This window comes from Streptomyces sp. TSRI0107 (assembly GCF_001905845.1).
Classification (GTDB): domain Bacteria; phylum Actinomycetota; class Actinomycetes; order Streptomycetales; family Streptomycetaceae; genus Streptomyces.
In genome coordinates, this window is the sequence record NZ_LIVZ01000009.1 from 228,844 (window position 1) to 342,054 (window position 113,211).

The window sequence follows — 113,211 nt, forward strand, 5'->3', positions numbered from 1 at the left end:
CGCAGGCCCCAGACCGATCACGACCTGCTGGAGCAGGCCTGGCAACAGGAGACGGGCAGGACCGCTCCCGACTGGCTGTCACTCTCCGAGGGGACTCTGAACCTGGTTGTCGACTGGGTGAACACGCCTTCCTGGGAGGACAGCCAGGCGTTCTGGTCCCGTCATGTGGAAGTCCTCAGCTCCGACGAAGCCTCGATCGCCCTGGCAGAGCTGGCTCTTGTAGGACCGGTCGCCGCACAGCACCGGGACTTGCGGGAGGTCATTCTCTCCGAGGGCCCGGATGCCGTCTTCCAGCAACTGATCGTCCAGGACCGTCTCCGGGAGTGGTTGCAGTGCGAGACCTGGGACGACTCGAAGAGCTTCCTCCAGGAGCACGGCGAACTCCTCCTCGCCGAGTACGCCGAAGCCCTCCTCGCGCAAGCCGAGCCCTTCACCGCCACAATCGCCGTACACGTCATCCTCCTGCACATCGCCCGCACCGAGGACGTCGACGCCGCGTTCGACTGCGTCCAGGACCGCAGCGCCCTACAGGCACACGTTCTGCGCGCCCTGAGCGCCCGCGACGCCCAGGCTTTGATCGGCGCCGCCGCCATCGAAGGCTCGGTCTTCGACGACCAGCCCTCCTTCACCACTCACTACCAAGCCGCCCTCCTCCTCGCCGACGCCCCCGATTCGCTGGACGTCGACGCCTTGGCGGAGGCCGCGGCCGAAGCGGACCCGGACACCCGCAACCGGCTCACCTCGGAGCTGGCGACCCTCGCCGCCAACTCCCCGGACGGCCGGCACACCGCCCACTGGATGCGCCTGATCCAGGCCCTCACCCAGGCCAGCCCCTGACCTCTCGGCTCAGTTCAGCCGCCCGCCCCGGCTCGCCGCGATCCGCAGCGCGTCCCCGAGCGATTCCGCGAGGCGGATCCCGGTGAAGCGCAACTCGCCCTTCCCCACCGTCGGATCGTCGAGGAGCGACTTCGCCGCGCTGAGGACGTATGCCGCCGAGGCCAGCAGTTCGCTCTCCACCTCGTCTGCCATGCGGGACAGTTTGCTGCCGTCACCGTCCGAGCTGAGGTAGCACGGGCGTCCGTCGGGCGTGGTCCAGGGCAGCAACCGCAGGGGCGCACCCGTTCCGTCACGCAACATGTTCCGCCGCTCCTTTCTGCCCGTTCCGCCGACGGGCGCGAATGCGAATGGTTACCGTTTGTGCCCTCATCGTCGCGCTGTGGCACCAGCCGCACCAGACGCGCCGTATCCCAGACCTCAGAAAGGGACGCAGCCATGACCTTCAAGCCCCAGACCCTGACCCCGTACCTCTCCGCCCGCCACTACTTCGGTGCCGAGCAACGCCGCCACCGCGAATCCGCCCAGCTGTCGCTCGTGCAGCTCGCGGGCATCGTGAACTCCAGCAAGAGCACCCTCGCCCGGATCGAGACGGCCGAGCTGATGCCGCCCCCGGACCTGCCCGACCGGCTGGACGCGGCGTTCGGCACCGACAAGCACTTCCACGGGCTGTACGAGCTGGCCAAGCGCGAGGCGCACCCGGATCAGTACCGGCGGTTCATGGACTTCGAGGCGCAGGCCGATGTCCTCGAGAACTACGGAGCGCAGGCCCTTCCGGGGCTGTTGCAGACGGAGGAGTACGCCCATGGCCTGCTCAGCGTCCAGGAGGAGCTGACCTCAGAGCAGGTCAAGCAACGCGTCCACGCCCGTCTCTCCCGGCAGGACCGGCTGCGGTCGGCCGAACGCCCCCTGCGCTGGGCGATCATCGATGAGTCCGTCCTCCGGCGACAGGTGGGCAGCGCGGAATGCATGTCCAAACAACTGGCCTGCCTGCTCGAACAGGTGGATACTCCGGACAGCAAGGTCCAGGTGTTGCCCTTCAGTTCCGGCCCACACTCGCTGATGGGCGGCGCGCTGACCCTGCTGACCCTTCCCAACGGCTCCACCATGGCCTACGAAGAGGGCATCCAGGTCGGTCATCTCTACGAGGACCGGGACTCGGTAAAGAAATGGCGGCGGCAGTACGAAATCCTCCGCGCCAACGCCCTCCCGCCGGCCGCCTCGGCGGAGCTGATCCGACAGGCGATGGAGGACTACAAGCCATGCGACACACCCCCGAGCTGAACTCCGCCCGGTGGCGCAGGAGCAGCTACAGCAACACCAACGGGGGCGAATGCGTTGAGATGACCGAGGACTTCCCCGGCGTCGTCCCTGTCCGCGACAGCAAGAACCCCCACGGCCCCGTCCTCGTCGTCCCAGCAGCCGCCTGGGACGCGTTCGTCAAGTCCCTCTAGGCATAAGCGAAACGGCCGGGCCCCGTACCCACGGGACCCGGCCATTCTCACACCGTCAGGCGACGTTCAGCACGTCACACCCCCGTCGGCTCCAGCACCTCCTCCGACTTCGCCTTCCCGGCCCGCTTCGCCGCCCGCTTCTTCGCGCGCCGCTCCTTGCGGAGTTCGAGCATCGCGTAGAGCGTCGGGACCAGGAGCAGGGTCAGCAAGGTCGACGTGACCAGGCCGCCGATGACGACGACCGCCAGCGGCTGGGCGATGAAGCCGCCCTCGCCGGTGATGCCGAGGGCCATGGGGAGCAGGGCGAAGATGGTCGCCAGGGCGGTCATCAGGATGGGCCGCAGACGGTGGCGGCCGCCCTCGACGACCGCCTCGACGACGCCGTAGCCCTGTGCCCGGTACTGGTTGATCAGGTCGATCAGCACGATCGCGTTGGTGACCACGATGCCGATCAGCATCAGCATGCCGATCATCGCCGGGACGCCCATCGGAGTGCCGGTGGCCACCAGCAAACCGATCGCCCCTGTCGCCGCGAAGGGGATCGACACCAGCAGGATCAGCGGCTGGGCCAGCGAGCGGAACGTCGCGACCAGCAGCATGAAGACGATCGCGATCGCCGCCAGCATCGCCAGGCCCAGGTTGGCGAACGCCTCGTCCTGGTCCTCGGAGACGCCGCCGATCTCGGCGGTGGCGCCGGCCGGGAGGTCCAGGGAGTTGAGCTTCGCCTGGAGGTCGGCGCTGACCGCGCCCGTGTTGTCGCCGGTCGGCTTGGCGGTGATGGTCGCCGCGCGCTGGCCGTCGATGCGGGTCATGGAGACCGGGCCGTCGACCAGCTCGACGTCCGCGATGGTGCCGAGCTTGACCGGGCCCAGGCGGAGCTTCTTGAGCTGCGCCATCGTCTCGGCGGGCTGCGCCGAGCGGATGACGATGTCACGCTCGGTGTCGTCCAGGGTGGCCTTGGCGGCGGTGGTGCCGCGGACCGCCTGGGCGACGGCCGCGCCGAGGGTCTGGTCGGTGAAGCCGGCCGCGGCCGCCTTCTCGTTGGCCTTGACCGAGATCCGGGGGACGCTCTGCGAGAGGTCGCTGGTGACGTCGGTGACGTCGTCCAGGTCGGCGACCGCCTCGCGGACCTCCTCGGAGGCCTCGCGCAGCACCTTCGCGTCGGCCGCCTTCACCACGACGCTGAGGTCCTGGCTGGCGAAGCCGTCGCCGGCGGCGATCGTGGTCGTGCCGACGCCGTCGAGCTTCTTCAGGCCCTCGTCGATGGCCTTCTCGACCTTCTCGAAGGACGCCGACTCCTCCAGCATCACCGAGTACGACGCCTGATTGGTGTCGGTGCCGCCGCCGAAGGCCGCCATGAAGCCGGAGGAGCCGACGGTGACCTGGTAGTCCTTGACGCCGTCGACGCCGTCGAGCAGCTTCTCGATCTTCTTGGCCTGGGCATCGGTCGCCGCCAGGCTGGTGCCGGGCTTCAGCTCCTGCTTGACGGTGAGGACTTCCTGCTCGCCCTGGTCGAAGAAGTTGGTCTTCAGCAGCGGGGCCATGCCGAACGTGCCGATCAGGACGACGACGGCGATGGCCACACTGGTCAGGCGGCGGCGCGTCGCGAAGCGCAGGACCGGGACGTAGAAGCGCTGGAGCCGGCTCTTGGCCTCCTTCTCCTCGGCGAGGCGGCGGGCCTCGTCGGCGTCCTCCGGAGTGCCCTTGGGGGCGCGCAGGAACCAGTAGGAGAGGACCGGGACGACCGTCAGGGAGACCAGGAGGGACGCCAGCAGGGCCGCCGTCACGGTCAGCGAGAAGGAGCCGAACAGTTCGCCCACCATGCCGCCGACCAGGCCGATCGGCAGGAACACGGCGACGGTGGTGAGGGTGGAGGAGGTGACCGCGCCGGCCACCTCGCGGACCGCCTTGAGGATCGCCTCCTGGCGCTCCTCGCCGTAGCCGAGGTGCCGCTTGATGTTCTCCAGGACGACGATCGAGTCGTCGACCACGCGGCCGATGGCGATGGTCAGCGCGCCGAGGGTCAGGACGTTGAGCGAGAGGTCACGGGTCCACAGGACGATCAGGGCCAGGACCACGGACAGCGGGATGGAGACCGCGGTCACGAGGGTGGAGCGGACCGACGCCAGGAAGACGAGGATCACCAGGACCGCGAAGAGGAGGCCCAGGGCGCCCTCGGTGGTCAGGCCCTCGATGGACTTCGACACCGCCGGGCCCTGGTCGCTGACGACCGTGACCTCGGCGCCGGAGCCGAGGTCGGCGCGCATGCCGGGGAGCTTGTCCCGGACGGCGTCGGAGATGGCGACCGCGCTGCCGTCGCGGTCCATGGTGACCATCACGGCGAGGCTGGGCTCGCCGTTGGTACGGGTGAGGGAGTCGGCGCGGGCCGCCTCCTGCTCGACCTCGGCCACGGAACCGAGGCGGACCGGCCGGTCGACGCCCTCGCCGGTGACCCTCAGGTCCTCGATCTGCTTCAGCGAGGTGAAGCCGCCGCCGACCTGCACGGTGCGGTTGGCGCCGTCCTCGTCGAAGGAGCCGGCCGGGACGGTGGCGCCGCCCGCCTGGAGGGCCTGGGCGAGGGACTGGGCGGTCAGGCCCGCCCTGGCCAGCTTCGCGTCGTCGGGGGTGACGGTGACCTGGAGGTCGCGTACGCCGTCCACGGTGACCTGGCCGACGCCGTCGATGTCCTTCAGCGCGGGCACGACGGTCCGGTCGAGCTGGTCGGCGAGGGCCTGCTGGTCGCGGTCGGAGGTGACGGCGAGGACGACGGTCGGGATGTCGTCGGTGGATCCGGCGACGACCTGCGGGTCGACGTCGTCCGGGAGCTGGACGCGGGCCCGGTTGACGGCCTGCTGGACGTTGGCGACGAGCTGGTCGGTGTCGTTGCCGTAGTCGAAGGACGCCATGATCACGGCGTTGCCCTCGCTGGCGGTGGCGGTGACGCCGGTGATGCCGTCGACCGCCTCGAGGTTGTTCTCGATCGGTTCGACGACCTGCTTCTCGACCACGTCCGGGGACGTGCCCTGGTACGGCGCGATCACCGACACCATGGGCAGTTCGATGGTGGGCAGCAGCTGCTGCTTGAGCTGGGGGATCGCGATCGCCCCGAAGGCGAGCGCGATGATCGACATCAGCCCTATCAGGGCCCGTTGCGCGAGGCTGAATCTTGACAGCCAGGACATGGGTCAGCGTCTCTCTTCCGTGGCCTGAGCGGAGCGGTGGGGGCGTGACGGCGCCCACCCCACCACCCTGGTCCATGGCGAAGGCCCCGGCCGTCGGTCCCAGGTCCATTTCCTTATGCGGCGCATACTGCGGGTGGAGTACCGCCCGTGGCGGTCACTCCACCCTTGGACGTACCAGCCCGGACTCGTAGGCGATGACCACCAGCTGGGCCCGGTCGCGGGCGCCCAGCTTGGCCATGGCCCGGTTGACGTGCGTCTTCACGGTGAGCGGGCTGACCTGGAGGCGTTCGGCGATCTCGTCGTTGGAGTGGCCGCCGGCGACCTGGACCAGCACCTCGCGCTCGCGGACGGTGAGGGCGTCCAGCCGCTCGGAGCGGGCCTGGTCGTGGTCGCCGTCCGCGCCGTCGCCGCCCTGGGCGAGGAAGCGGGCGATCAGGCCCTTGGTGGCGGCCGGGGAGAGCAGGGCCTCCCCGCCGGCGGCGACCCGGATCGCGTTCAGCAGCTCCTCCGGTTCGCTGCCCTTGCCGAGGAAGCCGGCGGCGCCCGCGCGCAGGGACCGCACCACGTAGTCGTCGACCTCGAACGTCGTCAGGATGACGATGCGGACGTGGGCGAGCGCCGGGTCCGCGCTGATCTCGCGGGTGGCGGCGAGCCCGTCGGTGCCGGGCATGCGGATGTCCATCAGGACGACGTCGGGCCCGTGCTCCTTGGCCAGCCGCACCGCCTCGGCACCGTCCGAGGCCTCGCCGACGACCTCCATGTCGGGCTCGGAGTCGACCAGCACCCGGAAGGCGCTGCGGAGCAGTGCCTGGTCGTCGGCGAGCAGGACGCGGATGGTCATGCGGGCCCCCTTTCGGCGGTGGCGCGGTGCCCTTCGGCGGTGTTCCGGGGCTCGACCGGCAGGATCGCATGGACGCGGAAACCGCCGCCGTAGCGGGGGCCGGTGGTGAGGGTGCCGCGCAGGGCGGTGACGCGCTCCCGCATGCCGAGCAGGCCGTGGCCGCCGCCGGCCGACGGGCGGTCGGTGTCGCCGGTGCCGTCGTCGAGGACGGTGATCTCGATGTTCCGTCCCACGCGGACGACGCTGACCTCGGCCTTCGCCGCGGTGCCGGCGTGCTTCTGGACGTTGGTGAGGGCTTCCTGGATGACCCGGTAGGCGGCGAGGTCGACGGCGGCGGGCAGGGCGGTGCCGTGGTCGGTGCGGGCGACCTCTACGCGGAGGCCGGCGTTGCGGAAGGTGCCGACGAGTTCGTCGAGGCGGTCCAGGCCGGGGGCGGGCTCGGTGGGGGCCTCGGGGTCACCGGACTGGCGGAGCAGGCCGACGGTGGCGCGCAGCTCGTCGAGGGCGGAGCGGCTGGCCTCGCGGACGTGGGCGAGGGCTTCCTTGGCCTGGTCGGGACGCCGGTCCATGACGTGCGCGGCGACCCCGGCCTGCACGTTGACCAGGGCGATGTGGTGGGCGACCACGTCGTGCAGGTCGCGGGCGATGCGCAGGCGTTCCTCGGCGACCCGGCGGCGGGCCTCCTCCTCGCGGGTGCGTTCGGCGCGTTCGGCGCGTTCCCGGATGGCCTGGACGAAGGCGCGGCGGCTGCGCACGGCGTCCCCGGCGGTGGCGCCGATGCCGGTCCAGGCGAAGATCGCCAGGTTCTCCTGGGCGTACCAGGGCAGCGGGCCGCTGAGCATGGCGGCGCCGGTCAGCACGGTCATGGTGAGCAGGCCGACCCGCCAGGTGGTGGGGCGGTCGGTGCTGGCGGCGACGGTGTAGAGGGCGATCACCGCGGCCATCGCGACGGGGGTGCGGGGGTCGCCGGTGACGAACTCGACGAGGGAGAGGCCGCCGGTGACGGCCAGGACGAGAAGGGGGGCGCGGCGGCGGAACACCAGGGCCGACGCCGCGAGCACCATCAGGACCAGGCTGAGCACGTCGGGGCTGTGCAGGCCCCAGGTGACGCCGTCGTCGCCGTGCGGGTCGACGAAGGAGCCGGCGACCATGCAGAGCAGCACTCCCGCGGCCAGCGCCGCGTCCAGCGCCATGGGGTGGGCCTTGAGTCGGTGCCGGGCGCGTTCGAGGGTGCTCACGGTGGTCCACCGTAGCCCGGCGGCGGGCTGGCCCGGCCGGGGACGGCGGTCCCCGGTGGCGGTCAGTCGGGGATCAGGCCGTCCTCGGCGAGCATCTCCCGGACCTCGTCCAGGGTCGCCTCGGGGGACGGGAGGATGAGCTCGGAGGGTTCCAGGGAGTCGTCGGGCAGGGGCGTGCCGAGCTCCCGGACCCGGTCCAGGAGGGCGCTCAGGGTGCGGCGGAAGCCGGGGCCGTCGCCCTGTTCCATCTCGGCGAGCAGGTCGTCGTCCAGCTTGTTCAGCTCGGCGAAGTGGCTGTCGGCCAGCTCCACCTGCCCCTCCCCCATGATCCTCACGATCATGTCGCCCTCCTCGGCGTGGGCCCCTACTGCTTGTCGAACCTCGGGGTGTCCTGCGGCTGCTGCCGGTCCTGCTGCCGGCCCTGGCCGCCCTCGATGGCCTGCTGGCCACCCGTCGTGCCTCCCCCAGTGCCAATAGCCTGGGAGGTGCCCCCAGCCAGCTCCGCCTTCATGCGCTGCAGTTCCAGCTCTACATCCGTACCACCGGAGAGCCGGTCCAGCTCGGCCTGGATGTCGTCCTTCGCCATGCCGGAGGGGTCGTCGAGGGCGCCGGAGGCGAGCAGTTCGTCGATGGCGCCGGCGCGGGCCTGGAGCTGGGCCGTCTTGTCCTCGGCGCGCTGGATGGCCAGGCCGACGTCGCCCATCTCCTCGGAGATGCCGGTGAAGGCCTCGCCGATGCGGGTCTGTGCCTGGGCCGCGGTGTAGGTCGCCTTGATCGTCTCCTTCTTCGTACGGAAGGCGTCGACCTTGGCCTGGAGGCGCTGGGCCGCGAGGGTGAGCTTCTCCTCCTCGCCCTGGAGCGTCGCGTGCTGGGTCTCCAGGTCGGTGACCTGCTGCTGGAGGGCGGCGCGGCGGGACAGCGCCTCGCGGGCCAGGTCCTCGCGGCCCAGCGCGAGCGCCTTGCGGCCCTGGTCCTCCAGCTTGGAGGACTGCTGCTGCAGCTGGTTGAGCTGGAGTTCCAGACGCTTGCGGGACGTGGCGACGTCCGCGACACCGCGGCGCACCTTCTGGAGCAGCTCCAGCTGCTTCTGGTACGAGTAATCGAGGGTCTCGCGCGGGTCCTCGGCCCGGTCAAGGGCCTTGTTCGCCTTCGCGCGGAAGATCATCCCCATACGCTTCATGACACCGCTCATGGGCTTCGCGCGCCCCCTTCTGACCGACTCCGGCTCCAGCTCTGCGACAGAACCCACAGTACGGGCCCTGCATCCATTACCGCACTGTTCGGGGACGGATGCGCTCATCCCCAAGGACGACTGGGGACGGTCCCGCTCCGGCGTAGGGAGTAGGTGGTCCCCCGGTACGCCCCCGAGTGCCCACCAGGGGTCCGGGGCGTACGCATCGTCCCCTCTGTCCCCTTACAGACGACTGGTGTTGCCGGATCGTTCCCCGCGGGGCTGGGGTCCAACCCCGGGCACCCCGTACCCTTGGGTTTTGTGTTCCGTAGCCGTGCCAAGGAAGAGAAGGCCACCGTCGCCGACAACGCGCAGGTGAACCTCTCCAAGCAGCCCCGTGACCCGCAGGCCCCCAAGGGCCGCCCCACGCCCAAGCGCAGCGCCGCCCAGTCGCAGCGCCGCAGCGTGGCCAATACGCCGACGACGCGCAAGGAGGCCGCCAAGCGCCAGCGCGAGGAGCGGCGGGCCGCCCTGGAGCGGCAGCGTCAGGCGCTGGCTGGCGGTGACGAGCGGTATCTGCCGGCCCGCGACAAGGGGCCGATCCGCCGGTTCGCGCGCGACTTCGTCGACTCGCGGTTCAACATCGCGGAGTTCTTCCTGCCGATGGCCGTCGTCATCCTGGTGCTGAGCATGATCCGGGTGCCGGCGCTGCAGAACATCGCGCTGCTGCTGTGGCTCGTGGTGATCGTCCTGATCGTGCTGGACTCGATCGTCACCGGTGTCCGGCTGAAGAAGCGGCTGAACGAGCGCTTCCCCGACGACAACAAGCGCGGCGCCGTCGCCTACGCGCTGATGCGCTCCCTCCAGATGCGCCGGCTCCGGCTGCCCAAGCCGCAGGTCAAGCGCGGGGAGCGGCCCTGAGCGCTGCGTCGTTCTCCGGGAGCGCGGCCGACGCCCGGCTCGGTGAGGCGGGCGGTCTGCGCGAAGTCGTACGACAGGAGCTGGTGGCCCGGCAGCTCGAGGAGCAGATAGCCGGGCGGTTCCCGGTCGGGCAGCGGCTGCGGGTGCTCGACGTGGGGATGGGCCGGGGCACCCAGGCGCTGCGGCTGGCCCGGGCCGGGCACCAGGTCACCGGCCTGGAGCAGGACCCGGCGATGATCTCCGCGGCGCGTGAGGCGCTGTCCGGCGAGCCCGAGGGCATCCGGGAGCGGATGCGGATCATCGAGGGGGACGGCCGGGAGACCGGTGTGCACTTCCTGCCCGGCAGCTTCGACGTGGTGCTCTGTCACGGGGTGCTGATGTACGTCGAGGAGCCCGATCCGCTGCTGGCGGGGCTGGCCCGGGTGCTCGCGCCGGGCGGGCTGCTGTCGCTGGTGGTGCGCAACGGGGACGCGCTGGCGATGCGGCCGGGGCTGTCCGGGGACTGGGCGGGGGCGCTGGCCGCCTTCGACACCACCACGTACCTGCCCCACGCCCGGACGGACTCGGCCACCGGGACCCCGGTGCGTCCCGGGCCCGAGGCGCGAGCCGACCGGCTGAGCGCGCTGACCTCCACCCTGGCCGGGATCGGGGCACCGCTGCACGCCTGGTACGGGGTGCGGGTCTTCACGGACACGGTCGCGGACGGCGTCGAGCCGCCCGCCGATCCGCGGGCGCTGCTGGCGGCGGAGGAGCGGGCCGGGCGGACGGACCCGTACCGGGGCGTCGCGGCGCTGCTGCACCTGTGCGGGGTGCGCGGCTAGACAGGCCCTGGACACCCCCTGGCGGTCTCCCGTTCGGGTGAGCACCAGGGGCCGGGCGGACGCGCCGCCACCACACTCGGGGCATGGACGCTTCCCGTAGGCCCCTGGTGCGCCGCGCCGTTCTCTGCCTCCTGCCGTTCGTCCTGCTCGCGGGCTGCTCGCTCGCCGGGTCCACGTCGTCCTCGTCGTCCTCGTCGCCCTCGTCGCCTTCCGCCGGGAGGGACCTGCCGGACACGGAGCAGGCGGCCGTGCCCGGGGCGGACGATCTGGAGAGCGACTACCGGAAGGTGATCCGGGACGTCCTGCCGTCGGTGGTGCAGATCCAGGCCGGCGACGAACTCGGCTCGGGAGTCGTCTACGACGGGAAGGGTCACATCGTCACCAACGCGCACGTCGTCGGCGACGGGAAGACCTTCCAGGTGACCACCGCCGGCAGCGAGACCCCCCTCACCGCCGAGCTCGTGTACTCGTACCCCCAGCAGGACCTCGCCGTCATCAGGCTGGAGCGGGTGCCGGACGGGCTGAAGGCCGCCAGGTTCGGGGACTCCGCCGAGGTCGGGGTGGGGCAGATCGTGCTGGCCATGGGGTCACCGCTCGGACTGGCGTCGAGCGTGACGCAGGGCATCGTCTCGGCGACCGGGCGGACCGTCACCGAGGGCGGCACCGGCGGTGGCACGGGCGCCACCCTCGCCAACATGGTGCAGACGTCCGCGGCGATCAACCCCGGCAACAGCGGCGGCGCCCTGGTCGACCTCCGCGGCGAGGTCGTCGGCATCCCGACGCTCGCCGCCGCCGACCCGCGCGCCGGCAACGCGGCCGCCGGCATCGGGTTCGCCATCCCGGCGTCGACGGTGAAGGCGGTCGCCGGCCAGATCGTCGAGCAGGGCCGGGTCACCCACTCGGGGCGGGCGGCGCTCGGCATCACCGGCCGTACGCTCGTCGACGCGGACTACCAGGCCGTCGGGGTCGCGGTCGTGGAGGTCCAGCGCGACGGGGCGGCCGACGAGGCGGGCATCCGGCCCGAAGACGTCATCACCGGTCTGGGTGACACGGACGTCACCACCATCACCTCACTCGCCGAGGCGCTGGCCGCGCGGCAGCCGGGCGACCGGACGACGGTGACGTTCCGGCGGGGCGACGCGGAACGGACGGCGGACGTCACGCTCGGCGAGCAGTGAGCGGGCGGGGCGGCCGGGTGGTGCGTGCCGCCCCGCGGTGCCTACGACGTGGCTACGACGCCGCTTCCTCCGCGTGCAGGCTCATCGGACCGTAGATCTCCGTGCCGTCCTCGAACAGCCGCACCTGGTCCGCGCCTCCTTCGAGCAGGTCCTTCCAGTGCTCGCCGATCCACGACTCGGCGTCCCCCTGCGTGGTGAACTCCTCGGGCTGCACCGCGGGCTGGACCTCCGTCCCGTCGGCCTTCTCGAACCGCCACGTCCATGCCGCCATGTACGCCTCCCAGCTGTCAGCACAAGCAGAGCGCGGCCGGATCTTGGTCCGGCTCCTGTCCCGAGCCTAACCGGGCGCGCAAGACCTGCGGCGGCACGCGAAAATCGGGTCCGTGGAACTGACTCTGCTCGGCACCGGTGCCCCCGCGGGACTGCCCCGCCCCGACTGTCCCTGCGCGGCCTGCGCGACCGCGCTCGGACCGGACGCGCGGGCGGCCACCGCGCTGCTCGTGGACGGGGTGCTGCTGCTGGATCTGACGCCGGGCGCGGCGTTCGCGGCGGCGCGGGCGGGCCGGTCGCTGGGCGGCGTACGGCAGGTGCTGCTGTCGCATCCGCACGACGGGCCCGCCGTCGAGGTGCCGGCCGGGCTGCCGCAGCCCGGGCGGGTGCCGGACGGGCGGGAGCAGGCGCTGCCGACCGGGCACCGGGTGCGGGCGGTGGCGATGGACACGCCGGGCACCGGGTACGCGGTGACCGGGCCGGACGGGCACCGGCTGCTGTATCTGCCGCCGGGGGGCGCGCCGGCCGGGCTGGAGGAGGGCACCCCGCACGCGGAGCCGTACCACATGGTGCTGGCGGACGTGGTGGGGCGGCCGGACGCGCTGGCGCGGCTGCGGGCGGTCGGGGCGGTCGGGCCGACGACGGATGTCGTCGCCGTGCACATCGATCACGACGTGCCGCCGGGCGCCGAGCTGCGGCGGCGGCTGGCGGCGGCCGGGGCGACGGTGGTGCCGGACGGCACGACGCTGGTGGTGGGGGCGTACGAGGACGCGCCCCACGTGCCGCGGCGGACGCTGGTGCTGGGCGGGGCGCGGTCCGGGAAGTCGGTGGAGGCGGAGCGGCGGCTGGAGGCGTTCCCGGAGGTGCTGTACGTCGCCACCGGCGGGACGCGGGGCGGGGACACCGAGTGGGCGGCGCGGGTGGCGACGCACCGGGAACGGCGGCCGGGGTCGTGGCGGACGGTGGAGACGTGCGACCTGGTGCCGCTGCTGAAGGACGAGGGGCCGCCGCTGCTCATCGACTGTCTGTCGCTGTGGCTGACCTACGCGATGGACGCCGTCGGCGCGTGGGACGACGCGGAGTGGGCGAACGGGGGTGAGCGGGGGCTGCGGGAGCGGGTGCGGGAGCTGGCGGCGGCCGTGCGGGAGACCCGGCGGACGGTGGTCGCCGTGTCGAACGAGGTGGGTTCCGGGATCGTCCCGGCGACGGCGTCGGGGCGGCGCTACCGGGACGAACTGGGGCGGCTGAACGCGGCGGTCGCCGGGGAGTGCGAGCAGGTGCTGCTGGTGGTGGCGGGGCAGGCGATGGTGCTGCGGGGATGAGGCCGCGCGGGTGCGGCCGGGTCAGTCCAGGCGGGCGATGACCCGGTACGCGTTCGCGAACGGGGTGTGGCGCAGGAGGGGGGCCAGGGTGTGGTCCGCCGCCGTGGTCGCCGCCGTCAGCGGGGCCGCCGCTCCGGCGAGGACCGCGCGCGTCGCGCGCTGGATGTCCGTCGGCGGGATGGGACGCCAGGGGGCGTCGGGGGACGGCAGCAGCCGGGTGAGGACGAGGGAGGTCGCGGCGGACAGGTCGTCGGGGGAATGGACGCTGTCCGTTCGTACGACCGTGCAGCCCCGGGCCTCCAGTTCCGCGTGGAGGTTGGCCGGCGGGACGAGGTGGAGGTGGTGGGGCTGGGTGTGGTGCAGCCACCATCTGCCCAGGACCTTCGCGAACACGCTCGTCGGGTCGGGGAGTTCGATCAGGATGCGGCCGCCGGGGCGGAGCAGGCCGAGCGCCGCGTGCAGGTCGGCCCGGGGGTCGGGGCCGCGGTCCAGTCGGTGCAGGACGCTGACGACGTCGTAGCGGCCGCGGAGCCGGTCGGTGACGGTCCGGGTCGTCAGGTCGCCGACGTACGCCTCCTCGACGCGCCCCTGCTCGCGGGCCGTCAGGACGCGCGGGGTGGGGTCCAGTCCGTCGAACGCGGTGTACGGGAGGTATTCGCGCGCCACGTCCGGCAGGTCCCCGTCCGCCGTGCCCACGTCGAGCCAGCTCTCCGGCTCCCCGTACGGCAGCATCGCGCGGACGGTGGCGCGCAGCCGGCGCCGGGAGGGCCGGCCTCCGGGGGTGTCCTGCTGGGGGTAGCGGGCGTAGAACGCCAGGCCCTCGGGGGTCAGGCGGGGGTTCTGGAAGACGTGCGCGCAGTCCCGGCACTCGTCGACGCTGAAGGTGCCCGGTCTGTGCTGGAGGAGGTCGGGCGCGGAGAACCGGGTCCGCAGGGTCCGGGAGCCGCACCACGGGCAGTCCTCGCGGCGTGGTTCGTGGAACCGGTCGGTGCCGCGGGCGAGTTCGGCGAGGCAGGCGGCGCGGCGCCGGGCGGTCACCTGGGCGGCGGAGGGCGAGGACGGCATCGGTGGCTCCCGGGACGGGCACAAGCACGTACACGAACGCATCCATGCATACCCGTATACATACGCGTACACAGACAAAATGGAACGTATGGGATCGCGATCTTGGGTGCAACGACGTGGTGACCGCGTGGTGACCATGTGGCGCCGTCCGGTTCGACCGGTGCCGGTACTGTTCGGCGAATGAGCTCGCTTAATCTCGACGACTTCACCGATCTGATCGAGCGCCCCGACGGCGGGGTGCGCCGGGACGCCGAGGCGCGCCGGGAGCGTCGGATCGTGCCGCCCGGATCGCTGGGGCGCCTCGACGACCTGGGTGAGTGGCTGACCGCGGCGCAGGGCGTCGTACCGGTGCGGCCGGTCGAACATCCGCGGGTGGTGCTGTTCGCCGGTGACCACGGCATCGCGGAACGGGGCGTCTCGGCGCGGCCCGCGGGCAGTGCCCACGAGCTGGTGCGCGAGGTGCTGGAGGGCGCCCGTCCGGTGGCGGTGCTGGCCCGGCGGTCCGGGGTTCCGGTGCGGGTCGTGGACATGGCGCTGGACTGCGACCCGGGCACGCTCCCCGAGGACGTCGTACGGCACCGGGTGCGGCGCGGCAGCGGGCGGATCGACGTCGAGGACGCGCTGACCCCGGAGGAGGCGGAGGCCGCCTTCCTGGCCGGGGTGGCGGTGGCCGACGAGGAGGCCGACTCGGGCACGGACCTGGTGGTCCTCGGCGACATCAGCGTGGGCGGCACCACGGCCGCCGGTGTGCTCGTGGCCGCGCTGTGCGGGACGGACGCCTCGGTGGTGACCGGGCGGGGCGGGCTCGCGATCGACGACCTGGCGTGGATGCGCAAGTGCGCGGCGATCCGGGACGCGCTGCGCCGCGCCCGGCCGGTGCTCGGGGACCAGTTGCAGCTGCTGGCGACGGTCGGCGGCGCCGATCTGGCCGCGATGACCGGGTTCCTGCTGCAGAGCGCGGTCCGAAAGATGCCGGTGATCCTGGACGGGGTCGTCGCCGCCGCGTGTGCGCTGGTGGGCCAGCGGATCGCGTTCCGGGCGCCGGACTGGTGGCTGGCCGGGCACGACAGCGGGGAGCCGGGCCAGGCGAAGGCCCTGGACCGGATGGCGCTGGAGCCGCTGCTGAGCCACGGGGTGAAGGTCGGCGAGGGCGCGGGCGGCCTGCTGGCCCTGCCGCTGGTGCGGGCCGCGGCGGCGCTGGCGGCGGAGCTGCCCGAGAAGCCGGCGCCGGAACCGGAACCGGACGTGAAGGAACCGTCCGACGTCTGAAGGAACCATCCGACGTCTGGGGGAACCGTCCGACGTCTGAGCGAGCCAGGTCACGTCGGCCCGGCTGAACTTCTCCCGGTTCGGCGCGGTCTTCCCGGGCGATGAACACGCTCGTCCGCCACGCCCGCGCCGAATGGGGTCCGCTCTCCGCCACCCTGCGCGAAGCCCTGCTCCGACGGCGGGCGCGGGCCGTCCCGCTGACCGCCGCGGCGGTCTGCCTCACCGCCGTACTGCACGACGTGCACGGCCGGTCGTGGGGCTACGGGCTCGTGCAGAACCTCGGGACCGTGCGGGCCGAGGACCCGCTGTGGCTCGCCCTGCTGCGCACCCCGCTCTCCCTCTTCGTCCCGGCCCTGGACCTGCCGGCGTGGGGTGCCCTCGCGCAGATCCTGCTGGTGTTCGGCATCGCGGAGATCTGTCTCGGCCGCCGCCGCACGCTGGCCCTCGCCTACACCGCGACGCTCGCCGGGACGCTGTACGCCCGGCTCGGCGTCGCGCTCGGCCCGCACGCCCCGCTGGGGCTGCCCGCGGCGGACGCGCACGTCGTGGACACCGGGCCGTCGGCGGCCGTGGTGGGGCTCGCGGTGTACGTGGCCTGGCGGTACCGGGCGTATGTCACCGCCGGCGTGGTGATCGTGGCGATGGTGGCCGAGGTGCTGGTGAAGGCGAACCTGGCCGGCAAGGAGCATCTGGCGGCGATCGCCGCGGTGCTGGCGCTGTGCGCGGTGGAGGCGGTGCTTCAGCGGCGGTCCAGCTCGCGGGTGGCCGGTTCGTCGGGCGCGCCGCCGATCCAGTCCTGCACCCGGCGGGCGGGTCCGGTCCAGCGGCGGTCGTGATGGTACGCGCGCAGCTCGGCGCGGGCGCGGGCGTGCGGGCGGCGGGCGTAGAAGCGGCGGGCCCACAAGGAGCCGGGGCGGGCCAGGCGGAGCGCGCCGATCAGGGCGACGAACGGCACGATCGCGCCGAACAGGGCGGTGGGCAGCTTGCCCTTGATCAGGGCGACGAGGGAGAAGACGAAGTTCCCGACGACGGTGGCGATGACGGTGCCGCGGTCCTGGACCTCGTCCTGGTCGAGGTCGTTCACGCCGAACGGGGAGAACCCGGAGAGGACCAGGCCGACCACCGCGGCCGTCAGCACCACGACCTCGACGCTCCTGCGGCCCTCCTCGCTCCAGTAGACGTCGTTGAGGTGGAGGATCAGCGCGAACTCGTCGAGCACCAGCCCCGCGCCGATCCCGAAGATCACCGCGCACAGCGCCGGCCCGAGCCCTTCCCGTCCGCTGGCCACCGCCCCGAACCCGCCGATGACGACGAGCACGACCCCGGGCACGACGTGGTGGATGTGGAGCCCGCCCGCCTTCACGTTGCCGAAGGGGCCCTTGCCCGCCCGGATGAGACGGGTGACCAGCCGGGTGATCAGGAAGGTGAGCACGAAGGCGGTGAGGGCGAGCAGCAGGGGAAGTTTGCCGGGTTCGATGATGTTGCGCTCCAGCCACTGCACCATGTGTCCAAGTGTGGCGGGATTCCGCACCGGGCGCCGTCCGGACCGTCGCGTACTCTTCCGGGCGTGTCTTCCCCGATCTTGCCGCTTCCGCCGCTGCACGGCCTCCGCTTCGCCTTCGGCACGCTCACCGTCCTGCCGGTCCGGGTGACCCGCTGGGACCGGGAGGCCGCGCGGGGCGGGATGCTGTGCGCGCCGGTCGCCGGACTGGTCGTCGGCGTCCTCGCCGCGGCGGCCGGGGTGGCGCTCCTGCTGCTCGGCGCCGGTCCGCTGCTCGCCGCCGTGGCCTCCGCCGCCGTGCCGGCCGTGCTCACCCGGGGACTGCACCTGGACGGGCTGGCCGACACCGCCGACGGGCTGGGCAGCGGGAAGCCCGCCGAGGACGCGCTGCGGATCATGAAGCAGTCGGACATCGGGCCGTTCGGGGTGATCACCCTCCTCTTCGTGCTGCTGGCCCAGGTGGCCGCCCTCGCCGAGGCCTACGGCGGCTCCTGGGCGCGGGGTGCGCTCGCCGCCGTCGTCGCGGGCACCGCCGCCCGGCTGGCGCTCACCCTGGCGGCCCGCGCCGGGGTGCCGGCCGCCCGCCCGGACGGGCTGGGCGCGGCCGTCGCGGGGGTGGTGCCCCGGGGCGGGGCGCTGCTCGTGGGCCTCGGGGTGGCCGGGGCGGCGGCGGGCGCGGGTGCGGTCGCGGGGTCGTACGACCTCGGCCGTGCGGTTCTCGCGGCCGTCGCGGTGGTCCTCGCGGTCGCCGCGGCGGAACTGCTGCTGCGGCACTGTGTCCGCCGGTTCGGCGGGGTGACCGGCGATGTGTTCGGCGGGCTCGCCGAGACGGCGGCGACCACGGCGCTGGTGGTGCTGGCGCTCGGCTGAGGCCGGGGCCCGCCCTCGGGGCTCAGCAGGGCCGCCGCCACACCCCCAGCTCGTACTTCTTCAGCATGGAGCTGAGCCGCAGCCGCCGCGCCTCGGGGCAGAAGTCGCGCGTGGACAGCTCGTACTCCACGTGGAAGACGGCCTTGTCCGCCTCGACGAACGGGGTGAGGGTGTCGCACTCGTCGTACTGGGCGCACTGCTCGTTGACCGCGAAGTCGAAGTCGCCGACCAGCTCCGGGATCTGGTCCAGGTCGTTCTTCAGGCCCACGGCCATGCCCCGTTCGTGGACGAGCCGGGCGATCAGCCGGTTGTAGCGGAGCTGGTCGTCGGCGGTGAGCGGGAAGCCGGTGCGGTTGCGGTAGCCGTCCATGTTGTCCGGCTCCACCGCGTCGAAGCCCTTCTCGCGGCACATGTCGATCCGGGCCGCCATCAGCGGCTCCAGGACGTCGGTGCGGCGGATGTCGAGCCAGCGCTCCCCCTCCCAGCCGTTGCCCTCGCCCAGCACGGACTCCGGGAACTCGCCGGCGTCCGGGCGGAAGTCCTCCCAGGCGCCGGTGGACAGGTAGCAGATGACCTTTCGGCCCCGGTCGTGCAGATCGGCGACGGCGTCCGCGTCGTGGTCGAAGCCGTCGATGTCGTACACCGGCACGTCGACCGTCGGGTCGAGACGGCCGCTGAGCTGCCACTGCCAGGGGGTGCCGGGGCGCGGCTGCCAGCGCTGCCCGGACGGCCGGTCCGGACGGGCGGGACGGTCCGGCCGGTCCTCGGGGGCTGACGTACAGCCCGCGAGCAGCAGCAGAAGCAGGGCGAGCAGAGGGATCGGGCGTCTCACCGGGCGGGCTCCAGGGTGTGCGGCAACGTACCCCAGGGATGATCTCCCGTGCCGGGCACCGCGCAGTACACGGTCGCCCCCAGCTCCCGGGCCGGGCCCTCGACGTCGGCGCCCGGCGGGACCCCGTGGACGAGGTGGCACTGCCGCGCGCCCGCGCCTGGCCAGGGGCGCGGGGGCCGGGCGCGGTACGTCGCCCAGTCCCCCTCGAACGTGACGACGAGGTCGGCGATGCGGGCGTAGCCGGGGTGCGGCTCCGTGCCGTGGTTCAGGGCGACGGTGACACAGCCCGCCGCCCGGGCGGCGGAGGCCAGGCGGCGGTAGTGGGCGAACTCGCCGGGGCCCGTCGCGGCCTGGTCGAGGAAGACGCCGTCCGTGCCGTACCAGGCGCGGTGCCGTTCGAGGTCGCGGACCACGTCGGCGTACGGGCGGCGGCCGTAGTCGGTGTCGGCGTACCCGAGCACCCGCACTCCCCCAGAGGAGCCCCTTGCGGCCCGCAGCCGGGCGGCGACCCCGGCGAACGCCGGGTCGGGGGCGTCGCCGGGGCCGCCGGCCGGGTTGAGGACCACGCCGTAGAGGCTGGGCGCGGCCGCTACGACGGCGTCCCACTCGGCGGGGCGGACGGACGGGTGCTCGTAGTACGGGACCAGCAGGGTGCTCATCGGTGGGCGGTCGCCCTTCCCAGCAGGCCGCACACCAGGGCCACCAGTACGGCCGCGGCGACGCCGTGGACGGTCACGCCGACCCGGTGCGGATCGCCCGTGTGGGTCGCCAGCGCGAGGGTCTGGGCGAGGGCGGCCGTGCAGCACACCGCCGCCGCGCCGTGGATCGCGCCGAACGACTGCAGCAGCAGACCGGTCCAGAGCACCACCCCGAGCAGCAGCAGTCCCGCCAGGCGGACCCCGGTGACGGCCGGGGACCCCGGCCACAGGGCGGCGGCCGACAGGGCGAGGGCGGACAGGGCCGCCAGGTAGCCGGCCAGGCAGCGGACGACGGTCAGGACGGTGGTGCGCCGGAACGCGCGGGGCGTACTGGTGGAGCGCAGCCCGGCGAGGCTGCCGCTGCGGAAGCGGTACAGCAGCCACTCGGCGGGCCCCATGCTGAGGGTGAGCGCCACCGCCGCGGGTGCGGCGACCGCGCTGTGCGCCTGCCCGGCGAGCACGTCGCCGAGGGCCGCGTACAGCACGAGGACACCGCTCCCGAGGCCGAACAGCGCGTACGGCAGCGAGGCGGCGAGCCGGGGCCCGCCCGGCCGGTGCGCTGCGGGGCCGAACGACCCGAACGGCAGCAGCGCCGTCAGGCCCGCCGTCCAGCCGCCCTCCCCCAGCTCCCGCAGCGCGGGCGCCACCTCGAGCAGGGCGAGCGCGGCGACCACGGCCGGCGAGCCGAGCAGCAGGGTGAGCCGGGTCGCCTCGGGCACCTCGGTGACCAGGGCCGCCACCGCCCCGGCCGCCATCGGCAGCAGGGCGACGAGCAGTGCCTTCTCGCGGCCCAGGACCAGCAGGACGGTGGCCGCGCCGAGATAGCAGGACTGGCCGGCGGCGAAGGCGACCGCGGCCGGCTCGGCGGTGCCGGCGACGGCGAGCGCGGTCAGGGAGCCGAGCAGGGCGCCGAGGGGCGCGCCGACGAGGAGGCAGCGGCGGGCGGCCGAGCCGTCGCCGAGGCCGAGCCAGGAGTAGGCGCGGTGGGCGAGGCCCTGGTTCCAGGTCCAGCCGGTGAGGGCGCCCGCGAGCAGCGGGACCGTGCCGGCCGGGAGGCCGAAGTCGCCCTCCGGGCCGGCGAGGAGGGGGCCGCCGAGGACGTAGGCGAGGCCCGGCAGGGCGAACACCACGCCGCGCAGCAGACAGCCCAGCAGACCGGCCTGCCAGGGGTCGTGGACGGGCCCGTCGGGTTCGGGGTGGCGGCGCGGGACGCGCGTGTACAGCTCCTCGGCGAGGGCGAAGGAGTCCTTCACCCCGTACTGCTCGCGTATCCGGTCGTCGGAGAGGCCGTCGGACTCCAGCAGCGCGGCAATCTCGTCCGGGTGGACGGCGGCGCCTATGAAGTCGTCCAGGTTTTCGGCGAGTTCGTCGATGGGGTCGGGCCCGGCCCAGCGGGGGACGCGCTGCCTGGGGGCGCGCTGCCGCGGGACGGCGGGCACGCTGCCGGGGTGGGCGCCCGGGGGCAGCCGGACGTCTCCGCTCACCAGTCCGTCCCGTCCGTCGCCACGGCCGCGTACCAGGGGTCGCGCAGTTCGAGGGTCCAGTCGGCGACCGTCTCGACGGTCGGCTCGTACACCTCGGGGGCGCCCGCCAGCTCCTGGTAGATCGTGCGGAAGTGGTCCACGGAGCGGCGCAGGGTGAACCGGTCGATGACCCGCTGACGGCTCAACTCGCCCAGTGAACGGCGGCGTTCGCCGTCACGGAGCAGGGTGAGCGCGGCGGCGGCCATCTTCTCCGGCTCGCGCGGCGGGACCACCAGGCCGGTGTCGCCGACCGCCTCGCGCACTCCGCCGACGTCCGTCGACACCGTCGTACGGCCGCAGGACATGGCCTCGATGATGGAGAACGGGAAGCCTTCGGAGATGGAGGACAGCATCACCACGTGGCCGGCCGCGTAGGCGCGCCAGACCTCGCCGACGCGGCCCTCGAAGGTGAGGCCGTCGGTGACGCCGAGTTCGGCGGCGAGCTTCTCCAGCTTCGTCCGGTAGGCCTCGCCGCCGGGCGGGACCGGGCCGAACAGGCGCAGCCGGGTCTGCGGGATCTCGGCGCGGACCAGGGCGTAGGCGCGGATCAGGGTCTCCAGGTCCTTGATGGGGTCGACGCGGCCGCACCAGGTGAGGGTGGGGGTCTCGGGTTCGGGGCCGGCGTGCGGGAAGGCGGCCGGGTCGACGCCGTTGTAGACGGTGCGGATGCGGTGGGCGGCGGCGCCGCCGCGCTCCTCCCAGCGGCGGTTGTACTGGTTGCACGGCGTGATCAGGTCGGCCGAGCGGTAGCCGTGTGAAATGAGTTCACGGTAGAAGCCGAGCATGAACGCCTTCACCGGCCAGCGCTGGGCCTCGCGGCGGTAGCCGAGATAGCGCTCGCGCAGATAGATGCCGTGCTCGGTGAGCAGGAACGGCACACCGTCCAGGGCGCGGGCGGCGAGGGCGGGCAGGGTGGCGAGGCCGCTGCCCGTCGCGTGCGCCACGGAGTTCTCCGGTATCCGCGTCCCCAGCGGGCGCAGGGCGTGTTCCAGCAGGTCGGTGGCGGTCAACGCGTCGTGCACGGTGGGTCCGGCGGCCGCGGTCGGCAGATGCGGCATCGTCCATATCCACATCAGCGAGCGCAGCGCCGCCTCCGTGCGCAGCGCCGCCGCCAGCCGGCCGTCGCGGGCGAGGACGGCCAGCTCGGTCAGCGCCTCGCCGAAGTCGCAGGGCGACTCGGGGTCCAGGAACGACATCAGCAGCCGCTCGTAGGCGTCGACGAAGCGGCGGCGGGCCCTGCCGTACGGTGCCCGCCGGTGTCCCGGGCGCGGGCCCCAGGTCGGCACCGAGGTGTGCCGGCAGACGTTGGGCGGCAGCTCCCAGGTGACCGGTTCACGGCCGCTGCCGGTGAGCGAGACGATGTGGAAGTCGACCTCCGGCATGCCCTTGACGAGCTGGTCGCACCAGGTGCTGACGCCGCCGTGGACGTGCGGGTAGGTGCCTTCGGTGAGCATGGTGACGTGCAATGCCGCGCGCCTTCCCCCTGTTTGCGGATTCCGTGCGGGGAACTGCTGCCTCGTCGCCCGGGTGCGGGTCGTCGTGGCCGGTCGCGCAGTTCCCCGCGCCCCTTGACGCGTTGCGGTTACGACAGTTTCAAGGTGACCGCGGATTGCAGGACCTCCGGCGTGGTCCACGCTGAGCGCGCGCCCGCGCACGGGGTGCCGAACGTGGTGGTGCCGAGGAGGAGTTGCTTTCTCGTGCCCTCGGGAGCGGTCACCGGGATCCGGGTGCCGGACGGCGCCTGGACAGTCACCGTGTCGCCGATGCGGTAGGCGGTGACCCTGCCCTGGTCCAGTGCCGTCTGCCAGGCGGCGCGGCGCTTCAGTTCGGTGCCGGCGGCGCTGTGGCTCGGGTTCTCCAGTGGTGTGTTGTCGGCGAACATCGCCCGGTAGTCGGCGAGGATCCTGTCCAGCACCGGGTAGAGGATGCGGTCCTCGGCCAGGTTGGACTGGTGGACGTAGTGCGGGCGCGGGTCGCCCGCGAGGACGTGGCCGAGGGCGATGCGGGCCTCCTGCGGGACGATGTAGGAGTCGTAGCCGGTGGCGAGGTCCAGCGGCTCGTCGAGGCAGGTGGAGTTGGCGTTGTTCTCGCAGGCACCACTGCCGCCGTCGGCCCTGGAGGTGTAGATCCAGTTGTACTCGTCGGTCATCTCGGCCTCGGTGCCGACGTTGTAGTACACGTTCATCGGGTGCCGGGGCACGGTCACCGCGGCGCCGACCGGGCGCTGCTGCGGTTCGCGGGAGTTGTCGGAGGCGATCCACTTCACGCCGGTGTCGGCGAGCGCGCCCGCCAGGTTCGGGTTGTCGGCGGGCTGCTGCGGCAGGGTCTTCAGGCCGGAGTGCTCCCCGGTGACCAGCTCGGTGCGGTCGACGGGCAGGCCCTTGGCGGTGGCCCAGTTCTGGTTGTCGCGGATCTGCGCGGCGATCTCGGCACGGCTCATGTACCGGGTGCTGCCGTCGGCGTTCTTCGCGCAGGTCCACGGCACGGTGGAGGTGTCCTGCACACAGCCCAGGAAGGGGTGGGTGTAGGTGTGGTTGATCCAGCGGTACTGCGCCCTGTCGGCGAGCAGCCGGTCGGCGAGCGGGTCGGTGCCGCCGTTCTCGGTCTTCCACTGCTCGCCGGAGCCCGCGTTGTAGACCATGTCGAGGGTGAAGCCGCGCTCGCGCTGCCACTGGGCGGCATAGGCCGCGTCGGCGGCGGTCATCCGGATCGGCGTGGTCCCCTCGCCCTCGCCGCCCGCGCAGTCGAGGTCGCCGGGCGTGCAGTCGCGCTCGGTGTCCCAGCGGCTGTCGGAGGCGAAGACGTCGTCGACGTGGACCGCGAAGTGGTTGCGGGAGCGGCCCAGGTGCACGCCCTGCGTCAGCCACTCGACGACGCCCCGGGCGAGCGCCCGGAACTGCCGCTGGTGCTGGTTGTAGGCGAACGTCACCACCAGTTCGCGGCGCCCGTCGTGGGCGTACTCCCCGACGAGGCTGCCGCGGCCGGTGCCGCCGGGCACCGGGATGTCGACGTAGCTGGTGAAGCCGGCGCGGGGCCGGGCCACGTAGCCGTAGCTCTCCTGGACGGCCGGGTCGATGTCCTCGAAGGCGAGGGGGCCGTCGAGATAGCCGAACCAGCCGGCCCGGCCGGCCTCGGTCACGGTCGCCTCGCGCCCGTCGAGCGCGCCGGCCCAGCCGCCCTCGCTGGTGTAGTCGAGGCCCACGCCGGGATGGGCCCAGGTGTAGGCGTCGACCTGCGGGACGCCGTACGTGCGCTCGTAGGTCTCCAGCGCGGTCTGCTCGGCGGAGCCCGCGCCGAACGGGGCCTCGTTGGGCAGTACGACTCCCTGGAACTTCGCCCGTGGCCTGCCGTTCACGGTGTCGCCGAGGAACGCCTCGGTGACCGCCGGGCGGCCCGGGTCGTTCAGGTCGAGCGTGGTGTACGGGATGCCGGTGCTCTCCAGCTGGGCGGTGACGGCCTCGACGGAGCTGTCCCCGTTGTCCACCACCAGCACCCTCAGATCGATCCGCGGCTCGACCGCCGCCGACGCTCCGGGCACCCCCAGCCCCAGCGTCATCAGTCCGGCCGCCGTCAGAACCGCGACCGTTTCTCTCCTTCTGCGCACGCGTGGCGCCATGGTGTCCTCCCCCCAGAAGATCCCCCGTGTCCGTTCGGCCCTTCACGACCCCCGGGCCATTTACGGAGGATCACGCGGAAATCATGCGAACCGGTGAGCACGGGACTCACCGGAACCCGACGAGTGTGACCCAGCTCATCGAGTGCGAGGATCAGGAAATGGCCACGACGCCACTCACAGGTGAACACCCGCAGGCGTGAGCGAATGAACGCGCGAGCGTAGTCTCGTCCCAGGTCCGCGCCGCACAGACACGGACCCGGACGAGACCTCCTCGAAGGGCCGGATCCAGGGTCGGCTGTCGGGCCCGGCCGACCCACCCTGTTCGGCCACAGCAACTTCACATCGGAAGCGAGAATTCACCACCGTGACTGCTCTCACTCTCAGCACCGCCGCGGCGGCCGGCCTGCGGGCCGACGCGATCGTGATCGGTGTCACCAAGAGCCCGAAGGGCGGAAAAGGGCTCGCCGTCGCGCCGGGCGCCGAGGCCGTGGACAGCGCCTACGACGGCAGGCTCGCCGGTCTCCTGGAGACCCTGGGCGCCTCCGGTGCCGAGGGCGAGGTGACCAAGCTGCCCGCGCCGTCCGGCTTCAAGTCGCCGCTCGTGGTGGCGGTGGGCCTGGGCGCGCAGCCGGACAAGGACGGCGAGTACGACGCCGAGGCGCTGCGCCGCGCCGCCGGCGTGGCCGCCCGCGCGCTGTCCGGCTCCAAGAAGGCCGCCTTCGCCCTGCCGGCCGCGGACGTCGCCGCGATCGGGGCGATCGCCGAGGGCGCGCTGCTCGGCGCGTACTCCTTCGACGCCTACAAGGAGAACGGCGGCAAGAACGCCAAGGACAAGAACGGCAAGGCGCCGCTCGCCGAGGCCGCGATCCTCGGCGGCAAGCCCCGCGACAAGGAGCACAAGGCCGCCCTCGAGCGCGCCACCGCCGTCGCCGAGGAGCTGAACCGCGCCCGCGACCTGATCAACACCCCGCCCAACGACCTCAACCCCGAGGCGTTCGCGGCCATCGCCCAGGCCGCGGGCAAGGAGCACGGCATCAAGGTGCAGGTGCTCGACGAGAAGGCCCTCGCCAAGGGCGGCTACGGCGGCATCCTCGGCGTCGGCAGCGGCTCCGCGTCCGCGCCGCGCCTGGTCAAGCTGTCGTACACGCACTCCAAGGCGAAGAAGCACCTCGCCTTCGTCGGCAAGGGCATCACCTACGACTCGGGCGGCATCTCGCTGAAGCCGGCCGGGCACAACGAGACGATGAAGTGCGACATGAGCGGCGCGGCGGCGGTCTTCGCCGCGGTCGTCGTCGCCGCGCGGCTCGGTCTGGAGGTGAACGTCACCGGCTGGCTGGCGCTCGCCGAGAACATGCCGTCGGGCTCCGCCGTGCGCCCCGGTGACGTGCTGCGCATGTACAGCGGCAAGACGGTGGAGGTGCTGAACACCGACGCCGAGGGCCGGCTGGTGCTGGGCGACGCGCTGTGGGCGGCCTCCGAGGAGAAGCCGGACGCGATCGTGGACGTGGCGACGCTGACCGGTGCGATGGTGCTGGCGCTGGGCAATCGGACGTTCGGTGTCATGGCCAACGACGACGCGTTCCGGACGGCGATCGTGGAGGCCTCGGAGGAGGTCGGCGAGGAGTCCTGGCCGATGCCGCTGCCGGAGCACCTGCGCAAGGGCATGGACTCGCCGACGGCGGACATCGCCAACATGGGCGAGCGGATGGGCGGCGGCCTGGTCGCCGGTCTGTTCCTGCGCGAGTTCGTGGGCGAGGGGATCACCTGGGCGCACCTCGACATCGCGGGGCCGGCGTTCAACGAGGGCGGGCCCTTCGGGTACACGCCGAAGGGTGGCACCGGGTCCGGGGTGCGGACGCTGGTGCGGCTCGCGGAGCTGACGGCCGCGGGTGATCTGGGCTGACCTGCGCCCACTGAGTCGGGTGTTTCCGCCGCGGGGCGGCTTCAGGGGCGTGGGGGCTGGTCGCGCAGTTCCCCGCGCCCCTTGGCGGCGTCCCCTCACCCGGCGTCACGCGTGAACGTGCTGTGTCTCACACCCCGGCCCCGCGTCTCGTCCGGTGCGGACAAGTGCGAAGATGGGGCTCGGCAGGACAGGGCCCCCACCTAAGGGCCGAAGAACGAGCGGCCGGACACCAGCCGCCGACCGGTCACTGGAGACCGGCGTGGCGCACATGCATGGAGGACGTGACGTGGCGAACGACGCCAGCACCGTTTTCGACCTAGTGATCCTCGGCGGTGGTAGCGGTGGTTACGCCGCGGCCCTGCGCGGGGCGCAGCTGGGCCTGGACGTCGCCCTGATCGAGAAGGACAAGGTCGGCGGCACCTGCCTGCACCGGGGTTGCATCCCCACCAAGGCCCTGCTGCACGCGGGCGAGATCGCCGACCAGGCCCGCGAGAGCGCGCAGTTCGGCGTCAAGACCACCTTCGAGGGCATCGACGTCCCGGCGGTCCACAAGTACAAGGACGAGGTCATCTCGGGCCTTTACAAGGGTCTGCAGGGTCTGGTCGCCTCCCGCAAGGTGACGTACATCGAGGGCGAGGGCCGGCTGTCCTCCCCCACCTCCGTCGACGTGGGCGGTCAGCGTGTCCAGGGCCGCCACGTCCTGCTGGCGACCGGCTCCGTGCCGAAGTCCCTGCCGGGCCTGGAGATCGACGGCGACCGCATCATCTCCTCGGACCACGCCCTCGTCCTGGACCGCGTGCCGAAGTCCGCGATCATCCTGGGCGGCGGCGTCATCGGCGTCGAGTTCGCCTCCGCGTGGAAGTCCTTCGGTTCGGACGTCACGATCATCGAGGGCATGAAGCACCTCGTCCCGGTCGAGGACGAGAACAGCTCCAAGCTCCTGGAGCGCGCCTTCCGCAAGCGCGGCATCAAGTTCAACCTGGGCACGTTCTTCCAGAAGGCCGAGTACACCCAGGACGGTGTCAAGGTCACCCTGGCCGACGGCAAGGAGTTCGAGGCCGAGGTTCTGCTGGTGGCCGTCGGCCGCGGCCCGGTCTCGCAGGGCCTGGGCTACGAGGAGGCCGGCGTCGCCATGGACCGCGGCTACGTCCTCGTCGACGAGTACATGCGGACCAACGTCCCGACCATCTCCGCGGTCGGCGACCTGGTCCCGACGCTCCAGCTCGCGCACGTCGGCTTCGCCGAGGGCATCCTGGTGGCGGAGCGGCTGGCCGGTCTGAAGACCGTCCCGATCGACTACGACGGTGTCCCGCGGGTGACGTACTGCCACCCGGAGGTCGCCTCCGTCGGTATCACCGAGGCCAAGGCCAAGGAGATCTACGGCGCGGACAAGGTCGTCGCCCTGAAGTACAACCTGGCGGGCAACGGCAAGAGCAAGATCCTGAAGACCGCGGGTGAGATCAAGCTCGTCCAGGTCAAGGACGGTGCCGTGGTCGGCGTCCACATGGTCGGCGACCGGATGGGCGAGCAGGTCGGCGAAGCCCAGCTGATCTACAACTGGGAGGCGCTGCCGGCCGAGGTGGCCCAGCTCATCCACGCCCACCCGACGCAGAACGAGGCGCTCGGCGAGGCCCACCTGGCCCTGGCCGGCAAGCCGCTGCACTCCCACGACTGACCTCCCTCGGTCACTGGGCGCGACGACACAGACTTCCGCAATTCGTAAGGAGCAACAGAAACCATGGCGGTTTCCGTAACCCTTCCGGCGCTCGGCGAGAGCGTCACCGAGGGCACCGTCACCCGCTGGCTGAAGGCCGAGGGTGAGCGTGTCGAGGCCGACGAGCCGCTGCTCGAGGTCTCCACCGACAAGGTCGACACCGAGATCCCGGCGCCCGCCGCCGGTGTCCTGGCCTCCATCAAGGTCGCCGAGGACGAGACCGTCGAGGTGGGCGCCGAGCTGGCGATCATCGACGACGGCACGGGCGCGCCCGCCGCCGCCCCGGCTCCGGCCGCCGAGGAGGCTCCGGCCCCGGCCGCCGAGCCCGCCCCGGCCCCCGCGGCCGAGGCCCCGGCCGCTCCCGCCGCCCCGGCCGCCGCCCCGGCCGCGCCGGCCGGTGCCGCCGAGGGCACGGACGTGGTCCTGCCCGCGCTCGGCGAGTCCGTCACCGAGGGCACCGTCACCCGCTGGCTGAAGTCGGTCGGCGACAGCGTCGAGGCCGACGAGCCGCTGCTCGAGGTCTCCACCGACAAGGTCGACACCGAGATCCCGGCCCCGGCCTCCGGTGTGCTGCTGGAGATCGTGGTCGGCGAGGACGAGACCGCCGAGGTCGGCGCCAAGCTGGCCGTCATCGGCGCCCCGGGTGCCGCTCCGGCCGCCGCTCCGGCCGCCCCGGCCCCGGCGCCCGCCGCCGAGGCCCCGGCCGCCCCGGCGGCTCCGGCTGCCCCGGCTCCGGCTCCCGCCGCTCCGGCCGCGCCCGCCGCCGCTGCTCCGGCCCCGGCCCAGCCCGCGGCTCCGGCGCCCGCGCCGGCCGCCCCGGCTCCGGTCACCCCGGCCCCGGCCGCCCCCGCGGCTCCGGCCGCGCAGGCCACCGACGAGGGCGCGTACGTGACCCCGCTGGTGCGCAAGCTCGCCGCCGAGAACGGTGTCGACCTGGGCTCCGTCAAGGGCACCGGTGTCGGCGGCCGGATCCGCAAGCAGGACGTCATCGCCGCCGCCGAGGCCGCGAAGGCCGCTGCCGCCGCCCCGGCTCCGGCCGCTGCCGCGCCGGCTGCCGCCGCCGCCAAGAAGGCGCCGGTCCTGGAGGCGTCCCCGCTGCGCGGCCAGACCGTGAAGATGCCGCGGATCCGCAAGGTCATCGGCGACAACATGGTCAAGGCGCTGCACGAGCAGGCCCAGCTGTCGTCGGTCGTCGAGGTCGACGTCACCCGCCTGATGCGCCTGCGCGCCCAGGCCAAGGACTCCTTCGCCGCGCGCGAGGGCGTCAAGCTCTCCCCGATGCCGTTCTTCGTGAAGGCGGCGGCCCAGGCGCTGAAGGCCCACCCGGTCATCAACGCCAAGATCAACGAGGCCGAGGGCACCATCACCTACTTCGACTCCGAGAACATCGGGATCGCGGTGGACTCCGAGAAGGGCCTGATGACCCCGGTCATCAAGCACGCGGGCGACCTCAACATCGCCGGCATCGCGAAGGCCACGGCGGAGCTGGCCGGCAAGGTCCGCGCCAACAAGATCACGCCCGACGAGCTGTCCGGCGCGACCTTCACCATCTCCAACACCGGTTCGCGTGGCGCGCTCTTCGACACGATCATCGTGCCGCCGGGCCAGGTCGCGATCCTCGGCATCGGTGCCACGGTGAAGCGTCCGGCCGTCATCGAGACGGAGGAGGGCACGGTCATCGGCGTCCGCGACATGACGTACCTGACCCTGTCCTACGACCACCGCCTGGTGGACGGCGCCGACGCCGCGCGCTACCTGACCGCGGTCAAGGCGATCCTGGAGGCGGGCGAGTTCGAGGTCGAGCTCGGCCTGTAACAGCCCTTCAGCTCACGTCGGTGCCCTCGCCCGGAAATCCCCGGGCGAGGGCATCGCCGTTCAGGGGCGCGGGGAACTGCGCGAACGGCCACACACGGCCCGCAGCCGCCCGACAACGGTCCAAACCGAGTCAGCAGGCGCCACAACCGACGTGTAAGCCTCGTCTCACCTGCGCTGAAGCGCCCCCTCGCGCCTCTACGGCACGCCCCGACCGCCGTATTGTCTAAGCGTCAACGCGCCTTAAGGAGCCCCCATGACCGCGCCCGTCGTCCACTCGCTGCGCGAACAGATCCGCGAGCACATCCTCGAGGGGATCATCAGCGGACGCTGGCAGCCGGGCGAGCGCATCGTGGAGCGGCGGATCGCGACCGAGCTGGAGGTCAGCCAGACGCCCGTGCGGGAGGCCCTGCGCGAGCTGGAGTCCCTGCGGCTGATCGAGTCCGCGCCGAACAAGGGCGTCCGGGTGCGGAACCTGACCGCCGCGGACCTGGAGGAGAGCTACCCGGTCCGGGCGGGCCTGGAGGCGATCGCGGCGGAGCTGGCGGCGGAGCGGCTGGCGGACGACTGCTCGGCGCTGGAGCCCCATGTGAGCGCGCTGTACGACGCGGACCGGGAGTCCGACGGCACGGCGCAGGTGCGGCACACGGTGGGCTTCCACCGGGAGCTGGTGCGCGCGGCGGGCAACTCGGTGCTGCTGCACACCTGGGAGGGCCTGGGCATCGAGGTGTTCACGGCGCTGTCGATCCGCTGGCTGGGCACGGTGCAGCAGTCGTACGCGGAGGAGCACGAGGAGCTGCTCGCCGCGTTCCGCCGCCGTGACCCGCGGATCGCCGAGATCGTGAAGGCGCACGTGCTGGGGTGCGCGCCGCGGGCGTGACCGGACGGCCGCGCGGTCGCCGCCTACGGGGCCGCCATCACCGTATGCCCTAGTGTGACCGGCATGTCCGAAACGCCGCAGCACTGGGCCCGCTTCAAGGAGTCACCGTTCCTGCCGGCGACGGTGCTGGTCCTGATCCTCGGCGCGGCCGCGGGCCTGTTCGCCTGGTCGTACACGTACGCCATGGCCGATCCGACGCCGCGTTCCGTTCCGGTGGCGGTGCTCGGCCAGTACGAGCAGGCGCGGGGCCGGGCGTTCCTGGACGGCATGGAGGAGGCGCTGAACGCCTCGGTGAAGGTGCGCGCCTACGACAGCGCGGCCGCCGCCCGGGACGCGGTCGACGAGCAGGAGATGTTCGGGATCTTCGAGGTCCGCGACGACGGCGCCGCCGTCACCCTCGACGTCTCGGGGGCGTCCGGGGCGTCGGTGGCCGAGGTGCTGTCGGAGGCGGCGCTGGAGGTCGGCGAGCGGACCGGGGTGTCCGTCACCGTCCAGGACATCAAGCCGCTCCAGCCGGGCGATCCGCGCGGGCTCGCGATCTTCTACATCTCGCTGGCGGCCGTGATCATCGGTTTCGTCGGCGCGATCCAGCTCAGCGTGCACGCCCGGGCGCTCAACCCGCTGGAGCGGATCGCGTTCACGGTGGCGTACGCGCTGCTGGGCGGGTTCGCGATCGCCGCGGCGGTGGACTGGCTGCTGGGGGCGCTGGACCTGCCGTTCCTGGCGTCGTGGGGGATCCTGGCGCTGACGATGTTCACCAGCGGCATGGTCTTCACCATGTTCAACACCCTGATGGGCCGCTGGGCGATGCTGCCGACCTGGGGTCTGATGGTGCTGCTGGGCAACCCGTCGTCGGGCGGCGCGGTGTCCTGGCCGCTGCTGCCGTCGGCGCTGGGCACGATCGGCCGCTGGCTGCCGCCGGGCGCGTCGGTGAACGCCCAGCACACGGCGGTGTACTTCCCCGGGCACCAGCACGCCTTCCCGTACCTGGTGCTGATCGGCTGGTCGGTGCTGTCCTGCGGGGTCTTCCTGAACTGGTCGCACCGGCATCCGGGCGGCCGGGACAAACCCGAGTGACACCCGAGCGTTTCTCCGCTCATGCGCGCCCCACCTGCGCAAATCCTTCCCCAGAGCGTCACCGCGTGCCATCACTCAAGGCACCGCGTGCCGACTTTCTCGGTATCGAGAGGTTTTGGGCATCAACCCTTTGATCGATCATCGATCAGGGAGTTACAGTCACCGACGGGCTTCCACCGAAGCCCCAGCCCTGTCCTGCCAAAGACCAAGGGCACCCCCGAACCCTTACAGATGAGGGAACCCCCTTCGACTGAGGAAGGCGGCGACATGACCGACCCCAACGCCATCCAGCCGAGCGCGCTCGACCAGCTCCCTGACCGCGACCCCGAGGAGACCGCCGAATGGCAGGCCTCGCTGGACGCGGTCGCCAAGGCGGCCGGCCCGCACCGCGCCGCCTACCTGATGCGGCGCACGCTGGAGCGCGCCGAGGGCGCCGGCATCGCACTGCCGAAGCTCCTGGAGACGGACTACGTCAACACCATCCCCACCGCCGCGGAGCCCGCCGTTCCGGGTGACGAGGCGATGGAGGCCCGGATCACGGCCTGGAACCGCTGGAACGCCGCGGCCATGGTGACCCGCGGCTCGAAGTACGGCGTCGGCGGCCACATCGCCACCTTCGCCTCCGCGGCCTGGCTGTACGAGACCGGCTTCAACCACTTCTTCAAGGGCAAGGAGGCCGACGGCTCGGGCGACCAGCTCTACATCCAGGGCCACGCCTCCCCCGGCATCTACGCCCGCGCCTTCCTCGACGGCCGGCTGAACGAGGACCACCTCGACAACTTCCGCCGCGAGGCCGGCGGCAACGGCCTGCCGTCCTACCCGCACCCGCGCCGGCTGCCCTGGCTGTGGGAGTTCCCGACCGTCTCGATGGGTCTCGGCCCGCTCTCCGCGATCTACCAGGCGCGCTTCAACCGCTACCTGACCAACCGCGGCATCAAGGACGTCTCCGCCTCCCACGTGTGGGCCTTCCTCGGCGACGGCGAGATGGACGAGCCGGAGTCGACGGCGGCGCTCGCGCTGGCCGCGCGTGAAGAGCTGGACAACCTCACCTTCGTCATCAACTGCAACCTGCAGCGCCTCGACGGCCCGGTCCGCGCCAACTTCAAGATCGTGCAGGAGCTGGAGGCCCAGTTCCGCGGCGCCGGCTGGAACGTCGTCAAGACGCTGTGGGGCTCCGCCTGGGACGAGCTGTTCCAGCTCGACACCACCGGCGCGCTGGTACGCCGCCTGCGCGAGGTACCCGACGCGCAGGTCCAGACGTACCAGACCCGCGACGCCGCCTACATCCGCCAGGACTTCTTCGGCAAGGACCCGGCGCTCGCCGAGATGGCGAAGCTGCTGAGCGACGACAAGATCCTGGAGATCTTCCACTTCTCGCGCGGCGGTCACGAGCCGCGCAAGGTCTACGCCGCCTACAAGGCCGCCGTCGAGCACAAGGGCGCGCCGACCGTGATCCTGGCCCAGACGGTCAAGGGCCACACCCTCGGTGAGGGCTTCGCGTCGAAGAACGCCAACCACCAGATGAAGAAGCTCTCGGTGGACGAGTTCAAGACGATGCGCGACCTGCTCGACCTGCCGATCAAGGACAGCGACTTCGCCGACGGCGTGGTCCCCTACGGTCACCCGGGCGCCGACTCCCCCGAGGTCCGCTACCTCCAGGAGCGCCGCGCCGCCCTCGGCGGTCCGGCCCCGGCCCGCCGCGTGCACCCGGTCGCCCCGCTGCCCGCGCCCGCCGACAAGGCCTTCGCCTCCTTCGACAAGGGCTCCGGCTCGCAGAACGTCGCCACCACCATGGCGTTCGTGCGCCTGATCAAGGACCTGGTCCGCGACAAGGAGACCGGCAAGCGCTGGGTGCCGATCGTCCCCGACGAGGCGCGCACCTTCGGCATGGAGTCGCTGTTCCCGTCGCTCGGCATCTACTCGCCGAAGGGCCAGACGTACGAGCCGGTCGACCGCGACCAGCTGATGTACTACAAGGAGGCCAAGAACGGCCAGATCCTCAACGAGGGGATCACCGAGGCCGGTTCGATGGCCGACTTCATCGCCGCTTCGACGTCGTACGCGACGCACGGCGAGGCGATGATCCCGTTCTACATCTTCTACTCGATGTTCGGCTGGCAGCGCACCGCCGACCAGATGTGGCAGCTCGGCGACCAGCTCGGCCGCGGCTTCCTCGTCGGCGCCACCGCCGGCCGCACCACGCTGACCGGTGAGGGCCTGCAGCACGCCGACGGCCACTCCCCGGTGATCGCGGCCACCAACCCGGCCGCCCTCACCTACGACCCGGCGTTCGCGTACGAGATCGCCGTGATCGTCAAGGACGGTCTGCGCCGCATGTACGGCGAGGCGGCCCCGGGCGAGGACCCGAACGTCTTCTACTACCTGACCGTCTACAACGAGCCGCTGCCGCAGCCCGCGAAGCCGCAGGGCCTCGGCATCGACGAGGGCATCGTCAAGGGCCTGTACCGCTTCAACACGGCGGAGTCGGCGGGGCTGACCCCGGTGGCGAACGCCCCGCGCATCCAGCTGCTGGGCTCCGGCACCGCGATCCACTGGGCGCTGGAGGCGCAGAAGCTGCTCAGCGAGGAGTGGGGCGTGGCCGCCGACGTGTGGTCCGCGACCTCGTGGAGCGAGCTGCGCCGGGACGCGCTGGAGGCCGACGAGGCGCTGCTGCGCGGCGAGGAGCGGGTGCCGTTCGTCCGTCAGGCGCTGCAGGGCGTCGAGGGCCCGGTGCTGGCGGTCTCCGACTACATGCGCCAGGTCCCGGACCAGATCGCGCAGTGGGTCGAGCAGGACTGGTCCTCGCTCGGTGCGGACGGCTTCGGTCTCTCCGACACCCGTGAGGCCGCCCGCCGCCACTTCGGTGTGGACGCCCAGTCGATCGTCGTCGCGGCCCTGGCCCAGCTGGCCCGGCGCGGCGAGGTCAAGGCGACGGCCGTGAAGGAGGCGCGCGAGCGCTACGGCCTGTAAGGCCGGCCGGTCACGAGGAGGCCCCCGCTTCGGCGGGGGCCTCCTGCATGATGTGCGCATGCGTGCTGCCCGGCTGATCAAGATGGTGCTGCTGCTCCAGTCCCGCCCCTCGATGACCGCCGCCGAGCTGGCGCGGGAGCTGGAGGTGTCGGAGCGGACGATCACACGGGACGCGCAGGCCCTGTCGGAGGCGGGCGTTCCGGTGTACGCCGACCGCGGCCGGGCCGGCGGCTACCGGCTGATCGGCGGGTACCGGACCCGGCTGACCGGGCTGCACCGCGGCGAGGCCGAGGCGCTGTTCCTGTCCGGGGTGCCGGGGGCGCTGCGCGAGATGGGGCTGGAGGACGCCGCGTCGGCGGCCCGGCTGAAGGTGTCGGCGGCGCTGCTGCCGTCCCTGCGGGACGCCTCCCGTACGGCGGCCCAGCGGTTCCATCTGGACGCGCCGGCCTGGTTCAAGGAGCCCGCGACTCCGCCGCTGCTGCCGGTGGTCGCCGACGCGGTGTGGGACGACCGGCGGGTCGTCGCGCGGTACCGGCGCGGTGAGGGGGAGGTGGAGCGGCTGCTGGAGCCGTACGGGCTCGTGCTGAAGGCGGGCGTCTGGTACCTGTGCGCGCGGGTCGCGGACGCGGGGGCGTTCCGGACGTACCGCATCGACCGCTTCACCGCCGTCGAACCGGGCGAGGACCGGTTCGTGCGCGACGAGGAGTTCGACCTGCCCGCGTACTGGGAGGAGCAGGCCGAGCGGTTCGCGCGCTCGCTGCTGCGCGCCGAGGTCGTCGTCCGGCTCACCGGACGCGGCGTGCGCACACTGCCGTACGCCGTCGACCCGCTCTCCGCCCGGGACGCCCTGGCCGCGGCGGACGGACCCGATCCTCGCGGCCGGGTCACGGTCACCCTGCGCGTGGAGTCCGAGGAGGTCGCCCAGACCCAGCTCGCGGCCCTCGGCCCGGAGGCGGAGGTGCTGTCCCCGGCGTCCCTGCGCGAACGTTTCGCCGAGGACGCGCGGCGGCTGGCGGAGCTCTACCGGGCGTAGGACCGCACTCCGGGTGCGACCGCCCGGCGCAGGGCCGATGCTGGAGCGGTGATGGACGAGACGGAGTTCTGGGAGCTGGTCGACGCCACCCGCGACGCCGCGGAGGGCGACCCGGAGGAGCAGGCCGATCTGCTCCTGGACCGGCTGCTCCAGCTGGAGCCGGACTACGTCCTCGACTTCGCCCGTCACTTCGAGGCCCGCTACAACCGCGCCTACCGCTGGGACCTGTGGGGCGCCGCCTGGGTGCTGCTGGACGGGGCCAGCGACGACGCCTTCGACTTCTTCCGCTGCTGGCTGATCGGCCAGGGCCGCGAGGTGTACGAGGGCGCCCTGCACGACCCGGACTCGCTCGCCGACCTGCTGGACGACTTCGACGAGGAGATCGACGGCGACGGCGAGGACCTGGGCTACGCGGCCGACGAGGCCTACGAGCAGCTGACCGGCACCGTCGCCCCGGACCTCGGCATCGCCCCCGCCCCGGCGGAACCGGCGGGCACCCCGGTCGACTTCGAGAACGAGCGGGTGCTCGCCGAACGCTATCCCCGGCTCTGGTACCGGTTCAGGGAGTGACCCGGCGCCGGCCGCCGTCCGAGGGCGGGTACGCCTGTGCCCGGTCCGCCCGCGCCGTGTCGTGCGGCGGTGCCGCGTTGGCCTCGCCGAGTGCGGACGCGGTGGCCGCCGCCGGGCCCAGCACCACCGCCGCGGCGGCGCACAGCGCCGTCCACACGCGTCCCCGGCCGCTCCGGTCGTCGCTCATGATCCACCCCTCCGGTCCGTTGGTGACGCCGACGGTAGGGCGGTGGCCTTGGAGAGCCCCACGGACGCGCTGTGCGCCCGCTGTGGGAGGGGCGGACGGCCCTGGATGCGGGCGGCGAGGTCGCGGATCTCCGGGAGGCGGGCGGTGAGGGCGGCGCCGGGGCAGCTGGTCATGTAGCCGTCGTTGTGGCCGCCGAGGGTGGGCAGGGTGGCGGCGGTGCCGGCGGCGTAGCGGCTGCCGCTGTTGCTGGAGACGAGGCGGACCCTGGCCCGCGGGTCGGTGTCCGACAGGCCGAGCTTCCAGGCGGCCAGCGCGGCGATCGCGTGGGTCATCACGGCGGGCACCTCCACGCCGGCCGGGAAGGTGCCGATGGCGGCGATGCCCGCGGTGCGGTGGTTGAAGCCCTGGGTGTGGGCGCCGGTGACGGGGCGGTCGACGCCGCCCGCGCGGCCCTCGTAGATGGTGCCGCAGCGGTCGACGAGGAAGTTGTAGCCGATGTCGTCGAAGTCGCGGGCGCCGGTCTGGCCCGTGTGCAGGTGGCGGATGATGCGCGGGGTGTCGGCGCAGTCGTAGGCGTTCGGCGAGTCGGTGTGGTGCACGAAGACGGCGACGACCTTGTCGTCGTACCGCGCGGGCGGCTGTTTCGGCGCGGGTCCGGTCAGCCAGGCGGAGCGGGGCACGATGGGCGGCCTGGCCGCGGCGTGCGGGGCCGCCGGGCGGGGTGCGCGCGGGCGGTCGGCGCTGGACCGGACGGCGCGCTCCACCCCGTTCACGCACAGCGCCAGCGCGACCACGGCGGCGAGCCCCGGGAGTACACGGAGCAGCGCCAGCGCGCGACCCGGCACGGGGAGCGGCCGCCGTCGTGACCGCCGTGCGCCTCGGGCTCCTCGGAAGACACGCATGACCCCACTGTCGGCGGGGTGCCGTCCGCCCGCGATGTGTGCTCTGCCACCTGGCGGAACCATCGTCCCGGTCCACGACGTTTCCCCGGGTACACACCGCGTGACCGGTTCGGCGGCGACGGCGCGCGGGTGCGCTGATCACTGGGCCCGTTCCCCGCGTATATGGGAACCGAGAGAAAGGCGGCTTGGTGGACCTCCTCGACATCCTCCTGGTGCTGGCGATCCTGGTCTACGCCGGCTCCGGCTACCGGCGCGGACTGGTGGCCGGCTGTGTCTCGCTGGCCGGGTTCGTGGGCGGCGCGGCGATCGGCGTCTGGGTGCTGCCCTGGGTGATGGACCTGGTGACGCCGGGTTCCACGGCGGCCACGGTCACCGCGGTGCTCACCGTGCTGGTGCCGGCGGCGGTGGGCCACGAACTGGCGGGGCGGCTGGCGCTGCGGGTGCGGCGGGAGCTGTCGTGGGGGCCGCTCAGGGTGGCGGACGGCGTCGGCGGGGCGGTGGCGAACACGGCGGCCGTGCTGATCGTGGCGTGGGTGGCGGCGAGCGTGCTGGCGGCGTCCTCGTCGACCATGCTGTCGGCGGCGATCCGCGACTCGCGGCTGCTGGGGGCGGTGCAGCAGGCGATGCCGGACACCACGCCCGCCTGGTTCTCGCGGGCCACGTCGGCGCTGGCCGAGGCGGGCTTCCCGCAGGTCTTCAACCCGTTCGAGAACGAGTCGACGGCCGAGATCGCGCGGCCTTCCGGGGACAGTGTCACGGTGGCCGCCACGACCGCCGCCCAGCGCAGCACGGTGAAGGTGGAGGGCGTCGCGGGCACCCAGGGCCGCGAGGGCAGCGGGTTCGTGTTCGCGGCGGAGCGGGTGATGACCAACGCGCACGTGGTGGCGGGCATCGACGAGCCGACCGTGCGGGTGGGCGGGATCGGCCCGGCGTACGAGGCGCGGGTGGTGCTGTTCGACCCCGAGAAGGACGTGGCGGTGCTGCACGTGCCGGACCTGCGCGCCCCGGTGCTGCGCTTCGACGACGACGCGGATCGCGGGGACGCCGCGGTGGTCGCCGGGTATCCGCAGGACGGCGGCCTGGACCTGCAGGCGGCGACGGTCGCGAACCGGGTGCGGGCGACGGGCCAGAACATCTACAACGACGAGTCGGTGACCCGGGAGATCTACTCGATCCGCTCCATGGTCCGCCCGGGGAACTCCGGCGGGCCGCTGCTGACCACCGAGGGCCGGGTGTACGGGGTGGTGTTCGCCCGGTCCACCTCCGACGCCGAGACGGGCTACGTCCTGACGGCGGAGGAGGTCGCGGGCGACGCGGCGCGGGCCGCGCGGACGACGACGCCGGTGGACACGGGCGAGCTGGTCACCTCGTAGAGGTCGGGGACCGTCGGGGGCAATCGGGGGCGTCAGGTCAGCTTCCGCCCCATGAGCACGTCGTCGGCGTAGGTGCCGTCGAGGCAGAACTCCTCCGGCTGTACGCCCTCGACGACGAAGCCCTCCGACTCGTACAGGGCGCGGGCCCGGGTGTTGTGGCCCAGCACGCGCAGGGTGATCCGGCGGAAGCCGCCGCTGCGGGCCTCCTCGACGGCGGCGCGGACCAGGGCCCGTCCGACGCCCTTGCCGCGGGCCTCGTCGGCGACGGCGAGGCCGCGGATCTGCCGGACGTGCGCGTTGGAGGGCAGCGGGGTGGGGAACCCGAGGCGGACGTAACCGACGACCCGGCCGTCGAGTTCGGCGACCAGGTGGTCGGCGGGGCCGCAGGTGTCGCGGAAGAAGGGCTCGTCGGGCGCCGGGCGGGCGGTGACGGCGTGCAGGTAGGACCAGGTCGTGTGGTCCAGGTGGCGCAGTTGCTCCTCGTCCTCGGGACGGGCGACGCGTAGGAACGGCTCAGACATGCCGGTCACCTTACGTGGGGAATGCCGCTACCTCACCGGGGTTTTCCCGGCTCGCCGGGCAGGATGAGGTCATGCAGCCTTCGAGGATCGCGGTGGCCGGCGCGTCCGGTCTCATCGGCGGCGCCCTGGTACGTTCCCTGGTCGCGGACGGGCACGACGTGGTGCGGCTGGTGCGCCGCATGCCCCGGTCCGCCGACGAGGCGCGCTGGGAGCCGGAACGGCGGCGGGTGGACCCGGCGGTGCTCGCCGGGTGCGACGCCGTGGTGAACCTGGCGGGCGCGGGGGTGGGCGACCGCCGCTGGACCGAGGAGTACAAGGCGCTGATCCGCTCCAGCCGGGTGGACGGCACGGCGGCCCTCGCGCGGGCCGTCGCCGCGCTGGACCGGCCGCCGCGGGTCTTCCTGAACGGCAGCGCGATCGGCCTCTACGGCGACACCGGCGGCCGCGCGGTCGACGAGGACGCCCCGCCGGGTGCCGGGTTCCTGCCGGAGCTGTGCGTGGAGTGGGAGGCGGCCGCGGCACCGGCGCGGGAGGCGGGCGTCCGGACGGTGTTCGCCCGCACGGGCCTGGTGGTGGCCCGGGAGGGCGGCGCCTGGGGGCGGCTCTTCCCGCTGTTCAAGGCGGGTCTCGGGGGGCCGATCGGCGGCGGGCGGCAGTACTGGTCGTACATCGCGCTGCACGACGAGGTGGCCGCGCTGCGGCATCTGCTGGACCGGGAGGATCTGTCCGGGCCGTTCAACCTGACCGCGCCCGAGCCGCTGACGAACCGTGAGATCAGCGCGGCGATGGGCCGGGTGCTGCACCGGCCGGCGGTGTTCGCGGTGCCGGCGCCGGTGCTGCGGGCGGTGCTGGGCGAGATGGCGGGGGATGTGCTGGGCAGTCAGCGGGTGCTGCCGAAGCGGCTGTCGGAGTCCGGGTTCCGGTTCGCGTTCCCCGGGATCGAGGACGCGATCCGCGCGGCACTGTGAGAACGGGGCGGCCCGACCGTATGCGACCGCCGTGCGACCGTGCCCTGTCGATGCGCGACTGCACCTGACCGATCGCGGGCCTAACCTCGACGCGAACTCGGGTATCCCCGGAGCCCGTTGGGGGCATCAGGTCTCCACCGGCCGCGCAACCTCGAGGAGGGGCACGTGCTTGAGCCCGCGTTTCAGGCGGATGTCGTCGTGGTGGGAGCCGGGGTCGCCGGTCTCTCCGCGGCGCTTCGGCTGGCCCATGCAGGAGTGACGACCACGGTCCTGGAGGCCGGCCCAGGTGTGGGCGGGCGGATGTCGACCGAGAAGGTCGACGGATTCCGGCTCGACCGCGTCGGACAGCTGCTGTTCACGTCGTATCCGGAACTACGCCTGACCCCGGGGCTCGACGCGCTCGCGCTGCGGCTGTTCGCCCCGGGCGTCCTGCTGCACAGCGACGGCCGCCGGCACCGGGCGGGCACCCCGGTGCACGGACGGAGCGCGAGGGGCGCACTCAATGCCGTGCGCGCCCTAGCGAGCGCCCCCCGGGCGACTCCGGGACGCGGCCGGGGGAGCGCCGTGCCCCCGCCCAGGAACCGGCCCACGGCCCCGGTCGGCGGAGCCGTCGACCAGGCCCGGCTCGGCAGCGCGCTCGCCCGCATCGCGGGCACCCCGATGGAACGGCTGCTGGCCCGCCCGGAGCAGCCCGCCGGGCAGGCGCTGGCCGCCCGGGGCCTGCCCGCGCGGACCGTCGACGGCTTCCTGCGGCCGCTGCTCGCCGCGCTGCTGTGCGATCCGGAGCTGACCACCTCCAGCCGGTGCGCCGATCTGGCGCTGCGGGCGTTCGCCGCCGGGCGGATGGCCGTGCCGGAGGGCGGCGCCGAGGTGCTGCCGGAGCTGCTGGCCCGCGCCCTGCCGCCCGGGAGCGTGCACACCGGGGTGCGGGTCACCTCGGTCTCCACGACCTCGGTGACCACCGCCGAGCACGGCGAGTTCCGCTGCCGGGCGGTGCTGCTGGCCACCGACGCGCGCAGCGCGGCCGAGCTGCTGCCGGGCCTGCGGGTGCCGGACTTCCACCCGGTGACCGTGGTGCACCACACCACCGACGCGCCCCCGGCGACCGGCGCGGCACTGCTGCTGGACTCCGACCGGGGCGGGCCGGTGGCGCACACGGCGGTGATGAGCGCGGTGGACCCGAGCCGGGCCCCGGCGGGCCGGACGCTGATCTCCTCGACGGTCCTCGGCTCCCCGCCGGACGACGTGGACACCGCCGTACGCATGCACCTCGCCCGCCTCTACGGCACGTCCACGGCACGCTGGGAGACCCTGGCCGTGCACCGCACCGCCGAGGCGGTGCCCGCGATGCGGGCACCGCACGATCTGCGGCGGCCGGTACGGCTGCTGGCCGGGCTGTACGTGTGCGGCGACCACCGGGACTCCAGCACCGTCCAGGGCGCCCTGCACTCGGGCCACCGCGCCTCGGCGGCGATCCTGGCCGACCTGGGCGCGGCGGGCTCGATGCACACGGCGGACCCGAGCCCGACGGCCCGGGCGGCGTGAGGATCAGGCCGCCCGGGGGCGTGCGGGGTCAGCCCAGTGCCGCCGCCACCTTGTCCCGGTAGCTGCGCACGGGCGCGGCGTCCTTGTACGGCTCCAGTCGTCGCTCGAAGTCCTTGACGTACTCCACCGCCCGCACCGACCGCATCTCGGCCGCCTGCCCGGCCGCCTCGGCGGCCAGCGCGCAGGCCTGGTCGAGTTCGCCGAGGCCGAGGCGGGCGGTGGCGAGGACCACCCGGCAGAACAGGCGGCTGCGGGCGAAGGACGGGGCCCGCAGCTGCAGGGAGCGCTCGGCGTGCTGGGCGGCGGCGCGGAACTGCTGGAGGTCGCGGTGGCAGTGGCCGAACTCGTCGGCGAGCTGCGCCTCGTCGAAGGTGCGCGCCCAGTGCGGGACCTCGTCCCCGGCCCGGGCGGCCTCCAGAGCCCGCTCGGCGCGGACCAGGGAGGCGGTGCAGGCCCGCACCTCCCCCAGGACGCCGTGCCCGCGCGCCTCGGCGGCGTGCAGCAGCGCCTGTACGGCCGGCGGCGCCGAGCCGCCGACGCCCTGCTGGGCGACCCGCGCCAGCTGCACGGCCTCCCGCCCGTGTCCCAGGTAGACGGCCTGGCGGCTCATGGTGACGAGCACGTAGGCGCCGTACGGCCGGTCCCCGGCCGCCTGCGACAGCCGCAGCGCCTGTACGAAGTACCGCTGGGCGAGGCCGTGCGCGGCGATGTCGTACGACGTCCAGCCCGCGAGCCGGGTGAGGTCGGCGGCGGCGGCGAACAGCCGGCGGCCGGTCTGCTCGCCGTAGGTGCCGCGCAGCATCGGCTCGCACTCGTGCTCCAGATAGCGCACCAGCGCCTGCCGGGCGTGCCCGCCGCCGTAGGCGTCGTCGAGGGTGCGGAACAGGTCGGCGACCGAGCGCAGCGCGGCGATGTCACCGCCGGTGACCCGGTGGCCGGGGCCCCGGTCGACACCGCGCTGCCGGGGTACCCCGGGGCGGCCCTGCGCGGGGATCCTGGGGAGGTTGCCCTGCTCCAGGCCGGCCGGGAGCTTGGGCACGGGCTCCGTGCCGCGGGCGACCCGCTCGTCGGCGCGGCCGATCAGCCAGTCCCGGCTCGGCACGACCAGGCCCGCCGGGGTGAAGGCGATCTTGCGCAGTTCGGCGTGGCTGCCGGAGTCCTTGCGCCACAGGCCGCTGACGATGTCGACGGCCTCCTCGGGGCCGGCCGCGAACTCCAGTCCCGCGTAGACGGGTGCGCAGGCGTCCAGGCCCAGGTCCTGGGCGGTGAGCCGGCGCCCGAGGCGTCGGGTGAACACCTCGGCGATCAGGGCGGGCGTGGTGCCTCTGGGCTGCTGGCCGCGCAGCCAGCGGGTGACGGATGTCTTGTCGTATCTGAGATCGAGCCCGTGCTCGAGGCCGAGCTGGTCCACTCGACGGGCCAGACCTGCGTTGGAGAACCCCGCTTCTGCGATGAGCGCGGCGAGCTGTCGGTTGGGGGTGCGCTGCGCGGGTCGTTCCGTCATCTGCGGTGCGATCTCCTGCCTCCGGGCTTCCGAATTGCCCGGACTGCCTGTGAGCAGCCCTTATGGCCTTGTGAACGGCGCGAATGTAGCGGAGAGTAAGCACCCGATCGCACACTTCCACGTTCATTCATCCGATCGTGTGAGGATTGCCCCCGAGGCTGACGCGCGGCCGACGGTCGTACAGTGACGTAGGCGCGTTTCACGCCTTACGACCTTCTAGGGAGGCGCTTGCCGTGAGTGAGTTGCGGTTCGTCCGTATGGGATTCGGTGCCGAGGCCGTCGACTACCAGGAGGCCTGGGACGAGCAGCGCCGGGTGCACGCGGCGCGCTTCGAGGACCGGGTCCCGGACACCGTGCTGCTGCTGGAGCACCCGCCGGTCTACACGGCCGGCCGGCGCACCGAGCCCAGCGAGCGGCCCCTCGACGGCACCCCCGTCATCGACGTGGACCGCGGCGGCAAGATCACCTGGCACGGCCCGGGACAGATAGTGGGCTACCCGATCCAGAAGCTGCCCCGCCCGGTGGACGTGGTCGCGCACGTCCGCCGCCTGGAGGAGGCGCTGATCCGCACCTGCGCCGAGTTCGGCGTGCAGACCACCCGGGTCGAGGGACGCAGCGGGGTGTGGGTGCTGGGCGACCCGGTGGAGCAGCGGCCGGCGCTCGGCGGGCTGTCCCTGGACTTCGACCCGCGGCTGACCGACGACGAGTTCGACCCCCGGCTCAACGGCCCCGAGTACGCCCCGTCCAACGCCGGCCAGCGACGCGAGGACCGCAAGATCGCGGCGATCGGCATCCGGGTCGCCAAGGGCGTCACCATGCACGGCTTCTCGTTCAACGTGAACCCGGACAACGCCTGGTTCGACCGGATCATCCCGTGCGGCATCCGGGACGCCGGGGTCACCTCGCTCGCCAACGAACTGGGCCGGGACGTGACCATCGACGAGGTGCTGCCGGTCGTCGAGCGCCACCTGCGGGACGTGCTGGAGAACGCGGACCTGAAGCCGAGGGTGATCGAGAAGACTCCCGCATAGGGAATGGGCCCCGCCCGGCACGGGTTGGCCCGGTCGCAGGGGGTTGGCCCGGTCGGAGGGCCATCGAATACACGGGCGTACCCTTGAGGGCGCCGAAGAATCAACGCTAGGGAGCCGGTCGTGTCCGCAGTCGCACCCGACGGACGCAAGATGCTGCGCCTGGAGGTCCGGAACAGCCAGACCCCCATCGAGCGCAAGCCCGAGTGGATCAAGACCCGGGCGAAAATGGGCCCCGAGTACACGAAGATGCAGAACCTCGTGAAGAGCGAGGGCCTGCACACGGTCTGCCAGGAAGCCGGCTGTCCCAACATCTACGAGTGCTGGGAGGACCGCGAGGCCACGTTCCTCATCGGCGGCGACCAGTGCACCCGGCGCTGCGACTTCTGCCAGATCGACACCGGCAAGCCCGAGGCCCTGGACCGCGACGAGCCCCGCCGGGTCGGCGAGTCCGTGGTGACGATGGACCTGAACTACGCCACCATCACCGGCGTCGCCCGCGACGACCTGGAGGACGGCGGCGCCTGGCTGTACGCGGAGACCGTGCGCCAGATCCACGCGCAGACCGCCGCCCGTGAGAGCGGGCGCACCAAGGTCGAGCTGCTGGCCCCCGACTTCAACGCGGTCCCGGAGCAGCTGGAGGAGGTCTTCTCCTCCCGTCCGGAGGTCTTCGCGCACAACGTCGAGACCGTCCCGCGGATCTTCAAGCGGATCCGCCCCGGCTTCCGCTACGAGCGCTCCCTGAAGGTCATCACCGCCGCACGCGACTACGGCCTGGTGACCAAGTCGAACCTGATCCTCGGCATGGGCGAGACCCGCGAGGAGGTCGGCGAGGCGCTGCGGCAGCTGCACGACGCGGGCTGCGAGCTGATCACCATCACCCAGTACCTGCGCCCGTCCGTGCGCCACCACCCCGTGGAGCGCTGGGTGAAGCCGCAGGAGTTCGTGGAGCTGAAGGAGGAGGCCGAGCAGATCGGCTTCTCCGGTGTGATGTCGGGCCCACTGGTCCGCTCCTCCTACCGGGCCGGCCGGCTGTACCAGATGGCCATCGAGAAGCGCGGTACGTACGTCGCCGCGCAGGCCGTGTGATCGCCGCCCCGAGGGTGTGTGAATTCGCGCACAAGTAGTTACCGGCAAGTAGTAGCCGTGTGATCGCGGCCCCGACCGTCCTCCCAGCTGAGGACCCCGGTCGGGGCCGCGACGGCGTTCCGGGCCCGGCAACTCTTCGGCCATCCGGCGGCATCGGGGCTTCATGCGTGTTTGACCGGTCGGTCACGTCCTGGTAACACCAGTCAGTGACCCTGGTTTCACACCCCGTGAACCACGCTGAGCCCTAGGGGGATCCACCATGCAGGCCGCGCCAGTCCGCGCCACCGCGCTTCCGACCTTCACCGACGCACTGCGTGCGGTCGAGTCCCTGCTCATGAGCTCCGGCCAGCGCACGGCCCGCCGCAACGCCTGGACCTCGGTCCTTGAGGACCGCCGCCGCGCCAAGGACCGCGTGGAGGCCGAGCGCGTCCTCGAACAGGCCTACGCCGGCCGTTCCTGATCTTTCCCCGGGTAACCGCCGGGGCACTGCCGTCGAAGGCGCTCCCGGAGCCACGTAGACTTCGTGGCATGGCGAGGAAGGACACGGCAGCGGACGACGCTGCGAACCCCGGGCGACTGAAGCAGATCGCTCTGACCTACAAGATGACCCGCAGGGCCGACAAGAAGATCGGCCTTGTACTCGCGGCTGTCGGAATCGTCACCTTCGGTGTCTTCCTCGCGATCGGTTTCTTGATCGGTCACCCCATCTATCTCGGCATCCTGGGCTTCCTGCTCGCCTTCCTCGCGACGGCGATCGTGTTCGGACGCCGGGCCGAGCGGGCCGCCTTCGGGCAGATGGAGGGCCAGCCGGGCGCCGCCGCGGCGGTGCTGGACAACATCGGCCGGGGCTGGACGACCACCCCCGCGGTGGCGATGAACCGCAGCCAGGACGTGGTGCACCGGGCGGTCGGCAAGGCCGGCATCGTGCTGGTCGCCGAGGGCAACCCGAACCGGGTGAAGAGCCTGCTGGCCGCCGAGAAGAAGAAGATGAACCGCATCGTCGCGGACGTCCCCGTGCACGACCTGATCGTCGGCACCGGCGAGGGCCAGGTGGAGCTGAAGAAGCTGCGCACCACCATGCTGAAGCTCCCCCGGGTGCTCACCGGCCCGCAGGTCACCGCCACCAACGACCGGCTGCGCGCGCTCGGCGACCTGATGAGCAACATGCCGCTGCCGAAGGGCCCGATGCCGAAGGGCATGCGCCTGCCGAAGGGCGGCCCGAAGGCCCGCTGACATCCCTCCTACGACGAAGGGGCGCCCGGAGATCTCCGGGCGCCCCTTCGTCGTACTCGGGTCAGATGCGGACTTCCACCGTGCGGGCCAGCCGGTCGTGCAGGCCGCGGCCGTCGCGGTCCCAGACCAGGGCCGGGATCGCCAGGCAGAGCAGGACCGTGCGCAGCGCGGCGCGGCCGGGGTGGACGGTGCCGGTGTCCAGGTGGGCGACCCGCAGACCGAAGAGGCGCTTGCCGGGGGTGAAGCCGAGCGTGCCGACGGTGAGCAGGCTCATCACGAGGAAGATCAGCAGCGCCCAGTTGCCGGTCGTCTGGCCGTAGCCGTCCGTGATCAAGCCGTATGCGATCAAGAGGCACAGGCCCCAGTCCACGGCCAGCGCGCCGAGCCTTCGTCCGGGGCGGGCGAGGGAGCCGGGCCCGTCCTCCGGCAGCCCCAGCTGCTCGCCGCGGTATCCGAAGTCGGCACCGGCCTCCTCCATGGCCGCGCGCGGCCCGGAAAGCCATGATCCGATTGCTTGCCTCTTGTCCACCCGTACACGGTACTGCGCCCGTATATGACCGGAGGACGCCGGGGTGTTTCCGGGCCTCATGCGGACTACTGTGGAACGCGAGCCGGTTAACTTGTGCGAAACAAATGGGTCACGCCGGAGAAATCCCGCCTCCCTAGGGTCGAGGCAGCGTGTGCCACCGCACTGGCCGCACGAACGATCTACCACCCCGGCGGGATGGTCGGGAGTAGGAGGAGCTGGATGTTCCAGAACGCCGACGAGGCCAAGAAGTTCATCGCGGACGAGGACGTCAAGTTCATCGACGTCCGCTTCTGCGACCTGCCGGGCGTCATGCAGCACTTCACCATTCCGGCTGCGGCGTTCGACCCGGACGAGGAGCTGGCCTTCGACGGGTCCTCGATCCGCGGCTTCCAGGCCATCCACGAGTCCGACATGGCGCTCCGCGCCGACCTCTCGACCGCGCGCGTGGACCCGTTCCGCCGCGACAAGACGGTCAACATCAACTTCTTCATCCACGACCCGATCACCGGTGAGCAGTACTCCCGTGACCCGCGGAACGTGGCGAAGAAGGCCGAGGCGTACCTCGCCTCCACCGGTATCGCCGACACCGCGTTCTTCGGCCCCGAGGCCGAGTTCTACGTGTTCGACAGCGTGCGCTTCAAGACCGCCGAGAACGAGGCCTACTACCACATCGACTCCGAGGCGGGCGCCTGGAACACCGGCGCGCTGGAGGACAACCGGGGTTACAAGGTCCGCTACAAGGGCGGTTACTTCCCGGCCCCGCCGGTCGACCACTTCGCCGACCTGCGTGCCGAGATCTCCCTGGAGCTGGCCAAGGCCGGTCTGCAGGTCGAGCGCCAGCACCACGAGGTGGGCACCGCCGGCCAGGCCGAGATCAACTACAAGTTCAACACGCTGCTCGCCGCCGCCGACGACCTCCAGCTCTTCAAGTACATCGTGAAGAACGTGGCCTGGCGCAACGGCAAGACCGCGACCTTCATGCCGAAGCCGATCTTCGGCGACAACGGCTCGGGCATGCACGTCCACCAGTCGCTGTGGAGCAACGGCGACCCGCTGTTCTACGACGAGCAGGGCTACGCCGGCCTGTCCGACACCGCCCGCTACTACATCGGCGGCATCCTCAAGCACGCCCCGTCGCTGCTGGCCTTCACCAACCCGACGGTGAACTCCTACCACCGTCTGGTGCCGGGCTTCGAGGCCCCGGTGAACCTGGTGTACTCGCAGCGCAACCGCTCCGCCGCGATGCGTATCCCGATCACGGGTTCGAACCCGAAGGCCAAGCGCGTCGAGTTCCGCGCGCCCGACGCCTCCGGCAACCCGTACCTGGCCTTCTCGGCGCTGCTCCTCGCGGGCCTGGACGGCATCAAGAACAAGATCGAGCCGGCCGAGCCGATCGACAAGGACCTGTACGAGCTGGCTCCCGAGGAGCACGCGAACGTCGCGCAGGTCCCGACCTCCCTCGGCGCGGTCCTGGACCGCCTGGAGGCCGACCACGAGTTCCTGCTCCAGGGCGACGTGTTCACCCCGGACCTGATCGAGACGTGGATCGACTTCAAGCGCGCGAACGAGATCGCCCCGCTGCAGCTGCGTCCGCACCCGCACGAGTTCGAGCTCTACTTCGACGTGTGATATCGCCCCAGGTCGGAGCGGGTAACCGCTCCCCTGGGCCGTCTGTGGGCCGTGGGCCGGTTCTCCCAGCGCGGGAGGCCGGCCCACGGCTTTTTGACCCCGGGCCTTCCAAGCCTGCTCAGGCCGCGTCGTCACGTCGCTCTTGAAATGCCTGGTCGCAGCCAGGGCCTTGACGTTGTTCCCCGCATCCAGCAGGACCGACGCGGCCGCCCGCTTCACCCGAACGGCCCATGAGGTGCCACCCGCATGGATGAACATTAAGCTGATTAGTGCCCCAATCAAGGCAATCCGCGAAAGGGGAACCGAATGCGTATTCGACGCATCCTCGCCGCTGGCATCGCCACGGCAGCCCTCGCCGGACTCGGCCTCACAGGTGCCGCCACCGCCACCGCCACCAGCCTCACCCCGAGTCAGGGCGCCGTCAATGCGCTCACCCCGGGTGAGTGCGTCGACGGCGGCGGAACGGTCGATTGGACCCCCAACCCGGCCAACCCCGGCACCGGGACCTGCAGGGGCGGCACGGGCGACGGGCAGGCAGTCGACTAGACACCACTAGGCGCTAGGAAACGCTCCGCAGCCACGTGCTGCGGAGCGTTCCCGTGCGAGCGTAGCCGGGAGAGTCGCAGGGACCGTGCCGACCCATCGGGCACGCCAAGTGGCCAACTGCCGTCCTTGCCTTAGCCCTTCCGGTCGTCCGGCGCCCCCGCCCCTGTATCGCGTTTCTCAGGGCGGGGGCGCCGCCGTATGGTTCTGCTGTACGGCTGTTCGAGCGATGTGGTCGTGGCGACGGGGAGACGGGGATGTCCGAACAGGGCGACGAGAAGCGGGAGTTCGACCTGCGGTGGGCGGACGACGCCGAGCACAAGGAGCCCTCGGCTCGGGCCCGGATGCTCGCCGCGCGGTGGAAGGACAACCCGCCCGGGCCGGTGCCGTTCCGCGCCGACCCGGAGCCCAGGACTCCCCGGCGGTCGTCGTGGGTGTCGACGGCGGTCGTCCTCGGCTGCGTGGCCGCCGTGATCGTGCTGCTGGGGTACATCAACTTCCGGGCGCCGTACTGACCGTGTCCGGGAACGAGAGCGTCTGGGAGGGCGGCGCGGCCGCGCTGCGCGACGCCCTCGGCACCGGTGACCCGGACGCCTGGGCGGACCTCGACCTGAACGTCCGCGGCTGGGCGCCGTACCGCGCGCTGCCCACCCGGGCGCAGGCCGCGGGTCCGCTGGACGCGTACGGCCTCGCGCTCGCCCTGTGCCACCGGGACGGCCGGGTCCGTGAGGTCGCGCTCGGCCGGCTGCTGCCGGATCACCCGGAGCTGCTGCCGCTGGCGGTCGTGCGCGCCGCCGACTGGGCCGACCCGGTCCGCGACCGGGCCCGGGACGTGCTGCGCACGGCCCTCGACCCGGTCACGGCCGTCGCCCTGGCCCCGCTGATCCTGCTGGTCGGCCGCCGGGAGCGCGGCGCGTACGCGGTGGGGCTGCTGACGGAGGTGCTGCGGCGCACCCCGCTCGACGGGCTCGCCCCGCTGCTGCGGCACCGGCGGCCGGCCGTGCGCCGGTTCGCGCACCGCCTGGCCGTCGAGGAGGGACTGCTCTCCCCGGCCGAGCTGGCGCACACCGCCGCCCGGGACACCGACGTCGTCGTCCTGGACCTGTGCGCGCAAGCCGCCCTGGCCGCCGTACGGGAGGGTCGGGGGACGTACGACGACGTGCTGCCGTCGCTGCTCGGCGCGCGGCATCCGTCGGCCCGGTCCACCGGGGTGACCGCGCTGCGCGCGGCCGGGCGGATGGAGGCGGCCGAGGCGTTCCTCAGCGACCGGTCCGGGCTGGTGCGGGCGTGCGCGCGGTACGTCGTACGGCAGGGCGGGGGCGATCCCCGGACGGTGTACCTGGGGCTGTGCGCGCGGCCTGGCGACCCGGCGCTGCCGCCCGGGGCGGTGCTCGGGCTGGCGGAGTGCGGGGAGCGCGCGGACGCCGGGCTGCTGGTGGCGTCGCTGGCGCATCCGTCGCGCCGGGTGCGGGCGCGGGCGGTGGCGGGTCTGCGGCTGCTGGACGCGGCGGACACGGAACGGATGCGGGCGCTGCTCGACGACCCGGCGCCGGGTGTCGTCCGGGAGGCGGCGGCCGCGCTGCTGCCGTCCGCGTCCGGGCTGCCGGAGGAGTGGCTGACGGAGCGGCTGGCCGCCGGGCGGCCCCAGGCGGTGCGGGTGGCGGCGTTCCGGCTGCTGATCGCGCGGGGCGGTGTCGTGCGGCTGCGGGCGGCGGTCGGGCTGCTGCACGATCCGGATCCGAAGCTCCGGCACTGGGCCGCGCAGACCGTGCAGCGCTGGCGCGGCTTCGAAGCGCGCGGGCATCCCGAGGTGGGTGAGCTGCTCGACCGGTCGGCCCATCTGTTCAGCTCGTACGTGCTGAAGCGGCGCAAGTGGGAGGCCGGGCTGCCCGCCTGAGCCCTGGCGGGCGGCCGGGTGCACACTGGCTTGAGGGGCGAGTGCCCGGCTGTGAGGTGGTGTGCCATGCGGAGCCGCTTCCGGAGCGACCGGCGGCTGACCGCGCGGATGGCGGTCACGCTGTTCCTGCTCGGGCTGCTGTACGTGGGCTTCGTCGCCGCGTTGATCGTGCTGCTGAAGTCCTGGGTGCTGGTCGTGGTGGTCGCGGCGGCCGCGCTGGGGGCGCAGTACTGGTTCTCCGACCGGGTCGCGCTGTACGCGATGCGCGGGCGGGTCGTCGAGCGGGACGAGTACCCCGAGCTGCACGCCGTGGTGGACCGGCTGTGCGCGCTCGCGGACATGCCGAAGCCGGTCGTCGCCGTCTCCCCGATGGACATGCCGAACGCGTTCGCGACCGGGCGGAACGCCGATCACGCGGTGGTCTGTGTGACCACCGGGCTGCTGCGGCGGCTGGAGCCCGCGGAGCTGGAGGGGGTGCTGGCGCACGAGCTGTCGCACGTGGCGCACAAGGACGTCGCCGTGATCACCGTGGCCTCGTTCCTCGGCGTGATCGCCGGACTGGTCGTGCGGTTCGCGTTCTACTCGCAGCTGTTCGGCGGCGGACGCCGGGACCAGAACACGGCGGCCGTGTTCGCCGCGGTGCTGGGGGTGTCCCTGGCCGTGTACGCGATCAGCTTCCTGCTGATCCGGGCGCTGTCCCGGTACCGGGAGCTGGCCGCCGACCGCGCGGCCGCGCTGCTCACCGGCCGGCCCTCGGCGCTGGCGTCCGCGCTGACCAAGGTGACCGGGGACATCGCCCGCATCCCCACCCGTGACCTGCGGACGGCCCAGGCCTTCAACGCGTTCTACTTCACGCCCGCGCTGGGCCGGGAGCCCGGTCTCGCCCGGATCTTCTCCACCCATCCGACCCTGGAGCAGCGGCTGGCGCAGCTGGGCCGTATCTCCGGGGAGCTGGGTGAGGCGGCGTCGCCCGGGAAGGCGGGGTGAGCATGCGGCTGCTGGACATCCTGCTCGGGCGCAGCAAGCCGGTCGCGCCCGACCTCGACCAGCTCTTCGCCCTGCCCTCGGCGGCGGTGACCCTGGAGGCCGCCCTCTCCTTCGCCCCGACGGGGCGGGGCGCGGTGTGCTTCGCCACGGTGGAGGGCGCCGCGTTCGAGCAGACGCATCGCGAGGTGCGGGCGCTGCTCGACGCGGACACCGACCGCAGCGGCCCGCCGGTGGGTCTGGAGCGGGACGTGTACGGCTACTCCTGGCTGGTCTCGCGCCGCTCCCCCGGCGAGCTGCCGCTGCTGGTCAACGACCTGCACGCGGTGAACAGCTCGATGGAGGTGAACGGCTTCGGGCCGCAGCTGCTGTGTTCGCTCGCCGGCTTCCGCGACCCGGAGGAACACCGGCTGGCGCTGGTCTACCTGTACAAGCGGGGCACCTTCTACCCGTTCGCGCCGCTGCCCGGCGGGAGGCAGCGGCGCGACAACGCGCTGGAGCTGGAGGTGCGGGCGGCGCTCGCCGGTGATCTGCGGATCGAGGAGGACCTGGGGCGGTGGTTCCCGGTGTGGGGCGCCCCGGGTCTGTGACCTCGGTGCCGGGTCACCGGACCGGGTCACCCGCTCTTCTCGCGCTCCTGACGGCGGGCCTCCAGGGGGCGCTCGCGGCGGTAGCGGCGCTCCCACTTGGCCTGCTGGTCACGGCGTTCGCGGTAGTCCTGGTACGTGGCGGGCGCGGACCCGGCACCCGTGGGGGGCGTCGGGGTCGTCGCGTCCCGCCCGGACCGGACGTACAGGAAGAGCAGGGCGGCGGCGGCGAGCCAGTAGAGACTGTTTCCGAATCCCAGGACGACCAGGACGGCCGCCCCGGAGAGCACGACGGTTCCCATGAGGGCCTCCTCCCTGGGACGTGAGGTGGGTGTGTTCCGAGGGTGCCGTGTGCGCCTGGCACGGCGCATCCCCTTTTCCGACACTCCGGGGGCGCCCGCCGCCGTCCTGCTGCACGGGGCGGGCACCGGCAGCGGCAGGCCGCTGCTGCCCCTGCTCGCGGAGTTCGCCGTGGCGGGGCTGCCACGCGGGGGCCGGCGGCCGTATGCGGGGGTGGTCGTTGCCGTCGCGCTCCATCGCACACCTCCCGGGGTCACGGCCTGCTGTTCGCAGTGAACGGCCGGGGCGGGGGCGGCGTATGCCCGGTACGGCGATCGGGTGGCGGGCGGTGGGAGGCGTGGGCGGGGGCCGGTTGTCAGTGGTGTCGGGCAGGATCGACGGCAGGGACCCGGCTGACGGGAACCGGGCCCATGGGGAGGTCGGAATGAGCGGCGGGACGGCACTGCGGCACATCGGCACGGCGGAGCGGCGGGCCCGGCTGGGGCTGCGGCACCGGCTGGCGGCGGGGGCCCGGGCGGCGAGCCCGGAGGAGGTCGCCGAGGCGCTGGTGGCGCTGCACGGCACGGATCCGGCGACCGTCCATCTGGCGGTCGGCGCCCGGCTGGCGGAGCCGGTGAAGACGGTCGCGGAGACCGAGCGCGCGCTGTACGAGGACAGGACCCTGGTCCGGATGCACGGCATGCGGCACACCGTGTTCGTGTTCCCGACGGAGCTGACCGCCGTCGTGCACGCCTCGACGGGGATCACGGTCGCCGCGCGGGAGCGGGCCTCGCTGGTGAAGGACATGGCGAAGGCGGGCGCGCCGGACGCCGCGTGGCTGGCCGAGGTGGAGGCGTCGGCGCTGGCCGCGCTGGCGCGGCGCGGGGAGGCGACGGCGGCCGAGCTGGCGGCGGACGAGCCGCGGCTGCGGGAGCAGTTCGTGTACGCGGCCGGGAAGAGCTACGAGGGTGTGCACACGGTCTCCGGCCGGCTGCTGCGGGTGCTGGGCGTGGAGGGCAAGGTGGTCCGGGGCCGCCCGCTGGGCTCCTGGACGTCGTCGCAGTTCCGCTGGGCGCCGGCGCCGGAGCATCCGGAGCTGGACGTCGCCGGGGCGCAGGCGGACCTGCTGCGCCGCTGGCTCACCGTCTGCGGGCCGGCCACCGAGGCGGACCTGAAGTGGTGGACGGGGTGGCGCGTCACGGAGGTCCGCCGGGCGCTGGGCGCGATCGGGGCGCGGGAGGTCGGACTGGTCGACGGCACGGGGTACGTCGCCGACGGCGACGAGGATCCGGTGGCGGCCCCCGCCGAGCCCTGGGCGGCCCTGCTGCCCGCGCTCGACCCGACCGCCATGGGCTGGCAGAAGCGGGACTGGTACCTCGCGCCGGAACTGCGCGCGTCGCTCTTCGACCGCAGCGGCAACGTCGGACCGACCGTGTGGTGGGACGGCCGGGTGGTGGGCGGCTGGGCCCAGCGGCCCGACGGCGAGATCGTCTGGCGGGTCCTCGACGGCACCGGGCTCGGCCGGGAGGCGGAGGCGGCGATCGGCGCGGAGGCGGAAAGACTGCGGGAGTGGGTGGGGCAGACCCGGGTGACTCCGCGCTTCCGGACGCCGCTGGAGCGGGAGTTGGCCGGGTGAGGCGCGTCCGGTGCCGGGCGCCGCACGCAGACGCGGCACCCGGCACCGGCCTCACCTCACCGGCTGTACTTCATCAGCGCCCGCACCATGTGGCACGTCGTGTCCGACGGCGGGTGGACGCCGATGAGCCGCGCGGTGTCGCGGATCGTCTCGTTGCGGGCCTGGCCCGGCAGGTACACGCCGGAGTCGAGCAGCGCTATGGCCAGGCGCATCGCCTTGAGCCGGCGGTTGTGCGAGATGTACCACTCGCGCGGCCGCCCCGGCGGCAACGGCCGCTTCGCGACCGGGACGTACGGCAGGTCGAGCTGGACGGCGCGGCGGGCGGTGGACTGGGTGGGCAAGGGCTTCGGCTTCAGTGCGGCAGCGGGCACGGGCATCCTCCTGTCGCGGTCAGAGAACCGCCCGGAAGGCCCCGGCGATTCCCTCGAACACTGCTTCAATTCTACTGCCCGCCACTGACAATCGGATGGCCCTGAGACGCAGGATATCCCCAGGTGAGCAAGGGAATTGGCGGTGCGTCAGGGCGGTTTCCCGAGACCGCCGGGCCGCATCGCCAAAATCGAACAGAGCAGGGTGCCGGAACTGCGCCCGGCGACCCCCGGCGTACCGTGTCCGGCATGGAAATCTGGATCAACCCCGCCTGCTCCAAGTGCCGCAGCGCGATCAGCCTGCTCGACGCCGAGGGCGCCGACTACACCGTCCGCCGCTACCTGGAGGACGTGCCGACCGAGGACGAGATCCGCGACGTGCTCGACCGCCTCGGCCTCGAACCGTGGGACATCACCCGCACCCAGGAGCCCGCCGCCAAGGAGCTGGGCCTGAAGGAGTGGCCGCGGGACGCCGCCTCGCGCGACCGCTGGGTGACGGCACTGGCCGAGCACCCGAAGCTGATCCAGCGCCCCATCATCACCGCCGACGACGGCACGGCCGTGGTCGGCCGCACCGACGAGGCTGTACGCGACGCCTTGTCCCGTTAGCGGCGTTTCCAACTGTTCGTCGGCGGGGGCGAGTCGGCGCGGCTCCCGCTGTTACCCTCCGCCGCCATGACCTTCGGTGATCAAGGAATCGACCCGTACGCACAGTGGGCGGCCGAGCAGGAGCGCGTACGGAGGCGCCGCCGCACCCGCTGGGCGGTGGCCGGCGCGACCGGTGCCGTCCTGCTCGCCGCCGTCGCCGCCGGGACCGTGATGTACACCGGCGGCGACGAAGGCGACACCGCCGCCCCGCCGCCCGCGACCGCCTCCGGTACCACCGCCGATCCGGTGGTCCCCTCCGTCACCGGCTCGCTCCCGCCGGACGCCCCGTCCGCCCTCCCCTCCCTGCTGGCGCGCCCCGTGGTCCGGCCCGAGCAGGCGTTCCCGGCGACGAGCGTGCGCCTGGACGACGGCTCCCGCTACGAGCGGGTCGACCTGGCCACCACGCCCGACTGCGCCCAGGGCATGTCCCCGGAGCTGGCCGCGCTGATCGAGCAGGGCGAGGGCTGCCTGCGGCTGACCGCCGCGCTGTTCACGGACGTGGAGCGGCGCTCGCAGGTGACGGTGACCGTGCTGAGCTTCCGCCGCGTCGAGGATGCCTCGTCGGTGTTCGCGATGGCCTCGATGGACCCGGTGACCTATCAGACGGTCTCCCTCGACCCGCCGCCCGAGGCGGGCATGCCGACGGTGCCGCCGGGCGCGGCGGGGGTGTTCCGCCGGCTGATGACGGTCCGCTCGGTGGTGTTCGCCAACGGCCAGTGGGGCGACGGCGCGGAGACGGAGGAGGCCGCGATCACCACGCAGACCGAGGACCTGCTCCAGTACGTCAACGACAACGTGGTTGCGTACGAGGAGGGGTGAGAGAAGTCCGGGCCGGCAGGCGGCGGAGCGGGAAACCCGCACTCCAACCCCGTGTGACACAGCCCACTTCGACATCCTCCCGTGACCGCTGAGTAACTTCGTTCGGGATCTCGTACATAGCGGCGTACGCTCCACCGACCTCTTGCAGGAGGCGCGCATGTCGCGTAGGAGAACGCTCAGTACGAAGAAGAAGATCGCGCTGCTGGTGAGCGCGGCGACGGTGGCGGGGGGCGGGGCCTTCGTCATGGCGAGCACGTCGAACGCCGCGCAGTCGGCGAAGGACTCGTCCGTCTGCCAGGGCCTCGCCACCGCGCTCGGCAACAACCAGCGGTTCATCGAGGGACAACGGGCCAATCCGGACGCGCAGTCGGAGGCGAGGATCGCCAACCGCGAGGCGGTCATCGCCGAGATCCAGCGCAAGCAGGAGGCGTCCGGGTGCGAGGTGGGCGAGGCGGTCGGGGGGTCGGCTCAGGACTCCCAGGCCGGGCAGCCCGCCGACCCGTCCGCGCCCGCCGAGGAGGCGCAGCCCTCCGCTCCCGCGGAGGAGGCCGCGCCCTCCGAGCCCGCGGAGGAGGCACAGCCGTCCGCGCCCGCCGAGGCTGCCGGGCAGCAGGTGTGCAACGGCTCCACCGTCACCCTCTCCGGCGAGGGCGGTGCCCCGGCCGCGTCCAGCAACCAGTTCCCGGCCGGGACGAAGCTGAAGGTCACCAACCTGGACAACAACAAGTCCACGACGGTGGAGGTCACCTCGGTCTCCGGCAGCTGTGTGCTGCTCAACAACGCGGCCTTCGAACAGGTCCGGGAGCCCGGCAAGTTCCTGATCCGCCGGGCCGTGATCGAGAAGGTGGGGTGAGGCTCAGGAACCTGACGATCCACGCAGGAATCCGCTGAGGCGGCGGCCCGTGCCGGGGGGCGCGGAGTGCGGCAGCGCGTGATGGGAGACGTCCGGGAGGACGACCGTCTCGACGCGCGGCAGCAGCTCTTCCGCCCGGGCCGCCACCTTGCGCGGGTCATGCGTCCTGCCGCTCGCGGCCACGAGCAGCAGGACCGGCAGGTCGAGCCCGCGCAGCGCCCGGGGGGTCGGGCGCGGGCCGGTCACCGGCTTCACGGAAGGGAAGCCGGCGGCCGCCTCCTGGAGGCGGAGCCAGTCGGGGTCCAGGGGTGCTCCCCCGGTCTCCCACTCCAGGAATGCGCGGACGCTCCGCGCGGAGGGCCGCAGCAGCATCGGCAGGGCGTGCAGCAGGTACGCCGTCTTGTACCCGGCGAAGCACTGGGTCGGGTCCAGGAGGAACAGACGGCGCACCCGCCGCGGCGAGCGCAGGGCGTGGTGCAGGGCGATCCACGCCCCGTACGAGTGCCCGCCGACGTCCGCCGCGCCGATGCCGAGGCCGTCGAGGAGCGCGTCCAGCCAGGCCGTCAGGTCGGCGACCGTACGGAGGGGACGGTCGCCGGCCGGGACGCTGCGGCCGGGGTCGCCGATCAGGTCGACGGCGTGCACACGGTGCTCGCGGGCCAGGTCGGCGGCCTGCGCGTACCAGGAGGCCGAGGTGGCGCCGCCGCCGGGCAGCAGGAGGAGCGGGGGCGCGTCGCGCGGGCCGCAGACGTTGACGTACGTGCTGCCGTACGGGGTGGGCACCTCGCGTGCCTCCCGCTCGGCCGGCCACTTGGCCATCACCTTGTCGTACGCCGCCCGGAAGCCGTCGGTGTCGTACATGCTCTCCGCCCCCTCGTCACGGATATCATCTCGCTGAGCGAGATACACGTCTGGCGAGATGGTAGGCGGAGGGCGTCGGCATGGCGAGTGAGGGACCGGAGATGGAGCTCGTCCATCTGCTGCGGGCGGTGACGGTCGAACTGGGCCTGCACAGCGCGCGATTCGCGAACCGGAACGGTATGCACCCCACGGACGTCCGCGCCCTGATCGCGCTCATGGACGCCGCGCGGGCCGGCGAGGAGATGACCGCGGGCAGGCTCGGCGCGGCGCTCGGACTGAACTCCGCGGGGACCACGGCGCTCGTCGACCGCCTGGAACGGGCCGGTCATGTGCGGCGGGTGCGCGGGCGGCGCGACCGGCGCCAGGTGGTCGTCGAGGTCGAGCAGCGGGCGGTGGAGCTGGGCCAAGCCCACTTCGGCCCGCTCATCGCGCATGCCGTGGAGCTGCTGCGGGGGTACGACGAGCGGGAGCGGGCGGCGATCCGCGGCTTCCTGGAAGGGGTGCGGGAGGCGGCGGCCGGGACGGACTGAGCTCGGGGCTCCCCCGCCGGCCGGCGTATTCCCGTCGCATACGACCGCCTGGCCGCTCACCGTCCGCGAACGCGAACGGTGAGGTCCCGCACCGACGGCTCCCTCACGATGTGAGTCGCGCCACACCACCCCCAGGTAACACGGGGTTCACAAACGAGCAATGACCGGGAAATCGCCTGTTGACAGGCTCACGGACATCAGCGCGGCGCCCCAGTGCCGCAGCGCCGCAGCACCCGCAAGTGCGTCAGACACACCCCCGAAGGAAGTGGCCCGTGACCTTCAAGGCTGAGTACATCTGGATCGACGGCACCCAGCCGACCGCCAAGCTCCGCTCCAAGACCAAGATCATCACGGGTGAGCCCGCAGGTCTGGACGCACTGCCGATCTGGGGCTTCGACGGGTCCTCCACGAACCAGGCCAAGGGCCACTCCTCGGACCGTGTCCTCAAGCCGGTCTTCACCTGCCCCGACCCGATCCGCGGCGGCGACGACATCCTCGTCCTGTGCGAGGTCCTGAACATCGACATGACGCCGCACGAGTCCAACACCCGTGCCGCGCTGGCCGAGGTCGCGGAGAAGTTCGCCGCGCAGGAGCCGATCTTCGGCATCGAGCAGGAGTACACCTTCTTCGACGGCGCCCGCCCGCTCGGCTTCCCCGAGGGCGGCTTCCCCGCCCCGCAGGGCGGCTACTACTGCGGTGTCGGCGCCGACGAGATCTTCGGCCGCGACATCGTCGAGAAGCACCTCGACAACTGCCTGAAGGCGGGCCTGGGCATCTCCGGCATCAACGCCGAGGTCATGCCGGGCCAGTGGGAGTTCCAGGTCGGCCCGCTCGCCCCGCTGGAGGTCTCCGACCAGCTGTGGGTGGCCCGTTGGCTGCTCTACCGCACCGCCGAGGACTTCGGCATCTCCGCGACCCTCGACCCGAAGCCGGTCAAGGGCGACTGGAACGGCGCCGGCGCGCACACCAACTTCTCCACCAAGGCGATGCGCGAGGGCTACGACGCGATCATCACCGCCTGCGAGTCGCTCGGTGAGGGCTCGAAGCCGCTCGACCACGTCAAGAACTACGGCGCGGGCATCGACGACCGCCTGACCGGTCTGCACGAGACCGCCCCGTGGGACGAGTACTCCTACGGCGTCTCCGACCGCGGCGCCTCGGTCCGCATCCCGTGGCAGGTCGAGAAGGACGGCAAGGGCTACATCGAGGACCGCCGTCCGAACGCCAACGTCGACCCGTACGTGGTGACCCGCCTGCTGGTGGACACCTGCTGCTCCGCCCTGGAGAAGGCCGGCCAGGTCTGATCCGCACCGCGGCTCCGGGAAGGGGCGCCCGCCGTTTTCGGCGGGCGCCCCTTCTCACGTTCACGGCCGAGAGCGTCCAAGCAGTGAGAGAAGGGTCCCGGACCATGGGCGGTGTCTGCTTGAATGGAGGCATGGCCAGCTTCCAGAAGTACTCCGCGACGGGTCGCCATGACCTCGAGCCCTTCTGGCCTTCCCGTCAGCACCACGACTTCGACCGGGTGTGTTGCCGCGCGACGAACGCGCCGGCCCTCTAAAGCCGTCACACCCTGGCCTTCGGCCGGCGCGCCGACGTACGTCCCCTTCCCGACGGACTCCTCGCGCGAAAGAGCTGACCTCTCATGGCGACCACTCGTTCCCTGCCCACCGCCCCCTCACCCGTCTCCCGGCACCGGCTGCGCGCCGTCGGCCGCGACGACGTCGTCGACGTGACGGACTTCCTGCCGCCGGGCGCCACCTGGCTGCCGGCCCCGCCGCACACCCTGCCCGCCCTGCCCGGCCGGCCGCCGATGGTCGGGTACCTGGTGCTCGTCCCGGCCGACCAGCAGCCGCCGTTCGCGCCGGTCGCGGTGCCGGACCAGCAGCCCGCCGGCATACCCGCCCCCGAGGCGGCCGCCGCCGAACCCCTCATCCGCATCGACTCCGTCCGCCGCACCGCCCAGGTGGACGGCCACGAACTCGACCTGACCTACCTGGAGTTCGAACTCCTCGCCCACCTGGTGGCCAACCCGCACCGGGTGCACACCCGCGACCAGCTGGTCACCACGGTGTGGGGGTACGGGCACGTGGGCGACGGCCGCACGGTCGACGTGCACATCGCCCGGCTGCGCCGCAAGCTGGGCGCCGAGCACCGCGACACCATCCGCACCGTGCGCCGGGTCGGCTACAAGTACACGCCGCCGGCCGGCCGTTGAGTCTGCCCACGGCAGATTCCCCTTCCCCGCCGCGCGGTCGGCGGGCAGAGTCACCGGCATGAGACTTCTCGTGCTGGGCGGAACGGAGTTCGTGGGGCGGGCCGTCGTGGACGCGGCCCTGGAACGCGGCTGGGAGGTGACCGTCTTCCACCGGGGGCGCCACCCGGCGCCCGACGGGGTGCGGGCGCTGCACGGCGACCGCACCGCGCCCGACGGGCTCGCCGCGCTCGCCGAAGGCGAATGGGACGCCGTCGTCGACACCTGGTCGGCGGCGCCCCGCGCGGTGCGGGACGCGGCGCGGCTGCTGCGGGGCCGCGCCGCCCGCTATGTGTACGTGTCCAGCTGCTCGGTGTACGACTGGGCGCCGCCCGCCGGATACACCGAGGACGCGCGGCTGGTCGAGGGCGCCGAGCCGGACGCGGAGCAGACCGAGTACGCGCGGGACAAGCGGGGCGGCGAACTGGCCGCGCTCGACGCGTTCGGCGCGGACCGCACGCTGCTGGTGCGGGCCGGGCTGATCATCGGGCCGTACGAGAACGTGGGCCGGCTGCCGTGGTGGCTGACCCGGACGGCCCGCGGCGGCCCGGTGCTGGCGCCGGGCCCCCGGGACCTGCCCGTTCAGTACGTGGACGTCCGCGACCTGGCCGAGTGGATCCTCGGGGGCGTCGAGCAGGAGCTGAGCGGCCCGTACAACCTGGTCTCCCCGCGGGGCCACGCCACCATCGGCTCCCTTCTGGAGGCCTGCGCGCGCGTCACCGGCGGGACGGCCGAACTGTGCTGGACCGACCCCGAGCTGATCCTGGAGGCCGGGATCGAGCCCTGGACCCAGCTGCCGGTGTGGGTGCCGCCGAACAGCGATCTGCACGAGGCGCTGCACTGCGCGGACGTCTCCCGGGCGGTCGCGGCGGGCCTGCGCTGCCGTCCCGTCGAGGAGACCGTCGCCGACACCTGGAGCTGGCTACGGGAACTCGGCGGGGTGGCCCCGCTCCGCCCCGACCGGCCGCAGAAGGGCCTGGACCCGGAGACGGAGGCGGTGGTGCTCGCCCAGCGGGAAAGTCGTCAACTGCTGTAGTCCTGAGGCAATTTCCGCAACGTTTGAACACCCGTGGGACCGGTTCCGTATGGAGGGGAGCCGCTTCACTCCTGTCGGGCGCCTCGATGCTGCCCCGCAAGGAAGTCAGAGGAGTTCCATGGGACGCAACACACGAAAACGCCGTACGCCGCTGGCCACCAAGGCCATTGCCGCATCGGCGGCCCTAGCGCTCGGTGGGGGCGGGCTGATCTGGGCGAACTTCTATGCCTCGGCGCACGAGGAGAACCGCTGGCCGGACCGGACGAAGGCAGCCACGGCGCAGGTCGCCACCATCGACTGCCCGGACGTCGGCCAGCAGCTCACCGAGGTACCGGACCGGGCGCGGGGCGAGGTGGACGGCGAACTGGCCACGCTCGACCAGCAGATCACCGACGCCTACCAGCGGCTGGCGACCACCCGGGACGCGCAGGCCAGAGACGCGAGCTACGTCCAGAACGCGATCCTCCAGCCGCTCAAGGACCGCCGCAAGGCGATCATCGACCGCATCCAGCTGGAGATCAACCGGGCCGGCGGCAGCGCCTCCGAGGAGCTGGACACCCTCTCCGGCTGCACCGGCACACCGGCCGAGCAGCCGCAGACCACGGACGGCCAGAACGACGACGGCCAGAACGACGGCCAGAACGGCGACGGCCAGCAGCAGGACGGCGGGGACCAGAACCAGGACGGCGGGGACCAGAACGGCGACGGCGGCGACCAGAACGGCGATGGCCAGCAGGGCGACGGCGGCCAGCAGCAGGGCAACGGCGGCCAGGCCGGCAACGGCCCGGTGGCGGCCGACTTCCAGGACATCACCACCGTCCAGCCCGGCTCCCGCAATCTGCCGAACGGGCTCGCCGCGAACGGCCGGTCCGGATCGCGGGGCAGCTTCACCACGAAGTGCGGCACCAACGGCAACGACAACCACAACACGGACAACGTGATCGTCGCCCCCGGTGTCACCAACGGCGCCCACCACCTGCACGACTACGTCGGCAACCAGAACAACGACGCCTTCGCGAGCGACGAGGACCTGGCGGCCGCCGACACCAGCTGCCAGAACCAGGGCGACAAGTCGTCGTACTTCTGGCCGGTGCTGCGCCTCCAGGACGGCTCGCAGGACTTCGACCAGAACGCCGCCGGCGGTGGCACGGAGGGCAACGTGGGCCGCATCCTGCAGCCCAAGGTGGCCCAGCTGAAGTTCGTCGGCAACAAGCGCGGCCCGGTCGTCGCGATGCCGCCGGCGCTGCGCATCATCACCGGTGACGCCAAGGCCTTCGTCAACGGCCTGGCGAACGCCAACACCGCGTGGACCTGCACCGGCTTCGAGGACCGGCAGCTGACGGACAAGTACCCGCTGTGCCCCGAGGGCAGTGACGTGGTGCGCCTGTCCAACTTCCAGAGCTGCTGGGACGGCCAGAACATCGACAGCGCCAACCACCGCACCCACGTGGCGTTCGTCCAGGCCGACGGCTCCTGCGCCAACGGCTTCAAGGCGATCCCGCAGCTCCAGGTGCGGCTGGTGTACGAGGTTCCGACCCCGACCATCGAGAACGGGGTGGTCCAGAACCCGTTCGCGGTGGACACCTTCCCGGAGCAGCTGCACAAGCCGATCACCGACCACAACGACTTCATCAACTTCTTCTCCCCGCAGTTGATGAACAAGATGGTCAACTGCATCAACACCGGCCGTAAGTGCCAGTGAGCACGGCGAAGGCCGGCGGCGAGGGGCTTCCCCTCACCGCCGGCCTTCGGCGTGTCCGGTCACGTGCCGGGACGGTCGCGTGCCAGGACGGTGATGCCGGTCAGTGCCTCGCGTGCGAGGCCCCGTGGCCCGCTCCGTGGTCCTTGCCCTCCTCCAGCGTCCCGCCGAGCGTCCCGCGCAGCGCCGTCACCACCTCGGTCTCGCCGACGGCCACCCACTTGCGGCCGACCAGGTAGTGACCGCCGTAGTCCTTCGCCCCGTTGATCCACTCGCGCTGGCCGCGGTCGGTGGCGAAGGTGGCGAGGATGAACTTGCCGTCGCCGTTCTTGCAGATCGCCTGCCGGATCTCGTCGGCGTCCGTCTGCATGTCCGGTGCGCAGTCCGCCTCCGCGGCCAGCTGTTCCAGACTGCCCGTGGCGGTCTCGGGCACCTCCGCCCGCGTGCCGCCGGAGCCACAGCCCGCGAGCGCCAGGGCGGCCACGGCCACGGCGAGCATCGGTCGGATCAGCGTCATCAGTTCCTCCGGTCGGACGTCAACGGGCAGCTGCCTCAGGTCGATACGGCTACCGGGACCGGGGTGCTCAAATCGCCCACGCGAATACCCGGCCCGTCCCCCGAACGGGTGTGACCATCCGCCGTGCCGCTCGTTCTCCCGGACGTGCAGTCACAGGATGTCGCCCAGCGTCAGAACTCCCCGGCCGTCGCCGATCCGGTGGTCGACGTCGAGCGTGCCGAGGCCGCGCTCGTCGAGCACTACCCCCGGCTGGTCCGCCTGGCCTACCTGGTGCTGCCCCCGAGTCTGGGCCGCAACCGGCGGGTCCTCACCGCCCACGCGCTCACCCAGCGGGCCCTGCCGCGCGGCCGCGCCCGGGCCTCGGTCATCCCGGCCCAGGCCACGGGCCGCGAGGGCGACCCCGGGTACGCGCTGCTGCGCCTGCGGGTGCTGCGCTCGGCGCTGGAGGCGGGACTCCCGCTGCGGCGCAGGGCGTGGCCGAAGCGCTCCCAGCTGCCGCCGCTGCTCCCCCAGGTGTGGGGGCTGCGGCTGTTCCCGCGCTCGGGCGGCGCCGACGAACTCGCCCTGGACCAGCAGCTGTCGGCGCTGTCCGCCCCCGCGCGCGCCGTCCATGTGCTGCGCGGCCTGGAGCGGCTGGCCGACCCGGACGTCCGTACGGTCCTCTCGGCCGCCGGGGTCGAGGACCCGCGGGCCGCGCTCGCCGAGGCCGACACCGTCGCCGCGCGGTACGCGCTGCTGGAGTCCCCCGAGTTCGACCCGTGCTCCCTCCAGGCCCGGCCCACCGACCTGATGCGCCGCCGTCAGCATCTGAAGGCGGCGCTCGCGGCGGCCGCGGCGGCCGCGGTGTGCGGGGCGCTGCTCGGGCTGCCCGGTGACGGCTGGGGCCCGGACGGCGCCGCCGCGCCCCCGTACGCGCTGAACGCCGCCGCCCAGGCCGCCCTCGACCCGGCCAGGCTGACCAAGGTGGCGCCCACGGTCTGGCGGTCGGCGACCCGCGGCGACTTCTCGGTGTGGCCGGCCCGCGGCGACCTCACCGACGACACCGCGCTGCTGCGCCGCGCCCTCGCCGTCTGGGCCCGCCCCGGCGAGAACGTCCGGGTCTCGGCGACCCCGGGCACCCCGTCCGGCGGCCCGGCCGGACCACCGCAGCTGCTGTACGCGGGGCGGGTGGACCGGGCCCGGGTGGTGATCCTCTACGACGGTCTGCGCATCGCCCGCTACGCCGAGCCGAAGGACGGCACGGCGGGCGCCGCCCTGGACTTCGCCCGCGCGGACGGCGCGACCCGGGCCGAGGCGAGCGCGCTGGTGCTGGGCCGCACCGACGGCAACGTCCGCTATCTGATGGCCCCTTGGGTGAAGTCGGCTGCCGAGCGGGATCTGACGAAGCCGGGCTCCGGCGCGATGGCGCTGACCCTGACCGACGGTGTCACCTCGCCGCTGGCCAGCCCGGTCACCCGGACCGGCTCGTGCACCTCCTGGAACGTGCTCCAGGTGACCGACGGTTCCGGCACCCGGCTGATGGCCGACCTCGGCGAGCTGATGCCGGCCCGGCTCACCAGCGGCCGTCCGGGCTCGGTCGAGGAGGCGGCGGGCGCGCGGGCGCTGCGCACCTGGGCGCCGTTCGCCTGTTCGCTGGGGGCCGCCCGCGGGCAGGGCGTGCGGTCGGTGAACGCCTGGGAGTACGCCCGGCAGCCGCTGCCGGACGGCAGCGGTTCGGCGGCGTGGGTGTGTACGCGGGCGGAGACCTGGCGGGGTGGCGGCGAGCAGGTGCTGGCCCAGTTCCAGACGCCGGGCGGGGCGTACGGCGCGGTCGCGGCGAAGAGCGGCGACGTACCGGCGTGCGGCGTGAAGGATCCGCATGTGCTGGCCGGGGTGCTGTGGAAGTCCGAGGCCGGCGCCTGGTATCTGCTGGCCGCCGGGAGCGGGGACACCACGTCGGTCAGCGCGTCGGGCGGGGTGAACGGATCGGCGAACGGCAACCTGCTGACCGTACGGACCGAGCAGGGCGCGCGCGCCGAGCTGAAGGGGACGCTGAAGAGCGGGCGGTCGATCAGCGGCCTGCGCCAGGACACGCCCTGAGAACAGCCGTCGCTGACTCCGGCGTCAACAAGCTCGCGCAGAGGGCTTCACCCCCGGCCTACCCGTCAGTACATTGACGCCATGTCTAACAAGCAGGCCCGGGTGCCGCAGCCCGTCGAGTCCGAGCGGATACCGCTCAAGGCGCGGAAGGTGTCGTTCTCCTGGGAGGGCACCCCGCTGCACTGGGTGCCGGGGGACCCGTTCACCACGCACACGATCAATGTGCTGCACCTGCTGCTGCCGGCCGGTGAGCGCTGGTTCGTGCACGTCTACAAGCAGGTGCTGCCCTACATACGCGACGAGCGGCTGCGCGAGGACGTCATCGGGTTCATCGGTCAGGAGGCGATGCACTCCCAGGCCCATGACGAGGTGCTGCCGCACCTGCGGGAGCAGGGGCTCGATCCGACGCCGTACACCGCCCAGGTCGACTGGCTCTTCGAGAAGCTGCTCGGCGACCGCACCCTCCCGCCGGGCCGGGCCCGCCGCTGGTGGCTGATGGAGCGGGTGGCGCTGATCGCGGCGATCGAGCACTACACCGCGTTCCTCGGCGACTGGGTGCTCAACGCGGAGGAGCTGGACCGGCGGGGCGCCGACCCCACCATGCTGGACCTGCTGCGCTGGCACGGCGCGGAGGAGGTCGAGCACCGCTCGGTCGCCTTCGAGCTGTTCATGCACGTCGACGGCGGCTACCGGCGCCGGGCCCGCACCTGGGCCACCGCGTTCACCGCGCTGGTGTTCCTGTGGCAGCGCGGGGTCCGCTTCTTCATGGAGAACGACCCGACCCTCCTGGACGGCAAGGCCACCTTCAAGGACTTCCACGTGCGCGGGCGGCACGGACTGCTGCCCTCGACCGGGGACATGCTCAGGTCCATCCCGCGCTATCTGAGCCGTGACTACCACCCCTCGCAGGAGGGGTCCACCGAGCAGGCGATCGCGTATCTCGCCTCCTCCCCCGCCGCCGTGGCCGCCGACGCCGCCGTCACCGCCGCCGACGACAAGAGGAGCGCCGCCTGATGCCGAAGCCGATGACCGTCGTCCTGGTCGCGGGTGCCGCGCTGCTCGCCCGGCGGGCGCTGCGGCGCCGGATCCAGGCCTCGCCGCTGTGGCCGATGCCGGCGCTGGAGGAGCCGGTCTCCGGGCGGCCCCGGTCGCGGGCGCTGCGGCTGCTGGTCACCGCGCACGAGGAGATCGCCGACGGGGTCGTCCAGCTCCGGCTGGAGGGGCACGATCTGCCGCGCTGGACGCCGGGCGCCCATCTGGACCTGGTGCTGCCGTCGGGGCTGGTGCGGCAGTACTCGCTGTGCGGCGACCCCGAGGACACCTCGTCGTACACGGTGGCGACCCGGCTGGTGCCGGACGGGCGGGGCGGCTCGCGCGAGGTGCACGAGCAGGTGCAGGAGGGCACGGAGCTGGAGGTGCGCGGGCCGCGCAACCGTTTCCCGCTGGTCGAGGCGGACTCGTACGTCTTCGTGGCGGGCGGCATCGGCATCACGCCGGTCCTGCCGATGCTGCGGGCGCTGCCGGAGGGCACCGAGTGGCGGCTGCTTTACGGCGGGCGGACGCGGGCGTCGATGCCGTTCCTGGAGGAGGTCGTGAAGATCGGCGGCGACCGGGTGACGGTCGTCGCGGAGGACGAGGACGGGCTGCCGGACCTGGACGCGCTGTTCGCGGACGTGCCGGAGGGGGCCGCCGTCTACTGCTGCGGGCCCGAAGGGCTGATGGCGGCCGTGGAGGAACGATTCCCCGGGGTCCGTACGGAACGGTTCGCGCCACGTACGGCGGCGGGCGGCGAGGGCGCCTTCGAGGTGGAACTGCGTCGCAGCGGGGTGACGTTGACGGTGCCGGCGGGCCGGAGCGTGCTGGACGCCGTCCGGGACGAGCTGCCGGACACGGCGTACTCCTGCGCGCAGGGATTCTGCGGCACCTGCCAACAGCGGGTGCTGGAGGGCGAGGTGGACCACCGGGACGAGCTGCTGACGGACGCGGAGCGTGGCGACTCGATGCTGATCTGTGTGTCGCGGGCGCGCAGCGAGCGAATCGTGCTCGACATGTGAAGGCGGATGAACGCCGGCGACCGTTCCAGACCGTTCGAGGCTGGATTCGATCGGTAAGGTGTTCGTATGACTACCGGGGTTCGCCGCAGAATGGGAGTCGATGAGCGGCGGCAGCAGTTGATCGGCGTCGCCCTCGAACTGTTCAGCCGCCGCTCTCCCGACGAGGTGTCCATCGACGAGATCGCGTCGGCGGCGGGCATCTCGCGCCCCCTGGTCTACCACTACTTCCCCGGCAAACTCAGCCTGTACGAGGCCGCGTTGAAGCGCGCGGCGGAGGACCTGGCGGGCCGGTTCGCGGAACCGGCCGAAGGGCCGCTGGGCGCGCGGCTGCTGCGGGTGATGGGGCGCTTCTTCGACTTCGTCGAGGAGCACGGGCCCGGTTTCTCGGCGCTGATGCGCGGCGGCCCGGCGGTCGGCTCGTCGACCACCAACGCGCTGATCGACTCCGTACGGCAGGCCGCCTACGAGCAGATCATCGCGCATCTGCGGGTGCCGGAGCCGCCGGCCCGGCTGGAGCTGGTGGTGCGCTCCTGGATCTCCCTCGCCGAGTCGACGGCGCTGATCTGGCTGGACGGGCGGCGCATCCCGCGCGAGGAGCTGCAGACGCAGCTCGTGCACGATTTCGCCGCGCTGATGGCCGTCAGCGCCGCCTACGACGACGAGATGGGCGCCCTGGTCCGCCGCGTCCTCGCCGACGAGCCCGCCGACGGCCCGTTCAGCGACCTGGTGACCAGGCTGATCTCGCTGGCGTCCTAGATCTCGAACTTCCTGTACGACGGGTCCAGTTCGCGGACCTCCGCGGAGGCGTGCAGGGCGAGGCCCGCGGGCTTGATGTGGTCGCGCAGGAGTTCCAGGACGGCCTCGGTGAGCTTCGCCTTGGTCTCCTCGGTGCGCCCCGCCAGCAGGCCGATCATGACGTGCACCACGGCGTGCCCCTCGGTGTCGGGCCCGACCGTGGTGTGCTCGGTGCGGCGGAACTGGGTCTTGCAGGCCGCGGGCTTGGCCGCCGCGATCTCCACCACGGTGGCGTGCAGCGCCTTGGCGAACCCCGGCCGATCGAAGTCCTCCGCCAGCTGCTCGGAGTAGTCGACGGTGATCTGCGGCATGGGTGCTCCTGTTCTGGGTCCGGACAGGAGCACCCTAACCGCAGCGTCCGTCAGCCGGCCCGGGTGAAGACCGCCACCGTGCGGCCCGGGACGGTGAACGTGCCCGATTCCTCCGTGTAGGCCGACTTCTTCACCACGGCGTCCGAACCGGACGCCTGCACCGGGTGCAGCCGGTATCCGTCACCGGCGAGCTCGGCGATCCGCTGCTCCTGGCGCTCGGGCGTCGCGTTGAACACGACGACCAGGTCACCCAGCTTCATGGTGATCACGCCGGGCGTCTCCTCGGTGCCGGACAGCGGGAAGGACAGCGCGGACTGCACCTGCGCGGCCGTGTCGAGGGAGAACGCCTTCTCCGTCGTACGGATCCTCAGCAGGTCCCGGTACGCGGCCGAGGCGCCCTCGATCTGCGGGCAGCCGACCTGGATCTTGGTCAGCAGTGCCTTGGCGTACGGCCACTTGGCCTGGTTGTCGGCGGCCGGGGGCAGGCCACGGCCGAAGCCGTTGCCGTCGGCGCAGTTCCAGTGGATGGCGTTGAACCAGTCGCCGCTGTCGTAGGAGTTGCGGTCCAGGGACTTGGAGCGCAGCAGGTCGGTGCCCGCCTGGGAGAGGGCCGGGCCCTGCGAGAGGGTGGCCGTCGCCATGGCGAGTACCTGCATGCGCGCCCGGTCGGCGGCGCTCACCGACGAGGGCAGCTTGAACGCGAGGGCGTCGAAGAGCGTCTCGTTGTCGTGCGCGTCGGCGTAGGCGAGGGCGTCGCCCGGGGCCGCCGCGTATCCGGCGGGGGCACCGTTGTAGTCGACCTCGGAGCCCTTGACCCGCTCACCGCGCGTGTCGGTGAACGCGTAGCCGGCGAGGTTGCCGGACAGCCCGACCTTGATCAGGTCCTGGTAGTGCAGCAGCCGGGCCTTCTGCTCGGCCTCGGTGCCGTTCTCCGCGTTCGGGTTGGGGTCGGTGTACAGGCCGGAGGCGAAGCCCTGGACGCCGGGGTCGGCGTCGAAGGGACCGCCGCCGCGCACCGCGTCACGGGCCCGGTCGGAGAAGGTGGCGATGCCGGTGCCGGCCATGTTCTTCTGCGTGGCCTGGACGAAGCGGGCGTCGTCGGCGATCTCGCCGAAGTTCCAGCCCTCGCCGTACAGGATGATCTTCTTGCCGTCGACGCCGTCCTTCGCGACGGTCAGCGCGTCGAGGGCCTTGCGAACGGCGAGGATGTTCTCCTTCGGGTGGTGGCCCATGAGGTCGAAGCGGAAGCCGTCGACCTTGTACTCCCTGGCCCAGGTGACGACGGAGTCCACGACCAGCTTGCCCATCATGGCGTTCTCGGTGGCCGTGTTGGCACAGCAGGTGCTGTTGGCGACCGAGCCGTCGGCGAGCAGGCGCTGGTAGTAGCCGGGGACGATCCGGTCCAGGACGCTGGTGTCGGCCTGGCCGCTCGCGGCGGTGTGGTTGTAGACGACGTCCATGACGACCCGCAGGCCGTCCTCGTTGAGCGCCTTCACCATCCTCCGGAACTCGACCGTGCGGGCGGTGCCCTCCGGGTCGGTGGCGTAGGAGCCCTCGGGGACCGTGTAGTGGTACGGGTCGTACCCCCAGTTGTAGGCGTCCTTCGCGGCCGCCTTCGCCACGCACTCCTGCTGCTTGTCGGAGTCGGCCGGGTAGGAGGCCAGGTCGCAGTCGACGGTCGCCTGCTCGGACTTCTTCTCGGGGATGGTGGCGATGTCGAACGCCGGCAGCAGGTGGACGTAGGAGGTGCCGGCCTCGGCGAGCTCGCGCAGGTGCCTGCTGCCGTCGCTGTCCTTGTCGGTGAAGGCGAGGTAGGTGCCCCGGTCCTTCGCCGTCCTGTCCGCCACGGAGAAGTCTCGGATGTGCAGCTCCTGGATCTGGGCGTCCTTCAGCGGCACGGCCTTCGGCTTCCTCAGCCCGCTCCAGCCGCTCGGCGCGAGGGACCTGTCGGCGAGATCGACGACGAGGCTCCGCTTCGAGTCGGTGGTGAGGGCGACCGAGTACGGGTCGGTGACCTTGTTGGTGACGACCTCGCGGACGCTGGGCGCCCAGACCTTCACCACGTACCGGTACGGCTTGCCCTTCCAGGACTTCGAGCCGGTGACGGACCAGACGCCGGTGGCGGCGTCACGGCGCATCGGCTTGAGCGAGCCGTCCAGTTCCAGGGACACGCTCTGGGCGGTGGGTGCCCACACCGCGAGGGTGGGGCGGCCGTCGCGGAAGGTGGGACCGAGGTCCGCCTTGGTCGCGTCGTAGAGGTCGTCGAGCACTCCGGCGATCTGCACGCCGGTCGCCGACAGCACGGCCCCGTTGGCGGCGTACTGGGCGGCTACGAGCTGGCCGCGCAGAGCCTCGCGGACCCGGTCGCGGTCGCGCGGGTCGACGGACCAGGCGGTGTGGCTCTTCAGGTGCGGGAACTTCGCCTTCTGGGCGTCGGTGAGGCTGGTCTTGTTCAGCCGCAGCCGGCGCTCGTCGGTGCTGGTCAGCACGCCCTTCTCGGCCTTGATGGAGCCGGTGCGGGAGTACAGCAGCTGGGTGGAGGCGGCCGCGTCGGAGCCGTTCCAGACGAGGGTGTCCCGGTCGATCCAGACCGCCTTGGCGGTGGTCGGGTCGACGGCGGCCGCGGAGCCCGCGGGCTGCGGCAGCAGGTACTTCTCCTGGCCGTTCAACAGCCACACCTCGTGGCCGTTCGCCTTGAGGTCGAGCGACTGGTCGGTGGACAGGTCCTTCTCGTCGCCCTTGTGGATGATGTAGCTGAGACTGGTGGCACCCTCGGTGAGCGGCACCTCGAAGACCGCGCCATAGGCATCAGTCTTCACCGGCTCGAGGGGTTTCGACCAGTCGGTGGGGTTCGCGGCGCCCGTCCAGACGTGCAGTCCCCAGCCGTCGTAGTCGCCGTCGGCGCGGTGGTAGTGCAGGACGGCCTTGCTCTTGTCCTGCTCCGGGTACTCGGGACGTTCGGTCCGGACGGTCTCCTTGCCCTGCTCGATCCAGATCTCGCCGGTCTTCGTGACGTCGATCGCGCGGTCGGCGGAGACGTCCTTGTTGCCCTGTTCGTCGATGACCAGGAAGCCCACGTTCGAGGCGCCCGGCTTCAGCTTGACGTAGGCGAAGGCGCCGTAGGCGTCACGGCCGGTGAACGGGTGGCTGTCCGGCCACTCGGTGGCCTCGCCGTCGGCGAGGTCGCCCCAGGCGTACAGGCCCCAGTCGGCGTAGTCCCCGTCCTCGCGCTTGTAGTGCACGATCGCGTAGTCGCGGGAGGAGGCGGTGGGGACTTCCTCGGCGGGCGGGGTGCCGGTGGCGGACGCGGCGGTGGCGCTCGCCGTGCGGCCCTTGGAGTCGATCACCACGGCCTTGTAGCGCAGGGCGGTGCCGGCGGGCACGTCCTCGCCGATGGTGTGGGTGACCTTGTACGGGGCGTGGTCGGCGGAGCCGAGGGTCCGCCACTTGCCGTTGCCGGTCTGCGCGGCAAAGACGACCCGGTTGAGCTGTCCGCCGTCGACGTCGGCCGTGACCTCGACGGTGCCGGTGGCACCGGTGGCCGGGGCCTTCAGGGTCAGCGTCGGCTCGCTGGCGGGGGCGGGAAGCCTGCCGGCGGCCTTGAGGACGACGGCGGATCCGGCGGGGACGGTGACGGTGAGCTTGCGGTCGGCGCCGGACTTGACGGACTCGTCGGTTCCGTGGATGCCGTCGAAGCGCATGCCCGCCGAGCCGGTCGCGAAGGTCGCCGACTTCGCCTCGTCCGCGTTGTTGAAGGCGACGACGTACTCGGTGCCGGTCTTCGCGTCGGTGCGGGAGACGGCGTAGACGCCGGGCCCGTCGGCGGCGTAGCGCTCGGTCTGGACTCCGTCGGCGAGGGCCGGGTGGGCCTTGCGAAGCTTCGCGAGAGCACTGATCTGCCGGTAGAGCGGCGCTCTCGTGTCGTACGCGTCGTCGGCGTGGGTGCGGTCGGTGCCGAGCTGGTCGTCGTCGAGGTAGTCGGCGACCTTCGAGGCGAACATCGTCTGGCGGGCGTCCTTGTCGCCGCCCGCGCCGGTGAAGCCCTGCTCGTCGCCGTAGTAGATCACCGGGTTGCCCCGGTTGAGGAACATCAGCTCGTTGGCGAGGGAGGCCTTCTTCAGCAGTTCGGCGTCGCTCGCGTCCGGGTCGTCCTGCTTGAGGAACGTCCCGAAGCGGCCCATGTCGTGGTTGCCGAGGAAGGTGACCTGCTCGTACGCGTTGGCCTTGTCGGTCGTGTACTTGTAGTCGTCGCCGAAGACCGACGCCAGCTTCTTCGCGCTGCCGCCCTGGGAGGCGTAGGCGCGGGCCGCGTCCTGGAAGGGGAAGTCGAGGGTGGAGTCGAGACGGCCCTCGGTCACGTAGGGGGCGGTGACGTTCGTGTCGGCGGAGTAGACCTCGCCGAACATGAAGAAGTCGTCGCGGCCCTTCTTCGCCGCGTAGGCGTCCAGGGCGGTCGCCCACTGCGTCCAGAACTCGGTGTTGACGTGCTTCACGGTGTCGATCCGGAAGCCGTCGATGTCGAAGTCCCTGACCCAGCGCTGGTAGATCTTCTCCATGCCCTCGACGACCTCGGGACGCTCGGTCCACAGGTCGTCCAGGCCGACGAAGTCACCGTAGGTGGCGGACTCGCCGGCCCAGGTGGAGTCGCCGCGGTTGTGGTACATCGTCGGGTCGTTGAGCCAGGACGGGACCTTCACGTCCTTCTTGCCCTCGGCGACGACCGGGGTGCGCGGGAAGGAGCCGGAGTCGACGGCGGGGAAGTCGCGCTCGCCGTCCGCGTAGTCCGCGTCGTCGAAGGGCTCGCCGTCCTTCGTCAGGTACGGGAAGGCGCCCTTGGAGAGGTAGTCGTAGGACTTCTCCTCGTAGTCGACGACGTCGGCGGTGTGGTTGGTGATGACGTCGAAGAAGACCTTCATGCCCTTGGCGTGCGCCTTGGAGATGAGGGTCTCCAGGTCCTCGTTGGTGCCGAAGTGCGGGTCGACCTGGGTGAAGTCGGTGATCCAGTAGCCGTGGTAGCCGGCCGAGGCGTTCGCGCCCTCGCCCTGCACGGGCTGGTTCTTGAAGATGGGGGCGAGCCAGATGGCGGTGGTGCCGAGGCCCTTGATGTAGTCGAGCCTCTTCGTCAGGCCCTTGAGGTCGCCGCCCTGGTAGAAGCCCTTGTCGGTGGGGTCGTACCCGGTGGCGAGGCGGGTGCCGGTGAGGCCGCCCTTGTCGTTGCCGGTGTCGCCGTTGGCGAAACGGTCCGGCAGGACGAAGTAGAACTGCTCGCGGGTCAGGTCGTGCCGGGCGGGCGCCTTGGCCAGCGCCGCGTCCGACGGCGGGGGCGGCGGCGCGGCGTGGGCGGCGAGCGGCTGGACCAGCGCCGCGGCGAGCGCGGCGACGGTGACGGCCGCCACCCGTCTGCTGTGCACGGTGCGGCGCGTCCCAGGCGCCGGCCATCTCGGTATCACAGGCGTGAACTCCTTGCGATTACGGCTCATTCGGGTCCGACCCCGGGCGCGACGGTATCCCCGGAGCAACACTTGCAGCAAGGGTCGTGAAAGTAACGGAAAGGCATTTCACGACCCTTGCCCGTCCGCCGTGTCAGCAGCTGGACTTGCCCGCGTAGAGGGCGAGGGCGGTGTTCGCCCCGAGGGTGGCCGTGAACTGCCCGCTGGAGTTCACCGACACCGGAGTGTTGTTCTGCACGTTGCAGTACGTCCCCGCGGGCAGCGAGGTCTGGTAGGTGCGGGTCAGCGAGGACGTCTCGTGGTTGATGGCCACGTATCCCTTGCTGCCCCGGCCGAAGGCGATCGCGTCGCCGCCGTTGTCCCACCAGTTGGTGACCGCCGTACCGCGCGTGGCGTTGCGGAAGGCGACCATGTTCTGGATCTCCGGCCAGGCGTGCTGGCACTTCCAGCCGTTCTGCCAGCAGGCGTTCACCTGGCCGCCGTTCGGCGGGCCGGCGTCGTGGTCGGTGAACTCGTAGCCGGAGTTGATGTCGGGCGCGCCGTACGGCCAGGCCAGCATGAAGACGTTGGCCAGGGTGTAGTTGGCGTTGTCCTTGTAGCTGAGGGTGGAGCCGTTGCGCTCGGTGTCGTGGTTGTCGACGAAGACCCCGGCGGACGCGTTGTTCAGGTAGCCCCAGCCCTCGCCGTAGTTCTTGAGGTAGGCGAGGTTCTCGTTGTTGAAGACCCGCTTGAGGTCGTAGGCGTAGCGGAACTCCTGGACGTCGCCGTTGCCGGTGTACTCGCCCGGCTGGACGGCCTCTCCGCTGCCGTAGATGACCTCCTGCTTCCAGTAGACGGAGGGGTTGGTCAGCCGGGACTTGATGTTCGCCAGGTCCGCGGTGTCGATGTGCTTGGCGGCGTCGATGCGGAAGCCGTCCACGCCCAGCGACAGCAGGTCGTTCATGTACCCGGCGATGGCGCCGCGCACGTAGTTCTCGCCGGTGTCGAGGTCGGCGAGGCCGACCAGCTCGCAGTGCTGGACGTGCCAGCGGTCCTGGTAGTTGCTGATCTGGGCGGTGCAGTCGTCGAAGTCGTACGACGAGTACAGCCCGGGGTAGTTGTACTTCGTGTACGACGAGCCGCCGGTGCCGGTGCCGTTGCCGGCCGACATGTGGTTGACGACGGTGTCGACGACGACCTTCACTCCGGCCGAGTGGCAGGTGTCGACCATGTTCTTGAAGGCCGTGCGGTCGCCGAGCCGTCCGGCGATCTTGTAGCTGACGGGCTGGTAGGACGTCCACCACTGGGACCCGGTTATGTGCTCGGCAGGCGGGGAGACCTGCACGTAGCCGTAGCCGGCGGGACCGAGGCGGGTGGTGCACTCCTTCGCCACCGAGGCGAAGTTCCACTCGAAGAGGACGGCGGTGACGTCCTTGGTGCCGGGCGGGGCGGCCTCGGCGGTGGTGGCGGGCGCGAGGAACGCCGCCGAGGCGGCGAGCACCAGGGCGCCCGAAAGGGCTCTGCTTCTGGCCATGTGGGGTTCCTTCACCGTTGAAGGGCAGTGTCGCTGAAGGGACTTGCTGAAATCTTTCAGAAACCTTGCGGTGGCCAGATGTTAAAGGCCCGCTGCCCAAAAGGGCAGCGGGCCGTGTGAAGTTACTGCAAGAAGTTACTCGGCCGTGCTGAACCACACCGTGGTGTCGGCGGGCACCTTCACCTCGCCGTCGGCCTCCAGCACCTCACCGCTGGCGAGCAGCAGCCGCCCGTACGCCGGGGTCGTCACCGACTCGGCGCCGGTGTTGGCGACACAGACGAACTCCCCGCGCCGCAGCGCCAGCACGCCCTCGGGCGCCTTCAGCCACTCGACTCCGTCGCCCGCGCCGAGGTCCGGCTGCGAGCGGCGGACGGCCAGCGCGGAGCGGTACAGCTCCAGGGTGGAGCCGGGCACGCCCGCTTGCGCCTCCACGCTCAGCTCGGCCCACTCCGCCGGCTGGGGCAGCCAGCTGCCGCCGCTGCCGAAGCCGTACGACGGGCCGCCGCGGGTCCACGGGATCGGCACCCGGCAGCCGTCGCGGAAGCCGTCCTGGCCCTCGCCGCGGAAGTACGCCGGGTCCTGGCGCACCTCGTCGGGCAGGTCGACGACGTCCGGCAGGCCCAGTTCCTCGCCCTGGTAGACGTAGGCGGAGCCGGGCAGCGCCAGCATCAGCAGCGTCGCCGCGCGGGCCCGCCGCAGGCCCAGCTCACGGTCGCCGGCGGTGCGGATCTGGGTGCCGAGGCCGGGCGGGTTGGCGAAGCGGGTGGCGTGCCGGGTGACGTCGTGGTTGGACAGCACCCAGGTCGCGGGGGCGCCCACGGGACGCATCGCCTCCAGCGTGCGGTCGATGACCGTGCGCAGCTGCTCGGCGTCCCATTCGGTGCCGAGGTACTGGAAGTTGAAGGCCTGGTGCAGCTCGTCGGGGCGCACGTAGTTGGCGGTGCGCTCCACGGTCGGCGTCCAGGCTTCGGCGACGAAGATCCGCTCGCCGGCGTACTCGTCGAGCACGAGCCGCCACTGGCGGTAGATCTCGTGCACGCCGTCCTGGTCGAAGAACGGCATGACATCGTTGCCCAGCAGCTTCAGCTGGTCGTGGGATCCCAGGTCCGGCAGGCCCTCGGCCTTCACCAGGCCGTGGGCGACGTCGATGCGGAAGCCGTCGACGCCCATGTCGAGCCAGAAGCGCAGGATGGAGCGGAACTCGTCGCCGACCGCCGGGTGGTCCCAGTTGAAGTCGGGCTGCTCGGGGGCGAACAGGTGCAGGTACCACTCGCCGGGGGTGCCGTCGGGCTCGGTGACCCGGGTCCAGGCGGGCCCGCCGAAGATGGACTCCCAGTCGTTGGGCGGCAGTTCGCCGTTCTCGCCCTTGCCGGGGCGGAAGTGGTAGCGCTCGCGCAGCGGGGAGCCGGGGCCCTCGGCGACGGCGCGCTTGAACCACTCGTGCTGGTCGGAGGAGTGGTTGGGCACCAGGTCGACGATGATCCGCAGGCCCAGCCGGTGGGCGTCGCGGATCAGCGCGTCGGCGTCCAGGAGGTTGCCGAACATGGGGTCGACGGCGCGGTAGTCGGCGACGTCGTAGCCGGCGTCGGCCTGCGGGGAGGCGTAGAAGGGGCTGAGCCACACGGCGTCCACGCCGAGGTCGCGCAGGTACGGGAGTCGGGAGCGTACGCCTTCCAGGTCGCCCATGCCGTCGCCGTTGCTGTCGGCGAAGCTGCGCGGATAGACCTGGTAGATCACCGCGTCCCGCCACCAGTCGCGGCGCTTGGCGACGGTGGCGACGGCGGAGTCCGGTGCCGGGTCAACAGTGTGCTGGCTCATGGCGTCCTTGATGTGTAACCGATTCGAGGTCATTGCAGGCGTGGGTACGGCGGCGGGGTGGGGTGACGAGGCGGCCGCGGTGACAGCGGGGTCGGATGGGCACCGCGGCCGCCACCCGCGCGGACAGGGCGCGGGAGTCGTGGGGGACGGGCGTCAGCCCTTGGTGCCGCCCGCGGTGAGTCCGGTCACCAGGTTCTTCTGCACGAGGTAGAAGAACGCGGACACCGGTATCGCGATGAGCACCGCGGTCGCGGCCATCAGGTTGCGCTGGGCGTCGTGCTCGCTGACGAAGCTCTGCAGACCGACGGCGAAGGTGTACTTCTCGTCGTCCAGCAGGAACGTGGTGGCGAAGGCGACCTCGCCGAAGGCGGTGATGAAGCTGTAGAACGCGGCCACCGCCAGGCCCGGCCGGGCCAGCGGCAGGATCAGCCGCAGGAAGGTGCCGAACGGGGAGAGCCCGTCGACGCGGCCGGCCTCGTCGATCTCGAAGGGGATGGTGTCGAAGTATCCCTTGAGCAGCCAGGCGCAGTACGGGACCGCGGTGGAGCAGTAGACGAGGATCAGGCCGAGGTAGGTGTCGATGAGCTGCAGCTCCGACAGGATCTGGTACATCGGCACGATCAGCACGGCGATCGGGAACATCTGGGTGCACAGCAGCACCCACATGAACTTCTTGTAGCCGGGGAAACGCATGCGGGACACCGCGTAGCCGGTGGTGGCCGCGATCATCACGCCGATGACGGTGGTGCCGAGCGAGACGATCAGCGAGCTCTTCAGCCAGTCGAAGAAGTTGGTCTCCTGGAGCACGAAGCTGTAGTTGTCCAGGGTCATCGTCGACCAGATGCGCCCGGGGTGCAGATAGTCGTCCTTGTCCGGGCCGAGGGACAGGAAGACCAGCCAGACGATCGGGAAGAGGGCGATCAGGCTCGCGATCGTGAGCAGGCCGTGGGAGGCGAGGGTCGCGGCGAGGCTGCGCTCACTGCGCCGGCGCACCTTGGCGGGCGTGGGGGCGGAGCCGGTGGCGGCCTGGTCCGCGGTGGCGGACTTGGTGACGGTCGTGGTGCTCATGGGGGCTCCTGCCTCAGATCGCGGCTTGCTCATCGCGGTTCAGCCAGCGGCGGTAGAAGGAGGTGAAGACGATCAGAATGCCCAGCAGCAGGATGCCGTAGGCGGCCGACTCGGCGAACTCGCGCGGCTGCTGTCCGAAGCCGAGCTGGTAGGCCCAGGTGACGAGGATCTGCGCCTCGGGGGCGGTGTTGCCGAACAGCAGGAAGATGATCGCGAACTGGTTGAAGGTCCAGATCACGCCGAGCAGGATCACCGTGGAGCTGACCGTGCGCAGGCCCGGCAGGGTGACGTAGCGGAACTGCTGCCAGCGGCTGGCGCCGTCCATCTCGGAGGCCTCGTACAGGGTGCTGTCGATGGACTGGAGCCCGCCGAGCAGCGAGACCATCATGAACGGCACACCGCACCAGGTGTTGACCATGATCGCGGCGAACCGCTGCCAGAAGGTGTCCTCCAGCCAGGCCGGGGTCGGCAGGTGCAGGAAGTCGAGGGCGGAGTTGATCAGGCCGGTGTCGGCGAGCATGAAGCGCCAGCCGAAGACGGTGACGAAGGTCGGCACGGCCCACGGCAGGACCAGGATCAGCCGGTAGAAGGTGCGCCCGCGCAGCTTCTGGTTGAGCAGCAGCGCGAGGCCGAGGCCGATGGAGTAGTGCAGGGCGACACAGGCCGCCGTCCACACGATCGTCCAGATGAAGTGGGACCAGAAGCGGTCGTAGGCGGTCTCGCCCCACAGGATGTCGGCGTAGTTGTCGATGCCGATGAACTTGTAGGTGGCCTCGATCTCGTTGACACCGATCGTGCGCGCCGAGTTCAGGCTGTCGGCGTCGGTGAGCGTCAGGTAGAAGCCGTAGGCAAGGGGGTACAGCACCAGGGCGCCCAGGACGACGATCACCGGGGCGATCATCGCGTAGGCGTACCAGTGCTTCTGGTAGCTGTGCTTGAGACGCCGGCCCAGCCCGGGCCGGGGACCGCGGTCACCGCTCCGCTTGCCGGTCGCACGGTCGATGGCGACTGTCATGGTTCGACAACCTTCTAGTGATTCGGCAGATCAGTCAGTACGGCTCACAGGCCGACGGCCGCCGGATCCTTCCCCCTCTGAACTGGAGGATCCGGCGGCCACGCGGCTTACTTGCTGAAGTCCGGGACCAGCTTGGCGATCGAGGTCTCGGCGTTGGCCAGGCCCTCGTCCAGGGACACCTTGCCGCCGGCGACCTTCAGCAGTTCGTCGTCGAGCGGGCCCCACAGCGAGCTGTACTCGGGCAGCGCCGGGCGCGGCTGGGCGGCCGCGAGCACCGTCTGGTAGCCGGCGATGCCCGGGTCGGCCTTGACCTGCTCGGTGTAGGCGTCGTCGCGGGTCGGCAGCGTGTTGTTCTTCAGGGCGATGGTCTCCTGGGCCTTCGCGGAGGTCATGAAGTTCACGAACTTCAGCGCGGCCTTCTGGTGCGCCTCGTCCGAGCCCGCGTAGACGGACAGGTTGTGGCCGCCGGTCGGGGCGCCCGCCTTGCCGGTGGAGCCGGCCGGGACGGTGGCGATGCCCAGGTTGTTCTTGTCCTTGAAGGCGGAGCCCTTGTAGAAGTTGGTAATCTCCCACGGGCCCTGGATGATCGAGGCGACCTTGCCGTTGACGAACGCCTCCTGGATGTGGGCGTAGGCGTCGGCGGTGGTGTCGGCCTTGTGCAGGCCCTTGCCGTCGAACAGGCTCTCCCAGGTCCCGTAGCCCTTCTTGGCGGCGGGCGAGGTGACCGTGATCTTCTTGGCGTCGACGTCGACGGTGTCGGCGCCCTCGCCGTAGAGGAAGGACTGGGCGTAGTAGGCCTGGGTGGAGCCCCAGTAACCGTCGACGCCGGTCTTCGCCTTGATCTTGGCGGCGGCCTTCTTCAGGTCGTCCCAGGTCTTGGGGGCCTCGACGCCGGCCTTCTCGAACAGCTCCTTGTTGTAGACGAGGGCGAGGGTGTCCGTGGTGAACGGGACGCCGTAGGTCTTGCCCTCGTACTTGGCCTGCTCGAGCAGGTTGGACTTGAACTTGTCCTGCTCGGCGAGGGCCTCGGTGCCGTCCAGCGGCAGGAAGAAGCTCTTCTTGGCGAACGCCGGGGTCCAGCCGACCTCGGAGCGCAGCACGTCCGGGGCGCCCTTCGAGCCGGCGGCCGTGTCGAACTTGTTCTGCGCCTGGTCGAACGGGACGTTGACGTACTTGACCTTGATGTCCTTGTTGGCGGCCTCGAACTCCTTGACCAAGGCCTGGTAGGTCGGCGCCTCGTTGGTGGCGTTGGAGGTGTCCCACCAGGTGATGGTGACCGGCCCGTCGGCCTTGTCGCCGCTGTCGCCGTCTCCGCCGCAGGCCGTCATCGCGAGAGCGAGGGACGCCACCAGCGCGGTGGCCGCTATGCCACGCCGCATGAGTTCTCCTTGAGGGTGAAAGCCCGTTTACCTACCGACTGCGCCATCGCGGCCGCCGGGCGACGTGAACGTAACAGCGATGCAATAGTTGCGAAAGACCTTGCAGAAAAAAAGTGCAAGACGTCTCGGAAGTTATCCGCGCGTGACCCGCCGTAGGCCTTCTCGAGACCGCTACCTACCGCTACTGAGCGGGGACGGACGGAGTTGTGCAAGACTCTGCAAGCTCTTGCCACATGGTTTCAACAGAGGCCGATCAAGACTTCAAGGGGACGACGCGATGACGCAGCAACCCGGAGCGGGCCGACCAGCCGCTCGCACCCGGCGTCCGGTTGGTGGGCAAGGCGAGACCCGCCCGGTACAGTCCCACCCTGTGACCACACGGCTTGCGGACATCGCTGCGCAGGCGGGGGTGAGCGAAGCGACCGTCAGCCGCGTCCTCAACGGGAAGCCCGGCGTCGCCGCCACCACCCGCCAGTCCGTGCTGGCCGCGCTCGACGTCCTGGGCTACGAGCGTCCGGTGCGCCTGCGGCAGCGCAGCGCCGGTCTCGTGGGCCTGATCACGCCCGAGCTGGAGAACCCGATATTCCCGGCCCTCGCCCAGGTCATCGGCCAGGCGCTGACCCGGCAGGGCTACACCCCGGTGCTCGCCACCCAGACCCCCGGCGGCTCGACCGAGGACGAGCTGACCGAGATGCTGGTGGACCGCGGGGTCGCGGGCATCATCTACGTCTCCGGGCTGCACGCCGACACCACCGCCGACATGCAGCGCTACGAGCAGCTGCGGGCGCAGGGTGTGCCGTTCGTGCTCGTCGACGGCTTCTCGCCGAAGGTGCAGGCGCCGTTCATCTCCCCCGACGACCGCGCGGCGATGACGCTGGCGGTCACGCATCTCGCCTCGCTCGGTCACACCCGGATCGGGCTCGCGCTCGGCCCGAAGCGGTTCGTGCCGGTGCAGCGCAAGATCGAGGGGTTCGTACGGGCCGTGCAGGACCAGTTGGGGCTGTCCGCGGAGACGGTCGAGTCCGAGCTGATCCAGCACTCGCTGTACACCCTGGAGGGCGGCCAGGCCGCCGCGACCGCGCTGATCGGCCGGGACTGCACGGCCGTGGTGTGCGCAAGCGACATGATGGCCCTGGGGGCGATACGCGCGGCCCGTCAGCTCGGCCTCGACGTCCCGAAGGACATCTCCGTCGTCGGCTTCGACGACTCCCCGCTGATCGCCTTCACCGACCCGCCGCTGACCACCGTCCGCAAGCCGGTGCCGGCGATGGGCCAGGCCGCGGTGCGCACGCTGCTGGAGGAGATCGGCGGGACGCCCGCGCCGCACAGCGAGTTCGTGTTCATGCCGGAACTGGTGGTGCGCGGTTCGACCGCTTCGGCCCCCGGGGACCGAAATCGTCCGTAAGGCGGAGTGTGCGGGGCCGGGCGCCGTGCTCCCGCGGTACGGGCAGGTGTCCGTACGGCGGAGAACGTGCGACCGGAACCCGACCGGGGGATGATCGGTGAGGGAACGCTTTTCTGGCAGACTCTGTGCCCATGGGTGAGACGACCGTGACGACACTGGAAGGCCGAGAAGAGGCCGTTCCGCAACCCGTCGCGGACGCTGTCGCGGACGAATCGGGCAAGACCGAACAGAGCGTACTGCGTCGACTGCGCACCCCGCGCCGCCCCCGGCTGTGGTTCGAGATCCTGCTGATCGCGGTGAGTTACTGGACGTACTCGCTGATCCGCAATGCCGTACCGGAGCAGAAGGCGGCGGCGCTGCGCAACGCGGACTGGATCTGGAAGACCGAGCAACAGCTCGGCATCGCTGTCGAACAGTCGGTCAACCACGCGGTCAACGCGGTGACTTGGCTGGTCGTGGGCATGAACTACTACTACGCCACACTGCACTTCGTGGTGACGCTCGGCGTGCTCGTGTGGCTGTACCGCAGTCATCCCGGCCGCTACGCGGCGACCCGGCTGGTGCTGTTCGCGACGACGGGCGTGGCCCTGGTCGGTTACTACCTGTATCCGCTCGCCCCGCCCCGGTTGATGAACGGCGGCCACTTCGTCGACACCGTGCTGGTCCACCAGACGTGGGGCTCGATGGCGTCCGGCGACCTGAAGAACATGTCGAACCAGTACGCGGCGATGCCGTCGATGCACATCGGCTGGTCCCTGTGGTGCGGCCTGACCATCTTCGCGCTGGCCACCGTGCCCTGGGTGCGCGTCCTGGGCCTGCTCTACCCGGCCGCCACCCTCGTCGTCATCGTCGCCACCGCCAACCACTTCTGGCTGGACGCGGTGGGCGGAATCCTCTGCCTGGGCTTCGGCTACGGGGTGGTCCGGGTCTGGTACGGCGCCCTTCCGCACGCCCTGCCGAGGCTGGCGCCGACGCCGGGGACCGCGACGAGGCGGGCGTTCCTGCCGACCAAGGCGTAAGGCCCGGCGTCAGCCTGCCCCGCTTACGCCGGTCTCCGCCGCCTCCCGCAGCGCCTCGATGAAAGAGGTCATTGCCGGTTGCGGAGGTGCCGTGGCTCGGAGGGCGACGCTGATGGTGCGGGCCGGTTCCGGGGAGCGCAGGCGGCGTACCGCGACCTCCGGGTGGCGGCCGCCGAGGCCGAGGCGGGGGATCAGGGTGACGCCGAGGCCCGCCGCGACGAAGCCCTGGGCGGTGGCGTAGTCCTCGCTGTCGACCACGAAGCGGGGCCGGAACCCCGCCGCCTCACAGGCGGCGAGCTGTGCGTCGAGGCACGGTCCCGGCCACTCGCTGCCCACCCAGGGCTCCTCCGCCAGCTCCGCCAGGTCCACGCCGCGGCGGGCGGCCAGCGGGTGGCTCCTGGGCAGGACGGCGAGGTAGGGGTCGTCCAGCAGCCGCAGCAGCCGTACGCCGTCGCCCTCGTCGGCCGTCTCCGGCCGGCCGACGACCAGGGCCAGGTCCGCCCGGCCCTCCCTGACGTCCGGCAGCGGATCGCGGGCGTCCGCCAGCCGCAGTTCGACCCGCACTCCCGGATGCATCGCCCGCAGCCGGGCCACCGCCGGGGCGACCAGTGCCGCCCCGGCCGTCGCGAAGTACCGCACCGACAGCCGCCCGGTGCGTCCCGCCAGCAGATCGGCGAGCGCGGTCTCGGCCTCGGCGACCCGCCGGGCGATCGCGTCGGCGTGCTCGGTCAGCAGCACGCCGGCCGCCGTGGGCCGCACCCCGCGCCCCACCCGCTCCAGCAGTTCCGTGCCGGCCTCCCTCTCCAGTGCCGCGATCTGCTGGCTGACCGCGGAGGGCGTGTAACCGAGCCGCGCGGCCGCCGCGGTCACCGATCCGGTGCCGACGACGGCCCGCAGCACCTGCATTCGTCGCACATCAAGCCGCATGCAGTTGAGCTTAAAGGAGCGTAAGAACTCTTCACTTGTCCTGAAGCCTCGCGGCGCGGACCGTGGAGCCATGCCCCTCGCCTCCACTCTCCGTATGGCCGCCCTCGCCCTCCTGTGGGGCTCCGCCTTCCTGTGGATCAAGGTCGCGCTCACCCACGGCCTGTCCCCCGCCCAGATCACCATCGCCCGGTGCGCCCTCGGCACCGCCGTACTGCTCCTCCTGGCCCGCCGGGCCGGCCAGCGGCTGCCCCGCGCCCGCGCCACGTGGCGTCATCTCGTGGTGGCCGCGCTGTTCTGCAACGCCCTGCCGTTCGCCCTTTTCAGCCTGGGTCAGCAGACCGTCGACTCGGGTGTCGCGGGCGTCCTGAACGCCACCACTCCCCTGTGGTCCCTGCTCACCGGTCTCCTGCTCGGCACCGACCGTGGCCTCGGCCCGGTGCGCCTGACCGGGCTGCTGCTCGGCTTCGCCGGTACGGTGCTGATCTTCGCGCCCTGGCAGCGCTCGGGCCTGCTGAGCTGGGGCGCGGCGGCGCTGCTGGCCGCGGCCGCGAGTTACGCCGTGGCGTTCGCGTACATGGCCCGCCATCTCGGCGACCGCCGCGCCCCGCTGGCGCTGTCGGCGGCGCAGCTGCTGACCGCAACCGCCTGGACCGGGCTCGCCCTGCCGGTGGCCGGCCCGGTCGACGCCGACCTGACGGCGCTGCTGGCGGTCACCGCGCTCGGTGTGCTCGGCACCGGCGTGACCTTCTACCTGAACTACCGCATCATCGCCGACGAGGGCGCGACGACCGCGGCGACGGTCGGCTATCTGCTGCCGGTGGTGTCGGTGTCGCTCGGGGCGCTGGTGCTGGGCGAGGACGTCGGCGCACGGGTGGTCGCGGGGATGGCGGTCGTGCTGCTGGGGGTGGCGCTGACCCGCCGGCCGCGGCGGGCCGGGTCGGCGGCGCCCCGGCGGGGGGCGGCTCACGTCGCGCCGTAGAACAGCTCCTCCACCACGCCCCGCGCGAGCCGCGTCGTACGCCGGTACGCGTCGAGCATGTCGCCCACGTGCCCCGGCCCGTAGCCCAGGTACCGGCCCACGGCCGCCAGCTCCCGCCCGTCCGACGGGAAGGTGTCCCCCGCCCGGCCCCTGACCAGCATCACCGCGTTGCGCACCCGGGTGGCCAGCACCCATGCCTCGTCCAGGGTCGCCGCGTCCTCGGCGGAGATCAGACCGGCCTCGCGGGCCGCCGCCAGCGCCTCGCGCGTACGCGGTGTGCGCAGCGCCTCGTGGGCCGCGCCGTGCCGCATCTGCAGGAGCTGGACGGTCCACTCGACGTCGGACAAGCCGCCCGGACCGAGCTTGGCGTGCAGCTTGGGGTCGACGCCCCGGGGCAGCCGCTCGGACTCCATGCGGGCCTTCAGCCGGCGGATCTCGCGTACGGCGTCGTCGTCGAGCCCGCGGGCGGGGTAGCGCAGCGGGTCGATCAGCTCGACGAACCGGCGGCCCAGGTCCGCGTCGCCGGCCACCGGCTCCGCTCGCAGCAGCGCCTGTGACTCCCAGACCAGGGACCAGCGGCGGTAGTACGCCTCGTACGACTTCAGGGACCGTACGAGCGGCCCGGACTTGCCCTCGGGGCGCAGGTCCGCGTCGATCAGCAGGGGCGGGTCGGCGCTGGGCACCTGGAGCAGCCGGCGCATCTCGGCGACGACACGGTTCGCGGCGTCACCGGCCTCACGCTCGTCCACGCCCTCCCTGGGCTCGTGCACGAACAGCACGTCCGCGTCGGAGCCGTAGCCCAGCTCGTGACCGCCGAAGCGGCCCATGCCGATCACCGCGAACCGGGTCGGCAGGGTGTCGCCCCAGCCCTCGCGGACCACCGCGCGCAGGGTGCCCGCGAGGGTCGCGGCGGTCAGGTCGGACACGGCCGCGCCCACCCGGTCCACCAGGGCGCCCTGATCGGCCTCGGCGGGCCGGTCCTCGGTGCCGTAGGAGCCGACGATGTCGGCGGCGGCCGTACGGAACAGCTCCCGGCGGCGTACGCCGCGCGCCGCGGTGACCGCCTGCTCGCCGTTCCCGGCGCGGCCCACGGCGGCGAGGATCTCCTGCTCCAGATGGGCACGCGTACGCGGCTCCAGTCCCGCGCCGTCGCCGTCGCCGAGCAGCGCCACCGCCTCCGGGGCGCGCATCAGCAGGTCGGGGGCGAGCCGGCCGGCGGACAGCACCCGGGCCAGGTTCTGCGCGGCGGCGCCCTCGTCCCGCAGCAGCCGCAGGTACCAGGGCGTCTTGCCGAGCGCGTCCGACACCTTGCGGAAGTTGAGCAGGCCCGCGTCGGGGTCGGCGGAGTCCGCGAACCAGCCCAGCAGCACCGGCAGCAGGGTGCGCTGGATGGCGGCCTTGCGGGTGACGCCGGAGGCCAGCGCCTCCAGGTGGCGCAGCGCGGCGGCCGGGTCGGCGTAGCCGAGGGCGACCAGGCGTTCGCGGGCCGCCTCGGGGCTGAGCCGGGCCTCGCCCGGGGCGAGCTGGGCGACCGCGTCGAGCAGCGGCCGGTAGAACAGCTTCTCGTGCAGCCGGCGTACGACGGCGGCGTGCCGCCGCCACTCGCGGTTCAGCTCGGCCACCGGGTCGGTGCGCAGGCCCAGCGACCGGCCGAGGCGCCGCTGGTCGTCCTCGGCCTCGGGGACCAGGTGGGTGCGGCGCAGCCGGTACAGCTGGATGCGGTGCTCCATGGAGCGCAGGAAGCGGTACGCGTCCTCCATCTGGGTGGCGTCGGCGCGTCCCACGTACCCGCCGGCGGCCAGCGCCCGCAGGGCGTGCAGGGTGGTGCCGCTGCGCAGCGTGGCGTCCGCCCGGCCGTGCACGAGCTGCAGCAGCTGGACGGCGAACTCGACGTCCCGGAGCCCGCCGGGCCCCAGCTTCAGCTCCCGGTCGACCTCGGCGACGGGGATGTTCTCCACCACGCGCCGCCGCATCTTCTGCACGTCGGCGACGAAGTTCTCCCGCTCGGCCGCCTGCCACACCAGCGGCGCCACGGCCGCGATGTACTGCTCGCCCAGCTCCCGGTCGCCGGCGACCGGGCGGGCCTTGAGCAGGGCCTGGAACTCCCAGGTCTTGGCCCAGCGCTGGTAGTAGGCGAGATGGCTGCTGAGGGTGCGCACGAGGGGACCGTTGCGGCCCTCGGGCCGCAGATTGGCGTCGACCGGCCAGATCGACCCCTCGACGGTGGTCTCCGAGCAGATCCGCATCATGTGCGAGGCGAGCTTGCCGGCCGCCTTGAGCGCCTTGCTCTCGTCGGCGCCCTCCGCGGCCTCGCCGACGAAGATGACGTCCACGTCGGAGACGTAGTTCAGCTCGTGACCGCCGCACTTGCCCATCGCGATCACCGCGAGCCGGCAGATCGCGGCGTCCTCGGGCGCGTCCGCGCGGGCCTGGCGCAGCGCCGCGCGCAGGGTGGCGGTGGCCAGGTCGGCCAGCTCACCGGCGGTGTCGGCGACATCGGTGGTGCCGCACACGTCCCGGGCGGCGATGGAGAGCAGGCAGCGCCGGTACGCGACCCGCAGCGCGACGGGGTCGGACGCCGCCGCCAGGCCCCGCTCGAACTCCTCCACGCCGGGGTGCAGGTCACGCGGCTCGTACCTGGCGAGCGCCCGCCAGTCACCGGCGTGCCGGGCCAGATGCTCGCCGAGCGCGGCGGAGGCGCCGAGCACTCCCAGCAGCCGGTCGCGCAGCGGCTTCGCCGCTATCACCGTGTCGAGCAGTTCCCGGCGGTCGGCGGGCGCCGGCTGCGCCTCCAGCAGGCGCAGCAGACCGCGCAGGGCCAGATCCGGGTCGGCGGTGGCGCCCAGCGCCTCCAGCAGGACGGGGTCGTTGCGCACCGGCGCGAGCTCGTCGCTGTCCAGCAGCCGTTCGGCGGCGGTGGCGTCGGTGAAGCCGTGCCGCAGCAGCCGCGTGAAGGTACTGCTTCTGCGCCCCGGCGCCGTCATCCCAGGCCTCCCGTTCCGGATCCCGTCGTACGAGATCACCGTCGTACGAGCCGAGCCTAACCGCAGTGGGGTGCGCGGGCCGCGATGAGTTCGACGGGTGGACCAAGTCTGTACTCGTGACACGTGAAGCAGGGACGTGACGTGAGATCGGGAGGACCGACCATGACCGACAGGCACCCGCACACCCGGCTCGACGCGCGGTACAGCGACGAGAAGGCCACCGCGACACCGTGGCCGCGCGCCGAGTCGCTGCTGGCCGCGGCCGAGCTGTTCTGGATCTCGACGGTACGACCGGACGGGCGCCCGCACGTGACGCCGGTCCCGGCCGTGTGGTCGGCGGGCGCGCTGCACTTCTGCACGGGACCGGAGGAACGCAAGGCGCGCAACCTGGCGGAGAACCCGCGGGTGGTGCTGACGACCGGCACCAACACCTGGAACCAGGGCTACGACGTGGTCGTCGAGGGCGAGGCGGTGCGCGTGACGGACGACGGCCGGCTGCGCGAGCTGGCGGCTGCGTGGGAGACGAAGTACGGCGACTTCTGGCACTTCGAAGTACGGGAAGGGTATTTCCACCACGGCCCCGGGCGGGCCGCCGTCTACGCGGTGGCGCCCCGCACGGTTTTCGGCTTCGGTAAGGGGGAGCCGTTCAGCCAGACGCGCTGGCGGTTCGAGTCGTAGGTCTGCAGGACGTCCGGCGCCGGCGAAGGAGTCTCGTACATGGACCTCACCATGGACCTCACCCTGGAAGTGATCCCGCTGCCCGTGAGCGACGTCGACCGCGCCCGGGACTTCTACCGGGACAAGGTCGGCTTCCACGTGGACATCGACGAGGAGGTCATGCCGGGAATGCGGATCGTCCAGCTGACCCCGCCCGGCTCCGGCTGCTCCATCGCCCTCGGCGACAGCCTCTGGGAGCTGACCAAGGGCCCGACGCCGGCGCCGGGCTCCTACCAGGGGCTCCAGCTGTGCGTCGCCGACATCAAGGCGGCCCGCGCGGAGCTGGTCGAGCGGGGTCTGGAGGTGTCGGAGCCGGTGCGGTACGCGCCGGACGACGGGGCGACGTTCATGTACTTCGCCGACCCCGACGGCAACGGCTGGTCGATCCAGGAGTACCGGCGGCGGGCCACGGAACCGCTGTACCGGGTGCTGGCGGAGCTGGCGCGCAAGCAGCAGCAGTAGTGCCCGCGAACCGCCCCTGACCGGCCAGGAGACCACATCCGGGGCCGCCGTGTACGGGGTTTCCGCAATCGCCCTCCCGGGCCCGCGGCTGCCGCTAGCATCGCCCGACAACGCCTGTTTCAGGGCGAGTTGATGCACAAGGAGCCCCATTGCACACCGAAGTGCGGACCGTCACGCCCGATCTGGCTCAGGAGTGGCTGGAGCTCAACACCTCCAACCGCCCCCTGAGCCGGCCGACGGTCACCCACCTCACCCGGGCCATCGAGCGCGGCGAGTGGAAACTCACCCACCAGGGCATCGCGTTCGACGAACAGGGCAAGCTGGTCGACGGTCAGCACCGGCTGCACGCGGTCGTCAAGGCGGGCCGGGCGGTGGACATGCTCGTCGCGCACGGCGTGCCGAGGGCCGCGTTCACCGTGATGGACACCGGCCGCAAGCGCACCGGCCGGGACGCGCTCTCCCTGGCCGGCGAGGCCAACAGCAACCACCTGGCGGCCGCCCTGCGCGGCCTCCAGCTCTTCCTGACCTCCCCGGACGCCCACTGGTCGGGCGGCTCGTCGCAGGTCTCCAACGACCAGCTGCTGACGATCCTGGAACAGCATCCCGACATGCGGGAGGCCATCAACCGCGGCATCGCCATCCACCGCGCCTCACGTGTCACGGTCACGGCCGCGTCGATCGGCTGGTACGTGACGTCCCGCGAACGCCCCGACATCGACCAGACCCCCTGGTACGACGGCCTGCTCAGCGGCGCGGGCCTCTCCGAGGCCGACCCGCGTCTGATCCTGCGCAACACGATGCTCGGCATGGCGGCCGGCAAACGCCACCGCCGCAAGGACGACTCACGTGAGCACCTGCTCTACTACCTCAAGGCGTGGAACGCCTGGGTGGAGGGCCGCTCCCTGAAGCTGCTGCGCCGGTCGCCCGGGGAACGCATGCCCAAGATCACCAAGAGGCCTCAGGAGTCCCAGGGGGACGCGGACGCCGCCTAGGCGCCGGGTCCGTAGGCCCTGGCGAGCACGCCGACGATGTCGGCCATGGCCCGGCGCAGCTCGGCCGGCGCGACGACCTCGACATCCACGCCGAGCCGCAGCAGCTCACCGCAGGCGTGCTCGGTGCTCTCGACCGGGATGACCGCCTCGACCCAGCCGTCCTCGCCGACGGCGGTCGCGGTGTCGTCGACGGCCCGCACCACCTCCGGCGGGACGTTGTCGGGCAGGCGCCGGCGTCCCCGTGGGGACAGACGGACGGTGGCCGTGCCGGTGTAGCGGCGGCTCCGGAAGTCCTCCAGGTAGGAGGCCCAGTACGCGCCGAGGTCGAAACCCGGCGGCCGGTCGAACCGCTCGTCGCTCAGCACGGCGTCCAGGACCTGGGTCACGCGGTACGTCGCGGCACGGTCGCTCGCGGCCCGATCGTTCGCGGCCCAATCGTTCGCCGTCCGGTCTTTCGCGGCAGGGTCTTTCTCGGCCCGATCCTCCGCGGGCCCGTCCTCTGCGGCGGCCACGAGGTACCAGGTGCCGGACTTGAGCACGAGGCCGTACGGGCGCAGCCGGCGGCGCACCTCCTGCGGCGCGCGCCAGCGGCGGTAGCGCACGTCCACCGCCCGCCGGGTGAGCACCGCGTCGACGAACAGCGGCAGACGCGGCGTCGGCTCGGGTTCCCGGTACCAGCCGGGAGCGTCCAGGTGGAACACCGCGGCGGTCCGCGCGGCCTCCTCGCGCAGCCCCGCCGGCAGCGCGGCCAGCAGCTTCAGCCGTGCCGCCGTCACCTCCGCCGCGAGCCCCAGGTCGGCGGCGGGACCGGGCAGCCCGGCGAGGAACAGCGCCCGCGCCTCGCCCTCGCTGAGCCCGGTCAGACGGGTGCGGTAGCCGTCGACCAGCCGGTATCCGCCGCCCCGCCCGGTCTCCGCGTAGACCGGCACGCCGGCGGCCTGCAGCCGCGCCAGGTCACGGTAGGCGGTGCGCACGGACACGCCCAGCTCCTCGGCGAGCCCTCGCGCGGACACGCGGCCCCGCGATTGCAGCAACAGCAGCACCGACAGCAGTCGACCGGCAGACATGGCCCGCATTCTCCACGGCGGCCGAAACCCTGACAGCTCCTGGCACACGGCTCCCCTACCGTCGGCTCGCGCCCGCTGAACGCGACGACCACCACCAGGAGCCCGCCGTGCCCTCCACCGCCCCCGCCGACCGCCCCGCCGTGATCGAGCTGCGCCAGTACACGCTGCGGCCCGGCCGGCGCGACGAGCTCATCGAGCTGTTCGACCGGGAGTTCGTCGAGACCCAGGAGGAGACCGGGATGGTCGTGCTCGGCCAGTTCCGGGACCTCGACGATCCGGACCGCTTCGTCTGGCTGCGCGGCTTCCGCGACATGACCGTTCGGCACCGGGCGCTGACCTCCTTCTACGGCGGCCCCGTCTGGGCCGAGCACGGCCCCCGGGCCAACGCCACGATGACCGACTCCGACGACGTCCTGCTGCTGCGCCCCCTGTCGGACGGGAGCGGTCTCGCCGTCTCCCCGCCCGAGCGGGCCCCGGCCGGTTCGCCGTCGCCGGCCCGGTTCGTGGCCGCCACCGTGTGGTCCTTCCCGCCCGGCAGGCACCACGGCATCACCCTGATCCGGGACGGCCTCCTGCCCGCGCTCGCGGAGACCGGGCCCGCCCCGCTCGCGGCCCTGACCAGCGAGACGGCACCCAACACGTTCCCCAGGCTGCCTGTCCGCACCGGGGAGAACGTCGCCGTGGTCCTGACCTCGTACCCCGGTGAGAGCGCCCACCGGCGGCACCTCGCCGCCGTACTGGCCCACCCCCGCGTACGGGACGGGATCCTTCCCGCCCTGGAGCGGGAGCAGACCGCGGCCCCCCGGACCCTGCGGCTGGCGCCCACAGGCCGTTCGCTCGTCTCCTGACCCCGGTACCGCCGCACATGTCGCCTGGCCGTACCGTCTACGCGTCCAGGGGAACCGGATCGGGGAGTGGCAGTGGGGGCAAGGCGTGTGGGCGCGGCGAGTGCCGCGATGGTCGCCGGGGTGTTCGTCCTGGGCGGGTGCCTGGGAGAGGAGTCGTCCGGGGCACGGGGGGCGTCGGCGACGGCATCGCCGTCGAAGTCCGCCTCCCCCTCCCCCTCCCCTTCGGAGTCGCGGCCGTTGACGACGCCTCAGCTGAAGGCCCTGCTGCTGCGGGACACGGACATGCCGCAGACCGACGGGACGTCCGAACAGGCTCCGGCGCCCGAGTACCCGCGCATCGCCTCGAAGCGCCCGGACTGCCAGAAGGTGCTCGACGCACTCGTCATGCACGACGCGTCCACGTCCGTCATCCAGGACTGGTGGCAGGACGACCGCTGGAGCGCCCGGACGTGGCTGGCCTCCTTCAGCGGCACCGGCGCACAGGAACAGTTCCGGCTGCTGGAGGAAGGGCTGGAGAGCTGCGAGTCGCTGCAGGGAAAGACCCCTGAAGGCAGGCTCGACTCACGCGTCGCCGTGTCGGCCGCCCCGGCGCTCGGTGACGAGGCCGTCGCCTTCGAGCTGAGCATGGACGGCCCGGACGGCACGACCCTGACCGACCGCCACGTCTTCGTCCGGGTGGGCTCCCTCACCGCCGACATCAGCGACCGCGGCACGGAGCACACCGCCCCCTTCCCGCTCGACGCCCTGGTCGACAAGCAGGTGGCCAGGCTGACGCGGAGCCCGTCCGCCTGACACGCTCAGTCTCCGCCGCTGGGCTCCTCGTGGCTCTCGGTGTCCCCGGACTGCGTGGTGCTCGCCGTGCTGTCTCCTGGGTCGCCGGCATGCTCGTCCTGCGGGTCGGTGACGCTCATGCCCGGGTCGTTCAGCACGTCCACGCCGTGATCCTGGTCGACGACTGCGATGTCGTCGCCCGGCTCTTCGCGCGGGAGCTGGTTCGCATCCGCGCTGTTGTCCTGGTCGACGGCCGCGACGTCGTCGTCCGCGCGGCTGCTTTGGGTGGTGGACGCGGTGTTGTCTCCCGTGTCGAGGTCGGTCACGCAAGAGTGATTCTCCGTGACGACCGTCTGTTCGCCGTCGCCGATGGAGACCGCGTCGGTCCGACCGTCACCGTCCCGGTCCAGCACCACGAAGTCCACCTCGCCGTCACCGTCGGTGTCCTGCGTGGCGCACGTCTGTACCGGGGCGGCCACGGCCTGCGCGGTGACGGCCGGGGACAGCACGAGGGCGGCGGCGAAGGCGGGAGCGAGCAGCATCAAAGATCGCTTGGTGGGCACAACCGTCTCCTTCCCGCAGACATACGTCCGCCGGAAGAGCGGTGCGCCAAGCCGATAAGGAGCGCGGCACCCATGGCCGGCCACAGCCGGCAACGCCTCGTCGCACACCGCTGAGCCGCTGCTCGCAGCCACCGGCTGCCGTGGAAACGGATCCTGGAATCCAGCCTTCCACTCGGCGGCTCGAACGACAACGGGTCCCGGGGGCCGTACGGAGCCCGGGACCCGGCTGCCGAGGAGCGCGAGAGCTACAGCACCGGCAGGTTCTTCCGCAGCTCGAACGCGGTGACCTCCGAGCGGTACTCCTCCCACTCCTGCCGCTTGTTGCGCAAGAAGAAGTCGAAGACGTGTTCGCCCAGGGTCTCGGCGACGAGGTCGCTGCTCTCCATGAGGGTCAGGGCTTCGCCGAGGTTCTGCGGGAGGGGTTCGATGCCCATCGCGCGGCGCTCGGCGTTGGACAGGGCCCAGACGTCGTCCTCGGCGCCCGGCGGCAGCTCGTAGCCCTCCTCGATGCCCTTGAGGCCGGCGGCCAGCAGGACGGCGTAGGCCAGGTACGGGTTGGCGCCGGAGTCGAGGGAGCGGACCTCGACGCGGGCGGAGCCGGTCTTGCCCGGCTTGTACATCGGGACGCGGACCAGGGCCGAGCGGTTGTTGTGGCCCCAGCAGATGTAGGAGGGGGCCTCGCCGCCCGCGCCGGCGGTGCGCTCGGAGCCGCCCCAGATGCGCTTGTAGGAGTTGACCCACTGGTTGGTGACCGCGGAGATCTCGGCGGCGTGGCGCAGGAGGCCCGCGATGAAGGAGCGGCCGACCTTGGAGAGCTGGTACTCGGCGCCGGACTCGTAGAACGCGTTGCGGTCGCCCTCGAAGAGGGACAGGTGGGTGTGCATGCCGCTGCCGGGGTGCTCGGAGAACGGCTTCGGCATGAAGGTCGCCTGGACGCCCTGCTCCAGCGCCACCTGCTTCATGACCAGGCGGAACGTCATGATGTTGTCGGCCGTGGACAGCGCGTCGGCGTACCGCAGGTCGATCTCCTGCTGGCCGGGCGCGCCCTCGTGGTGGGAGAACTCGACCGAGATGCCCATGGACTCCAGCATGGTGATCGCCTGGCGGCGGAAGTCCATGCCGATGTTCTGCGGGGTGTGGTCGAAGTAGCCGGAGTTGTCGGCCGGGGTGGGGCGTGAGCCGTCCAGCGGGCGGTTCTTCAGGAGGAAGAACTCGATCTCCGGGTGCGTGTAGAAGGTGAAGCCCAGGTCGGAGGTGCGGGCCAGGGCGCGCTTCAGCACGTAACGCGGGTCCGCGAAGGACGGGGAGCCGTCGGGCATGAGGATGTCGCAGAACATCCGGGCCGTGCCGGGGGCCTCCGCGCGCCACGGCAGGACCTGGAAGGTGGAGGGGTCCGGCTTGGCGATCATGTCGGACTCGTAGACCCGGGCGAAGCCCTCGATCGCGGAGCCGTCGAAGCCGATGCCCTCGTCGAAGGCCTGCTCCAGTTCGGCCGGGGCCACGGCAACGGACTTGAGGAAGCCCAGCACGTCCGTGAACCACAGGCGTACGAACCGGATGTCGCGCTCCTCCAAGGTCCGGAGCACGAACTCCTGCTGCTTGTCCATCTTCCGCTTCCCCATCCTTGCTGGTCAGGCCGCCTGCCCCGCGCACCACCGGGAGGCGGTCGGGCACCTGAGCATCCCACCACAACACCATTTCATGCGCGTTGCGGACCTTGATCGGCCGGCCGACCCCGGTCTGAACGGCTCGGGTACGGCAGATGTACGGCGCTGCAGCCCATCTTGCCTGCTCGTCCCGCCATCCGTAATGGCTGATCGGCAGCCGGCGCCGGGCCCGCTCCGCACCCTTCGCCGCCAGGTGCGGAACCGGCCATTCCAGGTGCTGATCCGCGGGCCATTCCTGCGACCTCCCTACGAGATGACCGGTGTCCCCCATTACGATCAGCGCACCCGTCCGTCTCCCGTTCCCCAGAAGGGCCAGCCCCATGGGTTCCGCCAAGAACAAGAACAGCGCGGCACGCCAGGCACGCATAGCCGAGATGCGGCGTGCCGAGCAGGCCCGCGAGCGCCGCAACCGGTTCCTCGCCATCGGCGCGAGCGTGGTGATCGTCGCCGGTCTCGTCGTGGGCGGCGTCGTGCTCGTCCGGTCGCAGTCCGACGACTCCGGCAACTCGGCGAGCGACGACAAGACCACCGGCAAGTTCGTCACCGGCTCGGACGGGGTGCGCAAGTGGGAGGGGACGCTCTCCCGCAACCACGTCAAGACGGACGTCGAGTACTCGATGGAGCCCCCGGTCGGCGGCGACCACCACCAGGCGTGGATGAACTGCAACGGTGACGTCTACACCGAGGAACTGAACAACGTGAACGCCGTACACTCGCTGGAGCACGGCGCGGTCTGGGTCACGTACAACAGCAAGGCCGACAAGGCGGACGTCGACAAGCTGGCCGAGAAGGTCAAGAAGACGCCGTACACGCTGATGAGCCCGGACGAGAACCAGAAGGACCCGATCATGCTGACCGCCTGGGGCCACCAGCGGACGGTGACCGGCGCGGACGACGCGAACGTCGACAAGTTCTTCCAGACGTACGTGCAGGGCGAGCAGACCCCCGAGAAGGGTGCCGCCTGCACCGGCGGACTCGCGCAGTGAGGCAGGCGCAGGCCGGCTGGATCGCGGGCGCCGCGGCGGCGGCGCTCGTCGCGGCCGGCGCGATCACCTACGCGGTCGCCTCGGACGGCGGGTCCGGTGTCGAGCCGCCCGCCGCCGACTCCGCGGACGCCGGCTTCGCGCGTGACATGGCGGTGCACCACCAGCAGGCGGTGGAGATGTCGTACATCGTGCGCGACCGCACCGACGACGAGGAGGTGCGGCGCCTCGCGTACGACGTCGCCCAGACCCAGGCCAACCAGCGGGGCATGCTGCTGGGCTGGCTGGACCTGTGGCGCCTGTCGAAGGTGTCCGCGGACCCGCCGATGAGCTGGATGGGCATGGGCGGCGCCCCGTCGAAGGGCGACGGCTCGCTGATGCCGGGCATGGCGACCGACGAGGAACTGGCGAAGCTCGGCGAGCTGAACGGCAAGGCCGCCGAGGTCTACTTCCTGAAGCTGATGACGGAGCACCACCGGGGCGGCATCCACATGGCCGAGGGCTGCGTCTCGGCGTGCACGGTCGACGTGGAGAAACAGCTGGCCCATGGCATGGTCGAGGCGCAGCAGTCGGAGATCGACCTGATGGCCGACATGCTGGCCGAGCGGGGTGCGAAGGCACGCTGAGCGAGCCGGCTCACGCGCTCGCCACCCCATCGCGTCGCTTTGACGATTACACTGGGCGCGTGCCTCGACTTCGTCTCGCCCTGAACCAGATCGACGCGCGCGTCGGCGACCTCGCCGGTAACGCGGAAACGATCCTCCGCTGGACCCGGCACTCCGCCGAGCGGGGAGCGCACCTCGTGGCGTTCCCGGAGATGGCCCTCACCGGTTATCCCGTCGAGGATCTGGCCCTGCGGTCCTCGTTCGTCGAGGCGTCCCGCACGGCCCTGCGCTCGCTCGCCGCGCGGCTCGCCGAGGAGGGCTTCGGGGAGCTGCCGGTGATCGTCGGCTACCTGGACCGCTCCGAGACCGCCCAGCCGAAGTACGGCCAGCCGGCCGGCGCCCCGCAGAACGCGGCGGCGCTGCTGCACCGCGGCGAGGTCGCGCTCACCTTCGCCAAGCACCACCTGCCGAACTACGGCGTCTTCGACGAGTTCCGCTACTTCGTGCCCGGCGACACCATGCCGGTGCTGCGGCTGCACGGCGTCGACATCGCGCTGGCCATCTGCGAGGACCTGTGGCAGGACGGCGGCCGGGTGCCGGCGGCCCGCTCCGCCAAGGCCGGCCTGCTGATCTCCGTCAACGCCTCGCCGTACGAGCGCGACAAGGACGACACCCGGCTGGAACTGGTCCGCAAGCGCGCCCAGGAGGCCGGCTGCACCACCGCCTACCTCGCCATGATGGGCGGCCAGGACGAGCTGGTGTTCGACGGCGACTCGATCGTGGTCGACGCGAGCGGCGAGGTCGTCGCCCGTGCCGCGCAGTTCGCCGAGGAGTGCCTGGTCGTCGACCTGGACCTGCCGGCCGCGGCGCCGGACGCGCCGGACGGCGTGGTCGACGACGGTCTGCGCATCGACCGCCTGGTGCTCTCCGAGGAGCCCCTGCCGCCGTACGAGCCGGAGTACACCGGCGGTCACGCGCGGCGTCTTGAGGACGACGAGGAGGTGTACTCGGCGCTGGTCGTGGGCCTGCGCGCGTACGTCGCCAAGAACGGCTTCCGCTCCGTCCTCGTCGGCCTGTCCGGCGGGATCGACTCGGCCCTGGTCGCCGCGATCGCCTGCGACGCGGTGGGCCCGGAGAACGTGTACGGCGTGTCCATGCCGTCGAAGTACTCCTCCGCGCACTCCAGGGACGACGCGGCGGAGCTGGCCCGCCGTACCGGCCTGAACTTCCGTACGGTTCCGATCGCCCCGATGTTCGACGCGTACATGGACTCGCTGGGCCTGACCGGCCTCGCCGAGGAGAACCTCCAGTCCCGCCTGCGCGGCACGCTGCTGATGGCCGTCTCCAACCAGGAGGGCCACATCGTGCTGGCCCCCGGCAACAAGTCCGAGCTGGCCGTCGGCTACTCGACGCTGTACGGCGACTCGGTCGGCGCGTACGGCCCCATCAAGGACGTCTACAAGACGTCCGTGTTCCGCCTCGCCGAGTGGCGCAACAAGGCGGCCGAGGAGCGCGGCGAGACGCCGCCCATCCCGGAGAACTCCATCACCAAGCCCCCGAGCGCCGAGCTGCGCCCCGGCCAGGTGGACACCGACTCCCTGCCGGACTACCCGGTCCTCGACGCCATCCTGGAACGCTACGTGGACCGCGACGAGGGCGCCGCCACCATCGTCGCGGCCGGCTTCGACCCGGAGCTGGTGGCCCGCACCCTGCGCCTGGTGGACACCGCCGAGTACAAGCGCCGCCAGTACCCGCCGGGCACCAAGATCTCCCCTAAGGGCTTCGGCAAGGACCGCCGGCTGCCGATCACGAACGGCTGGCGGGAGACGACTCCCGGGTAACCGGAAAGACGGGTGACCGGAAGGGGCCGGCGGCTGTGTGCCGTCGGCCCCTTCGTGTGTGCCGCCCGCGGTGGGCGTGGCGGCTCAGCCGCGCACGGACTCGGTCTCCGCCGGCATCCGGCCGGCCACCAGCAGTTCCCGGCCCGCGTGCGGGGCAGTGCGGCGGTGGTCGACCGCGTAGGCGATCGCCGCGACCGCGAGGCCCAGGAGCGCCAGCAGGGCGCCCGCGAGGGCGGGGGACGTGGTGCCGAAGCCCGCGGCCAGGGCGAGGCCGCCGATCCAGGCGCCGCCGGCGTTGGCGAGGTTGAAGGCGGCCTGGTTGGCGGAGGAGGCGAGGGAGGGGGCCGCGGCGGCCTTCTCCATGACCATCAGCTGGAGCGGGGAGCCGGTGACGAAGGCGGCCGTGCCGAGGAGAGCCACCGCGAGCGCCGCGGTCCACCCGGTCCGCATCAGCAGGGGGAACGCGGCGAGGACCGCCGTCAGGGCGATCAGGCCGCCGAACAGGGTGGCGCGCATCGCGTGGTCGGCGAGGCGGCCGCCCAGCAGATTGCCGACCGTCGCGCCGACGCCGAACAGGGCCAGCAGCACGGTCACGCTGGTCTCGGCGTAGCCCGCGGAGTCGGTGAGCATCGGCGCGATGTAGCTGTACGCGGCGAAGAGCGCGCCGAAGCCCGCGACCGTGGTGCCGAGCGCCAGCCAGACGGGGAGCGAGCGCAGGGCGGCCAGTTCGCCGCGCAGGCCGGCCGCGGGGGCCGTCGCCGTGTCGCGCGGGATCAGCAGGGCCAGGGACGCGATCGCCACCAGGCCGATCGCGCTGACGCCGAGGAAGGTGGCGCGCCAGCCGAGGTGCTGGCCCATGAGCGTGGCGACGGGGACGCCGGCGATGTTGGCGACGGTCAGGCCGAGGAACATCAGCGAGACGGAGCGGGCCTTGCGTTCGGGCGCGACCAGGGTGGTCGCGACGACCGCGCCGACGCCGAAGAACGCGCCGTGCGGGAGGCCGCTGAGGAAGCGGGCGGCGAGCAGGTAGTGCTCGTCGGGGGCGAACGCCGACAGGGCGTTGCCCGCGACGAAGAGGATCATCAGGCCGATCAGGACGGCGCGGCGGGACAGGCGCACGGTGAGCGCCGCCAGCAGCGGGGCGCCGATGACGACACCGAGGGCGTAGGCGGACACGAGGTGTCCGGCGCTGGGGATGGATATGTGCAGGTCGGCCGCGACGTCGGGCAGCAGGCCCATCATCACGAATTCGGTCGTGCCGATACCGAAGGCACCTACGGCCAGGGCGAGCAGGGCCAGGGGCATGAAGGCATCGCCTTTCGAGCGCATACAGGTACAGGGGCTTACAGGGGAGCGGGGTTCGGTTCCATCGTATGTTCAGCTACGGAACAAATGCTCCCCCGGCCGCTATTCCGGCGGGGTTCCGGAAGGCTTCCTACCGGTTAAGAGTCCGTTGCCAGCCGCATGCGCGCCGCCACCGGCAGATGGTCGCTGCCCGTCTCCGGCAGGGTCCAGGAGCTGACCGGCTCGACGCCCTTGACCAGGATCTGGTCGATCCGCGCCATCGGGAACGAGGCCGGCCAGCTGAACCCGAAGCCGCTGCCCGCCGCGCCCTGCGTGGAGCGCATCTGGGCGGTCACCGCGTTCAGCGCCCGGTCGTTCATGGTGCCGTTGAGGTCGCCGAGCAGGACGACCCGGTCCAGTTGCTCGTGGGCGATGGCCTCGCCGAGCGCGTCGGCGCTGGTGTCCCGCTGCCGGGCGGTGAACCCGGCCTCCAGCTTCACCCGCACCGACGGCAGATGGGCGACGTACACCGCGACCGGCCCCTGCGGGGTGGTCACGGTGGCCCGCATGGCCCGGGTCCAGCCCAGCTTGATGTCCACCGGCTCGATCCCGCTGAGCGGGTACTTGCTCCACAGCCCGACCGTGCCCTGCACCGAGTGGTACCGGTACGTCGGCGCCAGCGCCTCCTCGTACGTGGCCACCGCCGAGGCGCGCAGCTCCTCCAGCGCCACCACGTCCGCGCCGGACGCGGCCACGGCCCGGGCGGTGCCCGCCGGGTCGGCGTTGTCGGCGTTGACGTTGTGCGTGGCCACCGTGAGGTCGCCGCCGGCGGCGGCCTTGTCGGTGAGCAGTCCGCCGAAGAGGTTGAGCCAGACGGCCGCCGGGAGCAGCACCGCGATCAGCGCGGTCGCGGACCTGCGCAGGACGGCCGTCAGGAGCAGCACCGGGACGCCGAGGCCCAGCCAGGGCAGAAACGTCTCGGTGAGGCTGCCGAGGTTGCCGAACCGGTTCGGGATGTGGGCGTGGGCCGCCATCACCAGGGCGAGCACGACGGCGAGGGCGGCGGCGATCAGGCCGCGGCGCCAGATCCGCGGGTCGCCGCGCCAGCCGGCGGCGATACGGTTCGCCAGGCGCCGCGGTCCGGACTCTCGACGCCCGGCCTCCGAGCCGCCGCCGTCCGTCTCCGTCACGTACGCCTGCTGCGCCATACCGTCGCCTCGCTACCTGCCGTGCTCATCGTCGTCCCCCGCGCCTATGACCCTAGGGGATGATCGACTTCGTTCCTGCCGTCCATGACGGCCGTACAGGCACCAGGACGAAGAAGTCGGCGCGAGGAGTTCCGGGTGTCGCTCCGATGGCCGGGTCTGTGACGAAACGATCACATTCCGGTTCACGGGCGCAGGCCCTCCAGCAGCCGGTCGACGATCTCCTCCGACAGGCCCTCCGGCAGGGAGGCGCCCGGGCGCATCACCGTGCGCACCAGCATCGGACCGAGGAACAGGTCGATCAGCAGTTCCAGGTCCACGTCGTCGCGCAGCTCGCCGTCGCGCTGGCCGCGGCGCAGCACCTCCAGCTGGAGGCGGCGGCGGGGCTCGACGACGCTCGCGTGGTAGGCGGCCCAGATCTTCGGGCTGCTCTTCATCTGGGCGTAGACGTTGAGCAGGATCGCCGACGACTGGGCCATCAGCCCGCGCCCGCGCAGCTGTTCCAGCAGGGCCACCAGGTCGTCGCGCATGGAGGTGCCGGGCAGCTCGGGGTCGGGGGGTTCGGCGGCGCGGACGACGTCGACGAAGAGTTCCTCCTTGCCGGGCCAGCGGCGGTAGATGGTCGCCTTGCCGACGCCGGCGGTGCGGGCGATCCGCTCGATGGACAGCTCCGCGAGCGGTACGCCGTCCTCCAGCAGTTTCACCACGCCCTCGATGATGGCCCGCTCCACCGCCTCGCTGCGGGGGCGGCCCCTGGCGGGGGTGTCCTGGCCGGGACGGCTGTCGGCGAGCCTCACGTCACTGTCCTTTCCATGACGGCTGGGAGTGATTCTTCCTGCCGCCGTCCCGGCAGGAACAGCGCCACCACCAGTGCCCCGGCCACCGCGACGCCCGCACCGCACAGCGCGGCCAGCCGCATGGCGTGCAGGAAGGCGTCGTGGGCCGGGCCGACCAGGGCGTCGCCGCGCGGGCCGAGGCGGGCTGCGACGGCGAGGGTGGCCTCGACGGACTCGCCGGCGGTGTGGCGCAGGGCGGCGGGCAGCGCGGTCAGCTTGCCCTCGATGGCGGTGCGGTAGGCCGCGGAGAGGACGGAGCCGAGCACCGCGACGCCGAGGGCGCCGCCGACCTGGCGGAAGGTGTTGCTGAGGGCGGAGGCGGAACCCGCCTTCTCGCGGGGCAGGGCCTGCATGATGACGACGCTGGTGGGGGTCATGATGTGCGCCATGCCGGTGCCCATGAGGAAGAAGACGACTTCCAGGACCCAGACCGGGGTGTCGGCGTCGAAGGTGGCGAACACGGCGAGCATGGCGGCGAGCAGCAGCATGCCGCCGGTGGTGGTGGCCTTGTTGCCGAAGCGGTCGACGAGCAGCCGGGCGCGGGGCGCGAAGACCAGCTGGGCGGCGGCGAGCGGCAGCATCAGCAGGCCGGTCTCCAGCGGCGAGTAGCCGCGCACGCTCTGGGTGTAGAAGACCGAGAAGAAGGTCACGCCCGTCAGCGCGAAGAAGACCAGCGAGATGGCGGCGATCGCGGCGGAGAAGACCTTGTTCCGGAAGTAGGTGACGTCGATGGACGGGTGCTCGCTGCGCTTCTCGAAGACGACGAAGGCGATGAGCACGGCGAGGCCCGCGCCGCTGGTGGCCAGGACGGCGGGGTCGGTGAAGTCGGCGAGTTCGCCGCCCTTGATGATGCCGAAGACCAGCAGGACGAGGCCGACGACGGACAGCAGCACGCCCACGGGGTCGATCCGCCCGGGGCGGGGGTCGCGGGAGTCGGGCACCAGCCACACCATGAGGGCGACCGCGAGCAGCACGATCGGCACGTTGACGAGGAAGACGGATCCCCACCAGAAGTGCTCCAGGAGGAATCCGCCGGTGATCGGGCCGATGGCGATGGCGAGGCCGACGCCGCCGGCCCAGAAGCCGATGGCCTTCGGCTGCTCGTCGCGTTCGAAGACGTTCATCAGCACGGCGAGGGTGGCGGGCATCACGAAGGCGGCGCCGAGGCCCATGACCGCGCGGTAGGTGATCAGCTCGCCCGGGGTGGCGGCGAACGCGGCGAGCGCGGAGCCGGCCCCGAACACGGCGAGCCCGCCGAGCAGCACCTTCTTGCGGCCGATCCGGTCGCCGAGGAGCCCGGCGCTGAACAGCAGGCCCGCGAAGACCAGGGTGTAGGAGTTGATCGCCCACTCCAGTTCGCTCTGGGTGGCGCCGATGCCGGTCGGGGCCGGGGTGGAGATCGTCTTGATGGCGACGTTCAGGATGGAGTTGTCGAGCACCACGATCAGCAGGCTCAGCATGAGCACACCCAGGATGGCCCAGCGGCGCCGGTGCACCGCTTCGGGTATGCGGGGGGCGTGGACGGCGGCGTCAGTCATGGGGCCGAGCCTAGAAGATTTACGATACGAGACGGTTCCGTATCGAATATTCTTTGCCCGTTCTTGTGTGCGCCGCGCGGCGTGACGGGGGTCCCCTAGCCGACCGTGACACGAGGTGCCACCATGGGGGTGATCCGGGGACGCCGTGAGGGCGCCTCGAGATGACGTAAGGAGCCGTTGTCATGACGCAGCTTTCGGCTGCCCAGACTGCGAAGACAGGAACCTCCGACGGCAGCAAGGCGCTGTACGGGGGCAAGGGCACCCGCCGTATCACCGTCCGCGACATCGCCCTCGCCAAGGAGCGGGGCGAGAAGTGGCCCATGCTCACCGCGTACGACGCGATGACCGCGTCCGTCTTCGACGAGGCCGGCATCCCGGTGATCCTCGTCGGCGACTCGGCGGGCAACTGCCACCTCGGGTACGAGACCACCGTGCCCGTCACCCTCGACGAGATGACCATGCTCTCCGCCGCGGTGGTGCGCGGCACCCGGCGCTCGCTGATCGTCGGCGACCTGCCGTTCGGCTCCTACCAGGAGGGTCCGGTGCAGGCGCTGCGCTCGGCGACCCGGCTGGTGAAGGAGGCCGGGGTGCAGGCCGTGAAGCTGGAGGGCGGCGAGCGCTCGCACGAGCAGATCCGGCTGCTGGTGGAGTCCGGCATCCCGGTGATGGCCCACATCGGGCTCACCCCGCAGTCCGTGAACGCCATGGGGTACCGGGTGCAGGGGCGCGGCGAGGAGGCGGCCCAGCAGCTGCTGCGGGACGCCAAGGCCGTGCAGGACGCGGGCGCGTTCGCGGTGGTGCTGGAGCTGGTGCCGGCCGAGCTGGCGGCCGAGGTGACGCGCACCCTGCACATCCCGACGGTGGGCATCGGCGCCGGGGCGGAGACGGACGCGCAGGTGCTGGTGTGGACCGACATGCTGGGGCTGACCGGCGGCCGGGTGCCGAAGTTCGTCAAGCAGTACGCGAACCTGCGTGAGGTCATGGGCGACGCGGTGAAGGCGTTCGCCGAGGACGTGGTCGGCGGAACGTTCCCGCAGGAGGAGCACTCCGTCCACTGAGCCATCGCGGTACCGGACAGCCCCGCCGATCGTCCCCCGTCGGCGGGGCTGTTCCGTTGCCGGGCGCGGCCCTCACCGACACGCGCCGTCGGCGGCTGTCGGTGACCTGTCGGCCGTTTGTCGGTGGGCCCTGACACTGTCGTCCGCATGACACGGATCGAGAAGAACGACGGCACCATGGCCGTGACCGTACGAGGGCTGGTGAAGCACTACGGGGAGACCAAGGCGCTGGACGGCGTCGACCTGGACGTGCGGGAGGGCACCGTGATGGGGGTGCTCGGGCCGAACGGCGCCGGGAAGACCACCCTGGTGCGGATTCTGTCCACCCTGCTGTCCCCCGACGCCGGGCAGGCCACCGTCGCCGGCTACGACGTCGTACGGCAGCCCCGGCAGCTGCGCCGGGTGATCGGGCTCACCGGGCAGTACGCCTCCGTCGACGAGAAGCTGCCGGGCTGGGAGAACCTGTATCTGATCGGGCGGCTGCTGGACCTGTCCCGCAAGGACGCCCGGGCCCGCGCCGACGAGCTGCTGGAGCGGTTCTCGCTGACGGAGGCGGGAAAGCGGCCGGCGGCCACCTACTCCGGCGGCATGCGGCGGCGGCTCGACCTGGCCGCCTCGATGATCGGCAATCCGGCGGTGCTCTACCTGGACGAGCCGACCACCGGACTGGACCCGCGCACCCGCAACGAGGTGTGGGACGAGGTCAAGCGCATGGTCGGGGACGGCGTGACCGTGCTGCTGACCACGCAGTACATGGAGGAGGCCGAGCAGCTGGCCTCCGAGCTGACCGTCGTCGACCGCGGCAAGGTCATCGCGCGCGGCGGCATCGACGAGCTGAAGGCCAAGGTGGGCGGTCGAACCCTGCGGGTGAAGCCGGCCGATCCGCTCCGGTTGCGGCCGCTGGCCCGCGCGCTGGACGACCTGGGCATCACCGGGCTGGCCACCACCACCGTGGACGCCGAGCGCGGCGCCGTGCTGGTGCCGATCCTCAGCGACGAGCAGCTGACCGCCGTGGTCTCGGCGACCGTCGGGCTCGGCATCACGCTGTCCTCCGTCACCACCGAACTGCCCAGCCTGGACGAGGTGTTCCTGTCCCTCACCGGCCACCGCGCCAGTGCGCCGCAGGACCCCGAGCCCACCGACGCCCGCGAGGAGGTCGCCGTATGAGCGCCACCACCGTCACCACCGACCCCCGCATTCCGCTGCGCGGGCATCTGCGGCACACCGGTGCCCTGATCCGCCGCAACCTGCTGTGGATCAGGCAGGACCCGGAGTCGATGTTCGACGCCCTGCTGATGCCGGTCGTCTTCACCCTGCTGTTCGTCTACGTCTTCGGCGGCTCGATCGGGCAGGCCCTCGGCGGCGGGCAGGACGGATACGTGCAGTACGTGATCCCCGGCATGATCGCGATGATGAGCATGACGTTGTCGCAGGGCGTCGGCACCGGCTTCAGCCAGGACTTCAACTCCGGTGTCATGGACCGGTTCCGGTCCCTGCCGATCGGTCGCGGCTCGGTGCTGTTCGCGAAGATCTCGGTCGAACTGGTCCGGATGCTGTTCGCGACGACCGTGCTGATGATCGTCGCCGTCCTGGTCGGTTTCGACATCGAGCACTGGCTCGGTCTGTTGGCGGCCGTGGGCCTGTCCACGGCGTTCGCCTCGTCGATCATGTGGGTGTTCCTCACCCTGGGCGTGGTCCTGAAGAACGCGCAGTCCGTGCAGGCGATGGGCTTCCTGGTGCTGTTCCCGCTCCAGTTCGGCTCGTCGATCTTCGCGCCGACGGAGTCGATGCCGGGCTGGCTGCAGGCCTTCACCGACTACAACCCGCTCTCCACGCTCGCGGACGCGGCCCGCGGCCTGATGGTGGGCGGCCCGGTCGCCCACGACCTGTGGGTCACGCTGGGCTGGTCGGCGGCCATCACGGCGGTCATGGCACCGGTGGCCATCCACAAGTTCAAGACGAAGAGCTGACGCCGGTCGGCGGCGTCACACCAGGGCGGCGGCCTCCTCGACGGAGAGGGCGCCGCCCTCGGTGTACGCGGTGGTGAAGTCCTCGGGGGCCAGGGCCGCGCGGACGGCGGCTTCGGCGCGGTCGCGGCACCGGCGTTCCAGGGAGGACGGCACATGGCCGGGAGGCATCAGCGTGTCCGCCGCGCCCAGGCAGCGGGCGGCATCGCGGGCGTCGCGTCCGCCGTCGCAGCCGGCCATCGCGAGGGCGGCGATGACCAGGTACGAGGAGACCAGTTGCGGGGCTATCGCCTTGGACACCGGGTCGTCGGCCCGCTGGAGGCCGCGCCGGATACGGACCCTGGCCTCCTCGTAGTGGCCCTCGAGGGCGTCCACCCACGCCTCCTGGCCGAGGAGGAACGCGTCGAAGACGACGAAGTTGGAGATGGCGAAGTCCTCGCGCAGGGCCCGCAGATGCTCGCGGGCCTCGCCGGTCCGGCCGGTGATGCTGAGCCATCCGGCGAGGACGACCCGGCCGAACGGCATCGCCTCGGTGTGCGCGCCGTCCTGGGCCTCGACCACCTCCCGCAACAGCCGCTCCCCCCGCTCGGCCTCGCCCGCCTCCAGCAGCACGCCGGCGAGCCGGGCGGAGAGCACCGCGAGCTGGGCGCGGGCGCCGAGCCGCCGGGCGTGCTCCATGGCGGCCTCGTAGTCGGCGGCGGCCTCGCGGTATCGCGCCTTGCGCTCGTGGGCCTCGGCGCGCGCGGACAACGCCTCGGCGCTGCCCCAGGCGTCGCCGAGCCGCGCGAAGATCGCCAGCGACTCGTCGGCGTCCCGGCCGGCGTCGCCCGCCAGGTCGGCCCGGTTGGCGAGAAGATTGGCGCGGATCTGCAGGCTGGCGGCCAGTTCCCAGTCGTAGCCCGGGGTGCGCCGGCAGGTTTCGACGGCGGCGTCGAGGATGGGGTGCAGCCGGTCCATGCCGTCGGTCAGCATCACGGCGTAGAACGAGAGCATGCCGGGGCTGCGGCAGGTCTGCGGAAGGCCGGGCTCGTAGGCGTCGGCGATGAGCCGCAGCTTGCGCTGGGCCTCCGGGGTCTGCCAGGCGTCCAGCTCGGTGTCCATGCAGGCGAGATGGGCGAGGTGAGCCCCGCGCCGGGCCTCCAGCAGGATCTCCCCCGTCATGGGGGGCGGTTCGGCGGTGCAGCGCTGCCACACGGGGGCGGCTTTGCGGATCGGCTCGGCGAACGGGTCGGGGCTGAGCTCCATGACCGCGCGGCACCAGTTGCGGGCCTCGATCCGCAGGTCCCGCATCTGCCAGTAATAGGCCAGCGACAGCACCAGGCACAACGCCTCCTGCTCGTCGCGCGCGGCGACGGCGTGACGCAGGGCGATGCGCAGGTTCTCGTACTCGCGCTCGAGCCGTTCGACGGCGGCGAGTTGCTCCTGGCCGCGCAGCAGCGGGTCGGTGGTGCGGGCGAGTTCGCGGTAGTACGTCAGATGGGCGCGCGCGGTCTCGGGGCGTGCGCCGGACTCGTCGAGGCGTTCGCGGGCGTACTCGGCGACGGTCTCCAGGAGCCGGTAGCGCATCTCGCCGTCGCCGGCCGGGGCGGCCACCACCAGGGACTTGTCGACGAGGGAGCCGAGCGCGTCCAGGGCGGCGGGGCCGCAGACGGCCTCGGCGGCGGCGAGGTCGCAGCCGCCGGCGAAGACCGACAGGCGGCTCAGGACGTCGCGTTCGTCGGCGTCGAGCAGGTCCCAGGACCAGTCGACGACGGCGCGCAGGGTCTGCTGGCGGGGCAGGACGGTGCGGCTGCCGGAGGTGAGCAGGCGGAAGCGGTCGTCGAGGCGGTCGGCGATCTGCCGGGGGCTGAGCATCCGCAGCCGGGCGGCGGCCAGTTCGATGGCGAGGGGCAGTCCGTCGAGGCGGCTGCAGATCTCCGCGCAGGCCTCCGGGTCGTCCTCCACGCGGAACCCGGGCCGGGCGGCGGCGCCGCGGTCGGCGAGCAGCCGCAGCGCGTACGGCTCGGGCAGCGGCTCGACGGGCCGCAGTACCTCGCCTGGTACGCCGAGGGGTTCGCGGCTGGTGGCCAGCACGGTCAGGTCCGGGCAGCGCTCCAGCAGCTCGGCGGTGAGCCGGGCGGCGGCGTCGACGACGTGCTCGCAGTTGTCGAGGACGATCAGCATGCGCCGCCGGCCACAGTGCTCGACCAGGCGTTCGAGGGGGTCGTCGTGGCGGTCGGCGACGGCGGCCCGCAGCTCCTCCGCGCCGGCGCCGTGCAGCACGGTCTCGCGGGCGCCGATCGCGGTGAGCACGGCCTCGGGGACGGCGGCCGGGTCGTCGACCGGCGCCAGCTCCGCCAGCCACACCCCGTCGCGGGCCAAGCCGTCCGCGCTCTCGGCGGCCTCCTGCGACAGCCGGGTCTTCCCGGCGCCGCCCGGCCCCAGCAGGGTGACGAGCCGGGCGGTGGCGAGGTCGCCCCGGATGGCCTCGATGTCGGTGTCACGGCCGACGAAGGAGGTCAGGCGGGCCCGCAGGTTGCCCTGCGGGCGCGGGGCCCGCGGCGGGACGGGCACGTCCTGCTGCCGCAGCAACTCGGCGTGCAGCTCCCGCAGTTCGGGCCCCGGGTCGGAGCCGAGGCGGTCCGCGAGGAGATGCCGTACGTCGTCGTAGGCGGCCAGTGCCTCCGCCGTACGGCCGGCCTCGCGCAGGGCGCGCAGCCGCAGCGCCTGGAGTGGTTCGTCCAGGGGGTGGGCCTCGCACAGGGCGGTCAGCTCGGGCAGCGTCTGCGCGGCCTGGCCGAGGGCGAGGGCGGCGGCGAGGCGGGCGCGGCGGGCGTCCAGCCGGCGGGCCTCGCAGCGGGCGGCCTCGGCGGCGCGGTCGGGCAGGTCGGCGAGGGCGGGGCCCTGCCACAGGGCGAGGGCGTCGTCGAGGAGAGCGGCGGCCTTGGCGGGGTCGCCGTCGGCCAGGGCACCGGCGCCGTCGTCGGCCAGGCGGGTGAAGCGGTGCAGGTCGACGTCGTCGGGGCGGGCGCTCAGCCGGTAACCGCCGTCCACCGACTCCACGGCGTCCGCGCCGAGGGCCCGCCGCAGCCGGCCGACCAGGGCCTGGAGGGCGCCCGGCGCGTCGGCGGGCGGGTCGCCGTCCCACACCTCCTCGACGAGCAGCCCCGCGGGCACGGCCCGCCCGGCCCGCAGGGCCAGCACGGTGAGCAGCGCACGCAGACGCGCCCCGCCGACGGGGACGGCCGTGCCGTCGGGGCGGAATGCCTGGGTGGTGCCGAGGATGCGATAGCGCACGGGGTCCATTGTCCCCAGGGACGCCAGGCCGCCGCCTCCGGGTTTCGGACCGGCCGGAAACAAGCGGGAACCCACACCCCCTCACGGAACGTTCCCCCTCCGTCACGGACCGGCCGCAACGCTCAGGAGCCCTCACCATGACCACCGCCACCATCCGCCCGAGCGAACGGCGGATCAGTCCCGTCTTCCTCGGGATCCTCGCCGTGACGGCGGTCACCGGCTGGGCCACCTGGACCGGGTTCGCGGAGCAGCCCGGGGTGGCCGTGTTCCTGTTCGTGACGGCGGCGTGGATCGTCTCGCTGTGTCTGCACGAGTACGCGCACGCGCGGACCGCGCTGCACAGCGGCGACATCACGGTCGGCGCGAAGGGCTATCTCACGCTCAATCCGCTGCGGTACACGCACGCGCTGCTGAGCATCGTGCTGCCCGTGGTGTTCGTGATCATGGGCGGGATCGGTCTGCCGGGCGGTGCCGTCTTCATCGAGCGCGGGCGGATCCGGGGCCGCTGGCGGCACAGTCTGATCTCGGCGGCGGGCCCGCTGACGAACGTGCTGTTCGCGGTGGTGTGCACGGCCCCGTTCTGGCTGGACGCGCTGGACGGCGTGCCGCCCGACTTCCGGTTCGCGCTGGCGTTCCTGGCGCTGCTCCAGGTGACGGCGGCGATCCTGAACTTCCTGCCGGTGCCGGGGCTGGACGGCTACGGCGTGCTGGAGCCCTGGCTGTCGTACGAGGTGCGGCGCCAGGTGGAGCCGCTGGCGCCGTTCGGCCTGCTGATCGTGTTCGCGCTGCTGTGGATCCCCGGGGTGAACGGCGCGTTCTTCGACCTGGTCGACGCGGTCCTGCGCGGACTCGGGATCAGCGACTTCGACACGTACTGCGGCTACGACCTGTACCGCTTCTGGCGCGGAGGGAGCGAGGTCTGCTCGGTCACTCCGTGACGCGGCGGCGCTTGAGGTAGTACCAGCACATGTTGGACGACAGTCCGGCCATCAGCACCCACACGATCCCCAGCCAGCTGCCCTGCGCGAAGGAGACCACGGCGGCGACCACGGAGAGGACGCAGACGACGAGGGCGTAGAGGGCGAGACGGGACATGTCGGTCGGCTCCTGTCGGGGGACACTGCTGGACTTGCTGCCCACCAGTGTCCCCCATGGGCTCATACGTCCGTGACGCGGAGCCCCGCGTGCGCCTTGTAGCGGCGGTTCACGGAGATCAGGTTGGCGACCAGCGACTCCACCTGGTGGGCGTTGCGCAGCCGCCCGGCGAAGACGCCGCGCATGCCGGGGATGCGGCCGGCCAGCGCCTGCACGATCTCGACGTCGTCGCGCGCCTCGCCGAGAACCATCACATCGGTGTCGATCTGCTCGATCTCCGGGTCCTGGAGGAGGACGGCGGACAGGTGGTGGAAGGCGGCGGTGACCCGCGCGTCCGGCAGCAGGGCGGCGGCCTGCTCGGCGGCGCTGCCCTCCTCCGGCTTGAGCGCGTAGGCACCCTTCTTGTCGAAGCCGAGCGGGTTGACGCAGTCCACGACCAGCTTCCCGGCCAGTTCGGCGCGCAGCGATTCGAGGGTCTTGGCATGCCCCTCCCACGGCACGGCGACGATCACGATGTCGCTGCGCCGCGCGCACTCGGCGTTGTCGGCGCCCTCGATGCCGTGTCCCAGTTCCCCGGCGGCGGCCTGCGCCCGGTCGGCGGCCCGCGAACCGATGATCACTTTCTGGCCGGCCTTGGCGAGCCGGTAGGCGAGGCCCTTGCCCTGCGGACCGGTCCCGCCGAGCACGCCGACGACGAGCCCGGAGACGTCGGGCAGGTCCCAGGGGTCCTTGGCGGGGGCCTTCGCGGGGGTCTGTGCACTGTCGGTAGAGGTCATGGGCCGACTCTACGTCCGCCAACGCCGCCGCACCGGTCGAGGTGAGCCGCGTCACGAGGGACGGGTGGGAACTGCCGGTGTCTTCGCGGGTGTTGGGGTCCGTGTGACCGAGGGTTGTACCCAGGTCGGGCGAATTCGGGGTGAACCCGGGGCCACGGCCGGACGGTTGCGGCAGGATGCGGGCGCATGGATGCCGTACGGGTGGCGCTGTTGCGGGAAGTGCTCGCGGGGACGGAGTGGTTGTCGTCCACCCGGCGGTTCGCGGGTGTGCTGCGCGGGTCCG

102 protein-coding genes (2 of these 102 cut by a window edge) are annotated in these 113,211 nt (G+C 72.2%); 60 read left to right on the forward strand and 42 right to left on the reverse strand.

Going from position 1 to position 113,211, the window contains the following annotated elements; translation table 11 throughout:
- Positions 1-837 carry the end of an ATP-binding protein gene (locus AMK31_RS25275; protein WP_073942929.1) on the forward strand. 3,516 nt of this gene lie to the left of the window's left edge, so only the last 837 of its 4,353 coding nucleotides appear in the window; the start codon falls outside the window, past its left edge; its stop codon occupies positions 835-837.
- 9 nt (positions 838-846) lie between these two features.
- Here AMK31_RS25275 and AMK31_RS42320 read toward each other — a convergent pair whose 3' ends face one another.
- On the reverse strand, positions 847-1,029 hold the full coding sequence (locus AMK31_RS42320) for a hypothetical protein (RefSeq protein ID WP_338013051.1): 183 nt from the start codon (positions 1,027-1,029) through the stop codon (positions 847-849).
- A gap of 243 nt (positions 1,030-1,272) precedes the next feature.
- On the opposite strand from AMK31_RS42320, the gene AMK31_RS25285 reads away from it, so the two are divergent.
- Positions 1,273-2,118 (forward strand): helix-turn-helix domain-containing protein, encoded by an 846-nt coding sequence (locus tag AMK31_RS25285; RefSeq protein WP_073942931.1) that lies wholly within the window; start codon positions 1,273-1,275, stop codon positions 2,116-2,118.
- On the forward strand, positions 2,097-2,288 hold the full coding sequence (locus AMK31_RS25290) for a DUF397 domain-containing protein (protein ID WP_073942932.1): 192 nt from the start codon (positions 2,097-2,099) through the stop codon (positions 2,286-2,288). The genes AMK31_RS25285 and AMK31_RS25290 overlap by 22 nt, the downstream gene beginning before the upstream one ends.
- A 74-nt stretch (positions 2,289-2,362) precedes the next feature.
- Here the strand turns inward: AMK31_RS25290 and AMK31_RS25295 are convergent, their stop codons facing one another.
- The 5 genes from AMK31_RS25295 to AMK31_RS25315 all read right to left on the reverse strand — a co-directional run bounded on the left by AMK31_RS25295 (position 2,363) and on the right by AMK31_RS25315 (position 8,720).
- The gene (locus tag AMK31_RS25295; RefSeq protein WP_073942933.1) at positions 2,363-5,470 is read right to left on the reverse strand and encodes an efflux RND transporter permease subunit; all 3,108 of its coding nucleotides are present in this window, start codon (positions 5,468-5,470) and stop codon (positions 2,363-2,365) included.
- A gap of 154 nt (positions 5,471-5,624) precedes the next feature.
- Entirely contained in the window at positions 5,625-6,311 is a 687-nt protein-coding gene (locus AMK31_RS25300) for a response regulator (RefSeq protein WP_073942934.1), read from the reverse strand.
- Positions 6,308-7,549: a sensor histidine kinase gene (locus AMK31_RS25305; RefSeq protein ID WP_073942935.1), complete on the reverse strand. Its 1,242-nt coding sequence runs from the start codon at positions 7,547-7,549 to the stop codon at positions 6,308-6,310. The genes AMK31_RS25300 and AMK31_RS25305 overlap by 4 nt, the downstream gene beginning before the upstream one ends.
- Before the next feature lie 62 nt (positions 7,550-7,611).
- Positions 7,612-7,890, reverse strand: a complete 279-nt coding sequence (pspAA, locus tag AMK31_RS25310) for a PspA-associated protein PspAA (protein WP_073942936.1) — start codon at positions 7,888-7,890, stop codon at positions 7,612-7,614.
- 23 nt (positions 7,891-7,913) lie between these two features.
- A complete protein-coding gene (locus AMK31_RS25315; protein ID WP_241842721.1) occupies positions 7,914-8,720 on the reverse strand; it encodes a PspA/IM30 family protein in 807 nt (268 codons plus the stop codon).
- 282 nt (positions 8,721-9,002) lie between these two features.
- Here AMK31_RS25315 and AMK31_RS25320 point away from each other — a divergent pair, with 282 nt between their 5' ends.
- From AMK31_RS25320 to AMK31_RS25330, 3 genes are all read left to right on the forward strand, one after another.
- The gene (locus AMK31_RS25320) at positions 9,003-9,641 is read left to right on the forward strand and encodes a DUF3043 domain-containing protein (protein WP_198948574.1); all 639 of its coding nucleotides are present in this window, start codon (positions 9,003-9,005) and stop codon (positions 9,639-9,641) included.
- Between the two features lie 83 nt (positions 9,642-9,724).
- A complete protein-coding gene (locus AMK31_RS25325) occupies positions 9,725-10,462 on the forward strand; it encodes a class I SAM-dependent methyltransferase (RefSeq protein ID WP_073942938.1) in 738 nt (245 codons plus the stop codon).
- Positions 10,463-10,545: 83 nt separating this feature from the next.
- The gene (locus AMK31_RS25330; protein ID WP_073942939.1) at positions 10,546-11,640 is read left to right on the forward strand and encodes a S1C family serine protease; all 1,095 of its coding nucleotides are present in this window, start codon (positions 10,546-10,548) and stop codon (positions 11,638-11,640) included.
- Between the two features lie 52 nt (positions 11,641-11,692).
- Here AMK31_RS25330 and AMK31_RS25335 read toward each other — a convergent pair whose 3' ends face one another.
- Positions 11,693-11,911, reverse strand: coding sequence for a hypothetical protein (locus AMK31_RS25335; protein WP_073942940.1), 219 nt, complete (start codon positions 11,909-11,911; stop codon positions 11,693-11,695).
- Between the two features lie 112 nt (positions 11,912-12,023).
- Here AMK31_RS25335 and AMK31_RS25340 point away from each other — a divergent pair, with 112 nt between their 5' ends.
- Positions 12,024-13,232: a bifunctional adenosylcobinamide kinase/adenosylcobinamide-phosphate guanylyltransferase gene (locus tag AMK31_RS25340; protein ID WP_073942941.1), complete on the forward strand. Its 1,209-nt coding sequence runs from the start codon at positions 12,024-12,026 to the stop codon at positions 13,230-13,232.
- A 21-nt stretch (positions 13,233-13,253) separates the two neighbouring features.
- Here the strand turns inward: AMK31_RS25340 and AMK31_RS25345 are convergent, their stop codons facing one another.
- Positions 13,254-14,297, reverse strand: coding sequence for a class I SAM-dependent methyltransferase (locus tag AMK31_RS25345; RefSeq protein WP_073942942.1), 1,044 nt, complete (start codon positions 14,295-14,297; stop codon positions 13,254-13,256).
- 180 nt (positions 14,298-14,477) lie between these two features.
- Here AMK31_RS25345 and cobT point away from each other — a divergent pair, with 180 nt between their 5' ends.
- The gene (gene cobT / locus AMK31_RS25350) at positions 14,478-15,566 is read left to right on the forward strand and encodes a nicotinate-nucleotide--dimethylbenzimidazole phosphoribosyltransferase (RefSeq protein WP_073942943.1); all 1,089 of its coding nucleotides are present in this window, start codon (positions 14,478-14,480) and stop codon (positions 15,564-15,566) included.
- Positions 15,567-15,667: 101 nt separating this feature from the next.
- Entirely contained in the window at positions 15,668-16,402 is a 735-nt protein-coding gene (locus tag AMK31_RS40715; RefSeq protein ID WP_158074549.1) for a hypothetical protein, read from the forward strand.
- On the opposite strand, the gene AMK31_RS25360 is transcribed toward AMK31_RS40715, so the two are convergent.
- On the reverse strand, positions 16,306-17,070 hold the full coding sequence (locus AMK31_RS25360) for a hypothetical protein (protein ID WP_073942944.1): 765 nt from the start codon (positions 17,068-17,070) through the stop codon (positions 16,306-16,308). The two genes, AMK31_RS40715 and AMK31_RS25360, sit on opposite strands and share 97 nt — an antisense overlap.
- Positions 17,071-17,133: 63 nt before the next feature.
- Here AMK31_RS25360 and AMK31_RS25365 point away from each other — a divergent pair, with 63 nt between their 5' ends.
- A complete protein-coding gene (locus tag AMK31_RS25365; protein ID WP_073942945.1) occupies positions 17,134-17,937 on the forward strand; it encodes an adenosylcobinamide-GDP ribazoletransferase in 804 nt (267 codons plus the stop codon).
- A 22-nt stretch (positions 17,938-17,959) separates the two neighbouring features.
- Here the strand turns inward: AMK31_RS25365 and AMK31_RS25370 are convergent, their stop codons facing one another.
- The 5 genes from AMK31_RS25370 to AMK31_RS25390 form a co-directional block, all read right to left on the reverse strand.
- Complete coding sequence (locus AMK31_RS25370) at positions 17,960-18,769, reverse strand: endo alpha-1,4 polygalactosaminidase (protein ID WP_073942946.1); 810 nt, start codon at positions 18,767-18,769, stop codon at positions 17,960-17,962.
- Positions 18,766-19,428, reverse strand: coding sequence for a spherulation-specific family 4 protein (locus AMK31_RS25375; protein WP_073942947.1), 663 nt, complete (start codon positions 19,426-19,428; stop codon positions 18,766-18,768). Before AMK31_RS25375 ends, AMK31_RS25370 begins: the two co-directional genes overlap by 4 nt.
- Positions 19,425-20,951, reverse strand: coding sequence for a hypothetical protein (locus AMK31_RS25380; RefSeq protein ID WP_073942948.1), 1,527 nt, complete (start codon positions 20,949-20,951; stop codon positions 19,425-19,427). The genes AMK31_RS25375 and AMK31_RS25380 overlap by 4 nt, the downstream gene beginning before the upstream one ends.
- Positions 20,948-22,444 carry a GT4 family glycosyltransferase PelF gene (gene pelF, locus AMK31_RS25385; protein WP_073943052.1) on the reverse strand — a complete coding sequence of 499 codons (1,497 nt, stop codon included), beginning with the start codon at positions 22,442-22,444 and terminating at the stop codon, positions 20,948-20,950. Before pelF ends, AMK31_RS25380 begins: the two co-directional genes overlap by 4 nt.
- A 128-nt stretch (positions 22,445-22,572) precedes the next feature.
- A complete protein-coding gene (locus AMK31_RS25390) occupies positions 22,573-24,606 on the reverse strand; it encodes a hypothetical protein (RefSeq protein ID WP_073942949.1) in 2,034 nt (677 codons plus the stop codon).
- A gap of 364 nt (positions 24,607-24,970) precedes the next feature.
- Here AMK31_RS25390 and AMK31_RS25395 point away from each other — a divergent pair, with 364 nt between their 5' ends.
- From AMK31_RS25395 to AMK31_RS25430, 8 genes are all read left to right on the forward strand, one after another.
- A complete protein-coding gene (locus tag AMK31_RS25395) occupies positions 24,971-26,509 on the forward strand; it encodes a leucyl aminopeptidase (protein ID WP_073942950.1) in 1,539 nt (512 codons plus the stop codon).
- A gap of 286 nt (positions 26,510-26,795) precedes the next feature.
- Positions 26,796-28,184, forward strand: a complete 1,389-nt coding sequence (lpdA, locus tag AMK31_RS25400; RefSeq protein ID WP_073942951.1) for a dihydrolipoyl dehydrogenase — start codon at positions 26,796-26,798, stop codon at positions 28,182-28,184.
- Positions 28,185-28,247: 63 nt separating this feature from the next.
- Positions 28,248-30,038, forward strand: coding sequence for a 2-oxoglutarate dehydrogenase, E2 component, dihydrolipoamide succinyltransferase (gene sucB / locus AMK31_RS25405; protein WP_073942952.1), 1,791 nt, complete (start codon positions 28,248-28,250; stop codon positions 30,036-30,038).
- Positions 30,039-30,291: 253 nt separating this feature from the next.
- Positions 30,292-30,915, forward strand: a complete 624-nt coding sequence (locus tag AMK31_RS25410; RefSeq protein ID WP_073942953.1) for a GntR family transcriptional regulator — start codon at positions 30,292-30,294, stop codon at positions 30,913-30,915.
- A 63-nt stretch (positions 30,916-30,978) separates the two neighbouring features.
- A complete protein-coding gene (locus AMK31_RS25415) occupies positions 30,979-31,992 on the forward strand; it encodes a hypothetical protein (protein ID WP_073942954.1) in 1,014 nt (337 codons plus the stop codon).
- A gap of 267 nt (positions 31,993-32,259) precedes the next feature.
- On the forward strand, positions 32,260-34,962 hold the full coding sequence (aceE, locus tag AMK31_RS25420; protein ID WP_073942955.1) for a pyruvate dehydrogenase (acetyl-transferring), homodimeric type: 2,703 nt from the start codon (positions 32,260-32,262) through the stop codon (positions 34,960-34,962).
- A gap of 58 nt (positions 34,963-35,020) precedes the next feature.
- On the forward strand, positions 35,021-35,995 hold the full coding sequence (locus AMK31_RS25425; RefSeq protein WP_073942956.1) for a helix-turn-helix transcriptional regulator: 975 nt from the start codon (positions 35,021-35,023) through the stop codon (positions 35,993-35,995).
- A gap of 51 nt (positions 35,996-36,046) precedes the next feature.
- On the forward strand, positions 36,047-36,565 hold the full coding sequence (locus AMK31_RS25430; protein ID WP_073942957.1) for a DUF4240 domain-containing protein: 519 nt from the start codon (positions 36,047-36,049) through the stop codon (positions 36,563-36,565).
- Here AMK31_RS25430 and AMK31_RS25435 read toward each other — a convergent pair.
- Both AMK31_RS25435 and AMK31_RS25440 read right to left on the reverse strand, forming a co-directional pair.
- Positions 36,555-36,752, reverse strand: coding sequence for a hypothetical protein (locus AMK31_RS25435; protein ID WP_073942958.1), 198 nt, complete (start codon positions 36,750-36,752; stop codon positions 36,555-36,557). The two genes, AMK31_RS25430 and AMK31_RS25435, sit on opposite strands and share 11 nt — an antisense overlap.
- Positions 36,749-37,717: a peptidoglycan recognition protein family protein gene (locus AMK31_RS25440; RefSeq protein ID WP_079186925.1), complete on the reverse strand. Its 969-nt coding sequence runs from the start codon at positions 37,715-37,717 to the stop codon at positions 36,749-36,751. Before AMK31_RS25440 ends, AMK31_RS25435 begins: the two co-directional genes overlap by 4 nt.
- A gap of 125 nt (positions 37,718-37,842) precedes the next feature.
- Between AMK31_RS25440 and AMK31_RS25445 the strand changes: the two genes are divergently transcribed.
- The gene (locus tag AMK31_RS25445) at positions 37,843-39,027 is read left to right on the forward strand and encodes a MarP family serine protease (RefSeq protein WP_073943053.1); all 1,185 of its coding nucleotides are present in this window, start codon (positions 37,843-37,845) and stop codon (positions 39,025-39,027) included.
- Positions 39,028-39,059: 32 nt separating this feature from the next.
- Here the strand turns inward: AMK31_RS25445 and AMK31_RS25450 are convergent, their stop codons facing one another.
- A complete protein-coding gene (locus AMK31_RS25450; protein WP_073942960.1) occupies positions 39,060-39,548 on the reverse strand; it encodes a GNAT family N-acetyltransferase in 489 nt (162 codons plus the stop codon).
- Positions 39,549-39,619: 71 nt separating this feature from the next.
- Between AMK31_RS25450 and AMK31_RS25455 the strand changes: the two genes are divergently transcribed.
- Both AMK31_RS25455 and AMK31_RS25460 read left to right on the forward strand, forming a co-directional pair.
- Positions 39,620-40,516, forward strand: coding sequence for a TIGR01777 family oxidoreductase (locus AMK31_RS25455; RefSeq protein ID WP_073942961.1), 897 nt, complete (start codon positions 39,620-39,622; stop codon positions 40,514-40,516).
- A gap of 165 nt (positions 40,517-40,681) precedes the next feature.
- A complete protein-coding gene (locus AMK31_RS25460) occupies positions 40,682-42,061 on the forward strand; it encodes an NAD(P)/FAD-dependent oxidoreductase (protein ID WP_073942962.1) in 1,380 nt (459 codons plus the stop codon).
- A gap of 28 nt (positions 42,062-42,089) precedes the next feature.
- Here the strand turns inward: AMK31_RS25460 and AMK31_RS25465 are convergent, their stop codons facing one another.
- Entirely contained in the window at positions 42,090-43,565 is a 1,476-nt protein-coding gene (locus tag AMK31_RS25465; RefSeq protein ID WP_073942963.1) for a regulator, read from the reverse strand.
- Between the two features lie 233 nt (positions 43,566-43,798).
- On the opposite strand from AMK31_RS25465, the gene lipB reads away from it, so the two are divergent.
- The 4 genes from lipB (at position 43,799) to AMK31_RS25485 (ending at position 46,915) form a co-directional block, all read left to right on the forward strand.
- Entirely contained in the window at positions 43,799-44,596 is a 798-nt protein-coding gene (lipB, locus tag AMK31_RS25470; protein ID WP_073942964.1) for a lipoyl(octanoyl) transferase LipB, read from the forward strand.
- A 120-nt stretch (positions 44,597-44,716) separates the two neighbouring features.
- A complete protein-coding gene (lipA, locus tag AMK31_RS25475) occupies positions 44,717-45,682 on the forward strand; it encodes a lipoyl synthase (protein WP_073942965.1) in 966 nt (321 codons plus the stop codon).
- A 259-nt stretch (positions 45,683-45,941) separates the two neighbouring features.
- Positions 45,942-46,142 carry an SCO2195 family GlnR-regulated protein gene (locus AMK31_RS25480; protein ID WP_073942966.1) on the forward strand — a complete coding sequence of 67 codons (201 nt, stop codon included), beginning with the start codon at positions 45,942-45,944 and terminating at the stop codon, positions 46,140-46,142.
- Positions 46,143-46,210: 68 nt separating this feature from the next.
- Positions 46,211-46,915: a DUF4191 domain-containing protein gene (locus tag AMK31_RS25485; RefSeq protein WP_073942967.1), complete on the forward strand. Its 705-nt coding sequence runs from the start codon at positions 46,211-46,213 to the stop codon at positions 46,913-46,915.
- 61 nt (positions 46,916-46,976) lie between these two features.
- Here the strand turns inward: AMK31_RS25485 and AMK31_RS25490 are convergent, their stop codons facing one another.
- Positions 46,977-47,444: an RDD family protein gene (locus tag AMK31_RS25490; protein WP_073942968.1), complete on the reverse strand. Its 468-nt coding sequence runs from the start codon at positions 47,442-47,444 to the stop codon at positions 46,977-46,979.
- 219 nt (positions 47,445-47,663) lie between these two features.
- On the opposite strand from AMK31_RS25490, the gene glnA (AMK31_RS25495) reads away from it, so the two are divergent.
- From glnA (AMK31_RS25495) to pspAB, 6 genes are all read left to right on the forward strand, one after another.
- Positions 47,664-49,073: a type I glutamate--ammonia ligase gene (gene glnA, locus AMK31_RS25495; protein ID WP_073942969.1), complete on the forward strand. Its 1,410-nt coding sequence runs from the start codon at positions 47,664-47,666 to the stop codon at positions 49,071-49,073.
- A gap of 306 nt (positions 49,074-49,379) precedes the next feature.
- Positions 49,380-49,619, forward strand: coding sequence for a hypothetical protein (locus AMK31_RS25500; protein WP_073942970.1), 240 nt, complete (start codon positions 49,380-49,382; stop codon positions 49,617-49,619).
- A 254-nt stretch (positions 49,620-49,873) separates the two neighbouring features.
- On the forward strand, positions 49,874-50,131 hold the full coding sequence (locus AMK31_RS25505) for an SCO2583/SCO2584 N-terminal domain-containing protein (RefSeq protein ID WP_073942971.1): 258 nt from the start codon (positions 49,874-49,876) through the stop codon (positions 50,129-50,131).
- Between the two features lie 2 nt (positions 50,132-50,133).
- Positions 50,134-51,513: a hypothetical protein gene (locus tag AMK31_RS25510; protein ID WP_079186926.1), complete on the forward strand. Its 1,380-nt coding sequence runs from the start codon at positions 50,134-50,136 to the stop codon at positions 51,511-51,513.
- A 66-nt stretch (positions 51,514-51,579) separates the two neighbouring features.
- Positions 51,580-52,500: a zinc metalloprotease HtpX gene (gene htpX / locus AMK31_RS25515; protein WP_073942972.1), complete on the forward strand. Its 921-nt coding sequence runs from the start codon at positions 51,580-51,582 to the stop codon at positions 52,498-52,500.
- A 2-nt stretch (positions 52,501-52,502) separates the two neighbouring features.
- Positions 52,503-53,087, forward strand: coding sequence for a PspA-associated protein PspAB (gene pspAB, locus AMK31_RS25520; protein WP_073942973.1), 585 nt, complete (start codon positions 52,503-52,505; stop codon positions 53,085-53,087).
- A 26-nt stretch (positions 53,088-53,113) separates the two neighbouring features.
- Here the strand turns inward: pspAB and AMK31_RS25525 are convergent, their stop codons facing one another.
- Positions 53,114-53,386, reverse strand: a complete 273-nt coding sequence (locus AMK31_RS25525) for a hypothetical protein (RefSeq protein WP_073942974.1) — start codon at positions 53,384-53,386, stop codon at positions 53,114-53,116.
- Between the two features lie 422 nt (positions 53,387-53,808).
- On the opposite strand from AMK31_RS25525, the gene AMK31_RS25530 reads away from it, so the two are divergent.
- Positions 53,809-54,999 (forward strand): winged helix DNA-binding domain-containing protein, encoded by a 1,191-nt coding sequence (locus tag AMK31_RS25530; protein ID WP_073942975.1) that lies wholly within the window; start codon positions 53,809-53,811, stop codon positions 54,997-54,999.
- 56 nt (positions 55,000-55,055) lie between these two features.
- Here the strand turns inward: AMK31_RS25530 and AMK31_RS25535 are convergent, their stop codons facing one another.
- Positions 55,056-55,370, reverse strand: a complete 315-nt coding sequence (locus AMK31_RS25535; protein ID WP_073943055.1) for a hypothetical protein — start codon at positions 55,368-55,370, stop codon at positions 55,056-55,058.
- Between the two features lie 246 nt (positions 55,371-55,616).
- On the opposite strand from AMK31_RS25535, the gene AMK31_RS25540 reads away from it, so the two are divergent.
- From AMK31_RS25540 to AMK31_RS25550, 3 genes are all read left to right on the forward strand, one after another.
- The gene (locus AMK31_RS25540; RefSeq protein ID WP_073943056.1) at positions 55,617-55,976 is read left to right on the forward strand and encodes an arsenate reductase family protein; all 360 of its coding nucleotides are present in this window, start codon (positions 55,617-55,619) and stop codon (positions 55,974-55,976) included.
- Between the two features lie 66 nt (positions 55,977-56,042).
- Positions 56,043-56,834, forward strand: coding sequence for a hypothetical protein (locus AMK31_RS25545; protein ID WP_241842715.1), 792 nt, complete (start codon positions 56,043-56,045; stop codon positions 56,832-56,834).
- A 157-nt stretch (positions 56,835-56,991) separates the two neighbouring features.
- On the forward strand, positions 56,992-57,687 hold the full coding sequence (locus AMK31_RS25550; RefSeq protein WP_073942976.1) for a hypothetical protein: 696 nt from the start codon (positions 56,992-56,994) through the stop codon (positions 57,685-57,687).
- 3 nt (positions 57,688-57,690) lie between these two features.
- On the opposite strand, the gene AMK31_RS25555 is transcribed toward AMK31_RS25550, so the two are convergent.
- Complete coding sequence (locus tag AMK31_RS25555) at positions 57,691-58,548, reverse strand: alpha/beta fold hydrolase (protein WP_073942977.1); 858 nt, start codon at positions 58,546-58,548, stop codon at positions 57,691-57,693.
- Between the two features lie 80 nt (positions 58,549-58,628).
- On the opposite strand from AMK31_RS25555, the gene AMK31_RS25560 reads away from it, so the two are divergent.
- From AMK31_RS25560 to AMK31_RS25580, 5 genes are all read left to right on the forward strand, one after another.
- Entirely contained in the window at positions 58,629-59,078 is a 450-nt protein-coding gene (locus tag AMK31_RS25560) for a MarR family transcriptional regulator (protein WP_073942978.1), read from the forward strand.
- A 272-nt stretch (positions 59,079-59,350) separates the two neighbouring features.
- Positions 59,351-60,382, forward strand: coding sequence for a glutamine synthetase (gene glnII / locus AMK31_RS25565; RefSeq protein ID WP_073942979.1), 1,032 nt, complete (start codon positions 59,351-59,353; stop codon positions 60,380-60,382).
- 338 nt (positions 60,383-60,720) lie between these two features.
- A complete protein-coding gene (locus AMK31_RS25570; RefSeq protein WP_073942980.1) occupies positions 60,721-61,293 on the forward strand; it encodes a winged helix-turn-helix domain-containing protein in 573 nt (190 codons plus the stop codon).
- Positions 61,294-61,351: 58 nt separating this feature from the next.
- Positions 61,352-62,365, forward strand: coding sequence for an SDR family oxidoreductase (locus tag AMK31_RS25575; RefSeq protein ID WP_073942981.1), 1,014 nt, complete (start codon positions 61,352-61,354; stop codon positions 62,363-62,365).
- 118 nt (positions 62,366-62,483) lie between these two features.
- Entirely contained in the window at positions 62,484-64,067 is a 1,584-nt protein-coding gene (locus tag AMK31_RS25580; RefSeq protein ID WP_073942982.1) for a DUF1996 domain-containing protein, read from the forward strand.
- Positions 64,068-64,167: 100 nt separating this feature from the next.
- Here AMK31_RS25580 and AMK31_RS25585 read toward each other — a convergent pair whose 3' ends face one another.
- A complete protein-coding gene (locus tag AMK31_RS25585; protein ID WP_073942983.1) occupies positions 64,168-64,581 on the reverse strand; it encodes a hypothetical protein in 414 nt (137 codons plus the stop codon).
- Between the two features lie 144 nt (positions 64,582-64,725).
- On the opposite strand from AMK31_RS25585, the gene AMK31_RS25590 reads away from it, so the two are divergent.
- The 4 genes from AMK31_RS25590 (at position 64,726) to AMK31_RS25605 (ending at position 69,470) form a co-directional block, all read left to right on the forward strand.
- Positions 64,726-66,660 carry a hypothetical protein gene (locus AMK31_RS25590; protein ID WP_073943058.1) on the forward strand — a complete coding sequence of 645 codons (1,935 nt, stop codon included), beginning with the start codon at positions 64,726-64,728 and terminating at the stop codon, positions 66,658-66,660.
- A gap of 81 nt (positions 66,661-66,741) precedes the next feature.
- Positions 66,742-67,674 carry a metal-dependent hydrolase gene (locus tag AMK31_RS25595; RefSeq protein ID WP_073942984.1) on the forward strand — a complete coding sequence of 311 codons (933 nt, stop codon included), beginning with the start codon at positions 66,742-66,744 and terminating at the stop codon, positions 67,672-67,674.
- Complete coding sequence (locus AMK31_RS25600; protein WP_073942985.1) at positions 67,674-68,714, forward strand: PDR/VanB family oxidoreductase; 1,041 nt, start codon at positions 67,674-67,676, stop codon at positions 68,712-68,714. The genes AMK31_RS25595 and AMK31_RS25600 overlap by 1 nt, the downstream gene beginning before the upstream one ends.
- 66 nt (positions 68,715-68,780) lie before the next feature.
- Complete coding sequence (locus tag AMK31_RS25605) at positions 68,781-69,470, forward strand: TetR/AcrR family transcriptional regulator (RefSeq protein ID WP_073942986.1); 690 nt, start codon at positions 68,781-68,783, stop codon at positions 69,468-69,470.
- On the opposite strand, the gene AMK31_RS25610 is transcribed toward AMK31_RS25605, so the two are convergent.
- The 7 genes from AMK31_RS25610 to AMK31_RS25640 form a co-directional block, all read right to left on the reverse strand.
- Positions 69,467-69,820, reverse strand: coding sequence for a 5-carboxymethyl-2-hydroxymuconate Delta-isomerase (locus AMK31_RS25610; RefSeq protein ID WP_073942987.1), 354 nt, complete (start codon positions 69,818-69,820; stop codon positions 69,467-69,469). The genes AMK31_RS25605 and AMK31_RS25610 overlap by 4 nt on opposite strands.
- Before the next feature lie 50 nt (positions 69,821-69,870).
- Positions 69,871-75,270: a pullulanase-type alpha-1,6-glucosidase gene (gene pulA, locus AMK31_RS25615; protein WP_073942988.1), complete on the reverse strand. Its 5,400-nt coding sequence runs from the start codon at positions 75,268-75,270 to the stop codon at positions 69,871-69,873.
- Positions 75,271-75,403: 133 nt separating this feature from the next.
- On the reverse strand, positions 75,404-76,783 hold the full coding sequence (locus AMK31_RS25620) for an alpha-amylase (RefSeq protein WP_073942989.1): 1,380 nt from the start codon (positions 76,781-76,783) through the stop codon (positions 75,404-75,406).
- A 135-nt stretch (positions 76,784-76,918) separates the two neighbouring features.
- Positions 76,919-78,601: a glycoside hydrolase family 13 protein gene (locus tag AMK31_RS25625; protein ID WP_073942990.1), complete on the reverse strand. Its 1,683-nt coding sequence runs from the start codon at positions 78,599-78,601 to the stop codon at positions 76,919-76,921.
- Between the two features lie 153 nt (positions 78,602-78,754).
- On the reverse strand, positions 78,755-79,669 hold the full coding sequence (locus tag AMK31_RS25630) for a sugar ABC transporter permease (RefSeq protein ID WP_073942991.1): 915 nt from the start codon (positions 79,667-79,669) through the stop codon (positions 78,755-78,757).
- A 13-nt stretch (positions 79,670-79,682) separates the two neighbouring features.
- Positions 79,683-80,684, reverse strand: coding sequence for a carbohydrate ABC transporter permease (locus AMK31_RS25635; protein ID WP_073942992.1), 1,002 nt, complete (start codon positions 80,682-80,684; stop codon positions 79,683-79,685).
- A gap of 107 nt (positions 80,685-80,791) precedes the next feature.
- Positions 80,792-82,063, reverse strand: coding sequence for an extracellular solute-binding protein (locus tag AMK31_RS25640; protein WP_073942993.1), 1,272 nt, complete (start codon positions 82,061-82,063; stop codon positions 80,792-80,794).
- Positions 82,064-82,433: 370 nt separating this feature from the next.
- Between AMK31_RS25640 and AMK31_RS25645 the strand changes: the two genes are divergently transcribed.
- Complete coding sequence (locus tag AMK31_RS25645; RefSeq protein WP_073942994.1) at positions 82,434-83,468, forward strand: LacI family DNA-binding transcriptional regulator; 1,035 nt, start codon at positions 82,434-82,436, stop codon at positions 83,466-83,468.
- A gap of 131 nt (positions 83,469-83,599) precedes the next feature.
- A complete protein-coding gene (locus AMK31_RS25650) occupies positions 83,600-84,487 on the forward strand; it encodes a phosphatase PAP2 family protein (protein WP_073942995.1) in 888 nt (295 codons plus the stop codon).
- 9 nt (positions 84,488-84,496) lie between these two features.
- On the opposite strand, the gene AMK31_RS25655 is transcribed toward AMK31_RS25650, so the two are convergent.
- Positions 84,497-85,393, reverse strand: a complete 897-nt coding sequence (locus AMK31_RS25655) for a LysR family transcriptional regulator (RefSeq protein ID WP_073942996.1) — start codon at positions 85,391-85,393, stop codon at positions 84,497-84,499.
- Positions 85,394-85,484: 91 nt separating this feature from the next.
- On the opposite strand from AMK31_RS25655, the gene AMK31_RS25660 reads away from it, so the two are divergent.
- Positions 85,485-86,393, forward strand: a complete 909-nt coding sequence (locus AMK31_RS25660) for a DMT family transporter (RefSeq protein ID WP_073942997.1) — start codon at positions 85,485-85,487, stop codon at positions 86,391-86,393.
- Here AMK31_RS25660 and AMK31_RS25665 read toward each other — a convergent pair.
- On the reverse strand, positions 86,378-89,377 hold the full coding sequence (locus tag AMK31_RS25665; RefSeq protein ID WP_073942998.1) for a bifunctional [glutamine synthetase] adenylyltransferase/[glutamine synthetase]-adenylyl-L-tyrosine phosphorylase: 3,000 nt from the start codon (positions 89,375-89,377) through the stop codon (positions 86,378-86,380). The two genes, AMK31_RS25660 and AMK31_RS25665, sit on opposite strands and share 16 nt — an antisense overlap.
- 162 nt (positions 89,378-89,539) lie before the next feature.
- Here AMK31_RS25665 and AMK31_RS25670 point away from each other — a divergent pair, with 162 nt between their 5' ends.
- The 3 genes from AMK31_RS25670 to AMK31_RS25680 all read left to right on the forward strand — a co-directional run bounded on the left by AMK31_RS25670 (position 89,540) and on the right by AMK31_RS25680 (position 91,548).
- Entirely contained in the window at positions 89,540-90,055 is a 516-nt protein-coding gene (locus AMK31_RS25670; RefSeq protein ID WP_073942999.1) for a pyridoxamine 5'-phosphate oxidase family protein, read from the forward strand.
- A gap of 51 nt (positions 90,056-90,106) precedes the next feature.
- Positions 90,107-90,556, forward strand: a complete 450-nt coding sequence (locus tag AMK31_RS25675) for a VOC family protein (protein WP_073943059.1) — start codon at positions 90,107-90,109, stop codon at positions 90,554-90,556.
- A gap of 149 nt (positions 90,557-90,705) precedes the next feature.
- Positions 90,706-91,548, forward strand: coding sequence for a hypothetical protein (locus AMK31_RS25680; protein ID WP_073943000.1), 843 nt, complete (start codon positions 90,706-90,708; stop codon positions 91,546-91,548).
- Here the strand turns inward: AMK31_RS25680 and AMK31_RS25685 are convergent.
- Entirely contained in the window at positions 91,545-92,615 is a 1,071-nt protein-coding gene (locus tag AMK31_RS25685) for a helix-turn-helix transcriptional regulator (RefSeq protein WP_073943060.1), read from the reverse strand. The genes AMK31_RS25680 and AMK31_RS25685 overlap by 4 nt on opposite strands.
- Positions 92,616-92,722: 107 nt before the next feature.
- Between AMK31_RS25685 and AMK31_RS25690 the strand changes: the two genes are divergently transcribed.
- Together AMK31_RS25690 and AMK31_RS25695 are read left to right on the forward strand one after the other, a co-directional pair.
- Positions 92,723-93,463 carry an NIPSNAP family protein gene (locus tag AMK31_RS25690; RefSeq protein ID WP_073943001.1) on the forward strand — a complete coding sequence of 247 codons (741 nt, stop codon included), beginning with the start codon at positions 92,723-92,725 and terminating at the stop codon, positions 93,461-93,463.
- A gap of 237 nt (positions 93,464-93,700) precedes the next feature.
- Entirely contained in the window at positions 93,701-94,255 is a 555-nt protein-coding gene (locus AMK31_RS25695; protein WP_073943002.1) for a hypothetical protein, read from the forward strand.
- Between the two features lie 5 nt (positions 94,256-94,260).
- Here the strand turns inward: AMK31_RS25695 and AMK31_RS40720 are convergent, their stop codons facing one another.
- Positions 94,261-94,797: a hypothetical protein gene (locus AMK31_RS40720; protein ID WP_158074550.1), complete on the reverse strand. Its 537-nt coding sequence runs from the start codon at positions 94,795-94,797 to the stop codon at positions 94,261-94,263.
- A 245-nt stretch (positions 94,798-95,042) separates the two neighbouring features.
- Positions 95,043-96,404 (reverse strand): type I glutamate--ammonia ligase, encoded by a 1,362-nt coding sequence (gene glnA, locus AMK31_RS25705; protein WP_073943004.1) that lies wholly within the window; start codon positions 96,402-96,404, stop codon positions 95,043-95,045.
- A gap of 380 nt (positions 96,405-96,784) precedes the next feature.
- Between glnA (AMK31_RS25705) and AMK31_RS25710 the strand changes: the two genes are divergently transcribed.
- Genes AMK31_RS25710 through AMK31_RS25720 form a run of 3 tightly spaced genes read left to right on the forward strand, consistent with a single transcriptional unit; the run spans position 96,785 to position 99,893 of the window.
- On the forward strand, positions 96,785-97,450 hold the full coding sequence (locus AMK31_RS25710; RefSeq protein WP_073943005.1) for a DUF3105 domain-containing protein: 666 nt from the start codon (positions 96,785-96,787) through the stop codon (positions 97,448-97,450).
- On the forward strand, positions 97,447-98,073 hold the full coding sequence (locus tag AMK31_RS25715) for a DUF305 domain-containing protein (protein ID WP_073943006.1): 627 nt from the start codon (positions 97,447-97,449) through the stop codon (positions 98,071-98,073). The genes AMK31_RS25710 and AMK31_RS25715 overlap by 4 nt, the downstream gene beginning before the upstream one ends.
- 59 nt (positions 98,074-98,132) lie before the next feature.
- Positions 98,133-99,893 carry an NAD+ synthase gene (locus AMK31_RS25720; protein WP_073943007.1) on the forward strand — a complete coding sequence of 587 codons (1,761 nt, stop codon included), beginning with the start codon at positions 98,133-98,135 and terminating at the stop codon, positions 99,891-99,893.
- Positions 99,894-99,977: 84 nt separating this feature from the next.
- On the opposite strand, the gene AMK31_RS25725 is transcribed toward AMK31_RS25720, so the two are convergent.
- The 4 genes from AMK31_RS25725 to AMK31_RS25740 form a co-directional block, all read right to left on the reverse strand.
- Positions 99,978-101,198 carry an MFS transporter gene (locus AMK31_RS25725; protein WP_073943008.1) on the reverse strand — a complete coding sequence of 407 codons (1,221 nt, stop codon included), beginning with the start codon at positions 101,196-101,198 and terminating at the stop codon, positions 99,978-99,980.
- Positions 101,199-101,335: 137 nt separating this feature from the next.
- The gene (locus AMK31_RS25730; RefSeq protein WP_079186929.1) at positions 101,336-102,385 is read right to left on the reverse strand and encodes an endonuclease/exonuclease/phosphatase family protein; all 1,050 of its coding nucleotides are present in this window, start codon (positions 102,383-102,385) and stop codon (positions 101,336-101,338) included.
- Positions 102,386-102,567: 182 nt separating this feature from the next.
- Positions 102,568-103,179 carry a TetR/AcrR family transcriptional regulator gene (locus tag AMK31_RS25735; RefSeq protein ID WP_073943009.1) on the reverse strand — a complete coding sequence of 204 codons (612 nt, stop codon included), beginning with the start codon at positions 103,177-103,179 and terminating at the stop codon, positions 102,568-102,570.
- Positions 103,176-104,756, reverse strand: coding sequence for a DHA2 family efflux MFS transporter permease subunit (locus tag AMK31_RS25740; protein ID WP_198948572.1), 1,581 nt, complete (start codon positions 104,754-104,756; stop codon positions 103,176-103,178). The genes AMK31_RS25735 and AMK31_RS25740 overlap by 4 nt, the downstream gene beginning before the upstream one ends.
- Before the next feature lie 182 nt (positions 104,757-104,938).
- Between AMK31_RS25740 and panB the strand changes: the two genes are divergently transcribed.
- The 3 genes from panB (at position 104,939) to AMK31_RS25755 (ending at position 107,784) form a co-directional block, all read left to right on the forward strand.
- Positions 104,939-105,814 carry a 3-methyl-2-oxobutanoate hydroxymethyltransferase gene (gene panB, locus AMK31_RS25745; RefSeq protein ID WP_073943010.1) on the forward strand — a complete coding sequence of 292 codons (876 nt, stop codon included), beginning with the start codon at positions 104,939-104,941 and terminating at the stop codon, positions 105,812-105,814.
- 147 nt (positions 105,815-105,961) lie between these two features.
- Positions 105,962-106,981 (forward strand): ATP-binding cassette domain-containing protein, encoded by a 1,020-nt coding sequence (locus AMK31_RS25750; RefSeq protein WP_073943011.1) that lies wholly within the window; start codon positions 105,962-105,964, stop codon positions 106,979-106,981.
- On the forward strand, positions 106,978-107,784 hold the full coding sequence (locus AMK31_RS25755) for an ABC transporter permease (RefSeq protein ID WP_073943012.1): 807 nt from the start codon (positions 106,978-106,980) through the stop codon (positions 107,782-107,784). Before AMK31_RS25750 ends, AMK31_RS25755 begins: the two co-directional genes overlap by 4 nt.
- A 15-nt stretch (positions 107,785-107,799) precedes the next feature.
- On the opposite strand, the gene AMK31_RS25760 is transcribed toward AMK31_RS25755, so the two are convergent.
- Positions 107,800-111,066, reverse strand: coding sequence for a BTAD domain-containing putative transcriptional regulator (locus AMK31_RS25760; protein WP_073943013.1), 3,267 nt, complete (start codon positions 111,064-111,066; stop codon positions 107,800-107,802).
- A gap of 128 nt (positions 111,067-111,194) precedes the next feature.
- Here AMK31_RS25760 and AMK31_RS25765 point away from each other — a divergent pair, with 128 nt between their 5' ends.
- Complete coding sequence (locus AMK31_RS25765; RefSeq protein ID WP_073943014.1) at positions 111,195-111,995, forward strand: site-2 protease family protein; 801 nt, start codon at positions 111,195-111,197, stop codon at positions 111,993-111,995.
- On the opposite strand, the gene AMK31_RS41090 is transcribed toward AMK31_RS25765, so the two are convergent.
- Both AMK31_RS41090 and npdG read right to left on the reverse strand, forming a co-directional pair.
- The gene (locus tag AMK31_RS41090; protein WP_198948573.1) at positions 111,985-112,152 is read right to left on the reverse strand and encodes a hypothetical protein; all 168 of its coding nucleotides are present in this window, start codon (positions 112,150-112,152) and stop codon (positions 111,985-111,987) included. The genes AMK31_RS25765 and AMK31_RS41090 overlap by 11 nt on opposite strands.
- Before the next feature lie 62 nt (positions 112,153-112,214).
- Positions 112,215-112,928, reverse strand: coding sequence for an NADPH-dependent F420 reductase (npdG, locus tag AMK31_RS25770; protein WP_073943015.1), 714 nt, complete (start codon positions 112,926-112,928; stop codon positions 112,215-112,217).
- 186 nt (positions 112,929-113,114) lie between these two features.
- Here npdG and AMK31_RS25775 point away from each other — a divergent pair, with 186 nt between their 5' ends.
- Positions 113,115-113,211 carry the beginning of a hypothetical protein gene (locus AMK31_RS25775; RefSeq protein WP_073943016.1) on the forward strand. Its footprint extends 506 nt past the window's final position, so 97 of the gene's 603 nt are visible here — the first part of the coding sequence; it begins with the start codon at positions 113,115-113,117; its stop codon lies off the right edge, out of view.

Coding starts and splice junctions, on each gene's coding strand:
- AMK31_RS25335 (WP_073942940.1), bottom strand. CDS start 11,911: ATGGCGGCATGGACGTGGCGGTTCGAGAAGGCCGACGGGACGGAGGTC.
- AMK31_RS25425 (WP_073942956.1), top strand. CDS start 35,021: ATGCGTGCTGCCCGGCTGATCAAGATGGTGCTGCTGCTCCAGTCCCGC.
- AMK31_RS25575 (WP_073942981.1), top strand. CDS start 61,352: ATGAGACTTCTCGTGCTGGGCGGAACGGAGTTCGTGGGGCGGGCCGTC.
- AMK31_RS25435 (WP_073942958.1), bottom strand. CDS start 36,752: ATGAGCGACGACCGGAGCGGCCGGGGACGCGTGTGGACGGCGCTGTGC.
- AMK31_RS25655 (WP_073942996.1), bottom strand. CDS start 85,393: ATGCAGGTGCTGCGGGCCGTCGTCGGCACCGGATCGGTGACCGCGGCG.
- AMK31_RS25710 (WP_073943005.1), top strand. CDS start 96,785: ATGGGTTCCGCCAAGAACAAGAACAGCGCGGCACGCCAGGCACGCATA.
- AMK31_RS25630 (WP_073942991.1), bottom strand. CDS start 79,669: ATGAGCACCACGACCGTCACCAAGTCCGCCACCGCGGACCAGGCCGCC.
- AMK31_RS25390 (WP_073942949.1), bottom strand. CDS start 24,606: ATGGCGCCACGCGTGCGCAGAAGGAGAGAAACGGTCGCGGTTCTGACG.
- AMK31_RS25410 (WP_073942953.1), top strand. CDS start 30,292: ATGACCGCGCCCGTCGTCCACTCGCTGCGCGAACAGATCCGCGAGCAC.
- AMK31_RS25440 (WP_079186925.1), bottom strand. CDS start 37,717: ATGGTTCCGCCAGGTGGCAGAGCACACATCGCGGGCGGACGGCACCCC.
- AMK31_RS25610 (WP_073942987.1), bottom strand. CDS start 69,820: ATGCCGCAGATCACCGTCGACTACTCCGAGCAGCTGGCGGAGGACTTC.
- AMK31_RS25450 (WP_073942960.1), bottom strand. CDS start 39,548: ATGTCTGAGCCGTTCCTACGCGTCGCCCGTCCCGAGGACGAGGAGCAA.
- AMK31_RS25415 (WP_073942954.1), top strand. CDS start 30,979: ATGTCCGAAACGCCGCAGCACTGGGCCCGCTTCAAGGAGTCACCGTTC.
- AMK31_RS25730 (WP_079186929.1), bottom strand. CDS start 102,385: ATGGCGCAGCAGGCGTACGTGACGGAGACGGACGGCGGCGGCTCGGAG.
- panB (WP_073943010.1), top strand. CDS start 104,939: ATGACGCAGCTTTCGGCTGCCCAGACTGCGAAGACAGGAACCTCCGAC.
- AMK31_RS25430 (WP_073942957.1), top strand. CDS start 36,047: ATGGACGAGACGGAGTTCTGGGAGCTGGTCGACGCCACCCGCGACGCC.
- AMK31_RS25675 (WP_073943059.1), top strand. CDS start 90,107: ATGGACCTCACCCTGGAAGTGATCCCGCTGCCCGTGAGCGACGTCGAC.
- AMK31_RS25375 (WP_073942947.1), bottom strand. CDS start 19,428: ATGAGCACCCTGCTGGTCCCGTACTACGAGCACCCGTCCGTCCGCCCC.
- AMK31_RS25290 (WP_073942932.1), top strand. CDS start 2,097: ATGCGACACACCCCCGAGCTGAACTCCGCCCGGTGGCGCAGGAGCAGC.
- AMK31_RS25525 (WP_073942974.1), bottom strand. CDS start 53,386: ATGGGAACCGTCGTGCTCTCCGGGGCGGCCGTCCTGGTCGTCCTGGGA.
- AMK31_RS25285 (WP_073942931.1), top strand. CDS start 1,273: ATGACCTTCAAGCCCCAGACCCTGACCCCGTACCTCTCCGCCCGCCAC.
- AMK31_RS25765 (WP_073943014.1), top strand. CDS start 111,195: ATGACCACCGCCACCATCCGCCCGAGCGAACGGCGGATCAGTCCCGTC.
- AMK31_RS41090 (WP_198948573.1), bottom strand. CDS start 112,152: ATGTCCCGTCTCGCCCTCTACGCCCTCGTCGTCTGCGTCCTCTCCGTG.
- AMK31_RS25500 (WP_073942970.1), top strand. CDS start 49,380: ATGCGTATTCGACGCATCCTCGCCGCTGGCATCGCCACGGCAGCCCTC.
- AMK31_RS25560 (WP_073942978.1), top strand. CDS start 58,629: ATGGCGAGTGAGGGACCGGAGATGGAGCTCGTCCATCTGCTGCGGGCG.
- pspAB (WP_073942973.1), top strand. CDS start 52,503: ATGCGGCTGCTGGACATCCTGCTCGGGCGCAGCAAGCCGGTCGCGCCC.
- glnA (WP_073943004.1), bottom strand. CDS start 96,404: ATGGACAAGCAGCAGGAGTTCGTGCTCCGGACCTTGGAGGAGCGCGAC.
- AMK31_RS25530 (WP_073942975.1), top strand. CDS start 53,809: ATGAGCGGCGGGACGGCACTGCGGCACATCGGCACGGCGGAGCGGCGG.
- aceE (WP_073942955.1), top strand. CDS start 32,260: ATGACCGACCCCAACGCCATCCAGCCGAGCGCGCTCGACCAGCTCCCT.
- AMK31_RS25585 (WP_073942983.1), bottom strand. CDS start 64,581: ATGACGCTGATCCGACCGATGCTCGCCGTGGCCGTGGCCGCCCTGGCG.
- AMK31_RS25580 (WP_073942982.1), top strand. CDS start 62,484: ATGGGACGCAACACACGAAAACGCCGTACGCCGCTGGCCACCAAGGCC.
- AMK31_RS25455 (WP_073942961.1), top strand. CDS start 39,620: ATGCAGCCTTCGAGGATCGCGGTGGCCGGCGCGTCCGGTCTCATCGGC.
- AMK31_RS25550 (WP_073942976.1), top strand. CDS start 56,992: ATGTCGCGTAGGAGAACGCTCAGTACGAAGAAGAAGATCGCGCTGCTG.
- AMK31_RS25725 (WP_073943008.1), bottom strand. CDS start 101,198: ATGCCCCTGGCCCTGCTCGCCCTGGCCGTAGGTGCCTTCGGTATCGGC.
- AMK31_RS25740 (WP_198948572.1), bottom strand. CDS start 104,756: ATGACTGACGCCGCCGTCCACGCCCCCCGCATACCCGAAGCGGTGCAC.
- AMK31_RS25545 (WP_241842715.1), top strand. CDS start 56,043: ATGACCTTCGGTGATCAAGGAATCGACCCGTACGCACAGTGGGCGGCC.
- AMK31_RS25665 (WP_073942998.1), bottom strand. CDS start 89,377: ATGACGGCGCCGGGGCGCAGAAGCAGTACCTTCACGCGGCTGCTGCGG.
- AMK31_RS42320 (WP_338013051.1), bottom strand. CDS start 1,029: ATGGCAGACGAGGTGGAGAGCGAACTGCTGGCCTCGGCGGCATACGTC.
- AMK31_RS25685 (WP_073943060.1), bottom strand. CDS start 92,615: ATGTCTGCCGGTCGACTGCTGTCGGTGCTGCTGTTGCTGCAATCGCGG.
- AMK31_RS25480 (WP_073942966.1), top strand. CDS start 45,942: ATGCAGGCCGCGCCAGTCCGCGCCACCGCGCTTCCGACCTTCACCGAC.
- AMK31_RS25660 (WP_073942997.1), top strand. CDS start 85,485: ATGCCCCTCGCCTCCACTCTCCGTATGGCCGCCCTCGCCCTCCTGTGG.
- pspAA (WP_073942936.1), bottom strand. CDS start 7,890: ATGATCGTGAGGATCATGGGGGAGGGGCAGGTGGAGCTGGCCGACAGC.
- AMK31_RS25345 (WP_073942942.1), bottom strand. CDS start 14,297: ATGCCGTCCTCGCCCTCCGCCGCCCAGGTGACCGCCCGGCGCCGCGCC.
- AMK31_RS25625 (WP_073942990.1), bottom strand. CDS start 78,601: ATGAGCCAGCACACTGTTGACCCGGCACCGGACTCCGCCGTCGCCACC.
- cobT (WP_073942943.1), top strand. CDS start 14,478: ATGAGCTCGCTTAATCTCGACGACTTCACCGATCTGATCGAGCGCCCC.
- htpX (WP_073942972.1), top strand. CDS start 51,580: ATGCGGAGCCGCTTCCGGAGCGACCGGCGGCTGACCGCGCGGATGGCG.
- AMK31_RS25755 (WP_073943012.1), top strand. CDS start 106,978: ATGAGCGCCACCACCGTCACCACCGACCCCCGCATTCCGCTGCGCGGG.
- AMK31_RS25295 (WP_073942933.1), bottom strand. CDS start 5,470: ATGTCCTGGCTGTCAAGATTCAGCCTCGCGCAACGGGCCCTGATAGGG.
- AMK31_RS25360 (WP_073942944.1), bottom strand. CDS start 17,070: ATGGTGCAGTGGCTGGAGCGCAACATCATCGAACCCGGCAAACTTCCC.
- AMK31_RS25485 (WP_073942967.1), top strand. CDS start 46,211: ATGGCGAGGAAGGACACGGCAGCGGACGACGCTGCGAACCCCGGGCGA.
- AMK31_RS25750 (WP_073943011.1), top strand. CDS start 105,962: ATGACACGGATCGAGAAGAACGACGGCACCATGGCCGTGACCGTACGA.
- AMK31_RS25670 (WP_073942999.1), top strand. CDS start 89,540: ATGACCGACAGGCACCCGCACACCCGGCTCGACGCGCGGTACAGCGAC.
- AMK31_RS25330 (WP_073942939.1), top strand. CDS start 10,546: ATGGACGCTTCCCGTAGGCCCCTGGTGCGCCGCGCCGTTCTCTGCCTC.
- AMK31_RS25555 (WP_073942977.1), bottom strand. CDS start 58,548: ATGTACGACACCGACGGCTTCCGGGCGGCGTACGACAAGGTGATGGCC.
- npdG (WP_073943015.1), bottom strand. CDS start 112,928: ATGACCTCTACCGACAGTGCACAGACCCCCGCGAAGGCCCCCGCCAAG.
- sucB (WP_073942952.1), top strand. CDS start 28,248: ATGGCGGTTTCCGTAACCCTTCCGGCGCTCGGCGAGAGCGTCACCGAG.
- AMK31_RS25620 (WP_073942989.1), bottom strand. CDS start 76,783: ATGGCCAGAAGCAGAGCCCTTTCGGGCGCCCTGGTGCTCGCCGCCTCG.
- AMK31_RS25465 (WP_073942963.1), bottom strand. CDS start 43,565: ATGACGGAACGACCCGCGCAGCGCACCCCCAACCGACAGCTCGCCGCG.
- AMK31_RS25570 (WP_073942980.1), top strand. CDS start 60,721: ATGGCGACCACTCGTTCCCTGCCCACCGCCCCCTCACCCGTCTCCCGG.
- AMK31_RS25315 (WP_241842721.1), bottom strand. CDS start 8,720: ATGGGGATGATCTTCCGCGCGAAGGCGAACAAGGCCCTTGACCGGGCC.
- AMK31_RS25650 (WP_073942995.1), top strand. CDS start 83,600: ATGGGTGAGACGACCGTGACGACACTGGAAGGCCGAGAAGAGGCCGTT.
- AMK31_RS25595 (WP_073942984.1), top strand. CDS start 66,742: ATGTCTAACAAGCAGGCCCGGGTGCCGCAGCCCGTCGAGTCCGAGCGG.
- glnA (WP_073942969.1), top strand. CDS start 47,664: ATGTTCCAGAACGCCGACGAGGCCAAGAAGTTCATCGCGGACGAGGAC.
- AMK31_RS25640 (WP_073942993.1), bottom strand. CDS start 82,063: ATGCGGCGTGGCATAGCGGCCACCGCGCTGGTGGCGTCCCTCGCTCTC.
- AMK31_RS25540 (WP_073943056.1), top strand. CDS start 55,617: ATGGAAATCTGGATCAACCCCGCCTGCTCCAAGTGCCGCAGCGCGATC.
- AMK31_RS25605 (WP_073942986.1), top strand. CDS start 68,781: ATGACTACCGGGGTTCGCCGCAGAATGGGAGTCGATGAGCGGCGGCAG.
- AMK31_RS25760 (WP_073943013.1), bottom strand. CDS start 111,066: ATGGACCCCGTGCGCTATCGCATCCTCGGCACCACCCAGGCATTCCGC.
- AMK31_RS25300 (WP_073942934.1), bottom strand. CDS start 6,311: ATGACCATCCGCGTCCTGCTCGCCGACGACCAGGCACTGCTCCGCAGC.
- AMK31_RS25635 (WP_073942992.1), bottom strand. CDS start 80,684: ATGACAGTCGCCATCGACCGTGCGACCGGCAAGCGGAGCGGTGACCGC.
- AMK31_RS25505 (WP_073942971.1), top strand. CDS start 49,874: ATGTCCGAACAGGGCGACGAGAAGCGGGAGTTCGACCTGCGGTGGGCG.
- AMK31_RS25600 (WP_073942985.1), top strand. CDS start 67,674: ATGCCGAAGCCGATGACCGTCGTCCTGGTCGCGGGTGCCGCGCTGCTC.
- AMK31_RS40715 (WP_158074549.1), top strand. CDS start 15,668: ATGAACACGCTCGTCCGCCACGCCCGCGCCGAATGGGGTCCGCTCTCC.
- pelF (WP_073943052.1), bottom strand. CDS start 22,444: ATGCTCACCGAAGGCACCTACCCGCACGTCCACGGCGGCGTCAGCACC.